The sequence below is a fragment of the Streptomyces sp. NPDC059499 genome, from assembly GCF_042749285.1.
GTDB lineage: Bacteria > Actinomycetota > Actinomycetes > Streptomycetales > Streptomycetaceae > Streptomyces.
Genome location: NZ_JBHYTT010000018.1, coordinates 57672 through 159715, shown reverse-complemented (window position 1 = coordinate 159715; position 102044 = coordinate 57672). Strand labels below are relative to the sequence as shown.

Sequence of the window (102044 nt, the reverse complement as noted above, 5' to 3'; positions counted from 1 at the left end):
CCGCCCCAGCCCCCTCCCGCCCCGCATCGGTGCGCGGTGCGGGGCCGACCGCGGACCCCCCATGTGTTGGGGACCCCGGTCCCTCGCCCGGCCCCCCACACGTATGTGCCGTCGGGTGGGCGATCAGTCGCTCTCCCGGCTTATCGGGGAAGGGTTGGCCTTCACCAGCAGCTGGCCCTTCCGGTCGCGTCCGGGTGCCGCCAGGAACAGGGCGAGGAATCCCGCGAAGAACGAGATGCTGCCCGCCAGGATGAAGGCGCCGTTGAGCCCCCAGGCGTCGACGACCAGGAAGCCCATGCCCGCCCCGAGTCCGGACACGAGCTTGGAGCTGTAGACCATGCCGTAGTTGGTGGCGTTGTTGTTCTCACCGAAGTAGTCCGCGGTCATCGCGGCGAACATCGGGAAGATGGCGCCGCCCCCGAAGCCGGAGACCGCGGAGAAGAACAGGAACAGGGGCAGGCTCTTCAGCTCGGCGGCCCAGATGATGCCGAACTGGGCGAGCCCCAGGATGACGCAGACGTAGAGCAGGCACTTCTTGCGGCCGTAGAGGTCGGAGAGCCAGCCGATGACGCCGCGCCCGGTGCCGTTGACGATCGCCTTGAGCGACATGGCGGTGGCCACGATCCCGGCGGCGAAGCCCGCTTCCTGGCCGATGTCGATCTGGAAGGCGATACCGAAGATGTTCACGCCGGACGTACACGCGAGACAGCACCACATCAGCGCCACACGGCCGGTCCTCCAGGCCTCGCCCGGGGAGAACTGCTTGACGGCCGGCGGGTTCTTCTCCAGCGAACGCCGGGCCCGCGGGTCCTCGGGCGGGTTGAGCGGGTCGACCTCGGCGGGCCACCAGTTCTTCGGCGGGTCACGGAAGAAGAAGCCGGCGCAGGCCACGAGCGCGGCGAGGAAGACGCCCACCGAGACCAGGACCCACTTGAAGTTGGTGATGTCCATGAACCCGGTGAAGATGAAGACGAACGGCACCGATCCGTAGGCGAAACCGCCGTTGACGAAGCCCGTCTTGCCGCCCCTGCGCTCTGGGTACCACTTGCCGACCATGTTGACGCAGGTGGCGTACACCATGCCCGCGCCCATACCGGAGAACACACTGAAGCCGATGTACGCGAAGATCACGTGCGGCGCGTACGCCAGTGAGAGGTAGCCGAGGAGGGTGCCCGTCGCGCCGAGCATCATCGCCCAGCGGGCCGGCAGCCTGCCGGTCTCCCGCAGCCTGCCCGCGGGCATCGCGACCGCGGCCTGGAAGAACACCCAGACGGTCATCATCCAGTAGATGTGACCGCTGTCCCAGTTGTGCGCGTGGTGCAGCGTGTCCTCCGCCGACGCGAACGCGTACTCGGCCGAACTGATGCCCATCATGCCGATCCACGGCAGGATGACCATCCACTTGCGCTTGCGGCCCATGATGTCGACATCGGTCTCGCCGATGCGGTACACGCGCCCGTTGGCGTCCGTCACCTCCCTGAAGGGGACGGGTGTGGAGATGTCAGTTGTCGTCATTGTCGATCGAACCCCTTGCGTGGAAGAAGTCTGGCCAGCGCCCCCTGCCCGTTCTCACTTCGCGTCGCGCGCGGGGTCCACGGCCGAGCGGTCAGCCGCAGACCCCGTGGTCCGAGTCCTCTCAGGTCATCGCCCACCGCCCAACAGGCCTGCCGCGCGCGCCCACCGGTACTTGGCGCCCAGCACGGCCACCGGCCTCTCCGTGGTGTACGGGTACGCGACGACACCGTGCTCGTAGAGGTACTGGCACGCCTCTTCCACTTCCGTGTCTCCCGCCAGCGACGCCACCACCGGCTTCTCGATGCCCCGCTCCCTGAACTCCTGGACCACCCGGGCCGTCAGTTCGGCGAAGACCATCGGGGGAGTGACGATCGTGTGCCAGTAGCCCAGCACCAGGGCGTGGATGCGCGGATCCTCCATCCCCAGCCGGATCGTCGCCTCGTACGTCGACGGCGGCTCGCCGCCCGTGATGTCGATCGGGTTCCCGGCCGCGCCGAACGGCGGGATGAACGCCTTGAAGGCGGCGTCCAGATCGGGCGGAATCTCCATCAGCGAGAGCCCGTTGTCGACGATCGCGTCCGACAGGAGCACACCCGAACCGCCCGCACCGGTGATGATGACGACGTTGTCGCCCTTCGGCGCCGGCAGCACCGGCAACGCCCGTGCGTACTCGAGCATGTCGTTCAGCCCCGGCGCCCGGATCACCCCCGCCTGCCGCAGGATGTCGTCGTACACCGCGTCGTCGCCGGCCAGCGCACCCGTGTGCGAACCGGCCGCCTTCGCGCCCGCGGTGGTGCGCCCGGCCTTCAGCACCACGATCGGCTTCTTCGGTACGGTCGCCCGCGCCGCCTCCACGAACGCGCGGCCGTCCTTGAGGTCCTCCAGGTGCATGGCGATGCACCGGGTGTGGGGGTCCTCACCGAACCACGTCAGCAGGTCGTCCTCGTCGATGTCCGACTTGTTGCCGAGCCCGACGATCGCCGACACACCGGTCTTCGTCGACCGGGCGAAACCGAGGATCGCCATGCCGATGCCACCGGACTGGGAGGTCAGCGCCACCCCGCCCTTGACGTCGTACGGTGTGCAGAAGGTGGCGCAGAGGTCCTGCCACGTGGAGTAGTAGCCGTAGATGTTCGGCCCCAGCAGCCGCACCCCGTACCGCTCGCCGATCGCCACGATCTCGTCCTGCAGGCCCTGTTCGCCGGTCTCGGCGAACCCCGACGGGATGAGCACGGCATTGGGGATCCCCTTGCGCCCCACGTCTTCCAGCGCCGATGCCACGAACTTGGCGGGGATCGCGAAGACCGCCACATCCACCTCACCGGGAACGTCGGTGACACTCTTGTACGCCTTGCGGCCCAGAATGTCATCGGCCCTGGGGTTCACCGGATGGATCTCGCCCGTGAAACCCCCGTCGATGAGATTGCGCATCACCGAATTGCCGATCTTCCCCTGCTCGTTGGAGGCGCCGATCACGGCCACCGAACGGGGCTCCATCAGCCGGCGCATCGACACGAGGATCTCCTCGCGGCCGTAGGTGCGCCGTGCCTTCACCTCCTCGGTGGTCAGCAGGATGCGGATGTCCGCGGCGATCGCACCGTCCGGCGACGCGATCACGGGATTGAGGTCCACCTCCGCGATCTCCGGGAAATCCGTGACCAGCCGGGAGACCCGCCGGATCTGCTCCGCCAGCGCCCACCGGTCGACCGGTGGCGCGCCGCGCACGCCGCGCAGGATCTCCGCGGCGCGGATCGAGTCGAGCATCGACTGCGCCTCGTCCGCGGTGACGGGAGCGAGCCGGAAGGTGACGTCCTTGAGGACCTCCACCAGGACCCCGCCGAGCCCGAACGCCACCACCTTCCCGAACGTCGGGTCGGTGACCGCCCCGATGATGACCTCCTGGCCCGGCGGAACCAGCTGCTGGACCTGCACACCGTCGATCCGGGCGTCAGGTGCGTACGCCTTCGCGTTCTCGACGATCCGGCAGAAGGCGGACCGCACCTCCGCGGCGCCCGAGACCCCGACCACGACTCCGCCCGCATCCGTCTTGTGCAGGATGTCGGGGGAGACGATCTTCAGTACGACGGACCCGCCGAGACGGTCCGCGAACGCCACGGCCTCCTCGACGTCCCGGGCCAGCTCCTCGCCCGGTACGGCGATCCCGTACGCGTCGGCGACGACCTTTCCCTCCGGTGCGGTGAGTGCGCCGCGTCCCTCGCTCCGGACGGCGTCGAGCAGCGCCCGTACCTGTTGCTGTGCGTTCTCTTCGACTGTTCCGGCCATGCTCAGATGACTCCGTTCGTCTTCAGCAGCAGCAGTTCCTCGTCACCCAGACCCAGTTCACCGACGTACACCTCGGCGTTGTGCTCACCGAGCAGCGGGGACGTGAGGATCTCGACGGGGGAGTCGGACAGCTTCAGCGGGCTGCCGACGGTGGTGAACGTGCCGCGCTCCGGATGGTCGACGCGCACCACCATCTCGTTGGCGGCCAGGGACTCGTCCTCGACGATCTCCTTGGTGGAGAGGATCGGGCCGCACGGGATGTTGTGGGCGTTCAGCTCCTCCAGGACCTCCCACTTGGGGAGCGTGGCCGACCACTCCTCGATCAGCTGGAACATCTTCCCGAGCTTCGGCAGCCGGGACTCCGGCGACGCCCACTCCGGGTCCTCCGCCAGCTCCGGCCGGCCGATCAGAGCGGACAGGGGCTTCCAGCCGACGGGCTGGACGATGACGTACACGTAGTCGTTGGGGCCGCCCGGTGCGCACTTCACCGCCCATCCCGGCTGGCCGCCGCCACTGGCGTTGCCGCTGCGCGGCACCTCGTCGGCCTCGGCGGTGTCCTGGGCGTTCGGGTACTCGGCGAGCGGACCGTGCGCCAGGCGCTGCTGGTCACGCAGCTTCACCCGGCACAGGTTCAGCACGGCGTGCTGCATCGCCACGTTCACCCGCTGCCCGCGCCCGGTGTTCTCCCGCTGGAACAGTGCGGCCAGGATGCCGGCCACCGCATGGACCCCGGTGCCCGAGTCGCCGATCTGCGCGCCGGTGGCGAGCGGTGGCCCGTCCTCGAAGCCCGTGGTCGACATCGAGCCGCCCATGGCCTGCGCGACGACCTCGTACGCCTTGAAGTTGGTGTACGGCCCGTCGCCGAAACCCTTGATGGAGGCGTAGACGATCCGGGGGTTGATCTCCTGGATCCTCTCCCAGGTGAACCCCATGCGGTCCACGGCACCCGGGCCGAAGTTCTCCACCATCACATCGCTGCGCCGGATGAGCTCGGTCAGGATCTCCTTGCCGCGCTCGCTCTTCGTGTTGAGGGTGATGCTCCGCTTGTTGCAGTTGAGCATCGTGAAGTAGAGGGAGTCGACGTCGGGCAGATCCCGCAACTGCTTGCGGGTGATGTCGCCGCTCGGCGCCTCCAGCTTGACCACGTCCGCGCCGAGCCAGGCGAGCAGCTGGGTGGCGGACGGACCGGACTGTACGTGCGTCATGTCGAGGACGCGTACGCCCTCAAGAGCTTTGGTCATGCCAACGGCTCCTCTGCTACTTGTACATGGTCTGGTTCATCGTTCCGGGGGCGTACGCGTCGGGATCGACCCAGACGTTGATGAGCGAGGGCAGCCCCGACTCGCGCGCCCGCTGCAGCGCGGGGGCGATGTCCGCGGGGTCGCGCACCTCTTCGCCGTAACCGCCCAGCATCTGGGCGAACTTGTCGTAGTGGACATCGCCGAGGGTGTTGCCGACCCGCTCCCGCTCGTCGCCGTACTTCGCCTTCTGGCCGTAACGGATCTGGTTCATCGAGGAGTTGTTGCCGACGATGCCGACGAACGGGAGCTTGTAGCGGACCAGCGTCTCGAAGTCCCACCCGGTCAGGGAGAACGCGCCGTCACCGAAGAGCGCCACGACCTCCTTGTCGGGCCTGGCCTGCTTGGCGGCCAGGACGAACGGCACGCCGACCCCGAGCGTGCCCAGGGGTCCCGGGTCCATCCAGTGGCCCGGTGTGCGGGGCTGGACCACCTGGCCGGAGAAGGTGACGATGTCGCCGCCGTCCCCGATGTAGATGGAGTCCTCGGTCAGGAAGTCGTTGATCTCGCTGACGAGGCGGTACGGATGGATGGGCGAGGCGTCCGACCGGAGCTGGGGCAGCCGCTTGTCCAGCGCGGTCTGCTCGGCGGCCCTGAGCTCGTCCAGCCAGGCCTTGCGCCTCACCGAACCGCCGTTGATCCGCCCGCTCGCCGCCTCCGTGACCGCCTTCAGTACGAGTGAGGCGTCGCCGACGATCCCGAGGTCGATGTCGCGGTTCTTGCCCACCGTGCGGTAGTCGAGGTCGATCTGGACGACGGTGGCGTCCTGCGAGAGCCGCTTCCCGTAGCCCATCCGGAAGTCGAACGGCGTCCCCACGATCACGATGAGGTCGGCGTTGGAGAACGCGTACCGCCGCGAGAGCTGGAAGTGGTGCGGGTCGCCGGGAGGCAGGGTGCCGCGGCCCGCGCCGTTCATGTACGCGGGGATGTTGAGGGTCCGGACCAGCTCGGTGGCCGAGTCCGTGGCCCGTGTCGTCCAGACCTGGCTGCCCAGCAGGATGGCCGGCTTCTCCGCGTGGACGAGGAGGTCCGCCAGCTTCTCGATGTCGGCCGGGTCGCCTGCCGCGCGCGTCGAGGCCCGGTACTGCCCGGCCTCGGGCACCCGCGCCCTGTCCACCGGCACTTTGGCGTCGAGGACATCGCGAGGTATCTCCAGGAAGGAGGGCCCGGGCGCACCGTGGTAGCACTCCCGGAACGCCATCGACACCATGTCCGCCGCCCGTGCGGTGTCCGGCACGGTGGCCGCGAACTTGGTGATCGGCGTCATCATGTCGACGTGCGGCAGGTCCTGGAGCGACCCCATCTTGTGCTGGGTGTGGGCACCCTGACCACCGATCAGCAGCATCGGTGACTCCGCGCGGAAGGCGTTGGCGACACCGGTGACGGCGTCGGTCGTCCCCGGTCCCGCGGTGACGACGGCGCATCCGGGCTTACCGGTGATGCGTGCGTAGCCATCGGCGGCGTGGGCGGCAACCTGCTCGTGGCGTACGTCGACGACCTCGATGCCCTCGTCGACGCAGCCGTCGTAGATGTCGATGATGTGGCCGCCGCAGAGGGTGTAGATGCGCTCCACCCCCTCCGCCTTGAGTGCCTTGGCGACCAAGTGCCCACCGGAGATGAGGTTCTGGGTGTCGTGGCTGTCCTCAGGCATGGCGATGTCCTGTCCCTTCGTAGGGGAGTGCGGGAGCCGTTCCGCCGCTCTCGCGGTACATTGCATACAGTCGACGAATACTGTATGAAGCTTGTTATCCCGCATCCGGTGGGTGGTGTCCAGGGGGCGTGCGGCACTTTCACAATCGGCACGATCGGGAGTGGCTATGGATCTGTACGAGCACCAGGCAAGGCAACTCTTCGCGGATCACGGCATATCCGTACCGGACGCCGAGGTCGTGGACGACCCGTCCGAGGCCCGTGCGGCGGCCGAACGGCTGGGCGGCCGCGTCGTCGTCAAGGCGCAGGTGAAGACCGGCGGCAGGGGCAAGGCGGGCGGGGTGAAAGTGGCCGCGGACCCCGGGGCCGCCGTCGTCACCGCACGCCAGATCCTCGGCATGGACATCAAGGGACACCGGGTCCGGACGGTGATGATCGCCCAACCGGTGGACATCGAGGCGGAGTTCTACGTGAGCTACGTCCTGGACCGCGCATCCGGCACCTTCCTCGCCATCGCCTCGGCGGAGGGCGGCATGGACATCGAGGAGGTCGCGGCCGACCGTCCGGAGGCGGTGGCCCGTATCCCCGTCGACCCGGTCGAGGGTGTGACGGAGGCCAAGGCGGCCGAGATCGCCGCGGCCGCCGCTCTCCCGTCCGCCACGGCCCTCGTACTCCAGGCGCTGTGGCAGGTCCTCACCCAGGAGGACGCCCTGCTGGTCGAGGTCAACCCGCTGGTACGCACCACCGACGGCCGGATCCTCGCCCTGGACGGCAAGGTCACCCTCGACGACAACGCCGCCTTCCGGCAGTCCCGTTGGGGTACGGACGCCACGGACCCGCACGGGGACCAGCTGGAGGCCGCTGCCGCCGCCAAGGGCCTCAACTACGTCAAGCTCGACGGCGAGGTCGGCATCATCGGCAACGGCGCCGGACTGGTCATGTCCACCCTCGACGTGGTCGCCGGCTGCGGGGCGCGGCCCGCCAACTTCCTCGACATCGGGGGCGGCGCCTCGGCCCGTGTCATGGCCGACGGTCTCACCGTCATCCTCTCCGACCCCTCGGTGAAGTCCGTCTTCGTCAACGTCTTCGGTGGCATCACCGCCTGCGACGCGGTCGCCGACGGGATCGTCCAGGCGCTGGACGCCGTCCACCTGACGAAACCCCTGGTCGTACGCCTCGACGGCAACAACGCGGCCCGCGGCCGCGCGATCCTCGACGACCGTGCGCACCCCCTGGTCCAGCAGGTGACCACGATGGACGGCGCAGCCGACCGAGCAGCCCGACTGGCCCTGGGAGGGCACTGATCATGGCTATCTTCCTCACCAAGGAGAGCAAGGTCCTCGTCCAGGGGATGACCGGTGCCGAGGGCATGAAGCACACCCGGCGGATGCTGGCCGCGGGCACCCAGATCGTCGGGGGCGTCAATCCGCGCAAGGCGGGCCGCACCGTGGACTTCGACGACCGCACGGTCCCGGTCTTCGGATCCGTACGCGACGGAATGGACGCCACCGGGGCGGACGTCACGGTCGTCTTCGTCCCGCCACCGTTCGCCAGGGCGGCGGTCATCGAGGCGGCCGACGCGGGCATCGCCCTGGCCGTCGTCATCACGGAGGGCATACCCGTCCACGACGCGGTGGCCTTCCACGCCCACGCGCGCTCACGCGGCACGCGCATCCTCGGACCCAACTGCCCCGGCGTGATCAGCCCCGGCCAGTCGAACGCGGGCATCATCCCGGCCGACATCGCGCCGAAGCCCGGCCGCATCGGTCTCGTCTCCAAGTCCGGCACTCTCACCTACCAGTTGATGCACGAACTCCGCGAGACAGGCTTCTCGTCGGCGGTGGGCATCGGTGGCGACCCGGTGATCGGGACGACGCACATCGACTGTCTGACAGCCTTCGAGAACGACCCCGACACCGAGCTGATCGTCCTGATCGGCGAAATCGGCGGCGACGCGGAGGAGCGGGCCGCGGCGCACATCGCGCAGCACATCACCAAACCGGTGATCGGCTACATCGCCGGCTTCACCGCCCCGGAGGGCAAGACCATGGGCCACGCGGGAGCGATCGTCTCGGGCTCCTCGGGCACGGCGGCCGCAAAGAAGCAGGCACTGGAGGCTGCAGGGGTGGCGGTCGGCGCCACACCGACGGAAACGGCCAGGCTGGTGGAGGAGCGCCTGCGATCCTGAGGGCTTCCTCAAGCCCGTCCGGGCGTTTGAGAACACGCCCGAGCCCCCACGCGTGTGGGCGCCCACCCAGGCCCGTCCGGGCGTTTGAGAACACGCCCGAGCCCCCACGGGTGTGGGCACCCACCCAAGCCCGTCCGGCGTTTGAGGACATGCCCGAGCCCCACGGGTGTGGGCGCCCACCCAGGCCCGTCCGGGCGTTTGAGGACATGCCCGAGCCCCACGGGTGTGGGCGCCCACCCAGGCCCGTCCGGGCGTTTGAGGACATGCCCGAGCCCCCACGGGTGTGGGCACCCACCCAAGCCCGTCCGGGCGTTTGAGGACATGCCCGAGCCCCACGGGTGTGGGCGCCCGCTCAAGCCCGTCCGGCGATTGAGGACCGGGGCCCGGGGCGGAGCCCCGGTTACGGGAAGGGGCGGGTAGGGGACAAGGCCCGCCGCAGGCGCCCCCACCCGTTCCGCCCCCGCACCCCAACCGCCCCACCACCCGTCCCCCGCCCACGTACGCGCATCGAGAGCGGAGACCCCATGACCCCCTCAGAACCCACAACCGCACCCCCCACCCTCACCCTCAAGCCCCGCACCACCTGGCCCGAAGCCTGGCGCCGCGCACGCGCCACCGCCCCCGAGGCCTTCCAGGACGACCATGTCCGCAACCTCTGGGCCACCACCTGGCACCAGGACGGCCGCACCCTCCCCGCCACCAGCCCCATCGACAACACCCCCGTCGTCGGCCCGCCCCGCCTGGACGCGACGACCGCTCAACAGGCCGTACGGGCCTCCCTCGACCAGCACCGCGCCTGGCGCCACATCCCCCTCCCCGAACGCCGAGCCCGCGTGGGCGCCGCCCTCGACGCACTCGCCGAGCACCGAGAGCTCCTCGCCCTCCTCCTGGTCTGGGAGATCGGCAAACCCTGGCGCCTCGCCCAGGCCGACGTGGACCGCGCCATCGACGGGGTCCGCTGGTACGCCGACAACATGGACCGGCTCCTGGCCGCCCGTACCCCCCTCCCCGGCCCGGTGTCCAACATCGCCAGCTGGAACTACCCCATGTCCGTACTGGTCCACGCGATGCTCGTGCAGGCACTGGCCGGCAACGCGGTGATCGCCAAGACGCCCACCGACGGCGGCGTCGCCTGCCTCACCCTGGCCTGCGCCCTCGCCGCCCGCGAGGGCATCCCGCTCACCCTCGTCAGCGGCAGCGGCAGCGAGCTGTCCGCCCCTCTCGTCCGCTCGCCCGAGATCGGCTGCGTCTCCTTCGTCGGAGGCCGCGACACCGGCGCCCGTATCGCCACCGCGGTCGCCGACCTGGGCAAGCGGCACATCCTCGAACAGGAGGGCCTCAACACCTGGGGCATCTGGAACTACTCGGACTGGCCGTCCCTCACCGCCGTCATCCCCAAGCTCTTCGACTACGGCAAGCAGCGCTGCACCGCCTACCCCCGCTTCGTCGTCCAGCGGACCCTCTTCGCGGAGTTCCTGGAGGCCTACCTCCCCGCCGTCCGCTATCTCCGCACCGGCCACCCCCTCGCGGTGGAGCACCCCTCCGACCCGCTGCCCACGCTGGACTTCGGCCCGCTCATCAACGCCACGAAGGCCAAGGAGCTCGCCGACCAGGTGGCCGAGGCGATCGACCGGGGAGCGGTTCCCCTCCACCAGGGATCAGCGTCGGACGCCCGGTTCCTCCCCGGCCAGGACACCAGCGCCTACCTCCACCCCGTCACCCTGCTCAACCCTCCTCCGTCCTCCCCGCTGCACCACGCGGAACCCTTCGGCCCGGTCGACACGATCGTCCTGGTCGACACGGAGGCGGAGCTCCTGGCCGCCATGAACGCCTCCAACGGGGCACTGGTGGCCACCCTGTCCACCGACGACCCGGCCACTTACGACCGCCTGGCCCCGCAGATCCGCGCCTTCAAGACCGGCCACGGGAAGCCCCGGTCGCGGGGTGACCGCGACGAGCTCTTCGGCGGCTTCGGTGCCTCCTGGCGCGGTGCGTTCGTGGGCGGCGAGCTGCTCGTCAGGGCGGTGACCGAGGGCCCGGCGGGGGAGCGGCTGCCGGGCAACTTCCCGGACTACCACCTCATGCCGTGACCGCCCGAAGGCGTCAGCCGATCCCCTGACGGTCCGGGTACAGGGCGAACGCTCGCTCCGCTGCCTCGGGCACGGTGCGCTCCACGGCCTCCACCAGGAGCGCACGGTGCCTGAGCAGCGGCTGCCTCCGTTCCTCGGCCGCGAGGACCAGCAGATCGTCGAGCCCGGCCAGCAGCCGCCGGGTGACCTGCGGGTTTCCGGCCGCGCATCCCCGGATCTCCTCGAACGCGAGATCCACCAGATCCGACCAGCCAGGCACCTCCTGGACGAGTCGCACCGCGCCCCGCCGGTCCCGGTGGTGCAGTGGCCCGAGCGGCAGGCGCACGGCGACGGCAAGGAACTGCACCATGCGGTCCAGGCACTGCACGGCGGTGGTCGGATCGTTCACGGCCGGCGACAGGGCCCGCAGAGCGATGTCCGACAATTGCCGCAGCCCGAACGCCGGGTCCCGGAGCGCCGTCCGCTCGACACCGACGGAGACCGCGTACTTCAGGGTGTACGGAGGTGGCGCCGCTCCACCGTGCACGGCCAGCACCGGCATTCCCGGCACCATGAAGTCCCCGATCCGCGGGATCAACCGCAGCACCACCCCGCGCCGGCGTGCGGCCCGCACCAGCCGGGCCACATTCACATCCCTCACGACCCCGGCCCGCGCCCGGTGCATGACCCGCGTCGTCTCGGGTTCGAGAGGGGCTTCCTCCGGCTCGCCTCCGGGCTGGCGCTCCAGAGCCCGGAACGACTCGTGGGCGATGTGGTCGACGACGGGTCCGACCCGCATCAGCCGCAGCGTGGACGAGACGAAGGCGATGAACAACAGCAGGCTCAGGCCGACCATGCCGAGCGTCAGCGTGCTCTGCAGAAGAGGTACGGAGGTGACCCGCCGGGGATTCGCGGAGGCACCGCCCTCGTACGACGTCAGTACCAGCAGCGAGAACGCGAACGTCGCCAGGAACACTGTCAGGGTGAGCTTGGTGATCCGGCTCCGTACGAAGATCCGGACCACGCGTGGAGTGAGCTGCCCGCTCGCCATCTGCACGGCCACCAGCGAGATACTGAAGACGACCCCGATGAAGGTCATCATGGCCGCGCTGATCGTGGTGACGATCAGCCTGGTGTCCTGGGCGAACGCGAGGAGGTCCGCGATTTCCTCGTACGCCTGTTCCTCCTTCAGGTGGGCGACGATCTTCGTGTCCACCTCGGCGAGGACCCACCACAGTACGAAGGCGCACACCAGTCCCACGGTCGGCGTGAACCAGAACGTGTCGCGCAGACGCTCGCGCAGGGAGGCCAGCGCGCGGGGCTGCGATGCGCGGGGCGGCAGCCAGCTGCGATCACTCGGGCCGCTCTTGCCGCTCATGCCACTCGTGCCACTCATGCCCGCGAAGGTAGCCCGGACAACTCCTCGTACACGGCAGGCGACAGACCGTACGCGCGTCGGCGCCTGTCGGTGGTCCATGCCCACCCGCACCGCACTGACCACCGAAAATGCAGGTGAGAGGCACCCCAAACCCCTGGTATTGTTTTCTTTGTCGCCACGGGGAACACACCGTGAACGACAGACACCTTGTCCGGGTGGCGGAATGGCAGACGCGCTAGCTTGAGGTGCTAGTGCCCTTTATCGGGCGTGGGGGTTCAAGTCCCCCCTCGGACACCAGTGCGGAACGTTCGTAAGAGCGGGTACGTGCACGCATTGCCGGTCGAGTCCCAGGACTCACCGGCAATTCGTCGTTCCTGGGGCCTCGCTCGCGTGATCGGGGAGGCCGAGGGTGGTGCCGGCGTCTGGATGCTGTGTCCCGTCGCCGTGTCACCGGGCCGTTCCGAGCCCGTCCTGAGCCGCGCCGGACGAGTCGGTCACCGATACTGAGAAAATGGGCAAACTAGGACGAAACGTCCCAGCGAGCCGACGGCGCGACCGCGTGCCGCCGAGGGCCGAGCCGCCGGAAACCGGCCCGGACGCCCCTCACCGCTCGGCCGTCCGGCGTCTGCTGTCGTCGCTGAGGCCGCGCACCGTCGCCACTCAGGTCTTCCTGCTGCAACTGGGGGTCGTCCTGCTGCTCATCGCCACGGCCGTGGTGGCGCTCGTGATCCAGGACCGCAACCGCGCGATCCAGGAGGCCGGAGACCGGTCTCTGGTGGCGGCCGAGTCGTTCGCGAACGCCCCGGGCACCGCGACGGCGATGAAGAGTGATGATCCGACGGCGGCACTCCAGCCCCATGCCGAGGCGTTGCGTGTGAAGACCGGCGTCGACTACGTCGTGGCGCTGAGCCCCTACGGCTTCCGGTGGACCCACCCGGATCCGGACCAGATCGGGAAGCACGTCTCCACCTCCTACGGAGAGGCGCTCGAGGGCGAGCCCCACCAGACCACGTTCGACAGCAGTCTGGGGAAGGCCGTCGACTCGACGGTGGCCGTCTTCGACGCGAAGGGGACCGCGGTCGGCCTCGTCACGGTGGGGGTCACGGTGGACAAGGTGACCAGTGTGGTGGAGCACCAGCTTCCGGTGATCCTGACCGCAGGCGGTGTCGCGCTGATACTGGCCGCGGGCGGGTCGGCCCTGGTCAGCAGGCGTCTGCGGCGCCAGACCGGGGGCCTGGGGCCGGTGGAGATGACCCGCATGTACGAGCACCATGACGCGGTGCTGCACGCGGTCCGTGAAGGCGTGATCATTCTGGACGGTGACGGACGGCTGCTGCTGGCCAACGACGAGGCGCGCCGGCTGCTCGCACTGCCGCCGGAGGCCGAGGGCACGGCGCTCACCGGGCTGGGGCTGAGCCCGGCCCTGGCCGGGCTGCTGGGATCGGGCAGTGCGGCCACGGACAAGGTCTTCCTGGCCGGGGACACCCTGCTCGCGGTCAACGTGCGGCCGGTGGGCCCGAAGGGGGGCAGCGTGGCCACCCTGCGGGACACCACGGAGCTGCGCGCCCTCGCCGGCCGGGCGGACGTGGCGGGCGGGCGCCTGCAACTGATCTACGAGGCCAGCACGCGGATCGGTACCACCCTCGACGTGAAGCGCACCGCTGAGGAGCTGACCGAGGTGGCGGTCCCGCGCTTCGCCGACTTCGCCACCATCGAGCTGTTGGAGCCCGTGATGCGCGGTGGGGAACCCACGGGGGCGAGTAGGGAAATGTGCCGTGTCGCAGCTGCGGGCATCCGGGACGACGCGCCCCTCGACCCCGTCGGGACGCGTATGCGCTACGTGCCCGGCAACCCCGTCGCCCTGGGTATGACCACCGGCCGGCCGGTCCTGGTGGAGCACCTCGCCACGACCGACGCATGGAGGGCCCAGGACCCGGAACGGACCCAGCGGGTCATCGAATACGGTATCCACTCCATGATCTCGGTGCCGCTGCAGGCCCGTGGCCAGGTGCTGGGGGTCGTGGAGTTCTGGCGTTCGGCGCAGGATCCCTTCGAGTCGGACGACCTGTCTCCCGCCGAGGAACTCGTGGCCAGGGCGGCTGTGTGCATCGACAACGCACGCCGTTACACCCGCGAGCACATCACGGCCGTCACGCTCCAGCGCAGCCTGCTGCCCGGCGTGTTCCCCGAGCTGTCCGCCCTGGAGGTCGGGCACCGGTACCTGCCCGCCCAGGCGGGGGTGGGCGGCGACTGGTACGACGTCATCCCGCTGCCCGGTGCCCGGGTGGCCCTGGTGGTCGGCGACGTCGTCGGACACGGCCTGCACGCCGCGGCGACGATGGGCCGCCTGCGGACCGCGGTGCACAACTTCGCCGCCCTGGACCTGCCCCCGGACGAGCTCCTCGCGCACCTGGACGACCTGATCGCGCGGATCGACCGGGATGCGACAGCCGAGGGAAACACCGAGGCCATCACTGGTGCCACCTGCCTGTACGCGGTCTACGACCCGGTCTCCGGGCGGTGTGTTCTCGCCCGGGCCGGTCATCCCGGTCCGGCGCTGATCTCGCCCGACGGCTCCGTGACCTTCCCCGACGTCCCCGTCTCCCCGCCGCTCGGCGTGGGAGCAGGTCTGCCGGTCGAGACCGCCGAACTCCTGCTGGCCGCCGACAGCCGACTGGTCCTCTACACCGACGGCCTCATCGAGGCGCGCGGCCGAGACATCGACACCGGGCTCGGCATGCTGAGGGAGGCGCTCGCCCGGACCCACGGTGCCACCCCGGACGAAACCTGCCGGACGGTGCTCGACGCGATGCTGCGCACCAGGTCGAGCGACGACGTCGCCCTGCTCGTCGCACGCACCCGGCTGCTCGACCCGGAGCAGGTCGGGGAGTGGGAGGTGCCCCACGACCCCGCGGCCGTCTCCCGGATCCGCACCGAGGCCACCCGCAAGCTGGAGGCCTGGGGGCTCGGCGAGGCCGCCTTCACGACCGAGCTGATCCTCAGCGAACTGGTGACGAACGCCATCCGGTACGGAGACAGCCCCATCAGCCTGCGGCTGCTGCGCGACGACGACAGCCTGATCTGCGAGGTCGGCGACGGCACCAGCACCTCCCCGCACCTGCGCCGCGCGGCCTTCACCGACGAGGGGGGACGTGGTCTGTTCCTCGTCGCGCAGATGTCCCGCCGCTGGGGGACCCGGTACACCGACCGAGGCAAGATCATCTGGGCTGAGCAGGATCTCGGCGCCGGAGCCGCCGGGGACATGAGCGGTCTCTTGATGACGGACCTGTGAGGCGTAGGGAAACCGGACCGCCACACACTCCGGGAGCGTTCAGGAGCCGGGGGCGGCGGTGAAGTACGGAATCTTGGCCGGGTCCTGGTTGAACGCGGCCCCGAGATAGACGGCCGACAGTTTGGCGAGCGTCCCGTCGTCGATCAGCTGCATGATGATCAGGTCCAGCTCGCCCTTGTCGGGTGACTCCTTCGGGTACAGGGCGCCGTAGCCCTGGTCGGTCCTGTACTGGCCCACGAGTCTCACCCTGCCCTTCCGCTTCTGGGGATACGCCAGCAGAATCGTCGTGTCGTGGACGACCGCGTCGATCCGGTTCTCCTCCAGCGCCGTGACCATCTCGGGATCGTTGGCGAAGACGCTGAGGGGCTTGGCCGGCTTGAGGCGGTCCTTGACGAACGTCTCACCCGTGGTGCCCTCGGCCACTCCGATGCGGACGTCGCGGATGTTGTCCTCGCCGATCTTCTCACCGTCCCTGATCAGCACTCCCAGGGTCGAGGAGAGGTAGGGCGGGGAGAACGCGGCGACCTTGCTCCGTTCAGGGGTGATCGTGATCTGCGCCAGGGCCAGGTCGAAGTCCTTCGTCCGGCCGGACACGACCTCCGGGAAGGGCGCGTTCACCACCTTCACCCGGTCGAGTCCGGACCTGTGGGCGATGTTGGCGGCCATGCAGTACTCGTAGCCGCTCTTGACGGAATCAGGTGTGCTGCCGTTCCACCAGCCGGGCGCGGGCAGGGTCGTCTTGACCGTGAGAGCGCCCGCCGTCACGGGCGACAGCTGGAACTCCCCGTAACGTCCCGAGACCTGACAGTCGCCGTACTGGGCGTTCGACGACTCCGACCCGCCTTCGTCGCAGGCCGGTGTCGCGACGATCAGCGCCCCGCTGGCGGCCAGAGAGACGATCGCTGCCGCGGTGCGCTTCATTGCACCTCCGGTAGGGGCGTATTCCTTGAGTCACCATAAATCACCCCGTTCCATACGACCGCTGGAGCCACGTGGGAGGACTCCCGGGTCGCGGGCGGATCGCGAGTCCTCCGGTGGTGTCGCAGCGACCGGCCGGAAGCGCGGGCGAGCCGTTCGAGGACGGCGCCGACCCGATCGGTGCGCCGTCGGATCCCGGCGAGCTCTCGGGCGAACGGGTTGGACCGGCACGTTCCGGCAGAGGGTCGAAGCGCCCATCCGCGCCGCACCGCGCACGATGGGACGGTGACAGTGGGCCGGCTCTCCGACCAGCCGGCCGAAAGGTGGTGGGGATGATGCGGACGCCCCTCGTCCCGGGCATCCTGGGCATGGGTGAGCTCGCGCTGGAGGGGCACGACGACCGCACCGGCCGGCGCGCACGGGACGACCGGTCACTCCGATGCACGCGGCCGGCCGACCGGCCCACGTCCGGCTCCCTCACGCCGCCCGGGCCGTGCCCGCCGTCGAACCGCTGGGGGTACGAGCGATGATTGCCGTGCTGCGAGCCGTGGAGGCAGTGGTCTTCGACACCGACGGAGTGATCACCGACTCCGCGCGGGTCCACGCCGCGGCATGGAAGCGGGCCTTCGACGCGTGCCTGCGGGAACACCCGCCCGCAGACCCGGAACTGAGGCGCCCCTTCGACACGGGTCAGGACTATCTGCGGTACGTGGACGGCAGGTCGCGGCTGGACGGCGCCGCCGGATTTCTCGCCTCACGCGGTCTGCGGCTGCCCGACGCCACCGTGCAATCCGTCGCCGCGGCCAAGGAGCGGCTCTTTACCGAGCGGCTGCGCGAGGGCGGCATCGACGCCTACCCGGGAACGGTGGCGCTGCTGCACGCGCTACGCCGTGAGGCGGTTCCCCTTGCCGCTGCCTCCGCGTCCCGCCACGCCGGTGAGCTCCTCGAGGGTGCTGGAGTGCTGGATCTCTTCGAGACGCTCGTGGACGGCGGCGAAGCCGCACGCCTCGGGCTGGCAGGCAAGCCCGACCCGGCGCTCTTCCTGGAAGCCGCCCGCCGGCTCGGTGCACCCACGGCCCGCACCGCGGTCGTCGAGGACGCCCTGGCAGGAGTCGAGGCGGGTCGACGCGGGGGGTTCGGCCTGGTGATCGGCGTGGACCGGGCCGCGGCTCCGGACACCGGCGCGGCGTTGCTCCGGCACGGCGCGGACCTGGTGGTCCACGATCTGGCCGAGCTGCTCGACGACAGTGCGGACGAGAAGGACTGACGATGCCGGACTGGACGTGGACGTACGAGGGCTACGAGCCTGATGCCGAGCGGCTCAGGGAATCCCTGTGCACCCTGGGGAACGGCTACTTCGCCACGCGCGGAGCTGCCCCGGAATGCACGGCGGATTCCGTGCACTATCCGGGCACCTACGCGGCGGGCTGCTACAACCGCCTCGTCTCCGAGGTGGCCGGGCGGCGCGTCGAGAACGAGGACATGGTCAACCTGCCCAACTGGCTTCCACTGCACTTCCGTTCGGCCGCCGGTGATGTCCCCGTCCCATGGCTCGCACCTGACACGGCGACACTCCTCGACCACCGTCTGTCCCTGGACCTGCGGTCCGGAACCCTGGAGCGGCATGTGCGGTACGAGGACGACGAAGGGCGCAGGACGCACGTGCGGCAACTGCGCCTGGTCCACATGGCGCATCCTCATCTGGCCGCCCTGCGCACCGAGTTGACCGCCGAGAACTGGTCCGGCGACCTCGAGGTCGAGACCGCGATCGACGGTGCCGTGACGAACTCCGGAGTGGACCGCTACCGGCAGCTGAACGGCAGCCATCTGACCCAGGTCGACACCGGCAGTGCCGCCGCGGACACCGTGTGGCTGCAATGCCGCACCAGCACCTCCGACATCCATATCGGTATGGCGTCCCGCACCACGGTGAACGGGCCCGTCACGCAGAGCTCCGACTGCCACTCCGGACTGCGTGCCGCGCAACTCCTGGAAATCCCGGTGCTGCAGGGCAGTCCCATCACGGTCGACAAGACCGTTGCCCTGCACACCTCCCGGGACCCGGCGATCGGTGATCCGCTGCGGGCAGCGGTCGACCGCGTGGGCAGCGCACCGGGCTTCGACGCGTTGCTCACGTCGCACCGGACAGCCTGGCGGCAGCTCTGGCGCGGAGCGCAACTGGACGTCGCCGGTGACACCGGCCGCATCCTGCGGCTCCACCTCTTCCATGTGCTGCAGACCCTCTCCCCGCACACCGCGGACCTGGACGTCGGCGTCCCGGCCCGGGGACTGCACGGCGAGGCCTACCGCGGTCATGTCTTCTGGGACGAGCTGTTCGTCCTGCCGTTCCTCAACCTGCATTTCCCGGAGGTCTCGCAGGGGCTCCTGAGCTATCGCCACCGGCGGCTCGAACAGGCCCGCGCCGCCGCCCGCGACATCGGGCGCAAGGGTGCGCTCTATCCGTGGCAGAGCGGCAGCGACGGCCGCGAGGAGACCCAGCAACTGCATCTCAACCCGCGCTCGGGGCGATGGCTGCCCGACCACTCCCGGCTCCAGCACCATGTCGGCTCCGCCGTCGCGTACAACGTGTGGCAGTACTGCGAGTCCACTGGGGACATGGAATTCCTGCACACCAAGGGCGCGGAGATGCTCCTCCAGATCGCCCGGTTCTGGGCTTCGTCCGCCGTACACGACGACAGCCTGGGCCGCTACAGGATCCGCGGTGTCGTCGGCCCGGACGAGTATCACGACGCCTACCCGGGCGCGAAGGAACCGGGGCTGGACGACAACGCGTACACCAATGTCACGGCTTCCTGGGTGCTCGCCCGCACGCTCGACGTGCTGCGCACCCTTCCCGAACCGCGCCGCCGGGAGCTGTTCGAACGGACCGGGCTGGAGTCCGGTGAACTGGACCGCTGGGAGGACGTCTCCCGCAAGCTCCACGTCCCCTTCCACGCCGGTGTCATCAGTCAGTTCGACGGATACGGCGACCTCGCGGAACTGGACTGGGAGGGCTACCGGGCTCGTCACGGGAACATCAGACGCCTCGACCGGATCCTCGAGGCGGAGGGCGACACGGTCAATCGCTATCAGGCGTCGAAGCAGGCCGATGTGCTGATGCTCGGCTACCTCTTCCGGCCCGACGAGCTCCGGCGCCTGTTCCGCCGGCTCGGGCACGATCTCGACGAGCAGATGTGGCGCCGCACCATCGACTACTACCTTCAGCGCACCAGCCACGGCTCCACGCTGAGCGGACTGGTCCACGGCTGGGTGCTCGCACGCGCGCGCCGAGCCGACGCCTGGATGTTCTGCCGGGAGGCGATCGAGGGCGACATCGCAGATCTGCAGGGCGGGACCACGGGAGAGGGGATCCACCTCGGCGCCATGGCCGGCACCCTCGACCTGGTCCAACGCGGGCTGACAGGCCTCGAGACAGGATCCGGCGCCATGCGACTGGACCCCGTACCACTCCCCGAACTCAGCGAGTACAGCTTCGCCCTGCGCTATCGAGGCCACTGGGGCGTGCGGCTGCGCATGCGGTCCGGGCAGCTCGACGTCAGCGTCCCTCCCTCCGACTGCCCGCCGATCTCCATCGAGATCCCCGACCGGACGGTCTCCGTCGCACCGGGGGAATCGTGTCGACTGACTCTGCCGGACCACTGATCCCTGACCCGCAGGCCCAGGGAGGGCAGCACCACAGATGTACGAGAACGATGAACCCGCCCCCGTCCGCCTTGACCTCCTGGTCGTCGGTTCCGCCAATGCCGACCTGGTGATCGGCGTCGAGCGCCGCCCCGGACCCGGGGAGACGGTGCTCGGCTCCGACCTCGTTGTCCACCCGGGCGGCAAGGGGGCCAATCAGGCCGTCGCCGCCGCCCGCCTCGGCGCGCGTACGGCGCTGCTGGCCCGGGTCGGCGACGACGCCCACGGCCGACTCCTGCTGGAATCGCAGCAACAGGCGGGAGTCGACACCGGCGGAGTCCTCGTCGGCGGGGCGCCCACGGGGGTCGCCCTGATCACGGTCGATCCCTCGGGCGACAACAGCATCGTCGTCTCCCCGGGGGCCAACGCACGGCTGACACCCGAGGACATCAAGGCGGCCGACCCCCTGTTCCGTGCGGCCAGGGTCGTCTCCGTACAGCTGGAGATCCCTCTGGAAACGGTCGCGGAGACGGCGCGCTCCCTCGCCCCCGGAAGCCGACTCGTCCTCAACCCCTCCCCGCCCGCGCCCCTGCCCGAGGACGTACTGTCGGCCTGCGACCCGCTTGTGGTCAACGAGCACGAGGCGCGGTACATCCTCGGCGACACGGCGGGCCCCGCACCGGAGGACTGGGCACGGACCCTGCTCACGCACGGCCCGCGCTCGGTCGTCGTCACGCTGGGCGCTGCGGGCGCGCTGGTCGCGGACAGCCGAACGGCCGACTGCGTCCGGGTACCGAGCCCCGAGGTCGACGCGGTCGACACCACCGGCGCGGGCGACGCGTTCACGGCCGCGCTGGCCTGGCGCCTCGGCCTCGGCGATGAGCTCGCGGCGGCTGCCGCGTTCGCCGTCCGGGTGGGCGCGGCGGCTGTCACCGGGCAGGGCGCGCAGGCGTCGTTCCCGACCGCCGCACAGGTCGCCGAAGTGTGAGGGAAGCAGGGCGTCCTGAACATCATCGCGCGGAAAAGGCGGCCGATCCGCCATGACGACCGGTTGGATCACCGCGGCCCGGCCGGCGGTTCGCTCAGTTCGATGGAGCGAAGGGCCGCCGCCAGTGCCCGCTCGTCGCCGACATCGAGAGCCGTGTCGGTCAGCTTGATGACGTGTTCGTCGCCGTGCGTCAGGGCCCGCTCGAAGACCTCCTCGGGGGTGAAGGTGCCCGGCGGGCTGTACGCGACGGGGGCGTCGGGCGCGTACATGGCGGTCACCGCGGCAGATGCCGTCCAGGCGGCCCGCAGGCTCGGTGCCCACAGGACACGCGGGAGTGCGGGCAGGGTACGCAGTACGGCGTTGGGGGCCGTGGCCGCGTGGACCAGCATCGTCTCCTCGCCGTGTCCGTGCGTGGCGTACCGGTGGGTGGCCGCCCGCACGAGTTCGGTGAGGCGGCCGTGCGCCTCGTCCGGGTCCGTGACCGTTGCCGCCCACACCGGCAGCCCCGTGACACGGCCGAGTCTCGCGGCGAAGCCGCCGTCCCGTTCGGCGATCGGAACCACCGCGTCGAGGGCGGAGGCCGCGCTGCGTGTGCCGGGGAGCGGGGCGAGGCCCCCGACGGGGTGGAAGCGGGCGGACCAGTAGCCGAGGCCGTGGGCGAGCTCGGTCAGTCGCGGCCCGGTGACCCCGCCGGTCCCAGCGGCCTCGGTCCTTTCGGCGGCCAGCAGCGTGCGCACGGCGTGGCCCACCCGGATCACCGGGTGTGTCGAACCGCCGTACAGGCCCGGCAGGAGACGGGGCCACCACTCGGTGAGCACGTCACGCCAGGGGCGGTCGGCGATCTCACGGCCGAAGTGGTCGATCCAGTCGGCGGCACGGCGCGAATCACCCAGAGCTGACTGCCAGTTGGCGGCCGTGACGGCCTCGACCCGGGAAGGGAACTCCTCGAGCTTGGGTGTGTACAGGTCGAGCCACCGGTGCACCGCCCCGGATCGACCGTGCGCGGCCAGGGCTTCGACGGCCATCGGCGCGTGGTTGGTGAGCCGCCCGAGCCGCTCCGGCCCCGAACTGTGCAGCCGTTGGAGTGCCTCGTCGAGAATGCCTGTCGTATCCATGGCAAGGACGCTAGGCAAGACAGCCGCGCGGCGTAACAGGCTGAAGGCCTAGGACCACCGTCCGAGGCCCGTACGACTTCGGTCGAGGCCCGTACGGATTTCGGCCCGGGCCCCTTCGGGATGGGGCGGGGCATCCCCGCAGCCGCGTGACGCGGCGCGAGCGGACAGAAATGTCTGGCAGCCCGGCGGGGAGGGCGCTAGGCTGCCCCGCGATGAAGACCTACTCCATTCAGAGATTGGGGGACCCGTCCGCGCAAGGTGAGTGCTGATGCTCACTCAGACCGCGAACGGGGAATCCCTCCCGTCCTTCTGGCCGCGCGTGCGCGAGTTCGCCGTGCCGCCCTCCATGATCGAGACTGCGACCGCCCGCCGTCGTGCCGGTGACTGGGCGGGAGCGTGTGCCGCCGCGGGCGTCGACGTCGATCTCGACCTACGGTCCGTGGCGCGTCTCCACGGTCAGGAACTCGCGGCCCGGATCCGGGCCGACCTCCGCCGACTGGCACCCGACCTGCTGCGCTGGCACATGCCGAGGATCGCCCCGCACGGCTTGCTGCGCCCGGGCGTGACGATCGCTCTGGCCCGGTACGAGGCCGCGGGGAACGACGGCGTACGACCGTTGCACCTCGTGGTCCGGACGCCGCCCGCCTGGGCGGACGCGGGTCAGCGGATGAGCCTCGCGCTGTGGGACGGATCCCACGCCGGTGCGGGCGCCCGCCGCCATCCCCACCCTCGTCCGAACCCACGGTTCCGCCTCGACCTGCACCGCCACCTGTGGGACGTGCACAGAACCGGCGAGCTGCGGATCCGGTCCGGGGCCGACCGGCAACCTCTCGAACGTTCCGCAGGTGACCCCGACGGCCTGGAGCTGGTGCCGCAGGGGCGCGCCTGCGCCGTCGACCGGTGGGCGGCCGAGGCCCGGATGCTGCTCCAGACAGAGGGGCGGGTGTCCGGAACCGTCACCGTGCGCCTCGGGGGCCGGCACCGGCTCCACCTGCACGTCCTCGCGGACGCGGAAGGTCCGGGCTTGCCCTCCCTGCGGATCGCGGAGGCGACCGATGGCGGCGTACCGGCACCGGTCCTCCCGGACGCGGCGACCTGGGTACTGCCCGACCTCGAACTCCTGCGTACCGGCGCGGTCGAGGTGGACCGGCTGCATCCGCTGGTCGTCGCGGCACTCGTACCGGACCACGTACCGGCCGGGCGGTCGCCGACGCCGCACGCGGCTGGACAGCCGCGTCTCGTGGACTGCCGGGGCGTCGAGCACCGGATCGGTCTGGTGGACGGGGCACTCGCCCCGCTGGACCACGACCCGGTCGAGATCCGCAGGGAGGAACTGCTGGTCGCGCTGACCGGCACCCCGCTTCCCTGCCTGCAGGCCATCGACGAGGCGCACCGTCGTCCGGACTGCCTCACCGGCGTCCGCGAACGGCTCGACCACGGTGACACCGCCGGTGCGCTGGCCGTCGTCGAGGGCCTGCTGGGCCCCGGCGCTGTGCTGCGCAGCGGTGCCCTGCGGGACGAACTGGAGGCGGCCGCCCAACGGCGGGTCACCTACGGCCTGTTCAGGGCGGATCTCATCGGACCGGGCCCGGTCCGCTACCGCCCGGACCACGTTCTTCTCCGCGACCCCCGCTCGCGTCCGCGCCACCTGACCCCCCGCTGACCCGGGGGACCTCCGTCCCCCGCGCCCAGTCCTCCCTCGCCCCGTTCTTCTTCGTTCCCCGGTTCTTCGCCGCATCCCACCACGCACACAAAAGGTGATCACGCATGTCCACTTGCACGCCGCCCGTCACGAACGCCGCCCCTTCCGACCGAGCTCGCCTCTCCCAACTCGCCGTCGCCGACGGGCTGATGGCCCTGCTGCGCGACACCACCACGGAATCGCGCCCCGACGAACAGCTGGAGGCCCTCACGCTCGCCGTGGCAGCCGATCTTCCCGTACTCCTGTGGGGTGAGCCCGGGATCGGGAAGACCGCGGCCATCACCCAGCTCGCCGAGTCCCTGGACCTGCCGCTGACCACGGTCATCGCCAGCGTCCACGAACCGTCCGACTTCTCGGGGCTGCCCATCGTCGGCGACGACCCCGCGGCGAACGGCGTCCCGATGGCCCCGCCGGACTGGGCGGTGCGCCTCGTACGGGCCGGCCGGGGGCTGCTGTTCCTGGACGAACTGTCCACCGCGCCGCCGGCCGTTCAGGCCGCCCTGCTCCGCCTCGTGCTCGAACGGCGGATCGGCGCCCTGCAACTGCCGCCGGGCGTCCGTATCGTGGCCGCCGCGAACCCGCGGTCCTCGGCTGCCGACGGCTGGGAACTGAGCCCGCCGCTGGCCAACCGGTTCGTTCACCTCCAGTGGCATCACGACCACGAGGTCGTGGTCCGCGGACTCGGCGGTACGTGGCCCCGCGCCACCCTGCCGCAGCTCGACCCCGGAAGGCTCTCGGAGGCCGTGGACTTCGCCCGCCGCGCGGTGTGCGGGCTCCTCGCCGCCCGCCCCAAGCTCGTGCACCAGCTGCCCAGCAGCGAAACGCGCAGGGGCGGACCCTGGCCCTCGCCCCGGAGCTGGGACATGACCCTGTGCCTGATCGCCTTCGCGACCGCGGCGGGCTCCTCCCGCGACGTACTGTCCCTGCTGGTCAGGGGTGCGGTCGGGGACGGACCTGGGCTGGAGCTGCTGGCGAGCCTGGACCGGATGGACCTCCCCGACCCCGAGGAACTCCTCGCCGACCCGGCGGGTGCCGTCCTCCCCGAGCGGGGGGATCTGCGCCAGGCCGTGCTCGACGGTGTGGTGGCGGCGGTCCGCAACCGCCCGGACCGGTCCCGCTGGGATGCGGCGTGGTCGCTCCTCGTCAGGGCGCTGGAGACCGGAGCCCCGGATCTGGTGGTGGTGCCCGCGACCACACTGGCCTCGCTGCGCCAGGAGAACTGGGACGTCCCCGCGTCGATCGAACGGCTCGCCGGAGTGGTGTCCATGTCCCGGCGCGCGGACCACGCCGCTGCCCGGGCAGCGGTCGCCACCAAGGCCCGCCGATGAATCCGGCAGCAACGGGGGCACTGGACCTCGACAAGCTCTTCGCCGCCCGGCTGCACGCCGCCCGGGCCCGCCCCTACCTGGCGACGGCGCTGTTCGCCCTGCACACCGTGGAGTCGCGGCGGGTGCCGACGATGGGCGTCGACCGGTACTGGCGCTGCTACGTCTCGCCGGCGTTCGTCGCGCGCACCTCGGAGGAAGAACTGGCCGGGGTATGGGTGCACGAGGTGTCGCACCTGTTGCGCGACCACCACGGGCGCAGTGACCGGGTCGCGCGGGAAAGGGGGCTGACCGGCCCCGGCGAACGGCTGCGGATGAACATCGCCGCCGACTGCGAGATCAACGACGACGCGTTCGGTGACGGGCTGGTCCGGCCCGAAGGCGCCGTCCGGCCGGAGACCTTGGGACTCTCCGACGGTCAGCTCATGGAGGACTACCTCCGCCAGTTCCGGCTCGGACCGTACACGGAGGGTCTCGCCTGGCTGGACTGCGGCAGCGGCGCCGACGGACTGGAGCGGGAGTGGGAACTGGGGCCGGACGGCGCGTACGGCCTCAGCGCGCAGGAACGGGACGCGGTGCGGTTCCGGGTGGCGCAGGGCATCACCGGCCGCCCGGGGGACACCCCTCAGGGCTGGCGACGGTGGGCGGAGGAGGCGTTCCACCCGCCCCAGCCGTGGCGGGAGTTGCTCGGGGCCGCGGTCCGCTCGGCGGCGTCGGGCGCGGGAGCGGGCGAGGACTACACCTACGGCCGCCCGTCACGGCGCTCCGCCGGAATGCCCGGCGTCGTCCTGCCGAGCCTCCGGCGCAAGCCGCCCCGGGTCTCCGTGGTCATCGACACCTCCGGCTCGGTCAGTGACACCGAACTGGGCAGCGCGCTCCTCGAAGTCGCGGCGATCTCCCGTGCCGTGGGCGGCCGCCGCGACCTCGTCAGCGTCCTGCCCTGCGACGCGTCCGCAAGGGTCGTCCACCCGCTGTGCCGTGCCGAGGGGATCCCGCTGGTCGGCGGCGGCGGCACGGATCTGCGGACAGGTTTCGCGAAGGCACTGCGGACGCAGCCCCGGCCGGACGTCATCGTGGTGCTGACCGACGGGCAGACGCCCTGGCCGAGTGCGCAACCGGCGTGCCGGACGGTGGTCGGCCTGTTCCCCCGGCGGGACGCGGGCGACGGAGGGTGGGACGAGGACAATCCCGACTACGTCCCGGACTCGCCGCCCGGGTGGGCACGGGTGGTCGACATCGGGTAGGCGCCCGCGGTCACCGCCTCACGCATAATCTTCCTCGCCACGCTCGGCGGAACACCTGGAGGCCATGTTGAGCCCGATACACGACTTCGCCACCTGGGAGCCGCTGTTGAGGCTCCTGCGGGCCAGTAACGCGGAGAGCCTCGCCGCCCCCGGCGGCCACGTGGCGGGACAGATCAGCGGGGGCGGGTGGAGCCTGCCGCTGCGGAGAGTCGCCCCCCGGCCCGGACGAGCAGCTCTGATCGAGGACATGCGGGACGAGATCGACGCGGTCGAGCGGGTACAGAGCGCGCTCAGGGACGCCGGTGCCACCTCCGTCTCGTTCACGACGGAGATCTCACCGACGGGGAAGGCCGTGCTCCATCTGCTCGATGGCGGCCCCGCCGTCGAGCCCGGCATCGGCGGCCCGCACCCGGATTCCCTCGTCCTGGTCGAGGGATCCGTCGCCGAGCCCTGGCGCCGCCTGCCCGATCCGGTGCCCGGCGCGGTTCCGGCCCCGTCCGCGGACCCCGGGCTTCTGCAGCGGACACTCCGCGAGCGCCTCCCCGACGCCATAGGTGCCACCGGAGCGGAGATCGCCGCCACGGAGGAGCGCCTGGGCGTCGAACTGCCCGACGAGCTCAAGGCGCTCTACCGGGTGACACGGGGCCGGTGGGAGGACCGGGGCGACGACCACGACGCTGCGGTTCGGGTCTTCGAGGCGGTCAGCTGCGAACTCTTCCCCCTGGGCGACCTGTTCATCGCCGACGCGTCGTCCCGTCCGTGCCCCTGGCGGTTCGCCGCGATGGAAGCGGTCGTCACACTGCCCGACGACCCGGTACAGGGGCTCGTCGGCTCTCCCGGGTGGATCGTCTTCGGCGACAACGGCGGCGGCGACCGGATCGCGGTGGACCTGACGCCCGGCCCCCGCGGACACACCGGGCAGATCATCATGATCAGCCACGAGGAGAACAGCGGCGCCGAGCTGGTCGCCGACTCCCTCACCGACCTGGTGATGAGACGCCGGAGCACGCTGCGCGGCCGGCGCCGGCAGGACGTGCCGCCGACCGTGGCGAGGGTGAACATCCGAAGCCTGCCGAGCATCGAGGCCGCCGTGCACCCCGGCCTGGAGGCCCTGTCCATCGGCGTCTGGGACGACGAGCCGCTCAGCCTCGCCCCCGTCGCCGGGCTGCCCCGGCTCCGGAGCCTCAGTGCGTATCCCGGTACGCTCGCCGACCCACTGGAGATCGCCGGGCTGACCGGACTGGAGTTCCTGGAGCTCGGACCGGCGGAATGGCGGGTGCTCCTCGACGCCGACGCCGTCCCACGCAGCCTGTCGGCCGCCTCCATCGAGGGACGCGGGAACGAGCATCCGCTGACGGTCGTGGCCCTTGCCAACGAACTCCTCGCCCTCTGGGACCGTCCAGGGATCGCGAAGGCCACCCTGGCAGGAGACCTCGGCCCCTCGGTGTGAGCCGGACTCGGCGATGCCGGCCGTTGACCGTCGGGAAGCGGCGCTGCCGGCATCGCGCGTCACCCTGCCGAGCCGTCCCGACGCGCAAGTGGGAATCTCCCGGCCCCGGTTGCTCCGCGACGGCGTGCCCCGATGGTCGGAATCACCACTTCGGGCAGGGTGTCCCCTGTTGTGTTTGCGCGTATATGTCGCGACAGGGGAGCAGTTATGCAGGAGTGTCGGCCACCGCGCTCGACGCCGAGGACCGTATCCCTTCAGCTCCGCAGGCGGCCCTCCGGCCCGCTGCCGGGGCTCGTCACGGTCGCCGTGGTCTTCGTCGCCGTTCAACTGGCCGTCGTCGTACCGGGGTCGGGACTGGCCTGGGACGAGACCGTCTACGTCAGCCAGGTCGGCGGCAGCGCCCCGCCCGCGTTCTTCAGCGCGCCCCGTGCGCGCGGCGTCTCCTACCTCGTCGCTCCGGTCGCCACCCTCACCACCTCCACGACCGTGCTGCGGATCTACCTCGCCCTGCTCTCCGCTGCCGCGCTGGTCGTCGCCCTGTGGATCTGGCGGAAGGTGCTCCCCGCCGCCGTACTCGTGGGCGCCGGCGCACTGTTCGCGGGGCTGTGGCCCACCCTCTTCTACGGCCCGACGGCCATGCCGAATCTCTGGTGCGCGCTGGGAGCCCTGGCCGCCGCCGGCTGGGTCGTGAGAGCCGTGGGCGGCGCCGGTGGACGCGGGGAACTCGCAGGGGCGGGGGCCGCCGTGGCCCTGGTCGCCCTGATGCGCCCCGCCGACGGGGTCTGGCTGACGCTGCCGTTGGCGCTGGTGGCGGTCCTGGTACCCGGCCGGCGGCGCCCCGACCTGTGCACCGCTCTCGTCGTCGGACTGCTGGCGGGCTGCGCACCCTGGGTGGTCGAGGCGTACGCCCACCATGGAGGCGTACGTGCCCGTCTGCACCGGGCCAGCGAGATCCAGGGCGGCCTGGGATGGAACATGGCGGTGGACGACCAGGTGAGATCCCTGGAGGGGCGCACCCTCTGCCGTCCCTGCGACATTCCGTGGAAGCGCCCGGGAACGGCCGTGTGGTGGGCAGCGGTTCCCTTCCTCGCCCTTGGGGGGACAGTCGTCGCGCGCCGTGCGGGCCGGGGCACCGCAGCCCTGGTGGCAACGGCCACCGCGGGCTCACTGTCCGTCCCGTACCTCTTCCTCATCGAGTACTCCGCACCCCGGTTCCTCCTCCCGGCCTACGCGTTGCTGGCCGTACCCGTCGCGGAATGCGTCATCCGCCTGTTCGCACGGGCGCGGGACGCCCGACGGCCGGTGGGCGTCGCGTTGCTCACCGTGGTCCTCGCGGCTCACCTCGCCGTGCAGCTCCAGGTCCTCAGCCGGGTGTCGGCCAGCAGCCACTCCACGAGTGCCGACTACGCGGCCGTCGCCGGTGCGTTGAACCGGCTCGGGGTCCGTCCACCCTGTGTGGTCAGCGGGGAGCAAGCCGTCCCCATCGCGTACTACGCCGGCTGCTCCTCGCGTCAGACCACCGGGCACGATGCGAGCATCACACCCGGGGCCATCAGGTCAGCCGCGCGCCGGACACCGGTGGCCGTGCTCGTCACGGGCAGTGCCGAGCCGCCCGCCTACGCCCGCGCATGGCGCTCCGTCCCCCTGCCGCACACACGGGGCGCCGGGCCCTACCGGGGTCTCCTGCCGTGGACGGACAACGCTTCGGACACGGCCGCAGCGGCGCGGCCGGGCTACGGGGTGCCGCCCAGCCTCTCCTCGATCCACGTGACACCGAAGCGCACGACCTCGACGGCCTCGAAGAGGTAGCTGGTCGCCGCGCCGACCTGGCCCCTGCGGCCGATCCCGGCGGCCAGCATGTCCACGACGACGGCCTCGAACGGATCCTGGCCCCCGGACACGACGGACGAGTAGTCGAAGGCGCCGTGCTCCGAGTCGATGTCCCGGAACCGCCGCCAGGTCCGCCGCCCGTCGACACGGATCGGCTGCTCGTAGTCCACGAACCGCTTGCCCGGTGCCACGGCGAGGGCCTCCGCGTGGTGCAGGAGCGTGAGGGTGTCCAGCGGGGCACCCAGGAGAAGGACGCGGCCGCCCAGGGCGACCAGTTTCGCCAACGGGCTGCCGGGGCCGTGCGGGTGGTCCCAGGGGTGGTCGGCCATCAGCGCCGGAGCCGCGGCACCGAGTGCGGCGAAGCTCGCGTCGGGGTGGCGGCTGCGGACGGCGCCCGGCCGCCTGCGCAGTGCCTCCGGCAGACGGCCCACGTCGTGGTCCGCCTCACTCAGTTCCGGGTCGTACGCGGGATGCTCCGCCCGCACGGCGTCCTGCCACGCCTGCGGCCATTCGGTGAAGCCGTAGGGCGGGGCGTCGTTCCAGCCGCACGTCACCATCAGGGTCCCGCGGTCCCCGACGACGTCGTCGAGCGCGTCGATGACCGTCTGAGGGCCGCCCGCCACGTATCCGATGGCGGACATCCGCGTATGGAACATCACGACGTCGCCGTCGGTGAGACCGAGTGCGGTCAGGTCCTCGGCGAGCCGGCCACGGGTGACGGGGCCGTCTGCACGCCGGAGGGATGCCGAGTCGTCCATGGACGCGAAGATATCCGCCGCCCGGCAGGCGTGGGGAGGGACGCGCTAGGATCGGCCGCGTGACTGCCGGGTCGGCCATGGGCCATGTACGAGAGAGGCGCCCGGCCTTGGCATGACCGCGTGGCGGGCGCGAGCCCCGCCCTCCCTCCGTGTCGTCCGTCCGGTGCCCGCCTGCGGCACCCTCGTCCCAACGGAACCCACGAACCGGAGAGTTGTCACAGATGTGCAGCCAGTACGCACCCGAGCAGGGTGTCACCACCGTCCAGCTCGACCACACCGCCGTGTACGCCACCGACCGGCACCTGTCGGCCGAGTTCATGGCCGCGGTCCTGGGGCTGGAGGTGGGCCGTCAGTTCGGCCCCTTCCTTCCCGTCGACCTCGGTAACGGTGTGACGCTCGACTACTACGAGAAGCGGGACGAACCGATCCAGGGTCAGCACTACGCGTTCCTCGTGCCCGACGCGCAGTTCGACGCCATGATCGGCCGCCTCCAGAAGCTGGGCGTCACCTACTACGCGGACCCCGCCCACACCGAACCCGGCCACATCAACCGGCTGTTCGGCGGCCGCGGCGCGTACTTCGACGACCCGGACGGCCACAACATGGAGATCATGACCCGGCCGTACGCCCGGCCGTAGGAGACCGCAGGCCGAGTCCCTCGCTCCGACGCCGGAGGCAAGGGTTCGGCCATGAAGCGGACCCCTCGTACGACGCCCGGCGCAGGGCGGTCGCCCACCCGTCCCGCGCCCGGGTTCGTCAGGTACTGCCTACAAGCTGTCCACCAGTTCGGCCAGCGCTGCCGCCAACGCCGTCAGCCCCGGCCCCGCGGGGCCTCCCGGCTCGGTCATGTACTGATCGCGGCGGATCTCGATCATCAGCGCGCTGACCCGGCGGTCCTTCCCGTAGTGCTTCAGCGGCACATACGTACCCGGGAACGGACTGTCGAGCCCGGTGCCCCCGAACCCGGCGAACACCGCCTCGGCCACGGCCGACAGGCCGGGCGGCGTGTGGAAGCTGTCGGTGCCCAGGCAGATCGGGGGGCGCGGACCGGCATCGTGCAGCTCGTACGGGAGCGCCGTGCTCGGGTAGGAGTGGACGTCGATGACGACCGCGCGCCCCGTGGCGGCCAGCCGTTCGTCGACCGCCTCCGTCATCGCTCGCGCGTACGGATGGAAGTAGCGGTCGAGCAACGGCTGCGGGTCCACGCCGGGCGCGCGGAGAGGCTCGCGGAAGGTGGTGTGCGTATAGACCGCGCCCATGCCGACGGCCAGCATCTCCTCCCGGTCGTCCGGGAACCGCTCGGGGTCCACGACCAGCCGCGACAGACCGTTGACGAACTGCCAGGGTGCCTGGGCGCAGGCTTCGCGGGCCAGGGCCGCGAGTGCGGCGGTGTGCGCGTCCGTGATGTGGTCGAGCTCCCGCTCCAGCGCTCCGTCGTCCAGCAGGATTCCCTCGCGCACGTGCGCGGGGACGGCTCGGGAGGAGTGCGGGACATGGAGCAGCACCGGTGATCCGGCGGCGCCCGGGACGAGTCGGAACGGCTGGGGCTCAGGGCTCAAGAGGACGGTCCTTCGGGGAGCGCGGGGGTGGGCCGGGTGGGAGGAGGTCCGGAGCGCGGCGCACCCTCCCGCCGCGTGCGGTCCACCCCCTCACCCGTCCGATTGTCCTCCGTGTCCCTACCGGCCGGACGCGACCACCGGATAGTGGTCGGAGAGGTTCGTGTACGTGTAGTCCGTACCCCAACTGCTCACCGTCCAGGGCGCGCTGTGCTCCTTCACCACCTCGTTCGTCCAGCCGGACGGCTTCGCGTGGCCGGCGCGGTGCAGGACGTAATCCAGGTCCTCACGGGGGTCGTCGGGGTAGCGCTCGGCGGCGATCGAGTTGTCCTGGGTGTCGAACGAGTACAGGTGTCCGGTACGGGCGTCCGAGCCTGTCAGCCCGCCGTCGGTGAGCATCGACGCGTACTCGGGGGAGTGCGAGTCGACGTTGAAGTCACCTGCCACGAGGACCTGTTCGGACGCGGGGATGTTCTTCGCGTCGAGGAACGCGTCGATCTGCCTGAACTGCAGGCTGCGCATCCGGGCCGCCTCGCCCGCCCCGCATCCGGGGTCGGTCGACTGCGCATGGGTCCCGACCACGTGCACGCGGGCGCCGTTGACGTTCAACTCGGCGTACGCGAAGCCCTTGTTGGACCACCAGTCGCTCCCGCAGGCGTCCTTGTAGACGTGCTGCTCCTTGCGGACGATCGGCCACTTGCTCAGCACGGTGACGCCACCGTCCTCCGGGGTCGTCGCCGAGTAGGCCCCGCTCGTCGCGTCCCAGCCGCTCTTGCTCCGTCCCACCACCGGCGTCCGGTACGGGTACTGGGCGGAGGCGTTCTGGAGCAGGGCGTCGGACGCGGCGTTGTCGAACGCCTCCTGGAGCACGACGACGTCGTTGCCCTGGAAGAAGGCCGTCCTCGGTATCTCCTTGGCCCGGTGGTCCTGACCCCAGTTCGGGTACAGGGTCTTGCTGAAGAGGAACGTGTTGTACGTGAGGACGCGCAGCGACGGGGTGTCCGCCGCCGATGCCTGCGGGGCGTTGAGTGCGAGTGTGGCTGCGGCAAGGGCGGCGGCCAGAGTCGCGCCGGATATACGGCGGATCGCGATGTGCGGCACAGGCTCTCCTGGTGTGGGGTCGGGAGCGGTGACGCCCATCAAACCAGGGGGAGTTACTCGTGGGTAGAGGTGGGATGTACGGCGCCTTGCGACAGCGGTACGAACAGTTCGGAGCGGGAACCGGCCGCGGCGTTCGCTGCCCGGTCAGTCGAGGGTCGCGTAGACGATGAGGTTGTCCACCGGGTGCCCCTCGGCGTCGAACGAGCCGTCGCACGTGATGAGCCGGAGCACGCGGGCGCCGGTCTCTCCGTAGACCTTCTCGCTGGGGAAGGCGCTCTTGCTGACGGTCTCGGTGCCCGTGACCGTGAAGTGCGTCCGCTCGCCCAGCCCGTTGAGGATCGTGATGTCCGCACCATTGGCAATCTTCTTCAGGTCGTGGAAGACGGCCTTGCCGAACCGGGTGTCGTTGTGGCCGATGACCACGGCGGCGCCCGGCTCCCCGGGTACGGACCCTCCCGCGTACCAGCCCGCCGTCATGCCCTTGTCCGAGGGCGGAACCTCCACGGTGCCGTCCGCGTTGAGTCCCAGCCGCATCAGCTGACTCGTCACCCCGATCGAGGGGATGGAGATCTCCGCGGGAGCCGGTGCGTTCGGGGATTCCGGAGCGTTCGGTGGTTCCGAGGCCCCGGAGACCGACATGACAGCGGCGGGCGGCTGTGCCGCGGTGGAGGAGGAGCAGCCGGCGAGCGGGACCAGGACCAGAACGGCGGCGGCCGAGGTCATGAGGGCTCGGCTGAGGGCTTGTGCGGTACGGGGCATGGTGGCTCCGGGCGTAGGGGATCGGGTGGAACAGCGGGTGGCGCCGCCCCGTCACGCGGAGCGGCGCCACCCGGTGGCAGATCAGCCGTTGCGGTGTGCGGAGCGGCGACGCAGCACGAACACGCCGACGCCGGCCAGCAGGACTGCCCCCGCCGCCGAGCCGTACGACGCCGTGTTGCCGCCCGACTCCGTGGCCGCGCGTTCACCGGCGGCGACGCCGCCCCGCGGCGTCACCCTGCTCCTGGACTCCTCGGCAGGGGCCGGCGCCGCGGACGGCGCCGCCCCTTCGGGGGCGGGGCTGGGGGTGGCGGTTCGCTCGGCGGCGGTCGGCGCCGGCTTGGGGGTGGCGTCGTCCGCGACGGCGGCCGCCGACGGGACGAGGACCGCGCCCGCCGCGACGGCGGACAGGACTGCGGTGCGCAGGGTCGAACGAGGGGACATGTGAAGGACTCCGATTCCAGCTCGGCCTTGAGGGGGCCCGCACGCGAATGCGCATCGGGCGCCGGGCATGCCGACAGACTGGAACGAAGTTATGAGGAAGCTGTCAGGACGCTGTGTTCATCCCATCAGGGCAGAGTCCTCGGGTTCAGGGACCGCCGGGGGCAGCCGCAGTGTGAAGACCGATCCCTCACCCACCGTGCTGACCACGTCGGCCGTCCCGCCGTGCGCCTCGGCGAGCTTGCGGACGATCGACAGGCCCAGCCCGCTGCCTCCGGTGCGTCGGCTGCGGGACTTCTCGGCGCGCCAGAAGCGGTCGAATACGTACCGCAGATCCTCCGGCGGGATACCACTGCCCGTGTCGGCGACCTCCAGGGCCACCCGCTCTTCCTCCTCGGACCCGGTGGCGTACGCGCGCAGTGTCACCCGCCCGCCCGCCGGGGTGTGGCGTATGGCGTTGGAGACCAGGTTGCCCACGGCCTGCCGCAGCCGCACCGGGTCGGCGGTGAGCGCCGGCAGGGGCTCCCCGGCGGGTGAGGGAGCCACCGTCAGACCGACCTCCGCCGCGTCGGCCTGCGCCTGGTGGGCCGAGGTGACATGGGCGAGCAGTTCCTCGATCCGTACCGGCTCGGGGTGCAGGCGCAGGACCCCCGCATCCGCCGCCGACAGGTCCTGGAGGTCGTCGATGATGTGCTGGAGCTGCACCGCCTCCTCCAGGAGCGAGGAGATGAACGTGGCGTCGGGCTCGGCGATCCCGTCCTGCGCACCCTCCAGCCAGCCACGGATGTTGCTCAACGGGGTACGCAGCTCGTGGGCGACGTCGCTGACCATCACCTTGCGCTGCTCCTCCAGCCGTGCACGGTGCGCGGACATGTCGTTGAAGGCGGCGGCCAGCCGGCCGATCTCGTTGTCGGCCGCGACCACCACGGGTGCGGAGTCCTCGCCGTCGCGCATCCGCTGGGCGGCTCCCGTGAGCGCGTGCAGCGGCCGTACGAGCCGGGCCCCGGCGAGCACGGAGGCGCCCACGGTGAGTGCGAGGACGAGCGCCGCGACGCCCGTGATCCTGGCCGTGTTCGCCGGCGACAGGTCGAAGGCGGGAACGGCGCCGCCGTCGGGGTCGCTGATGAACAGCAGTGCGGGCGGGGCGACATAGGAGCTGAGCTGTTCCCGGCGTGCCACGCCGACGCACGAGGCGATGGCCCGGTCGTTCTCACTGGTGAGGGCGGTGGGCAGGGGGGACGGAGTCGCCCGGGCCTCCCGGGGGGCCCCGCTCGGCGCCGGCGTCGGCACGGCTGTTTCCGAGACCGGGAGGGGCTCGCCGGCCCGGTCCCAGGAGAGGTCGAGGCCGAGCTGGACGGGCTCGCGGCTCTGCCGGCTCAGGCAGGCGTTGGCCAGCCGGCTCAGAGCACTGAGCGCCTTCGTTTCGGTCGGGGTCGGGCGGTCCAGAGCCTCCGTCGTGCAGCGGGTGCCCTGCAAGCGGTCGGGATCGTTGCCCACGTCCTGGATACGGGGCCGCCCGCTCGGCCCCTCCACGACGTCCGAGGCGATGCCGGACCGGTTGAGGCACGTGGCCACCTGTTCGGCGGTGCGTCGCAGCGACGCGCGCTCGGCGTCGGGCAGCCGGAACGGTCCGACGGCACGGGGGTCGACACGGTCGCTGCGGGACTTCGTCCCCACGTCGGTCGCCACGGATCCGGCCCCGGACGACAGGGCAGCGTCCACGGACATCGGATCCACGACCGCCGATGCCTGGGGCGGCAGGGCCGGCGGGGGAGGGGCGCCATCGGCGGAGTCGGCGAGGATCCCCCGGCTCTGCGTGGTCAGCGTGATCCGGCGGCCCGACCCGTCGGCCAGCTCGCGCACGGTGGATCCGACACCGTCCCAGGTGGGATGCGCCGCCGCGTAGCCGAGCAGGGTGTCGTGGATGCGGGTGTCGGCGGTGAGGTTCTGTCCCTGTTCCTGCTCGATCGCGCCGGACGTGGTCTGCACCGCCAGCCACGCGGTCGCTGCCACCGAACAGGCCGCGACGAGCGCCGACACGGCCAGCAGTCGGCCCAGCAGGCTCTTGCGGAGCGGCAGCCGGTGCCGGTCGTCCTCACCGGCCCGGCGCACGCGAGGCACCCTTCACCGGATCCGTCAGCTTGTAGCCGACGCCGAAGACGGTGAGCAGCCGGACCGGCCGGCGGGGTGCGTGCTCGATCTTCTTCCGCAGGTTCATGATGTGCACATCGACGGTGCGGCTGCTGATGTACCGGTCGAACCCGTGCAGTTCCGCCAGCAGTTGCTCCCGCGTGAAGACGCGGTCGGGTTCGGCGGCCATCGCTGCGAGCAGCCGGAACTCGCCCGGCGTGCACTCGATCCGCACCCCGTCGGCCGCCACTTCGTGACGTACGGGATCGACGGCGAGGGCCCCCACCCGCAGCACCCGGTCCTCGCCCGGACCGCTTTCGCCCGGATCCGCACCGCGTCGGGTGCGCCGCAGGAGCGTACGCACCCGGGCCATCAGCTCGCGCGGACTGTACGGCTTGGTCATGTAGTCGTCCGCGCCCAGGTCGAGCCCGAGCAGCAGATCGTCCTCCGTGGCCCGGGCGGTCAGCATGAGAACCGCCAACTCCCTTTCCTCGGCGCGCAGTACGCGAATGACGTCCAGGCCGTCGGCTCTGGGCATCATCACGTCGAGGACGAGCAGGTCCGGCGTGCCCTGCCGGACCTGCTCGAGCGCCGCGAGGCCGTCCCCCACCACCGTGACCGCGTGCCCTTCACGTTCGAGGTAGCGGCGTACGAGTTCGGCCTGCTTCGCGTCGTCTTCCGCGACTATCACATGTGCGCACACGCGGTTGATCGTAGAGGAGCCCTGTTCACGGCCTCCCTCACCGGTCGACCAGGTCGACGGCCTCCCGGAAGTCGGCGAGCGCCTCGCCGTACCGCTTCCCCGCGATCAGCAGGCGCACGGGGTCGACGAACAGATGGGTGCGCGACTTCCAGTACATCGACGAGCGGATCGTCAGTCGGCGCTGGAGAACGGCCAGTTCGGCGAGATGGGTACGAGGATCGGACCGCGCCGCCGGTACCCGCGAGACGATCTGGGCTTCGAGTGCTTCGCGGCCGTCCAGACAGGCTGCCTGACATCGGGCGACCAGTCGTCGTTCAGCCCGAGCGCGGGGGCGGGCTCCGCAGCTCCCGGTAGCCGTACGTCACCAGTTCCGAGGCGAGGCGAGGCGCGGCAGGTAGACGGCCGGGCTCACCCGAGGCAACGGATCAGCGCCGGGCGGCACACTTCGCGTGTGTCGTCGTCACGCGGCCATGGCCACGGAGGCCCTGCCGAGCGCGGCATCCTTCGAGGGCGCCGCGGACTGCGCGAAGACGACGAGCCGCAGCAACGCGAAGCGCCCCACCCCGGCCAACGCGGAGGCCGACAGGTAGACACCCTGCTCCAGCAGCGCCGAGGGCGCGGAGTGCACGGCGTGCAGAACGAGCAGCGCCCCTGTGGTGAACGCGTAACTCACGGCCACCGTCAGCCCGGACTGCAGGTGGACGCCCCAACCCCTGCGATCGCTCCGGAACGAGACCCGGCTGTGCAGCTCGGTCGCTATCACGGTCGAGACGACGGTGACGATCGCGTTGGCGACCATCATCGGCATCGACCCGCTGAGCAGCACGAGCACCCCGCTGGAGGCGAGCCCCACGCCGCCGCCGCATACGACGAACCGCACGAAGGCCGCGACGAGCGAGCGGGCTGTGCGCGTCGGCCGATCGTCGGGTCGGGGCGAGGGGGCGGTCACGGGGATCCTCCGGGGGGTGCTGGGACGGTGCTTCGATTCCACCTCAGAACCTAGGGACAGCGCGTCATCCGAACGACCCGGGCAGTCCCCGACTTCGATGGGGGGTATCCCCCAGTGGTCCCTGGGAGATACCCCCCAGAGGGTGGCGCGACGGTGGAATGGATCACTGGTCCCACGGTGCGGCGGCAAGGTGGAATCAGGGTCGAAAAACCCTTGTGCGGGGCTGGGCCGGAACCGGTCACCAAGGACCTGGAACACCCGACGGCGGCCGCTAGGGGTGATCGTCGCAGGGCACGAACCTGCTCAGCCGGTAGGTGGTCGGCAGTACCGAACGCCCGCACAGGGTGTCGAGGCGAAGCATCGACAGGTCGGCCTCCCGCCCAGCCCGGACACGACGTACGTACGCCCGCCAATCGGCCTCGTCCTGGGTCTCGAAGACGACCTCCCAGCGCCCTGCGCGTCCGGGGTCCGCCGCAGCCCGCCCGGCGGCCTCCCGCTTGCGCTTCCGCTGTCCCGGCATGCGCCCCAGCCTGGCGAATCGCCCCCGCGCAGGCAAGGCAATTTATGCGAGGGCGGCGTCCGATCCGGGGGCGCCGGCACCCCCGGATGCCGTACGGAGCACGTCAGAGTGTCGCGGGGACCTCGCCGGCAGCCGGGAGGCCGAAGCCGGGCTCCTCCGAACGCTGACCGGGCAGCACCACCGGCCGGAGAGCACGCGGCCCCGCGATCACGGAGTAGTCCTCACCCAGGAAGCCGGGGGTCAGATCGCCGGGGTCGTTGCCGAGTGCCAGACTCACCGCCGCCCAGGGCGCGTTCAGGCCGCACTGGGACAGCTGGTGCAGTCCGCCGGCCGGGCGCGTGTTCACGTCCATCAGGACGGGCCGGCCGTCGTACACACGGAACTGGATGTTCGTCAGCCAGTGCAGCCCGAACGTGTGGGCGATCAGCCGAGCGGGTTCGATCCACGAGGGGCGGAGCGTGAACCCGCGACGGCGCCCGTTCTTCGTACGCCCCACAGCCATGCGCACCACGCCGTCCGGCCCGGTGAGACAGTCGACGGACACCTCCGGCTCGTCCAGGCGCGGCATCACGAGCCAGTCCACGGACCGTTCGCTGCCGCGCAGGGCCTCGACGATCAGGTCCAGCGGTACGTACGGGCTCGGGAACCCACCCAGGTGGAGCAGGGAGAACGGGGCCCGGGTGACGATACGGAATCCGACCCCGCCGGCACCGGCAGCCGGCTTGAAGCAGGCCTTGCCGCCATCGGCCTCGATCGCCTCGACCGCGGCGAGCAGTTCGTCCTCGGTGCGTACCCGCCACCACGGAGGCACGGGTATTCCGGCCGCCGCGACCGTCTCGTACGCGGTCGCCTTGTCCTGGAAGAGTGCGGACGCTTCGGCGGGCGGGGCGATCAGCGTGGTACCGAGTGCGGCGAACTCCGCACGGTGCGCGGCGATCGCCGCTTGGTGAAGGACGGGAACGAAGACGTCGACGGCACGCCTGGCGCACTGGTCCAGCGCGAACTCGACATAGCCGGCGGGCGAGAGCCCCTCGGGTTCGGGCGCGGCGGTGTCGGCGGCCGCGAGAACGGGGGAGTCGGGATCCCCGTGGGTGGCATGAACCGTGACCGGCCGCTGCTCCGGATTATCTCGGAGCTGATCGATGAAGAAGACGTTCTCCGCGTACGTGCGGTTGAGCCAGATACGTACGGGAGAGACCATTCAGGCCGCCTTCCAGGGGTCGCGGACAGGGCGGGGCATCGGCCGTACCCGTTCGGGGAGAGGGAGACACACGGCACCACGGCCGACGAGGAGAAGTCGTCGGCGGAGGGCGTGCTGGGGCGATCATAGGGTGCGCCGGCGCCCGCAACTGCTACGCGCGTGTTACGGCTTCCCGCCCCGGCCGCCGACGCCGCTCCCGCACCCGCCCGCCACTTCGACCGCTGCCTGAAACGTCCCGGAAACCGCCTGGGATCCGGAGCTTTCTACGCTCGCTCAGGAATCGTCCGAGCAGAAGACCGTCTGATGAAGACCGGGACTTGTCAGAGAAGCGACCGCCCGATCCGGACACCGTCCGATCGGAGGAACCGGAGGCGATCCATGGCCGGCGCACCCCACCCCGAACCAGGAATGTCCCTGGCCCCGCCCCCCTTCCCCGTGAGCCGTCTGCACCCCGTCGCGGAACGGGGCGAACAGGACAGCCCGCTGCACCACCGCGTGATTCACGGGTACCGCCGCGCGTACCGGATGGCGGGTTCGGGCCCCGCGATCCTGCTCATCCACGGCATCGGCGACTCCTCGGCGACCTGGGCCGACCTGATCCCCGACCTGGCCCGCAACCACACGGTGATCGCCCCGGACCTCCTCGGCCACGGCGCCTCGGACAAGCCCAGGGCGGACTACTCGGTGGCCGCCTACGCGAACGGGATCAGGGACCTCCTGGGCGTTCTCGGCATCGAACGCGCCACCCTGGTCGGCCACTCCCTCGGCGGGGGTGTGGCCATGCAGTTCGCGTACCAGTACCCCGAGCGCACCGACCGCCTGATCCTCGTGAGTGCCGGCGGGGTGGGACGCGAGGTCAACCCGGCCCTGCGGGCGGTGTCCCTGCCGGGCGCCGACCTGCTCCTGTCCACGCTGCGCCTGCCCGGCATGCGCGGCCAGGTCGGCCTCTTCACCCGGCTGATCAGACTGCTCGACACCGACCTGGGCCAGGACGCCGAAGAGCTGCTCCACCTCGTGGACGCACTCCCCGACGCCACGTCCCGCAGCGCCTTCATCAGCACGCTGCGGGCGGTGGTCGACTGGCGGGGCCAGGCGGTCACCATGCTGGACCGCTGCTACCTGACCCAGGGCATGCCCACCCTGCTGCTGTGGGGATCCCGGGACAGCGTGGTCCCCGTCGAGCATGCCTACGGAGCCCACGCGGCCATGCCCGGCAGCCGCCTGGAGATCTTCGAGGGCGCGGGCCACTTCCCGTTCCACGCCGACCCGGTCCGCTTCCGCACCCTGGTCGAGGACTTCATGCGCACCACGGCCGCCGCGGACTGGAGCCAGGAACGCTGGCGTGAACTCCTGCGCAGCGGCCGCCCGGGCAGCCCGGACGGTCCACCGGACGCGGCGTACGACCGTGCGGTGGACCGAACCCTGCGCGAGGCGAGCGAGCGGAGTGCTACCTGAGGCGGGTGGGGTTCGTGTGACTACCGGGTCGGTCCCACACCGATGCGGACTACTCGGCGGCCGAGTCGAGGCCCCGGAGGTCCCCGACGGGCACAGGTTTGATCGGCAGGTGGGCGGAGAAGCGTCCGCCGAGCCCGATCGGCTGCTCGCGCGCCGATGCAAGGACCGTGCCGACGCTGCTCTCGCAGTAGCGTCCCTGGCAGGGGCCCATGCCTGTGCGGCAGGAGAGCTTGATCGCGTTGATGTTGCTGACGAACGGTGACGATTCGAGGAAGTCGTCGAGGGTGCCGCGCGTGACCATTTCGCATCGGCAAATCGTGGTTTCCGGCTTCGCGAGGTCTCCGAGTGCCTCGCGGACCGGTTCGAATACGCGTTGCACCACGGTGGAGAACCGTGTGGCCTTGCGGATGGTGCGTTCCGCTTCGGCGAACGCCGCGGGGGGCACGGGGCGGCCGAGGTCGGCGGCGATCCCGAGACCTGCCAGCGCGCCCTCGGCGCAGGACCGGTCGGCGCCGGCGACGCCCGTGGGCTCGCCCGCGACGAACACTCCGGGGACGGATGTCTGCCGGCGTTCGTCGTGTGAGACCACCCAGCCGCCCCGTGGCGAGTCGAAAGCGAGCTCGCATCCGATCTGGCGGGCGAGTTCCGTCGACGCGGAGAAGCCGTACCCGAGCACGAGGTGCGATGCCGCGACCTCGCGGGGCGCGCCCGTCACCCTCCACTGCCGGTCGACCCGGGCGAGTTCGACGCCGGAGACGTGTTCCGTGCCGTGGGCGGCCGTCACGATGGTCCGGGGGGAGACCCGGACGCCCTTGCGTACCAGGCGCGCCAGGATCGCGCCCGTCTCCGCGAGCATCCGGAGATGACCGGGTACGGCGCCGAGGGCGAGGAGCATCTCCGTCGGCGTCGGCAAGCTCTGCGCGAAGGCGACCTCACGCACCGGAACGCCGTTGCGGACGAGCAGGTCGGCCACGAGCAGCAGCAGCGGATGTGCCCCGGCCAGCACGACGTCGCCGACGGGGGCGATCCTCTGCGACTTGACGAGGGTCTGGACACCGCCGGCGGTCATGACGCCCGGCAGCGTCCAGCCGGGGAAGGCGACGGGGAGGTCGTAGGCGCCGGTGGCGATCAGCAGCCGCCGCGCGCCGATCATGCGAGTGCCGTGCTCCGGGTGGTTGATCGCCACCCGCAGATCGCCCGGTACTTCGTCGTCGTGCAGCACACCGATCGCCGACCAGCCGAACTCCGTCGTCAGTCTGGGGTCCTCCTCGAACCGCCGGATGAGCTCGGTGGCCCATCCGTAGCCGGCGGTGGGGTGCAGGACGCTTCCGGTGAAGGCCTCGGGCGGCTGACGGAAGATCTGCCCGCCCGCTCGCTGCTGCTCGTCGATGACGACGACCGTCAGACCATGATCGGCCGCGGTGAGAGCCGCCGACATGCCCGCCGGACCCGCTCCGATGATCGCGACATCGAACATCACAGCCTCCCTGACGTCTCGACGGCCATGCCCTCGCGCACCGGGACCAGGCAGGTGCGGGTCAGTGGCCGGCCGTCGACGGTGGCGGCGCACTCGAAGCACGTCCCCATGTTGCACAGCGGCGCCCGGGGCGCTCCGCTGCGGTCCCGTTCGAACGGGACCCCTTCGGCGAGCATGGCGCCGGCCACCGTCTCGCCCGTACAGGCGCGAACCGGTTCGCCGTCCACACCGATCGTCACGATGCCGCCGCGTTCCTTCGTGGTGCGACGCCAGGCGTCGTCCGTGGTCATGAGGTGCTCCCTTCCGCGAAGCGGGCCGGGTCGTACGGTGCGAGGTCGATATCGGGTGAGCGCCCGGCGATGAGGCCGGTCAGTACCCGCGCGAAGCTCGGCCCGAGAGTGAACGCCGATCCGCCGGTGGCGACGAACACCCCGGGCGCGCCCTCGACCGCGCCGACGAGCGGAAGCTGGTCGGGCGCCACCGTGGTCGTGCCCACCCAGCTGCGCACGGCGGGGACCCTCTCCAACGCGGGAACGGTCTTCACGGCCGCACGCGCGTTGCCGGCGATCGACTGCGGGATCAGCTGGTGCTTGCGGTCGAAGGCCGGGGCGCCGTGCGCGTCCCTCATCAGTCGTGCCGGCCACCCGCCGCCGATGAGGACCGTGTTGTCGAGCGACTGCTTGAGCGACAGGCGCGCGCCTGTGTGCTGAACGAGGTGGGGGATGAACTTGGGAATCTTCGAGGTGACGGTCATCGTGAGAGCGAGGGGGACGGTGGGGAGTTCGGAGTCGAAGACCCGGCCGAGCTCCGTCGTCCACACACCGGCGGCGAGCACGACCGCGGCGGTCCGGACGGTGCGGGTTCGTTCGTCCCCCGCGTGGTCCGTCTCCCGGAGGACGACTTCCCATCCGGCCGGAACGCGACGCGCGCCGACCAGGCGGGAGCGTGTGATCACCGTCGCCCCGGCCGCGACGGCCGCGCGGGCGACCGCGGGAGCGGCGATACGGGCGTCCGCCTTCCCTTCCAGCGGGCTGATGTTGGCCGCGACGATGTCCTGCGAGAGGTACGGTGCGACGTCGTCGAGCTCGGCGCGACCGAGCGTGCGCACATCGAGGCCCCAGGAGCGTTCCAGCTCTGCCTTGAACTCGAGCATCCTGACCTGGTCGGCGTTCTCGGCAACCATGAGCCCGCCTGTCTGGCGGACGCCGAGTGACTCCCCGATCTCGTCCTCCAGGCGCGCCCACATCGCGGCGGCGTCGAGGTGGAGCGGCATCGCCTCCGCGGCGACGCGTGCGGCCTCCTCGCCGGCCTCGATCATCCGGTACTCGAGCTGGAAGTGCAGACTCCCGGCGTTCTGGCCCGAAGCGTGCTGGTTCACCTGATCCTTGTCGACCAGGAGTACGTGCGCACCGTCGCGGGCGGCCATCCACGCCGTGAGGCAGCCGAGGAGCCCGCCGCCGACGACGACGACGTCGTACCGCTCAGTCATCGGTGAGGGGGAGCGTGTCGATGCCGAGCTCGTGCAGGGTCACCTCGACGCGGGCGACCTCGTCCGGTGTGAGCTCCAGGAGCGGCGCCCGCACGAATCCCGCGGGGATGCCACGCAGCCGCAGCGCGGTCTTGACGATCGCCTGCTGGTTGCCGAACTGCACGCCGTAGTCGGGACGGAACCACGCGTCCATGTACACGCGGTCCTTCTTGCCCAGCTGGATCGCGCGCTCCCGGTCCCCGGCGTCGACGGCGTTCCAGAAGTCGGCCTGGTCGCGGCCGAGGATGCCGCCCGTTCCCATCAGGCCGTCGCCGTGGCCGAGTATCGCGAGGTCGGCGCCGAGCGCGTTGGTGGGAAGGCCGAAGTACCGCACCTCGCCCTCCAGGGCGTACATCCCGGCGAGGAAGCTCGCGAAGTCTCCCGTCGAGTTCTTGATCGCGACGACGTTCTCGATCTGCGCGAGCTCGGTCAGCAGTTCCACGCCCATGTCCACGACGCAGCCGCGCGGCCAGTTGTACACGGTCATCGGGATGTCGGTGGCATCGCTCACCGCCCGGTAGAACGCGACGATCTCCTTGCTGTTGGGCACGATGTAGGGCGGCGGGGTGAGGAGGATGCCGTCGAGGCCCGCCGCCTCCGCCGCGCGGGCGTGGGCGATCGCCTCCTGCGGAGTGAACGCGTTGCAGGCGCCGAGGACCGGGAAGGTGCCGCTTCGGTGCTCGGCGCCCGCCGCGAACAGGTCGGCGCGCTCCTTCGTGGACAGGGAGAACCACTCGCCGCTGGTACCGGCCAGGATCGCGCCCTGGATGCCCTCGTCGACGAGCCAGGCGACCTGTACGTGCAGCGCGTCGATGTCGAGCGAGCCCTCGCGGGTGAACGGTGTGGTGATGGCGGGGATGTAGCCGCGCCACTCGACTGTGTTGCGATCCATGGGGTGCTCCAGTGGCCGGTCGGCCGGTGGTGTTCCTACGGGGGTGTGCTGGTCAGGCCGCGGCCGGCGCGCTCTCGGGCTGCTTCAGTTCGACGCCGTCCGGGCCTTCGAAACGGCGGCCCCAGCCCGTCGCGGCCGCCACGACCAGGACGACGGTGAGGACGAGCGGGTAGAGCATGGCGACGAAGATCTCCGTCGTGGCCAGGGCAGGAACGCCCTTGATCCCGGACGTGAGCTGCGCGCCGATGAACAGATAGGCGCTGAGGACGGGGACGACGGCGGCGATTCCCATCGCGAAGCAGTCCATGACGACCGCCCGGCGGTACGGGTGCAGGCCGACGCGTGCGCCGATCTTGTCGGCGACCGGGCCGAAGGTGAGCATGGCGGCCGAGTTCACTCCGCCGAACAGCAGCGTGGTGACCGAGACCCCGATGCCGATCGCGAACTCCGCACCGCGCGGGGTGCGGGACAGGCGGCTGCCGGTGAGGGCGCTCACGAGCCAGTCGAGGATGCCCGCGTCGGTGAGTACGCCCATGATGCCGAAGACGGCCACCACCAGAGCGATCACGCTGAGCATGTCGCCGACGCCCGAGATCAGGAATCCGGTCGGTGCCCCGTCGTGGACGCCGATGACGCCCTCAGGGGTCAGCAGACCCGAGGCGAGGCCGGTGATGATCCCGGTCGCCAGCCCGACCGTGACCGCCTTGAAGATGTCGCGGGTGAGCAGCGCCACGGTGAGCATGAGCGCGACGGGGATGAGCATCACGAGGGCGAGCGGGTTGGAGGCCTGCTCCAGCAGCTCCTGCGAGTGCGCGGAATCGCCCGAGTGGCCCGACGACCCCAGCACGAAGAACCCGACGGCCGCGAGGGCCGCAGCGGTGAAGGCGAAGCGAGCGCGACTCCGTACCACACCGGCGATATCGGCGGTGCCGGACTTTCGGCGGAACGTCTGCGTCGACGACGAGATGACGGTCGTGTCGGAGATCGGGGCGACGTTGTCCCCGAAGATCGCGCCGGAGATGACCGCGGCCGCGAGGAACGCCGGCTCGGCGCCGAGGAACACGCCGGCCGGGTAGAAGATCGGGAACGCCGTGAACATCGTCCCGATGGACGACGCCGTCGACATCGAGATGATGCACACCGCGACGAACGTGAACAGGGTGAAGGTGCCGCCGTCGACGCCGAGGTTCTCGGCGAGCCACACGAACCCGCCGGAGACATTGGTCTCCTTGATCAGGGCGGACATCAGGCCCACGCAGAACAGGATCATCACGATCGTGACCGCGGTGGACGATCCGATCCCCCTGGTCACGGCGGACCAGTACGCCGAGTACGGCTTGGCGAACGGTGCGCCGACGAGCAGCGCGACGACACCTCCCGCGGCGAGGGCGGTCATGTCGAACGTCTTGAACACGACGAAGAAGACGACGCAGAACCCGAGGAACACGAGGACCGGCACAAATGCCAGTGCTCTTCCTCCGCGGAAGACCAGCTGTCTGTCAGCGCTCATGGCGGTGAACCACTTTCCACAACATTGAGAACAACGCGGGTGTGTACTTATTTACACGAGTACACAAAAGTGCACGATGCTTCGACTGTCAACCGTTGATTCTTCTGCAGAAACGTGCCGACGCGTGCCCAGGCCCACGCGGCATGGGTGTACAAGAGTGCACAGGGGTGCACGGCTCGGCTAGGCTGATCACCGTGATCGGAGACCAGCTACGCACGCTGCGGACGGAGGCGGGGCTCAGCCTGCGCGATCTTGCGGCGCAGACCGGCCTGTCGGCGACCCTGCTGAGTCAGGTGGAGCGGGGCGTCCGCGAGCCCAGTCTCAAGACCCTCCGGGCCTTGGGTACGGTCTTCGGCGCGTCGGCCGCCTCGCTGTTCCATGAGCAGGCCCCGCTCACGGCTCACCACAGTCGCCCCGACGAGCGTTCCCGCCTGCTCATGCCGAAGGGCCTCGTCCAGTACGAACGCCTGACCCCGAGCAACGGTCAGCTCGAAGTCCTGCTCGGCACGCTCGAGCCGGGCCATGCCTCCAGCCACGAGCCGTGGAGCCATGTAGCGGTCGAATGTGCCTACGTCATCACCGGCACGGTCACGGTACACGTCGCCGATCAGCGTTTCGAGGTGCAGGCGGGCGAGGCGCTGACCTTCGACGCCACACTGCCTCACCGCTACTCCAACAACGGAAGCCAGGTGGCGACCTACCTGGCGTCGGTGACACCACCCACGCCCTAGTGAAACACGCCCCGGCCTCGGGGCCACGACGCCCGCCGAACCGTGCATCCCGGCGTCAGGTCCGGGCGGGCAGGCCACCGGCCGGTGCCCGCTTCCTGACGGGCGACTCGGCACGGGCTACGGGCGACGGCGGCCCCGAGCGGAGATCACCGGAGTCGTGACCAGGCCGAGTCGGCCGGTGTCCAGGTTCGCCGGCTGCCCCAGGAGAGCGCGAAGTCGCGGTACGCCGGGCCGGCCGGGGAATCAGCGGACTGCCCAGCTGCTCGTGACGGCCTGCGTCCGGCCGGGTTCGACCCCGTGCGGCAGGGGCGAGAAGGCTGCCGCCCGGCGGCGTGCGCTGCCCCGCAGGGGCCGCCCGTCGACAACGATGACTTCATCGAGGGCCCCTGCCGACCTGGACGACCGGGACACACTGGTCGCCGGCGTCGAGGTCACCTTGAGCGAGCTGTTCACCGCCCCTGGGCGCCCGCTGATCGTCCACCAGTTCATGTTCGGCAAGCTGCGGACCGAGCCATGCCCGATGTGCACGGTGTGAACCAAGGAAGGCGAACAGGACTCCACCACCTCCGTGTTCACCCGCGACCGACGGCGACGGAACGGTCCGTCATTTCCGTTCCACTCGCCCGGCGCATCCCCGCAGGGCCGCGACGACCGGTACCCGGCCTGGACCACTGACCGTGCTGAAGGCGCAGCGGGTGCGAGTCTGCGCGCGGCGGTTCCCTACGGCCACCCGTCACCTGTGCCGTAAGGCGCGGCTGGACGCGGAACGGCCCTGGTGCGGGCGATTCACCAGGGCCGGTCGTTCTTACGGCGAGGAGGTCAGCCGGCCCAGACCTCGGCCTCGTCGGCCGGGACCGTCGTGGCGAGGTTCAGCTCCTTGCGGGCGGCAACCGTCTTGCTGGGGTCGATGCCGGTGAAGGCCATGTCGTAAGCGATGTAGAAGGCGTCCGTGTCGCCGGCCGACGCGGCCTTCTTCCACGCTCCGGCGGCCTCCTCCAGCTTCGCGCGCAGCTTGCCGGTCTCCGGCTGCTCGATCTTCCGCAGACCCTTGAGGTGGGCGTCGAGCGCGGCGGCGACCGCCTTGGCCTGCTTCTTGTATCCGGGAAGGTCGTTCTCGATCTGGTCGGCCTCGGGCTGGTTCATCCACAGGGCGTCGTAGACGCCGTTCGAACCCTTGAGGTACGCGAGCTGGTCGGCCTTGAGGGGGGCGCTCTTCAGCGAGCCGGAAAGCTTGCCCGACTCCTTGGTGTACGCGCAGCTCACGCCGCGGTCGCCCGTTGCCCAGCTCTCCTTGGTGGGGTGGTAGTAGAAGACGTCGACCCCCTGGGGCAGCGCCCAGTTGTCGGGGGCGAACTTCTGCGCCTCGACCGGGCAGCGTTCGTCGGCGATCACCGCGACCTCGTCGTCACCCGGGTAGGCGCCCTCTTCGTCGATCTTGAACTCGCCGACGACCTGGCCCTCGTGAGCCTCCTCGCACGGCACGATCTCGATCGCGAATTCCTCGGTCTCGGCCTTGCTGTTCGGGTTGTAGCAGTCGCCGGGGCTGAGCGAGAAGACCGAGCGCTGACGGGCGACCTTCTTCGCGCCGTCCTTGGCGCTGTCGATGGCGTCGGAGCATCCCGCCGCACCGACCGCGAGAAGGGCGACGACAACAGATATACCGCGCAGGGAACGGGACGTGGCACCGAAAGACATGACGTGTGCATCCTCAAACGGAGAACTTACGAGCTGGTGTGCGCATCGTATGGCACTTCTGTGACCACTCTGTGCGGGGCCCTGGCTCGGACGCCGCGCTCCCTTGGGATGATCAGGAAATGGACAGCGAGAGTGCGGTGGACCTGCTGGTTCGGGCAGCGGAGAACGGTGACGCGAGCCAGGTGACGCGGCTCCTGGACGAAGGGGTACCGGTGGATGCCCCGAAACCTGGCGGGCGCGGACTCACGGCCCTGGACATCGCGGTGCGGCGAGGACACACGGAGGTGGTTCGCGTGCTCATCGAGGCCGGCGCGGACCCCCATCAGGCTATGCACGAATACGGTGAGTTCACCCCGCTGACCTCAGCCGCTTCGAACGGTCGCACGGAGATGGTCGCCATCCTGCTCGATGCGGGCGTCCACCCCGACACGCCGTGCCGGGACGGCAACGCCCTGATGTTCACAGTGACATCCTCCGCAGGGCGCACGGAGATCGTGGACCTCCTGCTGGACCACGGCTCCGACATCCATCTGCTGACGAGGGGCCGGACGCCGATCGAGTGGGCATCCGCAGCCGGAAAACCGCAGATGGTTCGGCACCTACTCAGCCGCGGCGCCGTCCCCACCGCCAAGGCCGTGCGCGTCGCCCGTACATGGGGCAACAACAACTACCCGGAAACGTGGCCGGAGTTCGAGAAGGTCATCGACCTGCTGCGTGCGGCAGGCGTCGACACCGGTACGGCACCGTAGGTCCCCGCGCCCCCTACGAGGCCGGTTCTCGAACGAAGATCGCCGAACAGTAGGCTCGTCCCGCAACACGACGCGAAGGGGAGCTCAGTGGCGCGGGTTGCGGTGATCGGTGGGGGTATCAGCGGGCTGGGGACGGCGCTCATGCTTGGCCGACGGGGCCATCCGGTCACGTTGTTCGAGCAGGACGCACGCCAGGCCGGCGAGGATCTGGACCGGGACTTCTTCCACTGGGGCAGGCCTCGGATCCCGCAGGCGAACCAGCCCCACTCGCTCCTCGCACCCGTCCGCACCGTACTGCTCGCCGAGGCCCCTGATGTCTACGCGGACGTGCTGGCACGCGGAGCCCGGGAGTACCACGAGTTCGACTGGTTCGGTGAGCATCCGCAGCACCGGGCCGGCGACGAGGACTTGGTGACCCTGCGTACCCGCCGCATCGTGCTGGAGGCCGCCCTGACCGAGGCGGTGCGACGGGAACCCACAATCGAGGTGCGGCGAGGCTGCCGGGTGAACGCCCTCACCGTCCGGAAGGGCCGCCCCGCCCGGGTCACCGGCGTGCGGGTGGGCACGGAAACACACCCGGCGGACCTCGTCGTCGATGCGTCCGGTCGTCGCTCACCGGTTCCCGCCTGGCTCAAGGCGGCCGGCTGCCGTCCGCCCGTGGTCGACAGCCACCGCACCGGGATCGCCTACCTGTGCCGCTGGTACCGCCTGCGTGCCGAAGGTCCGCGCGACCCCGGGCGGGTGAAGACCGGCTCGGCCGCACCGTTCGCGTTCGCCGGTGTCTTCCCTTCGGACAACGACACCTTCGCGGTGAGCATCGTCCTCTCCACGGGAGATCCGACCCGCAGTGCGCTCACCGACCCCGCCGTGTTCGAGGCCGCCGCACGCCGTTTCCCCGCCACCGCCGCCTGGCTCGACCTGGCCCCCGAACCACAGACACCCGTCCTGGCGATGGCCGGCCTGGACAACCGCTGGACCGCCCTCGCCGACGACGACGGACCTGTCGTCACCGGCCTGGTCAACGCCGGGGACAGCCTCATCCACACCAACCCCACCTTCGGCCACGGCGTGGCCCTCGGCCTGCTCGCCGCCCAGCACCTCGCCCACCACGTCGACCGGATCGCCGCGGACCCCACCGGTTACCACACCTGGACCACGCAGATCCTCCGCCCGTGGTTCGACGAGCAGGTCAAGGCCGACAGCACCAACGGGCGACGCCTCGCCGAGGGTTCACCAACCACGGACCGGAGGGCTGCTGCCCTGGCCGCCTGCGCCTTCGACGACCCGGTCGTCATGAGAGCCCGAGCCCAGGTGCGTCATCTGCTGCGAACGGCCCACGACGCCTATGGCACCGACGAAGTGGACCGTCACGTCACCGCCTGGCTGGCTGCCCACCCGGACTTCTCGCCGGAGCACGACGGCCCGACCCGCGACCAGTGGGATGCGCTCATCCCGGGCTGAGTGCTTGCCCGGGCCCCGGGGCTACAGGACCTTGTCGCGCCGGGCCCGACGCCCGGCACCGTATCGGCGGAAGGCTCGGGCAGCCCATCGGGAGCACTCCGTGCCGACCCCCAGTGCCAGAACCCCTGCGAGGACCGCGGCGACGAGTGCCTGGGCGACGCCGGTCGCCGGAAGCCCTGCCCGGAAGGCCCCGTAGCTGACCCCCGCCAGTACGGCCGGCCCGGCGGTCAGCACCAGCCAGAGTCGAACCCGGAAGCCGACAACCGTCTTGCCCCCGGCCGCCCACTGCTTGAGGCCTTCCGCGAACCAGAACGTGACCAGGGCAGCCACCTCCAGCACGCTCGACAGGACTGCCAGGACGCCGTCCGCTACCCAGGTGACCATGCCTTCAATGCTGCGCTAAGCCGATGGGTTCGGGCCTGAGTGGTGCTACTCAGCAGCGGGGGCGCGTTCGCCGTCCGTTCCCGTGGCGCACAGTTCGCAGGCTAGATCTTGCGGGGGCATCCGTTGCGCTCGCGCGCATTGACCTCGGCCTTGACCCAGTCCGCACTTCGGGCTCGGTAATTGGCCAACGGTTGCTTTCGCGTGCACCACGTACGGGGGCGGAGCCACGAGCGGCGAGATCGCCACTGCAGAGGAAGTGAGCCTTCGCCGCGGCCCGCGCTGCCGACGGCGGGGGCCGGCCAGGCCTGAACGCGGCCCCGGAAACGCGTCAAACGGGCACGGCGGCACCTGCCAGCGGTTCAACCAGCTCGCGCAGTTTCGCGCGGGTCTGTGAATCGGTGGAGTAGATGACTGTGCCGATCATGCCCCGGGTCAAGAGGACCTTGTACGTGTTGCGAATCAGTCGATCCACGTCCGGGTCCGAGGTAGCTCTCTTTAACACCGGATCCTTCGATTGGGTTCGGTCAACGACCCAATTGCCGTCACGCCAGACAAGATCCGGGCCGAGAATCACACCGCTCCAGTCGTATTCGAAGCCCTGAGCCGTGTAGACGCATCCGACCTGCCCGAAACCCGCGGGGTCCGTTGCCCACAGGGCCGAGGGGGGAGCCCCCATGACGGACCGATTGCCTTTGAGGTTCCAGGGGCGGGTCCAGTCTCCGATCCGCACGTCAGCAGGGAGTGGCTCTCCCGGCTTCGCGTCGGACCATTTCCAGCAATAGCCGGCCGACATCCGCGCCCCGTATCCCTGGGACCGCCGCTCCTGCAGAAAGGCCTCAAGTTCCTCAGGGGAGTCGACGACCTCCAGCAGCATCTTTCCGTCGGGATTCCATTCCACAGGCCCTCCAGACTCGAGCCCGAGCAATCGGACGACCCACTTCAGGTAGGCGTCCGATCCTCCGCACCGGAACTGGGAATCCAACGGCACTACGTTGAAGTTGAGTCCCTTCCTCTCCGCTGCGGCCCGGATCTCCTCCACCGTGCCCATCTCGCCTGGACGTACGACTTGATGCTCATCAAGCAGGAACACCGGCACATGGGCCACGTCGATCAGTTCGTCTATCTGAGGCTTTCCTGTGCGGCTTTCGGCCCGAGTGTACCGATTTGCCGATGTCTCCCGGATGCGGTGAGCCTCGTCGCAGATCAGCACGTCGATACTGTTCGGCTCGGCTGCCATGAAGCTGTTGAAGTACTTGAACAGGTCCTGCACCTCGCGCTTTCGCGCTCCCGCGACCCTGCGCATGGTCGTGGTGAAGGAACTCGACCCCGTTGCGTGCAACGCCGGCACGCCCTGCCGGTAGAGCTCTCCGAGCAGGGAGAGAGCGATGACGCTCTTGCCGGTTCCAGGGCCCCCTGTGACAACGACAACTTCTTTGTGGTTGGCGCGTTTGGCGCGCCGCACCGCATTGAGCACCGAGCGGTAGGCGACCTTCTGCTCGTCCAGCAACACGAACTGCTCACGACTGCGCACTTCCTGAGCCGCCACGGCCATGAGTTGCTGTGACGGTCCGATCTTTCCTTGCACGAGATCGTCGGCAGCTGGAGCGCCGGATTCTTCGGACAGTTGAGCCTTCAGGTAGTCCAAGAAGTCGCCACGCCGGTCGGCGGTGAACAGCGTGCCGTAGGCGTCCTCACCGGTCTTCCGTAGCGCAGCAACCCCATTCTCGGTCGCGTTGTGAAGGTAGGCAACGCCTTGGAGTCGCTTCGGGTGCTGTGACAGCACACCGTTGAAGTTGATGAGGTAGTGGCAGTAGCCCTGGACCTGGTCGATCGGGTTGAGCCTTGCACGCTGGTTGCCGTCATCGAGTCTGCACAGGGTGGGGTCGCTCTCATCGGGCCACACCTGGCTCCACTGCTTCAACTCCACAACGACATAGGACGGCTCTCCGGTCCGGGGGTGCGTCCCGGCCAGGACCACGTCCGCGCGCTTGCTGTTCAGCGGCAGCGCGTACTCGAGCAGCATCTCGACCTGGCTGAGCCCCGAGTCGTTGAGGGCGCTTGCGAGTGCGGGTATCGACCGCTCCCATGACCTGACTTCCGAGGGGCTGGGGCGGTAGCCGTGGGCTCGGACGAACTGCTCGGTCAAGCGGAAGGCCAAAGATCCGGCAAGGGCCTCGGCGGCAACCGCAGCAGCGGAGTCACGGAACAGCAAGAAATGCCCCCAGGCAGCACGAAAGAACTCGTGCGGGTGGGGGCATGTCCTTCGAAAATCCGCCGAGGCGGATGCGGAAGCCCGGCGGGCCGCAGTGACGACAGTCCAATGCTATCCGCACGAGGGAACGATTCCGTAAGATCACCGGCACCGGTTGCGGCCCGCCGGGCTTCCCCCACACGGACATGCCCCCACCCGCACGAGTCACTCGTGCCCTGGGGGAACCACCTCGTGTCCATGCTCTTGCTGCGTTTGTCGGCCAGGGACCTACTCACACTCGATTTACGGCGCCGTATGGTGCCTCACCTTGCAGCCCGGTGGGTGCATTTCCGAGGAAGGGAGGCATCCGTCGGCGAGCGTACGGCGTGGGCGGAGAGTCTCATCGCGCTCGCGAGAGATCTGGTCGCGGCCGAACGCGGCAACGTGGAGATGATCGTCGAGTGCTCGGCGACCGTTGACGATCCGGAACGATCCGACGACAGCCGTCAGATCGACGTGGTGCTGGCCGGCCGCCATCCGACGGACGGGGACATCTCCGTCCAACTCGTAGAACTGAAGCGTTGGTCGACAGTCACGCGGGTGGAAAGGGCGACCGCGGATCTGGTGTACGTACCGGGTATCGACGAGGCGAAGAAGCATCCGGCGCTCCAGCTACGCGAGTACTACGACCTATTCACCGGCGTGACGGGTCCGCTGAACGGCCTGCAGTTCGAGTGCGGGGGCTTCACCTACCTGCACAATGCCACGGATGAGTCTGTACGGCCGCTGCTGGGCATCGACTCTCCGACCGGCTCATATGCCAGGACCTACACCAAGGACAGCAGGTCAGAGTTCCTTGCGGACCTCCGGCGGCACTTCACCGGCGATGAGCATCACTCCGCAGCCGAGATCCTCCTGAGCCGCATGAACCTGCGCAACACGCCGCTGCTCGATGCCATGATCAAGTCGAGTGGCCAGGACACCGTATTCACCCTGAGAGGCCGCCAGAAGAGGGTTGCGGACGATGTCCTCGACGCTGCGGTGCACGTACTGGACGATCCGTCCGCTGACGCACTCATTGAGAACCCTCGACGTGCGGTCTTCCTTGTCACCGGCGGTGCGGGCACCGGCAAGAGCGCCATCGGTCTCCAGCTCAAGGCGGAGTTCGAGGCCGCGGGACGTACGGTCAAGTATGCGAGCGGATCCCGGGCCTTCAACGGGGCCATGCAGGAACATGTGGGCTTCGGGGATCGGGAGTTCAAGGAGAGCTTCACCTACTTCAGTAGCTTTGTCACTCCGCTCGAGAAGCCGCTGGACGTACTGATCTGCGACGAGGCGCACCGGCTGCGAGATCGGTCCACCAGCCGCTTCTGGCGACCCGAGAGGCAGGGCACGAAAGCTCAGATCGATGAGCTGCTCGACGCATCGCGGCTGACGCTGTTCTTCCTGGACGAAAGCCAGTCAGTGAGGCCCAACGAGGTAGGCAGGGTGGAGCTGATCGAGGACGCAGCTACGCGCCGCGGTGTGACGGCACGCCGCTACAGGCTCAAGGAGCAGTACCGGTGTGGAGGCAGTGACGCCTACATCCGGTGGGTGCGGGACCTGTTGGGCCTGTCAGAGGAAGCGCCAGGAACATGGACGCCCGACGGCCTGATGCACCTGGAGGTCGCGGACACCCCGGGCGACATGGAGGAAATCCTCCGCACCGAGTTCGAGGCAGGTGCATCGGCCCGCATGGTGGCCGGCTTCTGTTGGCCCTGGAGTCCGCCGGACAAGAAGAAGCACCTCGTGCCCGATGTGCGTATCGGCGGCTGGCACCGTCCGTGGAACGCTTCGAGCGATTCCTTCTGCGCGGGCGGCGAACCGCCGTCCAAAATCTGGTCGGTGCATGACGCCGGCTTCGGCCAGATCGGCTGCGTTTATACGGCGCAGGGCCTTGAGTGGGACTGGTGTGGGGTGATCATCGGCGACGACATGGTCTGGCGCACCGACCGGTGGGTGTTCCAGCGCGGCAAGAAGCGCAAGGACAAGGACACCAAAGTGCAGCACGTCGTCGAGCATGGGTCACTCGACACAGAGATGTGCCGGAGGACGAGCAAAGACGACGAGGCCTTCGCACGCTGCGTCCGGCATGCATACCACGTGCTGTTGACCCGTGCGAGCCGCGCGACAGTCCTCTACTCCACGGACAAGGAGACGCGGGAATACCTCAAGACACTCGTGGGCAGGGTTGAGATCCACGGTCTCCGTCCCACCTGGGCGAGCCTTCCGCCTGAGCTGCGCGTTCCGCATCAGGTCCGCCCTGCAAAGGGCAGCAAGGGGCGAAACGCCCGGAGGAAGAAGGCGAAGCAGAAGGAGAAGAACCAGAGTGACCTGATGCTGTTCTGACCTGAGCATTGTGGGGTGGCGGGTTCTCCGGACCCGCCACCCACCTGCTCAGAAGAGCAGGTGCGCTGCCGCCATCAAGGCCGCCACCACAAGATTGGAGACGACACCGACGGCGACGTCCATCAGGACCTTGCGGAACCGGATGCGACGCGCAGGCTTGTACTCGACGGGGTTCATGGACCACTCCTTGGCGGTGAGCTGGAATGGTGGGGGACAGCCCACCGGGCATCCGCACACACGCCACGTGAAATCACGCGGTGATACACCGTTCACTACTCACATTGCCGCCGATTGGCGCACAAACTCCGCACTCGTACCCTCCGGGAAGGTGCACAGCGTCAAGAACGTTACCCCATCGCGGAGTTGCGGTTCAGGCCAGATATGCCTACGCGTGTCGCCTCCTGATGCGATGCGCAGACGGATTCAGGCAGTTGGCGGCAGCCAGCGCGAAGCCTGCTCACGACTGACCCTGGCCGCGTCGACGTACCATTTCCTGACTTTGGGGTCCCACCGCGCGTCGAGGAGATTTTTCGCCTCATCCTTCTCCGCGTACGGGACTTCGAGGTAGAGGCGCTCCCCGGTCGTCCCGCCGCTGCCTGCCGCGGTTCTTGTCCGCGGGTTCCACGCGGCCTTCTCCTTTCGGGCATGTTCAATGACCCGCCCCACCCGCCCCACCCGCTCGCATGCGACCGGATCCGTGAAGCGCATCATCAGATCCGTGGGCCCCGTGTTAGCAAGCAGGTTCAGGGAGCCGTGCCAGAGCACGGTGCCGTCCAGGATGAGGACCTTCTCGTGCATCCGCTCCCGAAACTCGATCTTGCAGCCGTCCGCTTGTAGCTCATCGACCAGCCCTTGCACTCGTTCCTCAGCCGCGTCGGTGGTCTGCTCCTCCGGTCGGCGCGTCGTCACCGTCACCTGCACGCCCTCGACGATGCGTTTGCCGAGGTGCGCGGACCAGGTGCGCACGGGCTGCCGGTCGAGGAACGGGGAATACAGCTCAATGCTCCGCGTCGCTCGTTCGATGTCCCAACGGACCGCCTTGGGTGTCTCGTCCGCCGGGAAGAAGGCGGGCCGTGCCAGTTCTTCCTCGGACAGAGCTGAGAGCTGAGACGCGTCCCTGACCGGGATGAGCTGATCCAGGGAGATGGTCTGCGCGTGCGCCTCGAGGTGATCGAGCATCCGCAGCGCTTCGCTGCCGACACTCAGATGCTCGCGCATGTGATCCAGGTCCGCCAGGACGACCAAGTGGTCCTGTGCCCGGCTGAGTGCCACGTTCAGCAGCCGGCAAGTCTCGGAGGCGAGTCCGGATCCCCGGTAGAAGTAGCCGGGACTCTTCCCTGACCCGGCCGTCGTGTCGAAAACGACGATGGGGCGCTGGCTTCCCTGGAAGCGGTGAATCGTGTCGACGAGCCCCTTATAAGGCTGCCCGAAGCGATAGGCGAGGCTGCTTTTGAGTGCTTTCACCTGGGCCCGGTACGGCGCGATCACTGCGAGCCTGTCAGTGGCCCGTTCTCCGGCGGGAACGTTGTCCCACTTTCTGCCCGGCAGGACACCTTCGTGCTGCAGCCCCCGAACCAGCTCGTGGACTGCAGCTTCATGCACGGTGTTGGTCTGGTGATCGCGGCCGGAAATGCGCTGCTTCGACGAGTCGGTCAGGACCAGCGGGGCGTCGACCAACGCGTTGAAAGGGATGCGGGAGCTGTCACCGCGCGCGGTCGACAGCGGCGCGTCGGGATAGGCGACCGCGTTTACCAGGTCGCAGATGGGGACGCGCATGCGGTACTGGGTGTCGAGTGCCACGAGCCGGGTGTCCGGGAGGACTGAGCCCGATGCCCCGACCAGTCCGGCTGCGTGGAAGACGTCACGGGCTGACCATTGCAGGGCGTGATCACGCTCGGCGGTAGTTGCCTTCCGGTCTCCGCTGCCCTTGGTCACGGCCGGGAGCTGCCGGAAGTCGCCCGCGACCACGACCCGTTTGCCGGCGAGTCCGGCTGCGTACCAGGCTGACGGCAGGGCGACCATGCCCGCCTCGTCGATGACGACGACGTCGACACGGTCGAGCAGCTTGCGCGACTGAACGGCCTTGGCCACGGTCGCCCCAAGCACGCGGCATTTTGATCGGACCGTGTCCTTGATCTTCCTACGCTGTTGTTAGAGTGCGTTGATCTCCTGCTGCAGCCGGTCGGCCTGGGTGACCAGCGCCGCGCGGTCGGGAAGACCGGCGAGCTTCGGTTCCTTGCTCGTCAGGGCAGACCGAAGACGGGTGACCTCCGCGATGGCATGCCGCTGCGCGCGCTCCGCGGCGGCGAGATTGGTTGCCGTCTGCTCCAGGCGCGTACGGGCGCTCGTGATCACCTCTTGGGCCTGTTCCAGCTGCTTGCGTTTTCGTGCCGCGAACATGCCGTCCGGCGTACCGATCTTCGTCACCACGGCGCTCTGTTCGGCTATCTCCTGGCGCGCGTGATTCTGCGCGGAGGCTGCCGCAGCCTTGGCCTGTGCTGCGCCGCTGTTTGCCTGCTGCGCTGTGGCGAGGTCGTCTCGAAGAACGCGGACCTTGTCGTGCACCGTGATGTGGGTGTGCACCGTACGAAGGGAGCCGCTGCGTTCCGTCGAAACGGCGTCCAGCTCGACGGCGAGCCTCGCCGCGATGCGCTGCGGGTCGACCTGATCGCCGTACCGCTCCTCAAGGGACAGGACGGTGATCTCCCCGGCGCGCTGTACCAGTCCCTCGGAGAAGCCCACTTCGCCGGCCAGTAGGTCGCAGACGCGCTCCAGCGCCTGATCGACGGCCACCTTCGTCGGAGCGAGGAACAGCACGGTGAGTTCCTGACGGCAGGTGCCCTCGATGATGTGCCCGACCACATCGGTCTTGCCCGTTCCCGGTGGCCCCCACAGGAAGGTGACCTCACTCGCGAGCGCCTGAGCGACCGCCCGACGTTGTCCTGAATTGAGCTGGAGCGAAGCCCAGTTCGATACCCAGCGGGCGACTGACCGCTCACTGCCGAGCCGCGGCGCCCCCTGGCCGACCATCCAGCCAGCGCTCTCCAGGCGAACCGGATGGTCCGGCTGTCCCACTGCTTGCAAGCGTTCGGCCAGGACTCGCAAGCCTGCTGTGTCGTCCTCCCGGATCTGCACATTCGAAGGGGCGGCGCCGAGGTCCGCAGCCGTGGTCAATCGGACCTTGCCCTCGGGCATGCGTGAGACCTCGGCCGGAGCCCAGTCGCCGGTGGACCGTGACGGTCGCAGCAGGACCGGCCTGCCGTTCAGGGCCTCCTTCCACGTGCGGCACCCGAAGAGGTACTCGTGCCGACCATCCGAGGAGGAGATTTTCTTCCCTGAGGAGAGAGGAACCTTGGGTGCGTCCTTGGCATCGTTACGCAGCTCCGCCGCCTCCTCCAGACGGACAGCGGCCAGGAGCTCCTTCACCGGAAAAGGAAGAGTCGTCTCTGCTGTCATGCCCGCCCCCGAGGTGATCGGCCCGGACTCCGAAGTCATATGCCGAATGACGGGACTTTATGCATCGTCGTGCACCGTGGAGGCGATTCAGGCCAGCTCGTACCTGCCCGTACAGGAGCCCGTGTACGAGTTCACTATCTGAACTGTATGAGTAACCAGAAGTGACCCTGGAGCCGTTGTGCAGGTTGAACGAGGGCAACAAGTGCGACGAGCACGACAAGGGGGTCGCCACCTATGGCGAACAGCACTGCACCCGAACCATCCGACAGCCTGAAGGCGTTCGGAGCGGCGTTGAAGGTCTTCAGGGAACGGGCACTGCTCACACAGGAGCAGCTCGCCGAGCAGTTGGTCTACTCGCATGCCTCCGTTGCCTCCATCGAGCAGGGCCGGCGGATGCCCACAGCCCACTTCGTCGAACGGGCGGAGGACGTGCTGGATGCGTTCGGCGTGCTGCGGGCGGTGGTCCGCCATGTGGGGCGGCAGCCTGGCCTTGCCGCCTGGTTCCGCGCGTGGGCGCAGCTGGAGGCGACGGCGGTCAGCCTGTGTACGTACGAGTGCCGGGTGGTCCCGGGCCTGTTGCAGACGGAGGCGTACGCGCGGGCCGTGATGCTGAACGTCCCGCCGCCGCCCACCGAGGAGGAGCTGGAGGAGCGAATCGCAGCGCGCATGGCGCGGCAGAAGTTGCTGACCCGGAAGCCGCCCATCGCGTTCAGCTTCATCGTCGACGAGTCGGTGCTGGAGCTGCGCACAGGAGGGGACGACGTCCTACAGGAGCTGCTGGACCACCTCATCGCCTGTGCCGAGTTGTGGAACGTCGAGCTGCAGATCATGCCGCTGAAGCAGCCGTATCACGCCGGTATGGACGGTCCGATGCAGCTCCTGGAGACGCCGGATCACAAGTGGCTGGGCTACGCGGAGGGGCAGAAGACGGGCCAGCTGATCTCTGAGCCGAAAGCGGTCAGCGTGATGCAGATGCGCTATGCCAAGATGCGCTCACAGGCCTTGTCCCCGGCGGACTCGGCGGATCTGCTGAAGCGGATGCGAGGAACACTATGAGCGCCATCGACGAGCTGTTCTGGTTCAAGAGCAGCTACAGCGGTTCCGAGGGTGACAGTTGCGTGGAAGTAACGCTGCGGCCCGACGCTGTGTATGTCCGCGATTCCAAGGAGAGCGACGGGCCTCAGCTGACCGCTGTCCCGGCAGCTTGGGCCGACTTCATCGGGTATGTCACACTCTGATTTCTCTGGCGAACGTACGGCTCGCACCAACAAGTATGACGCATGTACCGTACGGGCTTTATATCCGATCCTTCTGTCCTTCACTGACTCTCCCCATGTCACACCCAGCGACTAGGATCTGACAGTGGGGGATTGACCGGCCGAAACGGGTGAACCGTCGGCCGGTGGCATGAGCGGATCGAAGGGTGGGGCAGTACATGCGGGAAGGCCGGTGGACCACGGTCACCGAGTCCGAGTTCGATCATGAGCGCCGGGGCCTGGAGGCGATCCGCGAGAAGCTTCCGGACTCCGATCCCTGGCGGGCCTGGTCGAACTTCACCTTCACCGCGAACACCGGCCACGTCCGTGAGGTCGATCTCATGGTTGTCGCACCCGGCGGCATGTGCATGATCGAGCTGAAGGACTGGCACGGCTCGGTCACCGCCGAGAACGGCACCTGGGTGCAGACCACCCCCGGGGGCCGCCGCCGCCCGCACGGCAACCCGCTGCACCTCGTCAACAAGAAGGCCAAGGAGCTTGCCGGCCTGCTCCGGCAGAACGTAAGGAACGTGTGGGTCGGCGAGGCGGTCTGCTTCACAGACAACTCGCTGCGCGTGCGTCTGCCTGCCCACGACCAGAACGGCGTCTACACGATCGCCGAGCTGGTCGAGATGCTGAAGCAGCCGCCGCATGATGAGCGGCGCCGGATCACCGCCGTCGGCTCCCGCGAGATCAAGACCGCCATCGAGCGGGTCGGCATCCGCCGCAGCGACGCCGAGTACAAGGTCGGGCCCTACCAACTGGAGCGGAAGTCGTTCGACTCCGGACCGACCTGGGCCGACTACCTGGCCCGGCACAGCGACCTGCCCGAGCTGGCCCGTGTCCGTGTCTACCTGCGCGAACGCGGCTCGGACGCCTCCCTCCGGCAGTCCGTCGAGAACGCCGCCCGGCGCGAAGCGGCGGTCCTGCGCCGCTTCAGGCACCCCGGCGTCGTGGAGCTCAAGCAGTACGACCCATCCGGGCACTCCGCCGGACCCGCGCTGATCTTCGACTACCACCCACAGACCCTGAAGCTCGACGAGTACCTGGTCCAGCACGGGGAGAAGCTCGACATCCTCGGCCGGATGGCGCTGGTACGGCAGCTCGCGGAGACTATGCGGTCCGCGCACTCCAGCCGCATCCACCACCGGGCGCTCGCCGCGCGCTCCGTGAATGTCGTGCCGCGCAGCCGTGGCCGGCAGGGACAGGCCGTGGGGGAGGAAGCGGCCTGGCTCACCCCGAACCTGCAGGTCTCCGACTGGCAGATCGCCACCCAGCGCAGCGGTGATTCGTCCCAGGGTCAGGGGATGACCAGGTTCGCGCCGACCGCCCTGTCCGCGATGCACCTGAGCGAGGAATCCGACGCGTACCTCGCACCTGAGCTGACCGCGCTCAACGCCGACCCGGTGTATCTGGACGTGTACGGGCTCGGTGTTCTCACCTATCTGCTCGTGACGGGCAAGGCCCCGGCTGCCAGCCAGGCCGAGCTGCTGGCCCGGCTGGAGGCAGGTGAGGGCCTGCGCCCCAGCTCGCTCGTGGACGGTCTCTCCGAGGACATCGACGAGCTGGTGCAGGCGGCGACCGCATGGCGGCCGCAGCAGAGACTCTCCTCGGTCGACGAGTTCCTGGAGATGCTGGAGATCGTCGAGGATTCCCTCACGGCTCCCGCTCCCGCCACCCCGGACGCCCCTGACAAGGACCCCCTCGAAGCCGTCGCAGGCGATGTGCTCGCCGGACGCTGGGAGATCCGCCGACGGCTGGGTACGGGCTCGACGAGCCGTGCCTTCCTCGTGCGCGACCTTCAGGCCGAGGTGAAGAAGACGCGCGCCCTGGCCGTGCTCAAGGTGGCGCTCTCCGACAACCGCGGCGAGATCCTCGCCCATGAGGCCGAGGTGATGGGCCGCCTGCGGCCCGACTCACGCATCATCCGCCTTGTCGAGCCCGAGCCCTTGCAGATCGCGGGCCGTACTGTCCTTGCCCTGGAGTACGTCGGCGACGAGCGGGACGGCAACGACGAGCCCGGCGAGGGCAGTTCGCGCACGCGCCGCCGTGAGGAAACCGTCGCCCGGCAGCTCCGCGACAGCGGTCGGCTCCCGATCGACCAGCTGGAGGCGTACGGCGACTACCTTTTCGGCGCGGTCGACTTCCTGGAGGGCGAAGGCGTCTGGCACCGCGACATCAAGCCCGACAACATCGCGATCCGCGTGCGCCCCAACCGCACCCGCGAGCTGGTCCTGATCGACTTCTCGCTCGCCGGATACCCGGCGAAGGAGGTCGAGGCGGGCACGGAGGGCTACCTCGACCCGTTCGCCGCGATCCTGACGCGCGGCTCGTACGACTCCCACGCCGAGCGTTACGCGGTGGCCGTCACCCTGCACCAGATGGCATCGGGCGAGCTGCCCAGGTGGGGCGACGGGTCCGAACTGCCGCGCATGACGGACCAGAAGGAGTGGCCGTTCCCGACGATCGCGGCAGAGGCATTCGATCCGGCCGTACGGGACGGGCTCGTCGCGTTCTTCCAGAAGGCCCTGCACCGGGACGCGGGCCAGCGTTTCCGTGAGCTGAAGCCGATGCGCGACGGCTGGAGGAAGATCTTCCTCGACGCCTCGCAGACTGTGCCGTCGAGCCATCGCCCCCGGCATGCTGAGGGTGGCGAGGCACCTCCGGCAGTCATCGCGGAAGCCGAGCAGGAGACCGCCGAGCAGCAGCGCGACCAGCTTGCCGCCGACGTCAACCGCGATACCCATCTCTCGGTTGCGGGCCTCACGGGCGCAGCCGAGTCCTTCCTCTACGGGCTCGGTGTCACGACGGTCGGTGGGTTGCTCGACTACAGCCGCCGCAAGCTTGTCAACGCACCCGGCCTCGGCGCCAAGACCCGCAACGAGGTCCAACGGCGCCAGCGCGAGTGGGGCGAGAAGCTGCGCGAGGCCCCCGTCTCGCCGCTCACGCCGAAGGGGCGGGCGGAGGCCAAGGAGGAACTGGAACAGCTCACCGCTGCCGAATCCGCCCTCGCCGGCACGCTCGCGACCGGCGACTCGGCGGGTGCGCTCTCTGCCCGCACGCTGCGCTCCATCAGCCTGGACACCCTCGCCACGATCTTCGTCCCGGCGGTCAACAACAACGGCTCCAACCGCAACAAGGCCGAGATGGTCCGACTGCTGCTGCGTCTGCCCAACGAGCACGGTGTCCTGCCGGACATCGGTGTGTGGCCCAAGCAAAAGGACGTCGCGGACGCGCTCGACCTGAGCGCAGGTCGTATCCCGCAGATGCTCAAGGAGGAGCGCAAGCGCTGGAAGGAGCAGCCTGCGGTGCAGGCGCTCCGCGACGAGATCCTGCAGCTCGTTGCCGGGATGGGGCGCGTCGCGTCCGCCGCCGAGATCGCGGACGCGCTCGCGGTCCGTCGCGGCACTCAGCTCGCCGAGCGGGAGCAGCGCCGGGCGCTCGCCCTCGCTGCAGTGCGGGCGGTGGTCGAGGTTGAGCAACTGATCCCGGAAGAGGCCGAGTTCCAGCATCAGCCCAACCGCAAGGCGACCGAGGAGTCGCTGGGCGCGGGCCTGCTGGCCCTGGACGTACGCGCGGACGACGCACCGGACACCCCGACCGCGCCCGGCCTGCTGGAGTACGCGACGCGGCTCGGCCGCACCGCCGACCGGCTGGCGAAGCTGGACACCCTGCCGACGACAGCGACGGTTCTGGCCGAGCTGGGGGCATTGACCGTGCCGCCGGGCACGATCGACTGGGACGAGCGGCGGGTGGTCGAGCTGGCGGCAGCAGCCTCGGTAAACGCGGCGGCGACGCCCAGGCTCGAGGTGTACCCGCGCGACCTGTCGTTGGTGCGGGCACTGCGGCTCACGCAGGCTGGCCTGGTGCGGCTCATCCCGGGCGTGCCGGAAGGTCGCCAGCCCGGTCTAACCGGCGAGGACGTGCACGAGCGGGTTCGAGCGCGCTTCCCAGAGCTGGTCGTCCCGGACGGGCGGGGCAGCACCTCGCACGAGCTGCCGACGGGCGGCCCGCTGACGAAGGCGCTGCGCGACGCAGGCTTCGACCTGTCGCTGTCCACGCGCGAGGACACGAAGACGCTGCGCTACCTGCCAACGCGCATGGACCACGCGTCCAGCTACCTCACGAGCGGCGCCTGGCGGCAGTCCACGCGCACTGGCTCGGCGACGCGGTACGCGGACGACCCGCAGCTGGCCGGCGCGGTGCGCGCGGACGAGCGGCTGTTGGCCTCGGCACGGCGGGACGGCTACCGGGTACTGACCGTGTCACAGCGGCTCTCGCAGGATGCGGTACGGGAGTTGAGCGGCCAACGATTCGAAGCGGGCGTTGTATCGGTGACTGAGTTGTTCCTGGAGGCCATGCATGGGCTGGTCGCGCCGGGTACGAAGCCGACGTGGGAGACGCTGCTCAAGGCAGACGTCGCGGAGGCGGGGTCGAAGGGCGCGAGGTACTTCGCCGACTACGCGCGGACGGCGTGGGGTGCTGTGGAGCCGCGGGTGCGTGAGCTGCTGAGCTCCGGAACGGGGCCCGTGCTGCTGACAGAGGCCGGGGTGTTCGCCCGGTACGACGCGATGGGAGTCCTGAACCGGCTGGCGAGCGCGGCACGGCATGGGGGGCGGGGTCTGTGGCTGCTCGTCCCGCAGGGCGACCCCTCGCGGGAGCCGAGGCTCGGGCAGGTGGCTGTGCCTTACCAGGCCGGCTTGGGGGAGTGGATTCAGCTTCCGGACACGTGGGTGGGCAACGTGCACCGCGCGTCGTCCGGTGAGAGTTTCGTCAGTGTCGAGGGAGACGCGAAGTGATTGACCGCAAGGCTCTGTTGAACGACCTGAAGCAGCAGGTCAAGGCGGTCGAGACTGACCTCGCGCGGCAGGTGAAGGCCGTTGACGAGGTCGGGGCACGGCTGCGCGCCGAGTACGACCAGGCGCGCAAGCTGGGGCGTACGGGGGCGACGTGGAACTCGTGGCTCGACGAGCGTGTGACGCAGGTGGGGGCGGCATGGGTCCTGGGGACCGTGTTCGTGCGGTTCTGTGAGGACAACCGGCTGATTCCGGAGCCGTACCTGACAGGTGCAGACGGGGATCAGCGGGAGCTGGCCGAGGCGCGGTACGACGCGTACGTGGAGTCGGACGCGGACCCGACATATCGGGGCTGGCTGGAGCATGCCTTCGAGGAACTGGGCGCGGGGCAGGCGGGTCGGCTGCTGTTTAACCGAGAGCACAATCCACTGTTCCAGATCCCTCTGTCGCATGACGGGGCGCGGGATTTGGTCGAGTTCTGGCGGGGGCGGGACGAGGCGGGGGCGCTCGTTCACGACTTCACGGACCCGCTGAACGAGGACGGCACGGAGGGGTGGGACACGCGCTTCCTGGGTGATCTGTACCAGGACCTGAGCGAGGCCGCGCGGAAGACGTATGCGCTGCTCCAGACCCCGGAGTTCGTGGAGGAGTTCATCCTCGACCGGACGATGGATCCGGCGGTGCGGGAGTTCGGGTACGAAGACCTGAAGATGATCGACCCGACGTGCGGATCGGGGCACTTCGTGCTGGGGGCGTTCCGTCGGCTGGTGCGGCTGTGGGGTGAGGGACAGCCGGGGGGTGACGCGCACGAGCAGGTGCGGGCCGCGCTGGATTCGGTGCATGGAGTGGACCTGAACCCGTTCGCGGTGGCTATTGCGCGGTTCCGGCTGCTAGTTGCGGCGATGGCAGCGAGTGGTGTGCGGACGATGACAGAGGCCGCAATGTATGCCTGGCCGATTCACTTGGCGGTGGGGGACTCGCTCATCAAGGCTCGGCAGTTCGGGCTCTTTGACGGCGTTGATGGTGCGGATGACCTGGCGACGTTTGCGTACGTAACGGAGGACGTTCTTGAGCACCCCAGGATTCTGCAGCAGGGTCGGTACCACGTGGTGGTTGGGAATCCCCCATACATCACGGTCAAGGACAAGAAGCTGAATGCGTTGTATCGGGAGTTGTATGACGCCTGCGCAGGCAAATATGCGCTGTCGGTGCCATTCGCTCAGCGGTTCTTCGAGCTGGCCAAGCGAGGAAGTGTCGAAGGTCAAGGCTATGGCATGGTCGGTCAGATTACTGCGAATTCTTTCATGAAGCGGGGATTCGGCACGAAACTGATCGAGGGATACTTCGGTCACGAAGTGGAGTTGACTGAGGTCATCGACACCTCTGGAGCGTACATTCCGGGGCATGGCACACCGACTGTCATTCTCGTTGGTAGGCGTCGCGGAGGAGGGGGGCGTTCAGATACGATCCGCACGGTGCGAAGCGTGCAGGGTGAGCCGACCGCACCTGAGAGTGGCGAGAACGGACTGGTCTGGCGTGCAATCGTTGAGCAGATTGACAGGCCAGGGTCGATCAGTCAGTGGGTTTCCGTCGACAACCTTGGTCGAGAGCGGTACTTTGGTCAGCAGCCTTGGATCTTGGCCGACGGCGGACTGGAGATGGTCGAAGAGATCGAAGTCCGCAAGGTTCAGCGCCTACGGCAGGTTCTGGCTCTGGACGTCGGGTTCGGCGGAATCACAGCCGAGGATGACGCGTTTTTCTTCCCCAACTCGTCATCAGCCCGACGTCGCGGTATCGAGCAAACCATTCCCATGGTTGGGGGCGATGCGGTTCGAGACTATGTGATTGAGCCTCAAGTCACCAGTGTGTGGCCTTACGATGCGAATCTTAATGTCTTGAGTCAAGAGTGTATTCCCGCAATTATGCGTGTGATGTGGAATAATCGGCGCGTTTTGCAACGTCGTAAGCGATTTGGAAAATTCATTGAATCTTTGCCTGCCGTTAAATGGTACGAGTACGGTGAACTCTATCGAGAGAAGCTGCGTTCTCCGCTATCAATTTCTTTTGCGTTTGTAGCTACCCATAATCATTTTGCTCTGGATCGCGGCGAGAAGGTGTTCAAGCAAACTGCTCCGATGATGAAGTTGCGGGAGGAGGCAAGCGAGGAGGAGCATCAGTCTCTGCTCGGTCTCCTTAATAGCTCCACCGCTTGTTTCTGGCTCAAGCAAGTGAGTCATGGTAAAGGTAATGGCGGTGTTAATGAAGGGCTTAGGGGTGAGAAGTGGGAAGAGTTCTTCGAGTTCACCGGCACGAAGGTGCAAGAGTTCCCTCTCCCTGCTGAATATCCCCGTGGACTGGCTATCGCGCTAGACGCCCTCGCCCGGCAGCTGGTAGCTAGTAGCCCCGTTGATGTTGTCAGCAGGATCACTCCCACTGCGCACGATCTTAGGGAAGCCAGGAGTACTTGGGAGTCCACGCGTGCTCGCATGGTTTCCCTGCAGGAAGAGTTGGACTGGCAGACCTACTCGTTGTACGGCTTGTACGACGATTACTTGGGCGTTCCGGTGGCTGAAGTGCCTGAAATTGAGCCTGGCCAGCGTGCATTCGAGATCGTACTGGCGCGGCGAGTGGTGTCTGAAGCGATCCCTACCGACTGGTTCAGGCGCCACGGCTTCACAGAATTGACCGAGCCGCCGGAACATTGGCCTACCGCGTACAAGGCTGTCGTGCAACGGCGTATCGATGTCATCGAGCAGAGTCGTGCGATCGGAATGATCGAGCGTCCTGAATTCAAGCGGCGCTGGGAGGGGGAGGGGTGGGACGTCCTCCAGGTGAAGGCTCTCCGCTCCTGGCTGCTCCACCGCATCGAGAACCGGGACCACTGGTACGACGAGAATGGCCTGCCCGCCCTCGTCACCCTTTCCCGCCTTACGGACGCGCTCTCCCGTGACGAGGACTTCGTCTCCGTCGCCAAGCTCTACGCCCCCCATAAGGACCTCCCCAAGGTCGTCGCAGAACTGCTCACCGACGAGCACGTTCCGTACCTCCCCGCGCTGCGCTATAAGCCCACCGGTCTGAAGAAGCGCGCCGACTGGGAAGAGGTGTGGGACCTCCAACGCAAGGAGGACGCTGCGCCCGACGAGCCGGCCAAGCGCAAGGTCCGGGACGCCATCCCGGTACCGCCGAAGTACACGTCGGCCGACTTCCTGCGCCCCTCCTACTGGCGGGCGCGCGGCAAGCTCGACGTACCCAAGGAGCGCTTCATCTCCTACGCCCAGATCAACACCACCACCCCCGAGCTGTATGGGTGGGCCGGTTGGGATCACCGGGAGCAAGCCCAAGCCCTCGCCACGTACTTCACCAACCACCCGCTCTCGACCGAGGAGATCACCCCGTTCCTTGCGGGCCTGCTCGAACTCCAGCCGTGGCTGTACCAGTGGCACAACGAGTTCGACATGAACTACAGCGGCTCCCCGGCCGACTTCTTCGCCGCCTACCGGCAGCAGAAGCAGGGCGAGCACGGCCTCACCGACGAGGACCTGCATGACTGGCGCCCCGCTGCAGCCACCCGCGGTCGCCGCGCCGCCACCAAGAAGTAGCCCGCCCTCACACCCTGACCGCCCCCACTCCGCCCGCAAGGAGAGCGAGACCGACAATGGCCCAGCAGCCGCTCCTCCGCGATGTCATCGACATCAAGGAATCCATCTCCACCTCAGACTTCGTGTTGTCCCTCGCCGAGGCGACGACTCCTTCAGGGGCCGACCATGCCCTCAAGGACTACGTGGTCACCGAGCGGCTGCTGGAGAATTTCGACGAGGCTCTCGGTCTCATCAAGTCCGCACTGGACGGTCACACTTCCAAGGCGGCTTACCTGCACGGGTCGTTCGGTTCCGGTAAGTCGCACTTCATGGCCGTGCTCTACGCACTGCTCAGCGACAACCCGGCCGCCCGCGCACGCGGCGAGTTCGACCCCGTACTGACCAAGCACGAGTGGCTCGGCACGGACGGGAAGAAGTTCCTGCTGGTGCCGTACCACATGCTCGGGTCCAAGGCGCTGGAGCAGCGCATCCTCGGCGGGTACGTCAACCACGTCAAGAAGCTACGTTCGGACGCGCCGACCCCGCAGGTGTACCGGACCGACTCACTCTTCGCCGACATCCGCGCCATGCGCGCCAACATCGGCGACGAGGGCGTCATACGAGGCCTAGGCGCCACTGACGGCGGCGGTGACGAGGAGGACGAGTGGGGTGAGGGCTTCGCCTGGAGTACGGAGCTCCTCGACACCGCCCTCGCCGCCGAGGAGAACTACGACGCCGAGTTCCGGCTCGACCTGGTCCACCCGATTACGCCCGCCGAGCTGCGAGCCAAGCTCGTCAGCGACGCCAGCACCAACCTTCTCCCCGGCTTCGCCAAGAACGCCGCTGAGGACGAGCACGGTTTCATCTCCCTCGACGCCGGCCTGTCCGTCATCGCCGAGCACGCCAAGTCGCTCGGCTACGACGGGCTGATCCTCTTCATGGACGAGCTGATTCTTTGGCTCGCCACCCTCATCCATGACCAGAAGTTCGTCGCCCGCGAAGCCAGCAAGATCACGAACTTCGTGGAGGGTGGCGACGCGCGCCGGGCTATCCCGATTGTCTCGTTCATCGCCCGCCAGCGCGACCTTCGGGAGCTTGTCGGCGAGGAGGTGTCCGGTGCGGCCGAGTCGTCCATCCAGGACACGCTCAACCTGGCTTCCGGCCGTTTCGACAAGATCACGCTCGAGGACCGCAACCTTCCGCAGATCGCGCACGCCCGGCTGCTCAAGCCGAAGCCCGATGCAGCCCATCTTGTCGACGCGGCCTTTGAGCAGACCAGGAAGGTCGGCACGCAGGTCTGGGACACCCTGCTCGGCTCCGACAAGGGAACGACCGGGGCGGACGCCGAGGCGTTCCGGCTGACGTACCCGTTCTCCCCGGCGTTCATGGACACTCTCGTCCACATCTCGTCCGCGCTGCAGCGCTCCCGTACCGGTCTGAAGCTGATGGGCCAGCTTCTCGCCGACCACCGGGACGAACTCCGGCTCGGACAGCTCGTCCCGGTCGGCGACCTGTACCCCGTCATCGCGCAGGGCGGCGACAAGCCGTTCACCGACAGCCTGAAGGTCGTCTTCGAAGCCGCCGACAAGCTGTACAAGACCAAGCTCCGGCCGTATCTGCTCACCTCGTACGACGTCACCGAGGACGATGTCGAGCAGTTCCTCCACCGGCCCGACACCATCTCCGACCCGCAACTGACCAACCACTGCCGCATGTTCATGGGCGACAACCGGCTCGCCTGCACCCTGCTGCTGTCCGCGCTCGCGCCCAGTGTGCCCGCGCTCGCCGATCTGACCATCCGCCGGCTCGGAGCGCTCAACCACGGGTCCGTGATGGCGCCCATCCCGGGCAGCGAAGTCGGCATCATCAAGAACAAGGTCGCCGAGTGGGCGGCCCGCTTCCCGGAGATCAAGGAGACCGGCACCGACGCCAACCCCGGTGTCCGACTGGAACTCTCCGGCGTCGACGTGGACTCCGTCATCGCCAACGCTCAGGTCAATGACAACCCCGGCAACCGCCTGGCCCTCGCCAAGCGCGTGCTGTCCGAGGAACTCGGCGTCGAGCACGGGCAGTTCAGCGACGAACTGAACTTCGTGTGGCGTGGCACCGGCCGCACCGCCGAGATCGTGTTCGGGAACATCGCCGACGAGGACGAACTGCCCGACCACGACCTGATGCCCCAGGATGACGGACGCTGGCGGATCGCCGTCGACCTGCCCTTCGACGAGGGCGAGTGGGGGCCCGCCGAGGACGCCGACCGGATGCGGCGCCTGCGCGAACGCCAGCAGGGCGAGCGGTCCCGTACGGTCGCCTGGCTGCCCGCGCACCTCTCCGCCCAGCGCCTCGCCGACTTCCGGCGCCTCGTTGTCATCGACAAGGCCCTCGCGGACGACCACCGCTTTGACACCCAGTACGCCGGCCACCTCAACGCCGACAACCGCAGCCGTGCCAAGGGTCTGCTCGAAACCCAGCGCGAGGCTCTGCTGAAGCAGGTCAGGAGCGCCTTCAAGCAGGCGTACGGGCTCGCACAGAAGCAGGCCGCCGATGTGACGTTGAACTTCGACGATCACCTGGTGGCGCTGCCCGACGTAAACGATCTCACCCTGTCCTTCGGGCAGTCCCTCCAGGACAGCAGCAGACATGTCGCAGGCAAGCTGCTGGCCCACCAGTACCCGGAGCACCCGAACTTCGACCCCGACGGGAGCGCGATCGCGGTCAAGCCCGCCGACGCGCGCAAGGTGTTCACGCACGTCCGGGCCGCAGCCGAAGCCCGCGACGGGCGGATCGAGGTCCCGGCCTCCGACCGCAAGCTGATGCAGCGGATCGCGGGCCCGCTCAGGCTCGGGCAGCAGAAGGAGGCGTACTTCGAGCTGTCCCGCTACTGGGCTGATCATTTCCGTCAGCTCGCCAGCGCGCAGGGTGTCACAGGTGACCTCAGCCTGATCACGCTCACCGACTGGACGGACAAGCCCGAGCCGCGCGGCCTGCCCGACTTCCTCGCCAGGCTCGTCGTCGCTGCCTTCGCGGAGATGGACGACCGGGTGTGGGTGCGCGGCGGCACCGTCCTGGACCCCGCTCCCGAGCTGACGCAGATCAAGGACCACGACGCGCTGCGCAGCCAACCGTTGCCGAGCGAGACCGACTGGGACGCGGCCCGCCAGCGCTTCGAGACGGTCTTCGGGCAGAAGGCGCCCACGCTGCGACGCGGACGGATGGTCAACCAGTTCGCGCGCCAGATCGCCGAGTCCGCCCGCTCCCACCAGGAGCACGCCGCCGACCTCGTACGGCAGCTGGAGGAGCACGCCGGATTCCTCGGCCTCGACGAGACCGACGACAGTGGCCGTCTCGCGCTTGCGAGGCGGGGGCTCGATCTCCTCAAGGCCCTCACGACAGGGGCCGGTCAGGGGGCCGCCGGGGCGAAGAAGACCGTAGAGACACTGGCTTCGTTCGATCTGGGCACGGTCAGCGCCGACCGGTACGGCACCTCCATCAAGCAGGCCCGTTCCGTCGCGGAAGCACTCGGGGCCGCGCCCTGGCACACACTCGAGCTCGCCTCCGGAGAGGGTCCGGAGGGCGCCGCGCTGCTCGAGTCCCTGCGTAATGTGGCACGTGGCGACCAGCGCACAGGCGACCTGCGTGACGCCCTGGCCCGTACACAGCGAGAGATCGTGGCGCTCGTGAAGCGGAACCGGGCGGCGGCCGCCCCGCCGCCGGCTCCCGTAGCGCCTGCGCCTGCCCCGACTGCGGCCGACATTCCTCTCAGCACCGAGACCAGCCACCCGCCCGTGTTCGAGACTCCTCAGCCGACGACCGCCGCCACGGGCAAGGTCCGGCGCTCGGGTGGCGGCCGGACCACGGCAGCCCATGCGGCAGCCGAGCTCCAGGCAGAACTTGCCGAGCTGGCGGCCAGCGAACCGGGGGCCACCATTGAGATCACCTGGCGGGTCATCGACTGATGAGCACCACTACCGAGGCCGTACCGAGCGCAGGCCGGCTGAACACCGCCACCATCACCCAGTACCTGTCGTCGCAGTCCTCCCTGGCCGCCTCCCTCACTGTCGGGGGCGGTGGCAAGCGGCGGGCTGTCCTGCTCCGGTCCGCCCCCCAGTGGGACGGTCCCGCCGAGCCGGCTTGGGGAGAGGGCCGCGCCGCCCGGGTCGCGGTTGCCGCCTCCCCGCTGGCCGTCCACGAGTTGGTGCTCGACCATCTGGCAGACCGGGTTTCCGGGCCCGCCGTTCTGGTCGTGCTCACCGACCGGGAGCAGACCGAACTCGACCCGGCGATCCTCGCTCGCGCCCACAAGCAGCGCATAGAGACCGTCGACAGCTGGGACGTGGTGCGTGAGGCGTTCAGGGCCGAGGAGATCGACCCTCGGCTCAAGGACGCCAACTGGGCGGCCGAAGCGCTGCTCGACGCCACCCCGCCCGGCGGCTGGCCGGCCGTACCCGGCGGCTGGCTGTCCCGCCAGCGCGCACTCACCGAACTCGCGCTGCGCCGCCTGCGCCTCGGCCGCTACGACACCGAGCGTGCCGTTCGCCGCCCCGGCGACGACCGGCTCGACGCGAATACCCTGCTGCACTGGTCGCTCAGCGGCGGCGGTCCCGAGCGACTGCTGGAGCTGCGCAGACCCGAGCGCATCGGTCTGACCGCGTTCCTCGGCGAGGACGACCAGGCCGCACTCCCGGGCCGTGCTCTGCTCGCGCTCATCGACGCCGAGCACGGCTCGGACGCTGTGGCCTTCGGCCTGGTCTGCGCCGCGCTGTGGCTGCACGCAGAGCCGGACGCCGACACCTACCGGGCCCGGGGCCGCGCCGAGCGCTGGTTCGGCGAGCAGCCCCCGGCGACGGGCGAACAGCTCGACACACTGGTGTCCGTCTTCGGCCGGGCAGCCGAGGAGTACGTCACTGCACAGCTCGCGACCGGAAACCGGTCCGTCAACAGTGACGCGGACGAGGTTCGAGAAGCACGCCGGATCACCGGCACCGTGCTCGACAGGGCCGCCGCACTGGCCAGGCAGTTCACGGCCGAGTCGGCCGCCGCCGCCAGCCCTCTCCTGGCGGGCGGTCTCGAGGCCCGGTTCGCCGCCATAGGACGGGCGCTCGCTGCTGCGGAGCCCAAGGCCACGGTCGACGCGATCCACCTCCTGGACACGCACCACCTCGCTGCGGACTCCCGTGACCGCGTTGAACGCGCTCGGATGGGGCTCCGGCTCAGTCAGTGGCTGGCCACGGACCCGGTCGTCGAGTCCCCCTCGGTCGGAGACGGCATAAGCCGCCACATCGCCGAGACGGGCTGGGCCGACCTCGCCCTGGAACACATCGAGGCGGGCGGCGACCCCGAGCCCGTGCTGAAGGCTGCCTACGACACCCTCTGTGTGCGCGTACGGGAGCGTCGCCGCGCGATCGACCGGGCCTTCGCACGTTCACTCGCGGTCTGGACCGAGGCGGGCACGCAGCCCGGATCGATGCTGACGGTGGAGACCCTCCTGAGCCAGGTCGTCAAGCCGGCAGTCAAGGACGGCGATGGACGACGCGTTCTGCTTCTCGTTCTCGACGGCATGAGTGCGGCCATCGCCAACGAACTTGGCGAAGAACTGCGCCGATCCTGGGCCGAGTTCGACCCGTTCCCCGAGAATGAGCCGCAGCGCCGTGCGGTAGCGGCCGCGCTGCCGACCCTCACGGCGGTGTCCCGCACGTCCCTGTTCGCGGGAACCTTGATGAAGGGCACCCAGGCCGACGAGAAGCGACTGTTTCCCGGGCACAAACTGTGGGGCGGCGCACCGGCCGCTGTGTTTCACAAGGACGACCTGCGCACTGAGACGGCCGGCGACACCTTCGGCCCGGCGCTCACCGACGCCCTCACCGATGGGAAGACGCATGTCGCAGTCGTCCTGAACACCATCGACGACCGTCTGGCCAAGGAGCAGAAGCTCGGCGACGGCGCGTGGCGCGTCGACCAGATCGGCAAGCTTCAGGATCTGCTTCGCGTCGCGGCCGCGCAGGGCATGGCCGTCATCCTCACCAGTGACCACGGGCACGTCGTCGACCGGCACGGAGTGAAGGTGGAGGCCGTCGATCCGGCCTCCGCCCGGCACCGCCTCCCAGGCGGCCCACTGGCGGACCAGGAAGTTGTGATGTCGGGCCCCAGGGTGGTCTGGCCCGAGCCCGGTGCCACGATCGTCGCGCTGTGGGATGCCGATTCCCGTTACACCTCGCTCAAGGCCGGCTACCACGGCGGTGCCTCACTCGCGGAGTTCACCATCCCGCTCCTGGCGTTCCTTCCGTTCGGCGCGGAAGCCCCCAAGGGGTGGCGCGAGCTCGGTGATCAGCGTCCGGCGTGGTGGTCCCTGGAGCCGGAGAACGCTCCTGCCCAGCGGCCGGCCCCGGTCCCGGTTCCCCCGGCGAAGAAGGCGGCACCCAAGAAGAAGAAGGAGCAGGCCGAACTCGCCAAGACCCACGACTCCCTCTTCGACATGACCTTGGAACCCGGCGGCGAGGACACACTCGTGACTCCGACCTTGGTCTCCCCGGACGAAGCCCTGGTCGCCGCGCTCCTGGCCTCCCACGCGTACCGGGACCAGATCGACCTTCTGGCCCGAAAGCCGAAGCCGGACCAGATCGAGAAGGCCCTCGCGGCTCTCCTCGACGCGGGCGGCACCCTGCCGGTGACCGCCCTGGCGCAACGCATCGGACTGCCGCCCACCCGCGGTGACGGGTTCGCCGCCGTACTGCGTCAGCTCCTGAACTTTGATGGGGTGCAGGTTCTGGAAACGCTGCCGGACGGCCGTACGCTCCGGCTGAGCACGGGGTTGCTGCGCGACCAGTTCGGCTTGCACTAAGTATTGTTCGGCCCATTACGGTGGGCCCGTTCTTTGGACGTGCGTTCCAAAGGGGAGAGAAGCGATGCCCACTCTGCTCTACTATCCGCTGGTCAAGCCTCCGCAGGAGATTCTCCACCAGGCGCTGTTGTACTGGGACGGCATCGCGTCCGTGGTGCCGGAATCTCGGGAAGTGTACGAGGAGGCTGTCTCGAACGAGCTGGAGGATCTCCAGTATCGGGGCCTCTACCACCCGGTCGCACTCAGTGCTCTGGGCGGCTCTCTGCCGGGCATGGGACGGCGAGGCGGGTTGTATGGAGTCTTGATGGAGGAGCTACGCCTGTTGGCCGCTGGGCCACCCCTCCCGCGGGTTTCCCTTTTGGACCCACACCTCTACCGGTCGAAGATCGCATACCTGTTGGAGGACGAGGTTGTACGCCTCGGCTTGGGGCAGCGGCTGGACGGATCTCCTTACAGAAGCGTGGCAGTGCCTAAGGAAGTGCAGTTGCTTCTGATAGGCGTTGCGGCGCGGGAAATTGCTTCTCAGGCCATCGACCGTTCATACACGCCCTACACCGATCAAGTATCCGCCCATGAGACCTCTCTGCGATTGCCGGCAGGTGGCCGTGGGGTAGGGGCCTGGAGAGTCGAACTCGGTCGTCTTCTGCCCGTCCCAGCGCCAGGGACTCCGACCTCGAAGGTTCTGGCCTTCCGTGACCGGTATAGCGACGAGCGGCAGCGCTTGATCGCCGCCACTCAGACCATGCTCGGTGACCTCTGCCGCAACTGGGAACATCCTGCCGATGTCCTGCAACAGATGCGTGTGGAGCTGACGCAGGCACGCAAGGAGTATGAGTCAGCGGCGAAGAGCAGTCGGTTGGCGTGGGTCAGCAGATCTGTCTCGGTCACCGTGGGAGTGGCTGCGGCCGCCGCAAGCGCCTTGATCGTCCCGGATCTCGCCTGGGTCGCCGGTGTGGCGGGCAGTATTGGGTTCAATGTTGCCACCCGTGAAGTGCGCCCGCTGTCCCAGGCGAAGCGGGACCATCCGTTCAGCTATTTGCATCATGTTGATCAAGAGTTGGCCTGAGGGCGACCCGCGCTGCATGGCGAGCGTCACCCGGCTCTCCGACTTTGATCGGCAGATCAAGACCACAGAGGGCCGGGCAGGTTGTTTCATGAGACGAAGTCCCGGAGCAGCTTGGCGAACGTCGTCAGCTCGAGGAGCAGCTGCTCCGGGAGCGGTTTCTCATCGAAGTGGGCAATCCGATTCCGGATGTCCTTGACGCGTTCCAGGTGGCGGACGAACTGGGCCCGGTCCATGGCCGGCCAGTTGAGTGTCGCCCAGTTCCGGTCGGCTTGCGCGGCGAGGGTCTGCTTCGTCTGGTTGCCGTCCAACAGCCTCAGATAGTCGCCGAACATCAGATCCGACACGAGACCGGTCCGGTGCTCGGCCTTCTTGTTCGTCTGGACCGCTTTGATCGTCTCCTCGTCGAACGCCGTGCCGAGGCATCGGCGAAGCAGCGATTCGATCTCGCCCACGATGAAGAAGGGGCGCGCGGCTCCTTCGAAGCGTTCCGTGACGTCGGCGGCCGTGATCCTCCCCGTCAGGCATCCGTCGTCTCCTCGGACAAGGAGATATCCGTGCTCCCTGATGGTCGGGAGAGATATGAAGAGCTCCTGGCGGGCATCGGCCACCGGCAGGGAATCCTTCTCCATCGCGTTCTCGAGCGTCTGTTCCTTGCCCATCTCGTGCATCTTGGCAACGGACCGCCACGTGACCACACCGTGGAGTGCAGCCATCCCGGTCGTCACCGGCACCTGCTCAAGTCCTCTGGTGCGCATCAGGTACGTGGTCTGAGGCAGCGTGGTGCCGAGGCCGACGCACCGCACTCCACGGCGTGCGGAGGGGAGGTCCCCGAGGAGGAGCCGCTGCGGAAGCACGTGCGACGGCAGTGCTTCGTCGGTCTCGTCCGCACCGCTGACCTCTGGTGGGGCGGCAACGGAAGACTTGGGAACGACGTCGACCTCGTCTCGCGAACCACACACGGCGAAGTCCGGCAGCGTCGTCAGACCGACGTCGGTGAGCGCCTGGGAGATCAAGTGCACAGTCCCGTGGTTACGCACACGTACGTGGAACAGATCGAGGATGCGTTGTACGGGCACGGTCGTGCCTTTGAGGGCTACAAGCTGCTGTTCGGTGGGCTTGGCAGTCATCGGCGGCCATCACCCATCGCATCGCGGTGCATGGTTCGCTTGCCCATGGCGGAGTCCACCAGGTCCTGCAACTGCCGTGACCGGTCTGCATAGAAGCGTTCGTAGTCGTTGCTGCGAAGGGCGTCGGCATCGATGAGATGGGTGGCGATCACATCGTCGAACCACTCGGGCCGCATGTCGGAGGCAGCGACCAAAGAGGAAAGATACGAAGCCGGTGCGCCCGTCATGTTCTGCGCGGCTCGGTAGGACAACGGCGTCTTGTTCACGATCGAGTTCGTCGGGAGAGATTGCCCGTGCCGTTGCTGAACCCAGCCCTTGGGGAAGATCTGGCGGACATCCACCGCGTACTCATCGAGTCGGCCCGGGTTCAGAGGCGCTCCCGTGAAGTGCCAGTCCACTGCGCCCTGCTTGATGAGCAAGGCGTAGATGCCCTTGTAGGCGGCGCTGTTGCGGGTGGTCAGGTTGTCCAGCCGGTCGGCGATGAAGAAGGCATCGCTGATGGTGTCGGGTGCGTTGCCCGCCCGCCGGAGCCAGGCAACGAGCTGCTCGACGTCGCGAGTGAACCGCGTTTCGGTGGAGCCGCCGTACATCTCGCCCAGGACGCCGCACCAGTACCACTGGGCAATCATTTCTTCGGCGCCGAGGCTATCGGTGCCCTCACCGATGATGGCTCGAACGGCAGCCAGGGGGACCAACTGCGTGCGGTACGGCAGATCTGCGGCACGGACGATGCACTGCTGCTGGAGGAATTCTCCGACCCAGGCGAATGACTCGGCCACCCGCGGCGCCAGCCGGTCGAAGTCGGCGAGTGGCAGCTCGAGGAGATCACGCCTCTTGCAGGAGACTGCAGCACCGACGCCTGCTTGCTTGCGCTCCCAGGTGCGCACCAGGGCGACGGCCTGCAGGAAGTCGCTGCTGCTCAACCCGTTTTCGATGCCCTGCTCCAAGCGGCCGAACACGGGGTACTTGCCTGCGAGGTTCTGCTTGATCTCGCGCCAGACGTCGGGAAGGCGGTAGTAGTCGCTGCCCGGTTGCGCGGAATAGTCGCGGTCTCCCGCATACGTAGCTGTGAGCAGCTCGAACACGTTGAGCGGTACGCCACCGGTGTTGACCCGCTCGAAGACCGCGCAGACGGCGTCCATGGAGGTTGTGGCAGCGAGTCGGATCATCGGCACCTGGAAGGTGCGGATCTGCTGCAGAACCATCTCGTCGAACTGGCCCCAGAGGTCCCAGTTCCGTTCCTCGTCCGCCTTGATGTACGCCTTTTTCCAGGAGTTCACCCGCTGGGTGTCAAAGACGAACTGGAGAGGGAAGAGACCGGCCGAGCACTCGTCCTCCATGGTGCGCAGGTCATGCACCACCGTCCGGTTGAAGTCCGTCTGGAGGAGTTTGTTCGCCGGCACCGAGATGATCGACTCGTCGCGATCCGCGGGAGGCCCTACCGCCTTCGCGATGTCGACGTAGTACCAGCGCTGGATCGACTTGCCCCGAGCGTCCGCCGTCTCTACGGGAACGTCCAGGGAAAGGGCCTGGAACAGTGACGTGAGCCGCTGCTGCCCGTCCAGCAGCAGAAGTTCCGGCTCCTTGGCCTCACCGAGCTGTGCACCGGTGAGGGTGCGGGCGCGGAAGCGGGAGCTTCCACCCGTCTGCAGGGTCATGACGACCCCGAGCGGATAGTCGAGCGTGACTGTGGCGATGATGGCTCGGATACGGTCGTCGTCCCACTTCCAGTCACGCTGGAAGTCCGGAAGCTGCAACGTGCCTAACGCGACGTCCGCGAGTACTTCCTTGAGTTTGACGTTGTCGAGTGCCGCCATGATTGTCCCCCACCCCTGACGCATGCCCTGTACAGAGCGTGATTCCATCAATATGCCAGGGTCACCGTCAACTGTTCCCCTCAGGCTGACCGCAATTGACAGGGTGATCACGTCGCCGGGCAAGTGTCGACCGGGCGCCGGTGGCGCAGCACAAGTCGGCGGCAATGGGACACTGACATACGTGAGTGCAAACGGATCCATGCGTCCTACCCAGGTCAGTGCGGCGCGCCGCCGCACAGTGATCGATGCTCTGCGACGCGGAGCCGTGCCGGAGAGCGGGCTCGACCTGCTGGCCACAGGGCTCGGGCGGTTCGAAGCTGCTGTTGACGCCGAGCTCGAGGCAGTGGCGTCGGGGGCCTCTGCGTTCAAGGCCGTACGGGGTGAGTACGGGTCCGGTAAGACGTTCTTCACCCGATGGCTGGGCGAGAGGGCCAAGCGACGCAACTTTGCCGTCGCCGAGATGCAGATCTCGGAGACCGAGACTCCGCTTCACAAGCTGGAGACGGTGTACCGGAGGCTGACCGAGCGGCTCACGACGCCGAGCTTCCCGCCCAGTGCCCTACGTCCTGTGGTCGATGCCTGGTTCTATGCGCTGGAGGAGGACGCCCTCGCGGACGGAGCGACCGAGGAGAACCTGCCGCAGAAAGTCGAGAAGCTCCTTGTGGCCCGGCTCGCCGAGGTTTCCCGGCACGCGCCGTCCTTTGCAGCAGCGCTGCGTGGCTATCGGGCGGCGCTCGCGGAAGGCGACGAGGCGACGGCGGCGGCCGTGCTGGCATGGCTCGGCGGGCAGCCGCATGTTGCCGCCGCCGCACGCAGGGCCGCCGGGGTTCGTGGCGACCTCGACCACTTCGGTGCCTTCGGTTTCCTGCAAGGCCTGCTCACCGTGCTGAAGGACTCCGGGCACGCGGGCCTCTTCGTCGTGCTCGATGAAGTGGAGACCCTGCAGCGGGTCCGATCCGATGCCAGGGACAAGGCGCTCAACGCGCTGCGGCAGCTCATCGACGAGGTGCACTCCGGGCGCTTCCCGGGTTTGTATCTGGTGATCACCGGCACTCCTGCCTTCTACGACGGTCAGCAGGGCGTTCAGCGCCTAACACCACTGGCTCAGCGCCTGGCCACCGACTTCACCACCGATCCGCGCTTCGACAATCCACGTGCTGTGCAGGTTCGGCTTCCCGGCTTCACCCAGGAATCGCTGATTGGGCTCGGCGTCACGATCCGCGATCTATACGCGGCGGGAGCCGAGGCGCCGGAGCGGATCAGCGAAGTCGTGGACGATGCTTACGTCGCAGATCTGGCACGGGCGGTCGGTGGCGCCCTCGGCGGGAAGGTCGGTGTCGCGCCCCGGCTGTTCCTCAAGAAGCTCGTCGGGGATGTACTCGACCGGGTCGACCAGTTCGACGACTTCGATCCCCGGCAGCACTACAAGCTGACCGTCGCGAGCAGTGAACTCACCGATGTGGAGCGCAATCTGGCGGCCTCGGTGACCGCTTCAGCCTCCGCCGACGACATCGAGCTGGACCTGTGACGGCGGTGGACGACAACGAAGGCGACGTGCTCGAACGGCTCGACCCCGTCGTACTCCACCACATCGTCAACTCGCTTGGCTGGCCCGACCTACGGCCACTGCAGCGGGCGGCCATCGCCCCCCTCATGGACGGCGAGGACGCCGTGCTGCTCGCTCCGACTGCCGGCGGCAAGACCGAGGCGGCCTGCTTCCCGATACTGTCCGCGATGGCCGCGCACAAGTGGACGGGCACCTCGGTGCTGTACCTGTGTCCGCTCAAGGCACTGCTGAACAACCTCGTCACACGCGTCGACACGTACGCGCAGTGGCTGGGGCGCAGGGCAGCGCTCTGGCACGGTGACACCAAGGAATCCCAGCGACAGCGCATCCGTACCGAGCCGCCGGACATCTTGCTCACCACGCCTGAGTCTCTCGAAGCCATGCTTATCGGTGTCAAGACCGACCACGCCCGCCTGCTGGGCACGGTGCGCGCCGTCGTGGTCGATGAGGTGCATGCCTTCGCCGGCGACGACCGCGGGTGGCATCTGCTCGCCGTACTCGAGCGCCTGGAGCGAGTCACCGGGCGGCCCATCCAACGAGTCGGCCTGTCGGCCACGGTGGGCAATCCGCAGCACCTGCTGGGCTGGCTGCAAGGGTCGGGCGCAGGGAAACGGCCAGGCAGGGTCATCGCACCCGATGTCGTGCTTCCTGATACCTCTACACCGGGGGCTCCTCGGCCCGCGGGGGAGGTGGAACTCGACTACGTGGGATCGCTGGAGAACGCTGCGAAGATGATCGCCGCACTGCACCGGGGAGAGAAGCGCCTTGTTTTCTGCGAATCGCGCAGACAGGTGGAAGAGCTCGGCGCGGCACTCAGAGCTCGCGAGGTGACGGTCTTCCTGTCACATGCTTCCCTCTCGGTGGATGAGAGGGCCCGCTCCGAGCAGGCGTTCGCCGAGGCGCGGAACTGTGTCATCGTCTCCACCTCCACCCTGGAACTCGGCATCGACGTGGGTGACCTGGACCGCGTCATCCAGATCGACTCGCCTGCCTCCGTCGCCTCGTTCCTGCAACGCATCGGACGTACAGGGCGACGCGACGACACCGTACGGAACTGTCTGTTCCTGACAACACGGAAGGAGACTCTGCTGCAGGCGGCCGGGCTGCTGCTGCTGTGGGGTCGCGGATGGGTGGAACCGGTGCTGGCGCCGCCCGAGCCGCGCCACCTCGTGGCCCAGCAGCTCCTCGCGGTCACCCTGCAACAGCACAAGCTCGGGGATCAGTTGTGGCCACAGCAGTGGAACGGGCTTGCTCCATTCGACCGCTCGGCGGCGCATGTTCTGCACTACCTGGTGGACGAAGGGTTTCTCGACGAGGACGGTGGGCTGCTGTTCGCAGGACCCGAAGCTGAACGCCGTTTCGGGAGACGACACTTCATTGACCTGACGGCGTCCTTCACCGCGCCGCCGCAGTTCACCGTGCTGTCCGGTAGAACAGAGATCGGCCGGACCGATCCCACCGTGCTCACTGAGGAGCGGCCGGGGCCGAGAAGGCTGTTGCTGGCTGGGCGCAGCTGGGAGGTCACCTTCATCGACTGGACACGCAAGCGGGTCTTCGTCGAGCCGGCCGACGGTGGCGGCATCGCCAAGTGGATGGGCGGTGGCATCGCCGGACTGTCGTATGCGCTGACGCGTGCACTGAGAGAGGTGCTGCTGGGCGCCGACCCGCCTGTATCACTCACCAGGCGAGCCGAAGCGTGTCTGACAGAGCAGCGGGAGGCCGACGCACCGGACACGGTGCACCCAGGCGGGACGCTCGTCACGCGCGTCGGGAACGACGTGCGGTGGTGGACATGGGCGGGATACAGGGCCAATGCCACCCTCGCTGCCACCTTGCCGTCGATCGCCGACCCGGTGCAGCGGCCGACCGACGGCTGGCTGCGGCTGCGCGAGGACCTGACTCCGGCCACCTGGCGTGCGGCCCGTGAGAGTGCGGACGACGGGCTTGTCCTGCCCGACGTGGACCGCCGCGCGGTTCGCGGGCTCAAGTTCTCGGCCGCGCTTCCGGAACGGCTTGCGGTGGCCACGGTTGCGGCCCGGCTGGCGGACTTCGAGGGTGCAGGGGCGGTGCTGGCTGAACCTGTGCGGTTTCACCATGTGACTGGAGCCGGGTGAACGGGCGCGGCGCCGTGCGCAGCATTGGGTGCAGCTGAGGCCGTCTCCACGGTGAGTGCGGCGGCCCGACGCGCGAAGTGCCACGTCCGCAAGTCGGCGCCGAGCTCATATCGGTCCCAACTCAATCCTCAGGGCAGCCTCGTCAACCGAACCACGAGCTCCGGGGCGGGCCAGCGCCCGTGCCCAGTCTTACAGGCCCTTGGTGCCGTCGATCCGCTCGCGGAGCAGGTCGGCGTGGCCGTTGTGCCGGGCGTACTCCTCGATCATGTGGATGAGCACCCAGCGCAGCGACACGGTTCCCCGCCACGCGTCATCCCCCATGACGTCGAGGTGCGGCGCCTGCCTGGCGAAGTTCTCGGCGAACATCGCCTCGGCCCGCCAGGCCTCCCATGCCGCCGCGACCGCCGCCGGGTCGGACACCGCGCCGTCGAAGTCCCGGTCGGGGTCATCCTCCGAGGAGAAGAGGGGCGGAGCGTCCTGACCAGCCAACACCCTCCGGAACCAGCGGCGTTCCACGTCGGCGAGGTGGCGGACCAGGCCGAGCAGGGAGAGCGTGGACGGCTCCACGGACCGCTGGGAGAGTTCAGCCCCCAGGCCGGCGCATTTCAGCTCCAGAGTCGCGCGGTGATCTCCGAGGAAGCCAAGAAGCATGAGCCGCTCGTCGCCGGTCGCAGGGCTGGTGAACCGGCGGTCGGGTGCGCTGCCTACGAACACTTCAGCTCTTCTGCTCGAGATGGTCATGTCCGCAATTATTGACAGCAGTTGAAGCGATGGTCCCGCCCCTTTTCCGGCTACTTGGCGGCCTTGAGGACCGCGTCCCAGGCGGGACTGTCGACGTAGTGGTTGTCGTACTGCTCGGAAGAGTCCTTGATCTCCTGGAAGTCGGCTTCCCCGCGCATGACCCGGCCAAGAAGGCGAAGGTAGTCGAAACGGGGCATCCCGGGGCTGAAGACGAACAGGACGTCGGCCTCGGCGCCGGGGGCTGCGGCGAAGGCGTGCGGGGTGTGGGGCGGAACAAGGAGGAAGTCCCCCTTGTCCAGGACCTGGACCGTGTCGTCGACGAGGACCTGGAGCGACCCGTCCAGGACGAAGAACAGCTCCGAGGCCCTGGTGTGGAAGTGGGCGGGGGCACCGACCGCGCCCCTGGCGAAGGACGAGCGGTAGCTGGTGAGCGCGCTCCCGTCGGTCCCGTAGTCGGCGAGCAGGGTCATCACGCTGCTCGGGTCACTGGTGGTTTCCGCAGTGGCGGAACGGGTCAGTACGGGCTTCAGTGCGGCGGTGTTCATCAGGCACTCCCTACGTGGTGACCGGGTCCCGGGGCGTTCGCCCCAACCTCGTGGTCTCCACACTAGGCGGCTGAATGACATGCCAAGAGGTTCATTCAAGCGCCGAAAACATGGGTCAATTCTGTACGACGGCGGCCCCAGACGGAGATCATCGGGGCGGTGGCCAGGTCGAGCCGACCCGTGGCGACATTCGCCAGGTGGCGGTCGATCTCCTTGTTTGGCACCCGATCCTGGGAGCCGGGCAGCACGGCACATTGGTCGGCCCTGCGAGATCAGCCTGTCGGACACGGGGCAACAGCTCTCCTCGGTGGCGGCCCACGGACCTGCTCAGGGGCCATGAACTGCGGCGACCCGGCGGCGGAGCCGGTCGATGAGAGGGTGTCCGCGTCGGTCCCTTCAAGGGCGCGGGCGATGCCGAAATCGATGACTTTCGGCCCGTCCGGCGTCAGCAGCACGTTGGACGGCTTGAGATCCCGGTGGACGATGCCGGACTCATGGACAGCCATGAGCGCCAGAGCCATCCGGTTGGCCAGGACCTGCGCGGAGGCCGACGGCAGCGGACCGAAATCGCTGGCCACCACCTGCTGCAGGTTCGGCCCCGGCGACGTACGCGGTCGCGATCCAAGGAGGCGTCGCCTCGGTGTCCGCTTCGAGCACCGTAGCCGTCCACGCATCGCTGACCCGTTGGGCCGCGCGAACCTCCCGCGCGAACCTGGCCTGGAAAGTGGCGCTGTCGGCAATCTCGGTACCGATTGTTTCACAGCGGCCAGCCTGCCGGTCGGGGCATCGCGGTGCCGGCCCAGGTAGACGCGCCCCATTCCGCCGGCTCCGATACGGCTCAACAAGCAGTAGGGGGCCCGAGATGCGTCGGGTCGACCTGAGCGAGCCGCTGCATGAGTGAAGTCCTCGCCCCCGAGAGCCTTTGTGGGCTGATGATGCCATGCCAACAATGCACCGAAGATCCGCTTCGTGGCCTGTGTGCTCGGTGCTCGTTCGGGGAGGGTGGTCGTGTGGGCGCAGGATCCGTCGCCCGGAGTGTGAATCGGTGTGCGGGAACGCAGAGAGGACTCCGGGAAACCAGATCACTAGGTCTGCGCGGGCAGCGCAGGGAACACGATCACCGAGCCGTCCTTCTCGCGGGCGATATCGATTGCCACGTCTGTCGCGCGGCTGTCGACCATGGCACCGCCGCCCAGCTGGTGAATGCGGTTCGTCGCGCGCATCAGGCGATCGACTTCACCGGTAGTGAAGACGGGCCGCAGACTCTGCGGGCGTGCCAGCTCCAGCGCCGACAGGCGTACCAGGACACCGGCGATGCCCGACTCCAGAGCGGTGAGGCGCTGATGGTCGCGCTTGAGTACGCGGGCGAAGTTCTCGAACAGGTTGCCGGGGTCGCTCTGGGCATGCTCGACGGCCTGCAGGACGATGACCCGCTGCTTCAGCGCAATGGCCAGGGCAGCGAGTTCGAGGTGGGCGCGGAACGTACCGCCGGGTTCGTCGACGCCGGGGAACGACTTGGTCAACGTGGCGATCTCGACGGCCTGGCCGTCGGGCACCTTGTCGAGTGCGCTCTGCCACCGGGCCAGGCGGCGGTCAGCCTTGCCCAGCGCCGTGTTGATGGCATGCACTGCGGAGTCCAGTCCCAGCGAGGCACCGAGCTTGCCCTGGTCGAGCAGAACGGCGGTGGCCTTGTCGATGGCATCGCGGCAGCCGTCGAGTTCGCTGTGCTCGTCATCGAGCTTCTCTTCGTGCAGTTGCTCCAGCAGTTCCGTGATGTGCTCGATCGCCTGCTGGCGCTTCTGGTCGACATGCGCGCTCACCCCCACCGCCACGGCCATGAGCACGAGCGGCGCGGCCACGGTGAGCGCCACGCTGCCGGCGGCCGCGACGCCGGCTGTCGCACCGGCCCCACCGGCTGCGCCCGCCGCTGCCGCTTTACCGACCGGCACGAACGTCGCATTGGCGGCAATGCCAGTTGAGTTCATGAGTGCACTGTGGATGCCACCGGCTGCCGCCTTCGACGGCATCGAACGAACGATGCCCTGCCCGAACTGAGCGGCGACCTTCGCCGGAACCACCATGTGGTACAGGTTTTCGCCGGCCGCAGTCGCCTTGGCCGCCACAGAGGAACTTCGCGCTGATTGCGTGATGAGCTGCGACAGGTGCTGTGCCAGGGGACTCACGGCATCGAGCGGGATACCCCGGCTGCGGTCGAGCGTGTCGGGCAGCGGATGTACCTCAAGTGTGGCGATCGGCTCGGCGGCCAGGGCGGCCAGCACGCTGCGCAGTTCACCCAGGCGCTCAGCCGTCATCGGCTCGTCTCCGGCCACTGCGGGCACCTGGACGTCACCGGTCGCCAGCGTCCACACCGGAACGGTTGCCTTGCGGTAGTCAATCATCGTCTCCCCCTTGTTTGCCCACAGCCGGCTGCGGCTGACGTCCGAGAGGAACGGCATGAACCCTGATGTGATCAGCCGGGATGCAAACGCTGATGATCACTGGTGGCATGCCTGCCCAATGGCCGCGCCAACTCCCCCTGAACGCAGCCAATCTACGTGATCCGTGAACGTGCAAACGCCCTGTGCGGGAAGCGGTCGGCCTCGGAACCGATCACGGACAGATACGGCCGGGGCCAAGGGCCCGGCCCGCGCTCTTCAGCGCACCGCTGAACCAGACCGTCTCTCCGTACCCGAACGTGGATGACGAGGCTCTGTTCCGCGCCAACCGAGGATGCTGGGTTCTCGGTGAACGTGCCGACCGGGAGCAGTTCGCTTTGCTGTCCGCGCAGGGCGTCGTACGCCAGGCGATCGAGATCGACCGCCTGGCCCGGGTGTCCGGTGGCCGCAGGGCCATCGAGGGCCGGTTCCTGGAGGCCGGCGCCGGTCACCCTCGGCTGGTTCCTGCCGGGGCACGATCAGAAGGCTCTGCACGACCGCGTCGCCAAGATCGGCACGGTCCACGAGTTCATCCACTGGTTCGACCGCACGTTCACCGAGGACGTCCGGAGCATGTCGTCCCGGATCGAATCCATCACTCCGCACGCGAACAGCAAGGATGTGTGCAGCGCGCACAGCGCCGCAGCCGGATGCGGATCGCTCATCGCGGACGTCGTCCTGAGCGACGCGGGCAGCGAGCACGTCGTATGGGCGGTCTGCGCCCGGTGGCTCCAGAAGAACCCCGAAGCGACAGCCTGGCTGGGGACACATCCCGAAGCCGCAGCGCTGTTGGGTGCCTTCTGACCATCCATGGGAGCGGCGGGGCGGGTGGGGCGAAACTGCGTCGGCGGTCCTGGTGCGTGCGGTGGCCGACACCCTCCGCGAGGAGCCGTCGACGACCTGATCCCGGTCGGGAGCTGCCGGGGCCTGGCCATTCCCGGCACCGGTCGCTCCCTGCATGGCCCCACCAGGCACGCCGAGCACCAGGACTCGCGCGCGGGAGTGCACTCGACCGACGCCCCGTACATTCACGGGCCGGACAAGAGCCGACAACGACTCGGTCTCGGATCGGCGGACGGTGGCGTGGAGCGCGTGGTTCCGTACGAAGGTACGACCATGACCACGGAGCCGGGTTCCGGCCATTCGCTCCTGCCGGGGCGTGCGCACCATCCGTCGCGTTCCCCGGGCTCCGCGGGCGACGGGTTCGAGGGCGGGTGCCTAACCCTGCTGGCCGTGCTCATCGAGATCCCCGCTGCCCTCGTGATGGCCTTGTCGTTGGGAATGCGAGGTTTGGCCCAGTCGGCGAATGAGACGAACGAATCCCCGGGACATGTCGGGACGCCCCCGATGGACTGGGTGCCGGTTCTGTGGCTCGGCGGATTCACACTGGCGGTCCTCGTGGTCGCCGGGCTGTTTCTGCGCTCGGGGCATCCGTTCGCGGGGTCGTTCCAGTTGCTGATCGGAGCTGTCGTACTGACGGCCACGATTGCTACGGGGACGGCCGAGTACGAGCGGGCCCATCCTGCGCCGCTCCCGCAGTGCCCGACACAGGCCGGGGTGCCGTGCGCTCCACAGGATCCCGGTGCCCCGCCTGCGAACGACCGAGGCTCCCAGGGGCATCAGTGCCGCAGCGGCGGCGACAGCGACGAATGCGCGGGCAGCGGCCGCTGACCGACCTGGGGGCGCATCAACCGGCGTCCTCAGACGGGGGAGGGCGTGTTGCGGGGCCACCGCGTGCCGGTGTGTTCCGACGCGGCCGCCCTGAATGCTTCCAGCAGGGCAGATCCCGGATACGTCCCGAACGTGGCGTACTTCCAACGGTAGTAACACGCCCAGTAGTTGACCGCCAGACGCTCCATACGCACGAAGAACGCGGGGTTCCGGGCGATGAAGTCACCGTAGAGCTTGCGCTGGGTCGAGCCAGGGACAGCGAGCCCCGGAAGTCCATGTCCGATCGCCTCAAGGATCTCCAGAACGTACTCGCCGGTCAATCGCACGACGAAGGGAGCGGTCCAGGGCTCGCTCGATTCCAGGACCTGTTCGATGTGCCGCTGGCGGACGTAGCCGTCACTGTGGCGGGAGTACAGACAGTGCGCGATCACCTGTTGGGGCGGGGTCAGGGAAGTCTCCCAGCCGGCAGCCGGCTCGTCCTGATAGAGGCGCGAGGGGATGGTGACCGTCTCGCCCTGCACGTCAACCCGGAAGGGATCCAGCGGCGAATACTTGGCATCGGGCATCACCGCCGAGACGCTCCGTACGTCACCGGCCAGCCGGGACGGAAACGCTGCTGACAGGTCACTGGCCGGGAACGTCGGTTTCGCAGGCTGCTCCACAGTACGAGGATAGGCGGCGGCCGGGCCCGGTCCCGTGAGCCAGGCGCGTTGCCGCACTCGGGGGCGTAGCGGCTTCTCGGGCGAAATCCGGTGGCTACACGCCGTGCCGCCTGGCAGCCTTCGGCCGCATGGATGCCGACGTATGGAACGAACAGGTCGCACAGGGATACGACGAGTCATCGGCGCACATGTACACGCCCGAAGTCCTGGGCCCTACGGTTGATTTCCTCGAGCGCCGTGCCGGTCAGGGGCCGGCGCTGGAGTTCGCGGTGGGAACCGGGCGCGTCGCGCTGCCGCTGAGTGCGCGAGGGGTTCGAGTCGCCGGGATCGAGAAGTCGGAGCCGATGGCCCGGGAGCTTGCCAGGAAGCCTGGCGGCCGCGATGTGGTGGTGACCGCAGGAGACATGACGACCTGCCGTGTGCCGGGTGCGTTCGGCCTCGTCTACCTCGTGTACAACGCCATCACCTGCCTGCTCTCCCAGGAGGAGCAGATCGCGTGTTTCCGCAATGCCGCGAGGCACCTGGAGCCGGGCGGTCGATTCGTGATCGAGGTCTTCGTCCCAGAACTGCAGCGGCTGCCACCCGGCGAGACCGCCCGCCCGTTCCACATCGGCGAGCATCACGTCGGCTTCGACACGTACGACGTGGTGAACCAGCTGGTGGTCTCCCACCACTACACGATCGTCGACGGCCAGGGCTCCACGTTCCTCTCGCCCCACCGCTATGTCTGGCCCGCCGAGCTCGACCTGATGGCCAGGCTCGCCGGGCTGGACCTGTCCGAACGGTGGGCCGACTGGAGCGAAGCGCCCTTTACCGCGTCCAGCAGGTCACATGTCTCCGTGTGGCAGAAGCCGGGAGGCCGCTGATCGTCAGGGCTTGCGCGCGAGGCCGCCGTGCTCGCCGATGGGCACCGGGGTGGGGGCGTCGGGGGCCGGGCGCCAGAACGGGACCGAGACGACCCCGGGGTCCAGGAGATCGAGGCCGTCGAAGAACCCCTCGATCTTGTCGACGGGGCGCAGGAAGTACGGGACCGCACCGGTTTCGTTGTAGGCGTCCTGGGCCTGTTCGTAGTCGGTATCGGTGCCCCGTGAACCGTCGTTGATGGAGAGGTAGCTACCGGACGGCAGTCCGTCCATCAGGCGGGTGACGATGGCGCGTGCCTGGTCGTAGTCCGCGACGTGGCCCAGGATGTTGCTGAGGATCAGGGCAGTGGGGCGGGTGAGGTCCAGTGTCTCGGCGGCCACGGCGAGGATGTGGTCGGGGTCGCTCAGTTCGGCGTCGATGTAGGCGGTCGCTCCCTCGGGGGTGGAGGTGAGCAGGGCGCGGGCGTGCGTGAGCACCATCGGGTCGTGGTCGACGTAGACGATCCTGGCCTCGGGGGCGAGCCGCTGGGCGACCTCGTGGGTGTTGTCCCCGGTCGGCAGGCCGGTACCGACGTCCAGGAACTGCCGGATGCCCGCCTCGGTGACCAGGTGGGTGATGTTGCGGCTCAGGAAGGCGCGGCTGCTGCGGGCGATCGTGACGATGCCGGGGAAGACGGCGCTGTACGCGTCGCCGGCCGCCTCGTCGACGGGGTAGTTGTCCTTCCCGCCGAGCCAGTAGTTCCAGATCCGGGCGGAGTGCGGGACCGACGTGTCGATCTTCTGCTGCGCCGCCGGGCCGGGCGTTGTCGCGTGGTCCGTCATGGGTATCGTCCGTCTTCCAACCAAGGTGTGAACACTGAGCACTTCAGAGCACCTACGCCACAACTGTACCTACGTGCTAAGCAGTTCATGTCCTGGACGTCCTCCGCCGTTCCGCGGTCAGGGCGGTGCCGGGCGTGGGCCCGAGGCGTGGAGCCGGTGGGGCAGTGGCTCCACGCCAGTGATCCGGAACCCGTCGCACCGAGCGGACGCTATTCCCTGGCCGTCGCCACCGTCACGGCCCGAACCCGCAGGGCGACGCGTCCGGGTACGGCGGTCGCGATGAGCGCGAGCAGTCCGGATCCGGCGACGACCGTGACGTACACGAGAGGGGTGGCAACCGGTGCGGCCCGGCCCGTCATGCCGACGCTGAACGCCGTCAGGATGGCCAGGGCGATACAGCTGCCGAGTGCGGTGGCCAGGAGAAGGACGGACAGGGCCTCGATGCGCAGCATGCGCAGTACCTGGCGGCGCGTCGCGCCGACGAGCCGCAGCAGGGCGAACTCCCGGATGCGCTCGGAGACCGACATCGCGAGTGTGTTGACGACGGCGATGGCGGTGAAGGCCAGGACGAGCCCCATCGCGATGAGGTTCACCTCGGCGGCGGACTGCTGGCGTTGCGCCTGCATCGAGTCCGCGGCGGCCGGCGAGAGTGCCGTGAGGCCCGGGAACTGCCGCAGTGAGGTCGCGACGTCTGCCTGCGTACGGTCCGTGCCGACCAGGAGGGAGGAGGAGAGCGGGTTGTCCACGTGGCGTGCGACCAGATCGTGCGCGAGGGTGAGGTCTCCGAAGCCGAGGCCCCTGGCGTAGACGGCGGCGACGGTGAGTGTGGCGGGTGTGCCGTCGCCGAGCGTCAGCTCCAGGGTGCTTCCGGGCTTCAGGTGAAGCCGTTCAGCGGCAAGTTCACTGACGGCGACGGAGTCCTGCGTGAGCCTGCCGAGCGAACCGGCGGTGATGTCGGGGTCCCAGGTGCGGGAGAGCCCGTCCGGAGTGACGCCCTGGGCCGTGTACTTGTCCAGTCCGACCCTGACCGTCGTACCGACCACTTCGGTGACGACGTCGTCATGCGTACGCAGCCGGTGTGCCGCCTCGGCCGGGACGCCCGGGCCCTGGGACGTGACAACCCAGTCGGCTCGGATGCCCTCACGCGTCTCGGTGCGGGCGGCGTTGCCGAGCGTCGGCTGTACGAAGAGCACCGTGCAGGTCATGCCGACGAGCAGAGTGAGCGGAGTGACGACGGAGGCCATACGGGCGGCGTTCCCGCGGAGGTTGGCGGTGGCGAGCCTGCCGCCGTGACCGGCCGCCCGCAGCGGCCCGGCCAGGAGGAAGGCCGCTCCCCTGACCAGGAGAGGCCCGAGCAGGGCGACGGAGGTGGACAGCACGACGACCGCGAGGAACGTCACCGGAGTCGACGCGGGCTCGGTGTGCAGGACGCCGAGCAGGGCGACGAGGGCGGCGCCGCCGGCCAGCAGCACCAGGCCGGCGACGAGGCTGCCCCACGCGGGCCGGGTGGACTCGACCTGGGCCTCGGCGAGTGCCTCGGCCGGCCGGATCCGGGAAACCCGGCGGGATGCGATCCGTGCGGCCGCCCAGGCCCCGAACAGGGTCGCGGCGACGGCGGCGAGCACCGGGAACACACTGACCGTGTGCTGAAGTGTGGCGGGCACTGCGCCCAGACCGACGAATCTGCCGTGCAGCCACCCGCCGAGAGGAAGGCCCGCCAGGGCTCCGGCCGTGCCCGCGGCCGCTCCGACGATCAGGGCCTCGCGCCCGAGCAGCCTGCGGATCTGCCCGGAGGTGGCGGCGATGGCACGAAGCAGAGCGAGTTCGCGGTGGCGCTGCTGGACGGTGAGCGCGAAGGTCCCGACGACCACGAGGACCGCCACGAGCAGCGAGGTGCCGGCCATCGCCCCACCCATGCTGACCAGCTTGACGCGCCCGGCGGCGGCGTCGAGGAACTCCACCGGACCCCGCGCGTCGCCCGTGCTGACCTGGGCACCGGTGCCGTGCAGCGCCTCGGCCACGGCCCATCCCAGCGGTCCCCTGTAGGTAGCCGTCCCGGTGTCCGGGAGGACACCGAAGGCGGTCACCTGCCCGGGGCGGTCGGCGAGACGGCGGGCCTCTTCGGCGGAGAAGAAGAGGGACGTCTGGTGCCGAACAGCCGTGGCAGGGGTGGCGACACCTGACACGCGGTAGGAGCGCGGCGCTTGGGTCGACTGGACGGTGAGGCGGTCCCCGGGTTCCAGGCGGGCGCGCTCGGCGAGATAGCGGTCGATGACCACATCGGTGGGCCGTTCGGGGGCGGAGCCCGCGGTCAGGCGGTACGGGGTCAGCTCGGCGGACGCCCAGTCGTGCCCGTACGCGGCCCGGTCGCCGGTACCGCCCGGGGTCAACGGCTCGGCCAGAAAGGTGAGTTCGGGGATCACGCGGCCGACGCCGGGAGTCCTGGAGAGGGTCTGCCCGATGTCTGCGGGGAGCCAGGCACGTTCGGCGACGGGTTTGGCCTTGTGCTTGACCTTGGTCTTGCCCTTCTTCTGCTTGACGGTGGTCCGGTGGACGTTCTGGTCGGCGGAGACGATGACCGGAGCAGCGGCGTAGCGTTCGGTGCGGATGGCCCCGCGCAGTCCCGTCTCCAGGAGGGTGCCGCACGCGGTGATCATGGCTGCCGCGCACATGAGGGCGACGAAGGCACCGGCGAAGCCGGCCTTGCGCGCACGGACGGTCTTCAGGGCATAGCGCAGCATCATGAGGGGTCTGCCTCTCCACTGTGGGATACGTGGGCGTCTTCCGGGCCGGTTCCGGTCGGGCCGGCATCGGCCGTGGGCTCGGGAGCGGGGAAGGCGAGGAACCGGGTGAGCAGGGTGCGCGCGCCGGGCGGCGTCTCGGAATCGGGCCGCTTGTATCGGTTGAGGAGGGCGATGTACTCCTCGAAGAAAGCGCGGAGTTCGGGCAGCGTGAGCCGGACGGAGCCGCGCGAGTACGGGAACGCGTCCGCCCAGGGGCCGTCGTCCGCATCTCGCTGGAGACGCTCGAAGAGGTCCAGGTCGGCGGCGTACGCATGGTGGTTCAGCTCGTCCATGACGTGCCGTGTCTCAGGGCTCTGACGGCTGCGCGGTGGGAAGCGGCGGTCACCGGGTACCGCACGCCACCAGCGCTCCCGGCGCCCGGATGCCGCAACCTCCGCCCCGTCCGTGGAGTCCGCCTCCTCGGCGAAGCCGTACCTGGCCAGCTCGCGCAAGTGGTAGCTCGTCGACCCCGTGTTCAGCCCGAGGGCCCGGGCGAGCATCGCCGACGTGGCGGGACCGTGCAGGGTCAGGTGCTCGAGTACACGCTGACGACGCGGCTGGGCGAGCGCCTTGAGCGCGGCGAGATCGCCGATCTCGACGGGCGCCGGGGACGGACGCTCCGGCTCTGCGGGGCGGGGTGCACCGGGTTGCTTTGGCATACGTACACAGTCGTCTGTGCACAGGTGTCTGTGCATTGCGGCAACCCGGCGTCCTCGGTGGGGGGTTATCCCTACCGGCCGGCCGGGCCCGGCCTGAGACGTAGGGCTGATGGGGGAGTGCAGACCGGTCTTCAGGACGAGGCGGCGGCAGGACGGCCCGTCATAGCGTCACGACCATGAGAATCGGAATCTTAGGAACGGGCCATGTAGGGCGGGCGCTGGCCATGGGCTGGGCCCGAGCGGGACACGACGTCGTTCTGGGGTCTCGACGACCGGATGACGCGCAACTGCGGTCGGAACTGGCATCGGCGGTGGGGAACGACTTCCCTGTCGTGGACACGGCAGCGGCTGTGGCCGGTGCGGAGGTGGTGGTCAACGCGACACCCGGTACCGCGTCGGTGGCGCTGCTCGGGGGAGTCGGGGCCCCTGCGCTGGCCGGCAAAGTGCTCATCGACGTCGCGGTCGGCTTCGGGGAGGACGGCTCGCTCTCTCACCTCGTGGAGAGCCTGGGCGAGGAGATCCAGCGGACGTTCCCTGACGTACGGGTCGTCAAGACGCTCTGTACCGTCGACGCCCGGCTCATGGTGGCACCGGACTCGGTCGAGGGCCCCAGCACCCTCTTCCTGTCGGGCGAAGATGCCGGGGCCAAGGCCACGGCTGGAGCGTTGCTGAACGATCTGGGCTGGTCCTCGGAATCGCTCCTCGACCTCGGCGGCATCACCACCGCGCGCGGCCAGGAGCACTACAGCCTGCTCTTCATGGGGATCGCCGAAGCCCTTGGCTCCTACGGCTTCGGGGTACGGGTGGTGCGGCAGGTCTGAGCCGGGCGGGGTGCATGAAGGCCCGCCGCGACGGCTCCGGCCCGAGGTGGTGCTCCCGCTCAGTCGCTCGGGACGGTGGCGGAGGCGACGAAGAACGGCACCGCCATGAAGAACCTGTCCCGCGCCGCCCGGTCCCGCTGCTCGGCGATCCACGCCGCGGCCTCCCGCGCCGGGACGGCGCCTGCCGCGGCGGCCGCCTCGGCCAGACCGGTCGCCATGGGCAACTCCAGCCCGGTGAAGACGGCCGTGCGGACCTCCACACGCACCTCGTGGAACCCGGCGTCCAGCAGCAGATTCCGGTGGGCGCGCGCGGCGCGGGGGCTGGCGACCAGGGCGGCCCTTGCCCGGACGACGGTCCGGGTCAGCGCCGCGTCGTCGGAGTCGATCACCGCGGTTTCCCAGTCCTGCCCCACCAGCACCGCCCGCCCTCCCGGCTTGAGCACGCGCCGCGCCTCTACCACCGCGCGTGCCGGGTCGGGGAGGGTGTGCAGCAGCTTGTCGGCCCGGTACCCGGCCAGGGAGGCGTCGCCGTACGGCAGGTCACAGGCGTCCGCGACGCGGAACGTCCCGCCCGGCAGCCGGTCGCGGGCCGCCTCGATCATGTCCTCGTCCAGGTCGGCGCCCTCGGCCGCCACTCCCAGGGCCGTCAGTTCGGCGACCGCGCGCCCGGCCCCACAGCCGGCGTCGAGTACGGGTCCGTCCACGGGCCCGCGGAGCAACGCATAGGTGAGCGAGCGCAGTTCGGCGGCTCCGGGTGAGTGGTCGACGGCGTCGAGCACGCGCAGAAGGTTCTTCGATTCCTTGTCCATGACGTCAGGCTGCGACTTAATGCCGACATGAAGTCAAGCGATTCCCTGCCGGCTGTCCTGAGTATCGGAGTCCTGGCCGAGCGGTTCGGTCTCGCCACACACGTGCTGCGCCACTGGGAGGCGGAGGGCCTGCTCGCCCCGGCCCGCGACGCGGCCGGCCGACGCCGCTACGGCGAACAGGACGCCGTCCGGGTCGCCGTGATCCTGCGCGGCAAGGAGGCGGGGCTCGGCCTCGACGCCATCCGCACGCTGGTCTCGGCGTCCGCTCCCGGCGCGCGCCGGTCGGTCCTGCGGGGGGAGGCGGAGGCGCTGCGCTCCCGGATCGCCGCCGCGCAGGCGTCCTTGGACCTGATCGAGTGTGCGCTCTCCTGCGAGCACGAGGACTTCATGGAATGCCCGCACTTCCGGGGGACGGTCGGGCTCGCGCCCTGACGGCCTGGACAGCGGCAGTCAAGCGCAGGTGAAGGTGATCTGCTCGAATCCGGGTGAGACCGGCAGGCCTTGAGCATGGCCGTGGTTGTCTTGCGCCTCACGTGCAGAAGGGCTGGTCGGCTGCTGTGCCTCGATGACTACCAGGTAGCCCGGCTACGGCAGAGAATAGCTGGACGGAGTCAGGAAGGCATCTGATCGTTGATCACTTCTCTACTGCTTTCGTGTCATTGCCGCGCGCAGATCCCGTAGAGCTGCAAGGTAGTCGCTTTGCGATGCATCCCCTGAAGGAAGGCGCAAGAGGTGCCCTTCCGTGAGCCCTTGGGCTGGACGGAGGAAGGCGCGTACAAGATCGTCAAGGCTTGATCTCCCCAATAGCGTTCCCTGTGCCGATACCGACACGAAACCTTCGTTGTCACGTGTGAAATCGAGTCGGAAAGATGTGTCGGTGCCTATGAACGCAACCATTTTCTTCTCGCCGGTGAGGAGTGTCCTGAGAGAGTCGAGCAGGAGGGTCACCGACGGATAGATCATCATTCCTTGGTCGGGAACATGGCCGGCCGATCCTGCCGTGCCATTTTCTCCCCCACATGAGATGTCCCCGAGATCGTACCCACTGGGCTCCCCCTGCCCGGCGCGCACAGAAAACTCAACCTTGATCAAGGACTGCACCTCTTTTAGCGCTCGTAACGCGATCGTGTGACTTCAGGATTATCGCTGACACGCGGCCGTGTACTCGCTCGCCGTACTAGGACAGGACTATGGACAGCTACGAGGGCACCGCGACGCTTGAGTGGTGGGCCAATCGATCGACGTGTCTGGGCGGGCTTCGGGTGCGGGTCGCGGCCCGTGCCGCCGCGAGTGACGGCGTTGACGTTCGCTGCAGTGGTAACGGCCCAGCGGTGCCGCGTTCGTCGCATATCAGGTGGTGCTTGCTGCCCGTCTTCCACCGGGCAACAGGCGACGGACCGGTGTCGGGCCCCCCTTTTGGCGTGGATGTGGGAACCATCCACGCACGCGCGTGAGCAGTCCTGCTCGCGGGCCGCGTTCAGCTCGGCGAGCAGGACCCGGTGAAGCCGGTCGAAGACTCCTGCCCTCTGCCACCGGTCCAGCCGACGCCAGCAGGTCTGTCCGCCGTGACCAGCACCACCCGGTCCTCCAGCGGCAGACTCCACGGCCGGCCTTGGTGGACCACATCTGCCCCATCGCGCCGCAACATGATCATCACTCAGGCTGGCTCAATGCTGAGAAGGTCCCACAGCTACGCTGATCAGGGCAGTCCACAGTGCGCAAGACCGGGGGAAACCGTGAACGGACCGCTGCTGTTCCTCGACGTGGACGGACCACTCAACCCCTTTGCAGCCCAGCCGGAGAGGCGTCCCGACGGCTACACCACACTCAGAGTTCCCCGGAACGACGCCCATCATGACGACACGGGCCTGTCGTCCCGACGACGCCCCCTGCGAGTCTGGCTCAACCCGGAGCACGGACGAATCCTGCTCCAGCTCGGCTTCGAACTGTGCTGGGCCACCACATGGATGGACGACGCCAACCGGTGGATCGCACCGGTCCTCGGCCTCCCGGAACTTCCCTTTGTCGACTTCGGCGACGCCCTACTCCAGGAACGCCCTGATGGAGTCCACTGGAAGACCGGACCGCTGGTGGACTACGCAGGCGGCCGTCCTTTCGCCTGGGTGGACGACGAGCAGAGCGAGCTGGATCAGACCTACCTGACCGCCCACCACCATGGGCCCGGGCTCCTCCACCACGTCAACCCGCGGATCGGCCTACGGGAGAACGACTTCCACGCGCTCGCCGACTTCGCCCAGTCCCTGGACACCTCACGGACCACCGGCTGAGCAGCACCCAGGGGAGAGTCGCGTTCGCCCGGTTTGACCATGTAGGGCGAGAGCTGGCGCCCCGAGTGCGCTGCGCGACCTGGCCCGCGCCACCAGGGCCCTGCTCGACGTCCACTCAACTCTCCCCTATGGCATGCTCCTTTCGCCAATGGGTGAACGGCTTCAGCACCCCGCGAAAGAAGAGATACTCGGGAGTCTCCTCGATCGATTCCCATCCTCGGTAGAGGCTCACGTTCCTGATGTGTGGAGCCTCTGCCCGCAGAGCATCGAGATGGTCGAGCACAGATGTGCCAAGACCGGGGTCACCGAGGAACTGCCAGAACACATTCTGGCCGGATGCCGCGTCGAGTTGATCGGCCAAGGCCGGGCCTTCCGAGTGGAGTCCCCAGAAGAAGAACAGGACGAGAGTGGGGGTGTCGCCCTCCGGAAGGTTCTGCGCAATCTCCTTGACCGCCTCGCCCGGGTCCTCCGAATCGAAGAGTGCATAGCGCTCCGCGTGCTGGGTGAGCAGGTTTCCCGGTGCGGCATCCCGTGAGAGCAGGGGCGCTCGTGGCAGCACTCCCCAGTCCGCGATCCACCGTTCGGCATCCGACAGCCGAAGACTCGGCAGACGGTGCGCCTGTGACGCGTAGATCCACGTGTCCACAACCGACGTGGGCGACATGACCTCGCCCAGCACGGCGACTCTTCGCACGATATCGGCCACGGTCCCGGCCTCGAACGGATGACGATGCGCCCCCGGGAGGGCCAGAACCACCCTGATTGAGTTCCGCCGCACACCGCTGAAGCGTGCGGCCGCGGATGCAGCAATTCGTCCTTTACGAAGATTCATCCCGTTCTTTTCAGTAGATGCACTTCACCAGATGTCATATTCGGAGGATATGACCCCAGGGCTCCGCGAGAGTAGGTTTGATCAACGGTTCCGCGGAGGACGAGGGCCGTTTCGGGTTGGGTGTGGGCGCGTGCCCAAGCCGCGATCTCGGCCACGTCGGTCTGGTCGGCGGCCAGGTCGGTGACGCCGTAGACCGTCTCGGCCTGCCACTTCCTGGCGCCGATGCGGCGGCGCTTGCGGTGGGTGCACGACCTGACGGGCATGGGGAACAGCAGCCCGTCGACGGTGACGACCTTGACCAGGTAGTGGGCGTCGCGTTGCTCGACGAGGTAGCGAGCATGGTCCTTCTGGGCGTGCAGCGCGTCCACCTCGCCGGAGGATGCGCGCCAGGCCGCCAGGCTGGCGAAGCCGGCCCGGGTGAGCGCGGCGGCGTCCACCTTGCCGAAAGCGTCCCGCAAGATCCGCTCACCCGGTGCCTTGAGGCGGCCGGTGAACGGGTCGAAGGGGCAGCCCAGGCGGGCAAGTACCGCCTCGTCGCAGCGCGCACATCTCCACCGCGAGCAGCCGCTGATTGGTCTACGCGGTCAATCCCGCAGACATTCCCGACGCGGCTGAGGGCGGGGCTGCCCAACGCTTTCCGACCGGATAGCACGTCCCGCCCTGGGGATCGCTTGCCTACCTGCTGGTAGCGCGTATGGCCGCCACGTCTGAGCCCATCCGCCCAATATCCGCCGCTGCTGGAGTGAAGGTGCCGAGTGCAGTGCGGCAGATGTGGCAAGAATCCGCTGTCCGGAAATGAATCCGGAGCCCTGCTTCGGCCCGGATAGGAGTAACAGTGAAGTGTCTCAGCCGTTCGGCGGCTCTGGCCACGTCAGTTTTGGTGGTGCTCGGCCTCACGGCCACGCCCGCCTCCAATGCGGCGGGCCCCAAGGATCAGGGCACATATGTGGTGGTGCTCAAAGAGTCGGTGGCTGATCCTGCGGCGGCCTCGGCCAAGCACACGAAAAAGTACGGCGGCACCCGTAAAGCAGTCTTTTCGCACGCCCTGAAGGGGTACGCGGCTACATTGACGCAGACACAGGCCCAAGCCCTCCGCGGCGATCCGTCAGTACGGTTCGTGCGTAAGGAGCGCACCTACCGTCTCTCACAGTCGTCACGCCGGAAGCCGGTGAAGCCGGTGCGGTGCCGGGAGTTGCAGGGGGACGGGCAGTGTCTGCCCGACTGGGCGAATCGCATCAACGCCGAGCGTTCGTCGACGCGCTCCGGCGACGGCCGGGGCTCGGTGAAGGTCAACGTCGCCGTCATCGACAGCGGCATCGCCGGAAATGAAGCAGACCTGAACGTCAAGGGAGGCGCGGACTGCCTCACCGGGACCCCCGTCATCCCCGGGACCAGCCTCAACGATCCCAACGGGCACGGCACGGAGGTCGCCGGGGTCGTGGGAGCCAGGGACAACAACATCGGCATCGTGGGAGTCGCGCCCGGTGCCGCGCTGTGGGCCGTAAAGCCCTTTCCCGATGATGGCGGTCCTGCTTCCGATGCTGCTGTTCTGTGTGCCATCGACTGGGTCACCTCGACCCGCACAGACGACGACCCCCACAACGACATCGCCGTAGCCAACATGAGCTTCGGAAGCGAAGACACGCCACAAGGCGCCGACGACGGGAACTGCGGCACAGTCAACGAGGATCCCGTGCACGTTGCCGTCTGCAACGCGGTGCGCGCAGGTGTCACCCTTGTGGCCGGTGCGGGCAATGAACACTTCGACCTGACCAGGCAAGGACCTGCGGCGTACGACGAGGTGATCACCGCTACCGCCATGGACGACTTCGACGGCCGGCCGGGCGGCAAGGCGGCCTCGGACTGCTACGGCACCGACTACGGCTTCTACGGCAACGCGGATGATCAGGCCACGCTGGAATTCAGTAACTTCGCCCGCTCACCGGCGGACCGCCGGCACACCGTGGCCGCCCCCGGCGTCTGCGTGGAGACCACAGATCCTCACGGCATCTCCCATCACACCTTCGTCGACGGC

General features: G+C 69.0%; 78 protein-coding genes, 1 tRNA gene and 2 pseudogenes (1 of these 81 only partly in view). 37 read left to right on the top strand and 44 right to left on the bottom strand.

Features of this window, described 5'->3' with window-relative positions; translation table 11 throughout:
• Nucleotides 1-123 precede the first annotated feature (123 nt).
• From ACFW9O_RS31275 to ACFW9O_RS31260, 4 genes are all read right to left on the bottom strand, one after another.
• Entirely contained in the window at nucleotides 124-1515 is a 1392-nt protein-coding gene (locus ACFW9O_RS31275; protein ID WP_384614002.1) for an OFA family MFS transporter, read from the bottom strand.
• 126 nt (nucleotides 1516-1641) lie between these two features.
• On the bottom strand, nucleotides 1642-3798 hold the full coding sequence (locus tag ACFW9O_RS31270) for an acetate--CoA ligase family protein (protein WP_384614000.1): 2157 nt from the start codon (nucleotides 3796-3798) through the stop codon (nucleotides 1642-1644).
• 2 nt (nucleotides 3799-3800) lie between these two features.
• Complete coding sequence (gene frc, locus ACFW9O_RS31265) at nucleotides 3801-5039, bottom strand: formyl-CoA transferase (protein ID WP_384613998.1); 1239 nt, start codon at nucleotides 5037-5039, stop codon at nucleotides 3801-3803.
• Between the two features lie 16 nt (nucleotides 5040-5055).
• Nucleotides 5056-6747, bottom strand: coding sequence for a thiamine pyrophosphate-binding protein (locus ACFW9O_RS31260; protein ID WP_384613996.1), 1692 nt, complete (start codon nucleotides 6745-6747; stop codon nucleotides 5056-5058).
• 166 nt (nucleotides 6748-6913) lie between these two features.
• On the opposite strand from ACFW9O_RS31260, the gene sucC reads away from it, so the two are divergent.
• The 3 genes from sucC (at nucleotide 6914) to ACFW9O_RS31245 (ending at nucleotide 11024) form a co-directional block, all read left to right on the top strand.
• Nucleotides 6914-8050: an ADP-forming succinate--CoA ligase subunit beta gene (sucC, locus tag ACFW9O_RS31255; RefSeq protein WP_384613994.1), complete on the top strand. Its 1137-nt coding sequence runs from the start codon at nucleotides 6914-6916 to the stop codon at nucleotides 8048-8050.
• 2 nt (nucleotides 8051-8052) lie between these two features.
• Nucleotides 8053-8934 (top strand): succinate--CoA ligase subunit alpha, encoded by an 882-nt coding sequence (gene sucD, locus ACFW9O_RS31250; RefSeq protein WP_384613992.1) that lies wholly within the window; start codon nucleotides 8053-8055, stop codon nucleotides 8932-8934.
• 524 nt (nucleotides 8935-9458) lie between these two features.
• A complete protein-coding gene (locus ACFW9O_RS31245) occupies nucleotides 9459-11024 on the top strand; it encodes an aldehyde dehydrogenase family protein (protein ID WP_384613991.1) in 1566 nt (521 codons plus the stop codon).
• 13 nt (nucleotides 11025-11037) lie between these two features.
• Here the strand turns inward: ACFW9O_RS31245 and ACFW9O_RS31240 are convergent, their stop codons facing one another.
• On the bottom strand, nucleotides 11038-12381 hold the full coding sequence (locus tag ACFW9O_RS31240) for a DUF2254 domain-containing protein (protein ID WP_384614020.1): 1344 nt from the start codon (nucleotides 12379-12381) through the stop codon (nucleotides 11038-11040).
• A gap of 209 nt (nucleotides 12382-12590) precedes the next feature.
• Here ACFW9O_RS31240 and ACFW9O_RS31235 point away from each other — a divergent pair.
• Together ACFW9O_RS31235 and ACFW9O_RS31230 are read left to right on the top strand one after the other, a co-directional pair.
• Nucleotides 12591-12678: transfer RNA gene (locus ACFW9O_RS31235), tRNA-Leu, on the top strand.
• A gap of 214 nt (nucleotides 12679-12892) precedes the next feature.
• Nucleotides 12893-15673, top strand: a complete 2781-nt coding sequence (locus ACFW9O_RS31230; RefSeq protein WP_384613989.1) for a SpoIIE family protein phosphatase — start codon at nucleotides 12893-12895, stop codon at nucleotides 15671-15673.
• A 39-nt stretch (nucleotides 15674-15712) separates the two neighbouring features.
• Here ACFW9O_RS31230 and ACFW9O_RS31225 read toward each other — a convergent pair whose 3' ends face one another.
• Nucleotides 15713-16594, bottom strand: coding sequence for an ABC transporter substrate-binding protein (locus tag ACFW9O_RS31225; protein ID WP_384613987.1), 882 nt, complete (start codon nucleotides 16592-16594; stop codon nucleotides 15713-15715).
• A 329-nt stretch (nucleotides 16595-16923) separates the two neighbouring features.
• On the opposite strand from ACFW9O_RS31225, the gene ACFW9O_RS31220 reads away from it, so the two are divergent.
• Genes ACFW9O_RS31220 through ACFW9O_RS31205 form a run of 4 tightly spaced genes read left to right on the top strand, consistent with a single transcriptional unit; the run spans nucleotide 16924 to nucleotide 21221 of the window.
• The gene (locus tag ACFW9O_RS31220) at nucleotides 16924-17121 is read left to right on the top strand and encodes a hypothetical protein (RefSeq protein ID WP_384613985.1); all 198 of its coding nucleotides are present in this window, start codon (nucleotides 16924-16926) and stop codon (nucleotides 17119-17121) included.
• On the top strand, nucleotides 17118-17858 hold the full coding sequence (locus tag ACFW9O_RS31215; protein ID WP_384613983.1) for an HAD family hydrolase: 741 nt from the start codon (nucleotides 17118-17120) through the stop codon (nucleotides 17856-17858). The genes ACFW9O_RS31220 and ACFW9O_RS31215 overlap by 4 nt, the downstream gene beginning before the upstream one ends.
• Nucleotides 17859-17860: 2 nt before the next feature.
• The gene (locus tag ACFW9O_RS31210) at nucleotides 17861-20254 is read left to right on the top strand and encodes a glycoside hydrolase family 65 protein (RefSeq protein WP_384613981.1); all 2394 of its coding nucleotides are present in this window, start codon (nucleotides 17861-17863) and stop codon (nucleotides 20252-20254) included.
• Between the two features lie 37 nt (nucleotides 20255-20291).
• Nucleotides 20292-21221, top strand: a complete 930-nt coding sequence (locus tag ACFW9O_RS31205) for a ribokinase (protein WP_384613979.1) — start codon at nucleotides 20292-20294, stop codon at nucleotides 21219-21221.
• Nucleotides 21222-21289: 68 nt separating this feature from the next.
• Here the strand turns inward: ACFW9O_RS31205 and ACFW9O_RS31200 are convergent, their stop codons facing one another.
• Nucleotides 21290-22336, bottom strand: coding sequence for a questin oxidase family protein (locus ACFW9O_RS31200; RefSeq protein WP_384613977.1), 1047 nt, complete (start codon nucleotides 22334-22336; stop codon nucleotides 21290-21292).
• 268 nt (nucleotides 22337-22604) lie between these two features.
• On the opposite strand from ACFW9O_RS31200, the gene ACFW9O_RS31195 reads away from it, so the two are divergent.
• The 5 genes from ACFW9O_RS31195 (at nucleotide 22605) to ACFW9O_RS31175 (ending at nucleotide 29866) form a co-directional block, all read left to right on the top strand.
• Entirely contained in the window at nucleotides 22605-23999 is a 1395-nt protein-coding gene (locus ACFW9O_RS31195) for a hypothetical protein (RefSeq protein WP_384613975.1), read from the top strand.
• A gap of 104 nt (nucleotides 24000-24103) precedes the next feature.
• Entirely contained in the window at nucleotides 24104-25366 is a 1263-nt protein-coding gene (locus ACFW9O_RS31190; protein WP_351169194.1) for a MoxR family ATPase, read from the top strand.
• The gene (locus ACFW9O_RS31185; RefSeq protein ID WP_384613973.1) at nucleotides 25363-26607 is read left to right on the top strand and encodes a VWA-like domain-containing protein; all 1245 of its coding nucleotides are present in this window, start codon (nucleotides 25363-25365) and stop codon (nucleotides 26605-26607) included. Before ACFW9O_RS31190 ends, ACFW9O_RS31185 begins: the two co-directional genes overlap by 4 nt.
• 67 nt (nucleotides 26608-26674) lie before the next feature.
• Nucleotides 26675-28057: an SMI1/KNR4 family protein gene (locus ACFW9O_RS31180; RefSeq protein WP_384614018.1), complete on the top strand. Its 1383-nt coding sequence runs from the start codon at nucleotides 26675-26677 to the stop codon at nucleotides 28055-28057.
• Between the two features lie 207 nt (nucleotides 28058-28264).
• Nucleotides 28265-29866, top strand: coding sequence for a hypothetical protein (locus tag ACFW9O_RS31175; protein ID WP_384613972.1), 1602 nt, complete (start codon nucleotides 28265-28267; stop codon nucleotides 29864-29866).
• Here ACFW9O_RS31175 and aac(3) read toward each other — a convergent pair.
• On the bottom strand, nucleotides 29791-30645 hold the full coding sequence (gene aac(3) / locus ACFW9O_RS31170) for an aminoglycoside 3-N-acetyltransferase (RefSeq protein WP_351169185.1): 855 nt from the start codon (nucleotides 30643-30645) through the stop codon (nucleotides 29791-29793). The genes ACFW9O_RS31175 and aac(3) overlap by 76 nt on opposite strands.
• 221 nt (nucleotides 30646-30866) lie before the next feature.
• Here aac(3) and ACFW9O_RS31165 point away from each other — a divergent pair, with 221 nt between their 5' ends.
• Nucleotides 30867-31283, top strand: a complete 417-nt coding sequence (locus ACFW9O_RS31165) for a VOC family protein (RefSeq protein WP_351169182.1) — start codon at nucleotides 30867-30869, stop codon at nucleotides 31281-31283.
• Between the two features lie 129 nt (nucleotides 31284-31412).
• Here ACFW9O_RS31165 and ACFW9O_RS31160 read toward each other — a convergent pair whose 3' ends face one another.
• The 9 genes from ACFW9O_RS31160 to ACFW9O_RS31120 form a co-directional block, all read right to left on the bottom strand.
• Complete coding sequence (locus ACFW9O_RS31160; protein WP_384613969.1) at nucleotides 31413-32204, bottom strand: N-formylglutamate amidohydrolase; 792 nt, start codon at nucleotides 32202-32204, stop codon at nucleotides 31413-31415.
• Nucleotides 32205-32321: 117 nt separating this feature from the next.
• Nucleotides 32322-33302: a sphingomyelin phosphodiesterase gene (sph, locus tag ACFW9O_RS31155; protein ID WP_384613967.1), complete on the bottom strand. Its 981-nt coding sequence runs from the start codon at nucleotides 33300-33302 to the stop codon at nucleotides 32322-32324.
• Between the two features lie 144 nt (nucleotides 33303-33446).
• On the bottom strand, nucleotides 33447-34061 hold the full coding sequence (locus tag ACFW9O_RS31150; RefSeq protein WP_384613965.1) for a class F sortase: 615 nt from the start codon (nucleotides 34059-34061) through the stop codon (nucleotides 33447-33449).
• 81 nt (nucleotides 34062-34142) lie between these two features.
• Nucleotides 34143-34502, bottom strand: coding sequence for an LPXTG cell wall anchor domain-containing protein (locus ACFW9O_RS31145; RefSeq protein ID WP_384613963.1), 360 nt, complete (start codon nucleotides 34500-34502; stop codon nucleotides 34143-34145).
• Between the two features lie 117 nt (nucleotides 34503-34619).
• Nucleotides 34620-36611, bottom strand: coding sequence for a sensor histidine kinase (locus tag ACFW9O_RS31140; RefSeq protein ID WP_384613961.1), 1992 nt, complete (start codon nucleotides 36609-36611; stop codon nucleotides 34620-34622).
• Entirely contained in the window at nucleotides 36595-37332 is a 738-nt protein-coding gene (locus ACFW9O_RS31135; RefSeq protein WP_384613959.1) for a response regulator transcription factor, read from the bottom strand. The genes ACFW9O_RS31140 and ACFW9O_RS31135 overlap by 17 nt, the downstream gene beginning before the upstream one ends.
• 460 nt (nucleotides 37333-37792) lie before the next feature.
• A complete protein-coding gene (locus ACFW9O_RS31130; protein ID WP_384613957.1) occupies nucleotides 37793-38281 on the bottom strand; it encodes a GtrA family protein in 489 nt (162 codons plus the stop codon).
• Nucleotides 38282-38552: 271 nt separating this feature from the next.
• Complete coding sequence (locus tag ACFW9O_RS31125) at nucleotides 38553-38801, bottom strand: hypothetical protein (RefSeq protein WP_384613955.1); 249 nt, start codon at nucleotides 38799-38801, stop codon at nucleotides 38553-38555.
• Nucleotides 38802-38904: 103 nt separating this feature from the next.
• Nucleotides 38905-40002, bottom strand: a complete 1098-nt coding sequence (locus ACFW9O_RS31120) for an ATP-grasp domain-containing protein (RefSeq protein ID WP_384613953.1) — start codon at nucleotides 40000-40002, stop codon at nucleotides 38905-38907.
• Between the two features lie 408 nt (nucleotides 40003-40410).
• Between ACFW9O_RS31120 and ACFW9O_RS31115 the strand changes: the two genes are divergently transcribed.
• Complete coding sequence (locus ACFW9O_RS31115; protein WP_384614016.1) at nucleotides 40411-41457, top strand: alpha/beta fold hydrolase; 1047 nt, start codon at nucleotides 40411-40413, stop codon at nucleotides 41455-41457.
• Nucleotides 41458-41506: 49 nt separating this feature from the next.
• Here the strand turns inward: ACFW9O_RS31115 and ACFW9O_RS31110 are convergent, their stop codons facing one another.
• Genes ACFW9O_RS31110 through ACFW9O_RS31090 form a run of 5 tightly spaced genes read right to left on the bottom strand, consistent with a single transcriptional unit; the run spans nucleotide 41507 to nucleotide 46864 of the window.
• On the bottom strand, nucleotides 41507-42934 hold the full coding sequence (locus ACFW9O_RS31110) for an FAD-dependent oxidoreductase (protein WP_384613951.1): 1428 nt from the start codon (nucleotides 42932-42934) through the stop codon (nucleotides 41507-41509).
• The gene (locus ACFW9O_RS31105) at nucleotides 42934-43224 is read right to left on the bottom strand and encodes a (2Fe-2S)-binding protein (protein ID WP_384613949.1); all 291 of its coding nucleotides are present in this window, start codon (nucleotides 43222-43224) and stop codon (nucleotides 42934-42936) included. The genes ACFW9O_RS31110 and ACFW9O_RS31105 overlap by 1 nt, the downstream gene beginning before the upstream one ends.
• Complete coding sequence (locus ACFW9O_RS31100; RefSeq protein ID WP_384613947.1) at nucleotides 43221-44423, bottom strand: NAD(P)/FAD-dependent oxidoreductase; 1203 nt, start codon at nucleotides 44421-44423, stop codon at nucleotides 43221-43223. Before ACFW9O_RS31100 ends, ACFW9O_RS31105 begins: the two co-directional genes overlap by 4 nt.
• Nucleotides 44416-45354, bottom strand: coding sequence for a dihydrodipicolinate synthase family protein (locus tag ACFW9O_RS31095; RefSeq protein ID WP_356417993.1), 939 nt, complete (start codon nucleotides 45352-45354; stop codon nucleotides 44416-44418). Before ACFW9O_RS31095 ends, ACFW9O_RS31100 begins: the two co-directional genes overlap by 8 nt.
• 52 nt (nucleotides 45355-45406) lie before the next feature.
• Complete coding sequence (locus tag ACFW9O_RS31090) at nucleotides 45407-46864, bottom strand: Na+/H+ antiporter NhaC family protein (protein WP_384613945.1); 1458 nt, start codon at nucleotides 46862-46864, stop codon at nucleotides 45407-45409.
• Nucleotides 46865-47058: 194 nt separating this feature from the next.
• On the opposite strand from ACFW9O_RS31090, the gene ACFW9O_RS31085 reads away from it, so the two are divergent.
• The gene (locus ACFW9O_RS31085) at nucleotides 47059-47595 is read left to right on the top strand and encodes a helix-turn-helix domain-containing protein (RefSeq protein ID WP_384613943.1); all 537 of its coding nucleotides are present in this window, start codon (nucleotides 47059-47061) and stop codon (nucleotides 47593-47595) included.
• A gap of 367 nt (nucleotides 47596-47962) precedes the next feature.
• Nucleotides 47963-48130, top strand: coding sequence for a hypothetical protein (locus ACFW9O_RS31080; RefSeq protein ID WP_384613941.1), 168 nt, complete (start codon nucleotides 47963-47965; stop codon nucleotides 48128-48130).
• 284 nt (nucleotides 48131-48414) lie between these two features.
• On the opposite strand, the gene ACFW9O_RS31075 is transcribed toward ACFW9O_RS31080, so the two are convergent.
• Nucleotides 48415-49290, bottom strand: coding sequence for a septum formation family protein (locus ACFW9O_RS31075; RefSeq protein ID WP_384613940.1), 876 nt, complete (start codon nucleotides 49288-49290; stop codon nucleotides 48415-48417).
• Nucleotides 49291-49409: 119 nt separating this feature from the next.
• Here ACFW9O_RS31075 and ACFW9O_RS31070 point away from each other — a divergent pair, with 119 nt between their 5' ends.
• On the top strand, nucleotides 49410-50039 hold the full coding sequence (locus tag ACFW9O_RS31070; protein ID WP_384613938.1) for an ankyrin repeat domain-containing protein: 630 nt from the start codon (nucleotides 49410-49412) through the stop codon (nucleotides 50037-50039).
• An 87-nt stretch (nucleotides 50040-50126) separates the two neighbouring features.
• A complete protein-coding gene (locus ACFW9O_RS31065) occupies nucleotides 50127-51500 on the top strand; it encodes an FAD-dependent oxidoreductase (protein WP_384613936.1) in 1374 nt (457 codons plus the stop codon).
• Between the two features lie 21 nt (nucleotides 51501-51521).
• On the opposite strand, the gene ACFW9O_RS31060 is transcribed toward ACFW9O_RS31065, so the two are convergent.
• Both ACFW9O_RS31060 and ACFW9O_RS31055 read right to left on the bottom strand, forming a co-directional pair.
• Nucleotides 51522-51884 carry a hypothetical protein gene (locus ACFW9O_RS31060; protein WP_384613934.1) on the bottom strand — a complete coding sequence of 121 codons (363 nt, stop codon included), beginning with the start codon at nucleotides 51882-51884 and terminating at the stop codon, nucleotides 51522-51524.
• A 328-nt stretch (nucleotides 51885-52212) separates the two neighbouring features.
• Nucleotides 52213-54096 carry a DNA/RNA helicase domain-containing protein gene (locus tag ACFW9O_RS31055; RefSeq protein ID WP_384613932.1) on the bottom strand — a complete coding sequence of 628 codons (1884 nt, stop codon included), beginning with the start codon at nucleotides 54094-54096 and terminating at the stop codon, nucleotides 52213-52215.
• Between the two features lie 237 nt (nucleotides 54097-54333).
• Here ACFW9O_RS31055 and ACFW9O_RS31050 point away from each other — a divergent pair, with 237 nt between their 5' ends.
• The gene (locus ACFW9O_RS31050) at nucleotides 54334-56463 is read left to right on the top strand and encodes a DNA/RNA helicase domain-containing protein (RefSeq protein WP_384614014.1); all 2130 of its coding nucleotides are present in this window, start codon (nucleotides 54334-54336) and stop codon (nucleotides 56461-56463) included.
• 48 nt (nucleotides 56464-56511) lie between these two features.
• Here ACFW9O_RS31050 and ACFW9O_RS31045 read toward each other — a convergent pair whose 3' ends face one another.
• The 3 genes from ACFW9O_RS31045 to ACFW9O_RS31035 all read right to left on the bottom strand — a co-directional run bounded on the left by ACFW9O_RS31045 (nucleotide 56512) and on the right by ACFW9O_RS31035 (nucleotide 59658).
• Entirely contained in the window at nucleotides 56512-56640 is a 129-nt protein-coding gene (locus ACFW9O_RS31045) for a DUF6408 family protein (RefSeq protein ID WP_384613930.1), read from the bottom strand.
• Between the two features lie 246 nt (nucleotides 56641-56886).
• Complete coding sequence (locus ACFW9O_RS31040; protein WP_384614012.1) at nucleotides 56887-58599, bottom strand: AAA domain-containing protein; 1713 nt, start codon at nucleotides 58597-58599, stop codon at nucleotides 56887-56889.
• 15 nt (nucleotides 58600-58614) lie between these two features.
• The gene (locus ACFW9O_RS31035) at nucleotides 58615-59658 is read right to left on the bottom strand and encodes an AAA domain-containing protein (protein ID WP_384613928.1); all 1044 of its coding nucleotides are present in this window, start codon (nucleotides 59656-59658) and stop codon (nucleotides 58615-58617) included.
• A gap of 495 nt (nucleotides 59659-60153) precedes the next feature.
• Here ACFW9O_RS31035 and ACFW9O_RS31030 point away from each other — a divergent pair, with 495 nt between their 5' ends.
• The 7 genes from ACFW9O_RS31030 to ACFW9O_RS31000 all read left to right on the top strand — a co-directional run bounded on the left by ACFW9O_RS31030 (nucleotide 60154) and on the right by ACFW9O_RS31000 (nucleotide 77453).
• On the top strand, nucleotides 60154-60975 hold the full coding sequence (locus tag ACFW9O_RS31030) for a helix-turn-helix domain-containing protein (protein WP_384613927.1): 822 nt from the start codon (nucleotides 60154-60156) through the stop codon (nucleotides 60973-60975).
• Nucleotides 60972-61157 carry a DUF397 domain-containing protein gene (locus ACFW9O_RS31025; protein ID WP_384613925.1) on the top strand — a complete coding sequence of 62 codons (186 nt, stop codon included), beginning with the start codon at nucleotides 60972-60974 and terminating at the stop codon, nucleotides 61155-61157. The genes ACFW9O_RS31030 and ACFW9O_RS31025 overlap by 4 nt, the downstream gene beginning before the upstream one ends.
• 197 nt (nucleotides 61158-61354) lie before the next feature.
• Nucleotides 61355-65974 (top strand): BREX system serine/threonine kinase PglW, encoded by a 4620-nt coding sequence (pglW, locus tag ACFW9O_RS31020; protein ID WP_384613923.1) that lies wholly within the window; start codon nucleotides 61355-61357, stop codon nucleotides 65972-65974.
• Nucleotides 65971-69570 carry a BREX-2 system adenine-specific DNA-methyltransferase PglX gene (pglX, locus tag ACFW9O_RS31015; protein WP_384613921.1) on the top strand — a complete coding sequence of 1200 codons (3600 nt, stop codon included), beginning with the start codon at nucleotides 65971-65973 and terminating at the stop codon, nucleotides 69568-69570. Before pglW ends, pglX begins: the two co-directional genes overlap by 4 nt.
• Before the next feature lie 56 nt (nucleotides 69571-69626).
• A complete protein-coding gene (locus ACFW9O_RS31010; protein WP_384613919.1) occupies nucleotides 69627-73505 on the top strand; it encodes a phage resistance protein in 3879 nt (1292 codons plus the stop codon).
• Entirely contained in the window at nucleotides 73505-76387 is a 2883-nt protein-coding gene (gene pglZ, locus ACFW9O_RS31005; protein ID WP_384613917.1) for a BREX-2 system phosphatase PglZ, read from the top strand. The genes ACFW9O_RS31010 and pglZ overlap by 1 nt, the downstream gene beginning before the upstream one ends.
• Nucleotides 76388-76451: 64 nt before the next feature.
• Nucleotides 76452-77453 (top strand): DUF6236 family protein, encoded by a 1002-nt coding sequence (locus ACFW9O_RS31000; RefSeq protein WP_384613915.1) that lies wholly within the window; start codon nucleotides 76452-76454, stop codon nucleotides 77451-77453.
• Nucleotides 77454-77539: 86 nt separating this feature from the next.
• On the opposite strand, the gene ACFW9O_RS30995 is transcribed toward ACFW9O_RS31000, so the two are convergent.
• Together ACFW9O_RS30995 and ACFW9O_RS30990 are read right to left on the bottom strand one after the other, a co-directional pair.
• Nucleotides 77540-78580, bottom strand: coding sequence for a CBS domain-containing protein (locus tag ACFW9O_RS30995; protein WP_384613913.1), 1041 nt, complete (start codon nucleotides 78578-78580; stop codon nucleotides 77540-77542).
• Nucleotides 78577-80397, bottom strand: a complete 1821-nt coding sequence (locus ACFW9O_RS30990) for a DUF262 domain-containing protein (protein ID WP_384613912.1) — start codon at nucleotides 80395-80397, stop codon at nucleotides 78577-78579. Before ACFW9O_RS30990 ends, ACFW9O_RS30995 begins: the two co-directional genes overlap by 4 nt.
• Nucleotides 80398-80578: 181 nt before the next feature.
• Between ACFW9O_RS30990 and brxD the strand changes: the two genes are divergently transcribed.
• Nucleotides 80579-81925 carry a BREX system ATP-binding protein BrxD gene (brxD, locus tag ACFW9O_RS30985; protein ID WP_384614010.1) on the top strand — a complete coding sequence of 449 codons (1347 nt, stop codon included), beginning with the start codon at nucleotides 80579-80581 and terminating at the stop codon, nucleotides 81923-81925.
• Nucleotides 81922-84078, top strand: coding sequence for a DEAD/DEAH box helicase (locus tag ACFW9O_RS30980; RefSeq protein ID WP_384613910.1), 2157 nt, complete (start codon nucleotides 81922-81924; stop codon nucleotides 84076-84078). The genes brxD and ACFW9O_RS30980 overlap by 4 nt, the downstream gene beginning before the upstream one ends.
• Before the next feature lie 189 nt (nucleotides 84079-84267).
• On the opposite strand, the gene ACFW9O_RS30975 is transcribed toward ACFW9O_RS30980, so the two are convergent.
• The 4 genes from ACFW9O_RS30975 to ACFW9O_RS30960 form a co-directional block, all read right to left on the bottom strand.
• Complete coding sequence (locus ACFW9O_RS30975; protein WP_384613908.1) at nucleotides 84268-84819, bottom strand: DinB family protein; 552 nt, start codon at nucleotides 84817-84819, stop codon at nucleotides 84268-84270.
• Between the two features lie 50 nt (nucleotides 84820-84869).
• Nucleotides 84870-85364, bottom strand: coding sequence for a cupin domain-containing protein (locus ACFW9O_RS30970; RefSeq protein ID WP_384613906.1), 495 nt, complete (start codon nucleotides 85362-85364; stop codon nucleotides 84870-84872).
• Between the two features lie 272 nt (nucleotides 85365-85636).
• Complete coding sequence (locus ACFW9O_RS30965; protein ID WP_384613904.1) at nucleotides 85637-85945, bottom strand: protein kinase; 309 nt, start codon at nucleotides 85943-85945, stop codon at nucleotides 85637-85639.
• Nucleotides 85946-86449: 504 nt separating this feature from the next.
• A complete protein-coding gene (locus ACFW9O_RS30960) occupies nucleotides 86450-87763 on the bottom strand; it encodes a hypothetical protein (protein WP_384613902.1) in 1314 nt (437 codons plus the stop codon).
• Nucleotides 87764-88201: 438 nt separating this feature from the next.
• Between ACFW9O_RS30960 and ACFW9O_RS30955 the strand changes: the two genes are divergently transcribed.
• Together ACFW9O_RS30955 and ACFW9O_RS30950 are read left to right on the top strand one after the other, a co-directional pair.
• Complete coding sequence (locus tag ACFW9O_RS30955; RefSeq protein WP_384613900.1) at nucleotides 88202-88603, top strand: hypothetical protein; 402 nt, start codon at nucleotides 88202-88204, stop codon at nucleotides 88601-88603.
• A gap of 312 nt (nucleotides 88604-88915) precedes the next feature.
• Entirely contained in the window at nucleotides 88916-89470 is a 555-nt protein-coding gene (locus ACFW9O_RS30950; protein WP_384613898.1) for a DUF6234 family protein, read from the top strand.
• Between the two features lie 29 nt (nucleotides 89471-89499).
• Here ACFW9O_RS30950 and ACFW9O_RS30945 read toward each other — a convergent pair whose 3' ends face one another.
• Entirely contained in the window at nucleotides 89500-90132 is a 633-nt protein-coding gene (locus ACFW9O_RS30945) for a hypothetical protein (protein ID WP_384613896.1), read from the bottom strand.
• Nucleotides 90133-90260: 128 nt separating this feature from the next.
• Between ACFW9O_RS30945 and ACFW9O_RS30940 the strand changes: the two genes are divergently transcribed.
• A complete protein-coding gene (locus ACFW9O_RS30940) occupies nucleotides 90261-90998 on the top strand; it encodes a class I SAM-dependent DNA methyltransferase (protein ID WP_384613894.1) in 738 nt (245 codons plus the stop codon).
• A 3-nt stretch (nucleotides 90999-91001) separates the two neighbouring features.
• Here ACFW9O_RS30940 and ACFW9O_RS30935 read toward each other — a convergent pair whose 3' ends face one another.
• From ACFW9O_RS30935 to ACFW9O_RS30925, 3 genes are all read right to left on the bottom strand, one after another.
• Nucleotides 91002-91817 carry an SAM-dependent methyltransferase gene (locus ACFW9O_RS30935; protein WP_384613892.1) on the bottom strand — a complete coding sequence of 272 codons (816 nt, stop codon included), beginning with the start codon at nucleotides 91815-91817 and terminating at the stop codon, nucleotides 91002-91004.
• Nucleotides 91818-92026: 209 nt separating this feature from the next.
• Nucleotides 92027-94561 (bottom strand): FtsX-like permease family protein, encoded by a 2535-nt coding sequence (locus ACFW9O_RS30930; protein ID WP_384613891.1) that lies wholly within the window; start codon nucleotides 94559-94561, stop codon nucleotides 92027-92029.
• Entirely contained in the window at nucleotides 94558-95259 is a 702-nt protein-coding gene (locus tag ACFW9O_RS30925; protein ID WP_384613889.1) for an ArsR/SmtB family transcription factor, read from the bottom strand. The genes ACFW9O_RS30930 and ACFW9O_RS30925 overlap by 4 nt, the downstream gene beginning before the upstream one ends.
• Before the next feature lie 176 nt (nucleotides 95260-95435).
• On the opposite strand from ACFW9O_RS30925, the gene ACFW9O_RS30920 reads away from it, so the two are divergent.
• A complete protein-coding gene (locus tag ACFW9O_RS30920) occupies nucleotides 95436-96080 on the top strand; it encodes an NADPH-dependent F420 reductase (protein ID WP_384613887.1) in 645 nt (214 codons plus the stop codon).
• Between the two features lie 59 nt (nucleotides 96081-96139).
• Here the strand turns inward: ACFW9O_RS30920 and ACFW9O_RS30915 are convergent, their stop codons facing one another.
• Nucleotides 96140-96889 (bottom strand): methyltransferase domain-containing protein, encoded by a 750-nt coding sequence (locus ACFW9O_RS30915; RefSeq protein ID WP_384613885.1) that lies wholly within the window; start codon nucleotides 96887-96889, stop codon nucleotides 96140-96142.
• 27 nt (nucleotides 96890-96916) lie between these two features.
• On the opposite strand from ACFW9O_RS30915, the gene ACFW9O_RS30910 reads away from it, so the two are divergent.
• Entirely contained in the window at nucleotides 96917-97321 is a 405-nt protein-coding gene (locus tag ACFW9O_RS30910) for a MerR family transcriptional regulator (RefSeq protein ID WP_384613883.1), read from the top strand.
• A 210-nt stretch (nucleotides 97322-97531) separates the two neighbouring features.
• On the opposite strand, the gene ACFW9O_RS30905 is transcribed toward ACFW9O_RS30910, so the two are convergent.
• The 3 genes and pseudogenes from ACFW9O_RS30905 to ACFW9O_RS30895 form a co-directional block, all read right to left on the bottom strand.
• Nucleotides 97532-97981, bottom strand: coding sequence for a hypothetical protein (locus ACFW9O_RS30905; RefSeq protein WP_384613881.1), 450 nt, complete (start codon nucleotides 97979-97981; stop codon nucleotides 97532-97534).
• 205 nt (nucleotides 97982-98186) lie between these two features.
• Nucleotides 98187-98460, bottom strand: a pseudogene (locus tag ACFW9O_RS30900) (IS5/IS1182 family transposase); the annotation flags it as partial.
• Nucleotides 98451-98546 (bottom strand): annotated as a pseudogene (locus tag ACFW9O_RS30895) (IS5/IS1182 family transposase); the annotation flags it as partial. The pseudogenes ACFW9O_RS30900 and ACFW9O_RS30895, both read right to left, overlap by 10 nt.
• A gap of 79 nt (nucleotides 98547-98625) precedes the next feature.
• Here ACFW9O_RS30895 and ACFW9O_RS30890 point away from each other — a divergent pair.
• Complete coding sequence (locus ACFW9O_RS30890) at nucleotides 98626-99177, top strand: hypothetical protein (protein ID WP_384613880.1); 552 nt, start codon at nucleotides 98626-98628, stop codon at nucleotides 99175-99177.
• Between the two features lie 115 nt (nucleotides 99178-99292).
• On the opposite strand, the gene ACFW9O_RS30885 is transcribed toward ACFW9O_RS30890, so the two are convergent.
• Together ACFW9O_RS30885 and ACFW9O_RS30880 are read right to left on the bottom strand one after the other, a co-directional pair.
• The gene (locus ACFW9O_RS30885; protein WP_384613878.1) at nucleotides 99293-100009 is read right to left on the bottom strand and encodes a VWA domain-containing protein; all 717 of its coding nucleotides are present in this window, start codon (nucleotides 100007-100009) and stop codon (nucleotides 99293-99295) included.
• Nucleotides 100006-100446, bottom strand: a complete 441-nt coding sequence (locus tag ACFW9O_RS30880; RefSeq protein ID WP_384613877.1) for a hypothetical protein — start codon at nucleotides 100444-100446, stop codon at nucleotides 100006-100008. The genes ACFW9O_RS30885 and ACFW9O_RS30880 overlap by 4 nt, the downstream gene beginning before the upstream one ends.
• Before the next feature lie 446 nt (nucleotides 100447-100892).
• Between ACFW9O_RS30880 and ACFW9O_RS30875 the strand changes: the two genes are divergently transcribed.
• On the top strand, nucleotides 100893-102044 hold the 5' portion of the coding sequence (locus ACFW9O_RS30875) for a S8 family serine peptidase (RefSeq protein WP_384613875.1). Its footprint extends 216 nt past the window's final position; 1152 of the gene's 1368 nt are visible here — the first part of the coding sequence; the start codon lies at nucleotides 100893-100895; its stop codon lies beyond the right edge, outside the window.

What these genes read in the sequence shown, in the direction of transcription:
- ACFW9O_RS31275 (WP_384614002.1), bottom strand. Translation starts at nt 1,515, where the DNA reads ATGACGACAACTGACATCTCCACACCCGTCCCCTTCAGGGAGGTGACG.
- ACFW9O_RS31270 (WP_384614000.1), bottom strand. Translation starts at nt 3,798, where the DNA reads ATGGCCGGAACAGTCGAAGAGAACGCACAGCAACAGGTACGGGCGCTG.
- frc (WP_384613998.1), bottom strand. Translation starts at nt 5,039, where the DNA reads ATGACCAAAGCTCTTGAGGGCGTACGCGTCCTCGACATGACGCACGTA.
- ACFW9O_RS31260 (WP_384613996.1), bottom strand. Translation starts at nt 6,747, where the DNA reads ATGCCTGAGGACAGCCACGACACCCAGAACCTCATCTCCGGTGGGCAC.
- sucC (WP_384613994.1), top strand. Translation starts at nt 6,914, where the DNA reads ATGGATCTGTACGAGCACCAGGCAAGGCAACTCTTCGCGGATCACGGC.
- sucD (WP_384613992.1), top strand. Translation starts at nt 8,053, where the DNA reads ATGGCTATCTTCCTCACCAAGGAGAGCAAGGTCCTCGTCCAGGGGATG.
- ACFW9O_RS31245 (WP_384613991.1), top strand. Translation starts at nt 9,459, where the DNA reads ATGACCCCCTCAGAACCCACAACCGCACCCCCCACCCTCACCCTCAAG.
- ACFW9O_RS31240 (WP_384614020.1), bottom strand. Translation starts at nt 12,381, where the DNA reads ATGAGCGGCAAGAGCGGCCCGAGTGATCGCAGCTGGCTGCCGCCCCGC.
- ACFW9O_RS31230 (WP_384613989.1), top strand. Translation starts at nt 12,893, where the DNA reads ATGGGCAAACTAGGACGAAACGTCCCAGCGAGCCGACGGCGCGACCGC.
- ACFW9O_RS31225 (WP_384613987.1), bottom strand. Translation starts at nt 16,594, where the DNA reads ATGAAGCGCACCGCGGCAGCGATCGTCTCTCTGGCCGCCAGCGGGGCG.
- ACFW9O_RS31220 (WP_384613985.1), top strand. Translation starts at nt 16,924, where the DNA reads ATGATGCGGACGCCCCTCGTCCCGGGCATCCTGGGCATGGGTGAGCTC.
- ACFW9O_RS31215 (WP_384613983.1), top strand. Translation starts at nt 17,118, where the DNA reads ATGATTGCCGTGCTGCGAGCCGTGGAGGCAGTGGTCTTCGACACCGAC.
- ACFW9O_RS31210 (WP_384613981.1), top strand. Translation starts at nt 17,861, where the DNA reads ATGCCGGACTGGACGTGGACGTACGAGGGCTACGAGCCTGATGCCGAG.
- ACFW9O_RS31205 (WP_384613979.1), top strand. Translation starts at nt 20,292, where the DNA reads ATGTACGAGAACGATGAACCCGCCCCCGTCCGCCTTGACCTCCTGGTC.
- ACFW9O_RS31200 (WP_384613977.1), bottom strand. Translation starts at nt 22,336, where the DNA reads ATGGATACGACAGGCATTCTCGACGAGGCACTCCAACGGCTGCACAGT.
- ACFW9O_RS31195 (WP_384613975.1), top strand. Translation starts at nt 22,605, where the DNA reads ATGCTCACTCAGACCGCGAACGGGGAATCCCTCCCGTCCTTCTGGCCG.
- ACFW9O_RS31190 (WP_351169194.1), top strand. Translation starts at nt 24,104, where the DNA reads ATGTCCACTTGCACGCCGCCCGTCACGAACGCCGCCCCTTCCGACCGA.
- ACFW9O_RS31185 (WP_384613973.1), top strand. Translation starts at nt 25,363, where the DNA reads ATGAATCCGGCAGCAACGGGGGCACTGGACCTCGACAAGCTCTTCGCC.
- ACFW9O_RS31175 (WP_384613972.1), top strand. Translation starts at nt 28,265, where the DNA reads ATGCAGGAGTGTCGGCCACCGCGCTCGACGCCGAGGACCGTATCCCTT.
- ACFW9O_RS31165 (WP_351169182.1), top strand. Translation starts at nt 30,867, where the DNA reads ATGTGCAGCCAGTACGCACCCGAGCAGGGTGTCACCACCGTCCAGCTC.
- ACFW9O_RS31150 (WP_384613965.1), bottom strand. Translation starts at nt 34,061, where the DNA reads ATGCCCCGTACCGCACAAGCCCTCAGCCGAGCCCTCATGACCTCGGCC.
- ACFW9O_RS31145 (WP_384613963.1), bottom strand. Translation starts at nt 34,502, where the DNA reads ATGTCCCCTCGTTCGACCCTGCGCACCGCAGTCCTGTCCGCCGTCGCG.
- ACFW9O_RS31125 (WP_384613955.1), bottom strand. Translation starts at nt 38,801, where the DNA reads ATGCCGGGACAGCGGAAGCGCAAGCGGGAGGCCGCCGGGCGGGCTGCG.
- ACFW9O_RS31120 (WP_384613953.1), bottom strand. Translation starts at nt 40,002, where the DNA reads ATGGTCTCTCCCGTACGTATCTGGCTCAACCGCACGTACGCGGAGAAC.
- ACFW9O_RS31115 (WP_384614016.1), top strand. Translation starts at nt 40,411, where the DNA reads ATGTCCCTGGCCCCGCCCCCCTTCCCCGTGAGCCGTCTGCACCCCGTC.
- ACFW9O_RS31110 (WP_384613951.1), bottom strand. Translation starts at nt 42,934, where the DNA reads ATGTTCGATGTCGCGATCATCGGAGCGGGTCCGGCGGGCATGTCGGCG.
- ACFW9O_RS31105 (WP_384613949.1), bottom strand. Translation starts at nt 43,224, where the DNA reads ATGACCACGGACGACGCCTGGCGTCGCACCACGAAGGAACGCGGCGGC.
- ACFW9O_RS31100 (WP_384613947.1), bottom strand. Translation starts at nt 44,423, where the DNA reads ATGACTGAGCGGTACGACGTCGTCGTCGTCGGCGGCGGGCTCCTCGGC.
- ACFW9O_RS31095 (WP_356417993.1), bottom strand. Translation starts at nt 45,354, where the DNA reads ATGGATCGCAACACAGTCGAGTGGCGCGGCTACATCCCCGCCATCACC.
- ACFW9O_RS31090 (WP_384613945.1), bottom strand. Translation starts at nt 46,864, where the DNA reads ATGAGCGCTGACAGACAGCTGGTCTTCCGCGGAGGAAGAGCACTGGCA.
- ACFW9O_RS31080 (WP_384613941.1), top strand. Translation starts at nt 47,963, where the DNA reads ATGACTTCATCGAGGGCCCCTGCCGACCTGGACGACCGGGACACACTG.
- ACFW9O_RS31075 (WP_384613940.1), bottom strand. Translation starts at nt 49,290, where the DNA reads ATGTCTTTCGGTGCCACGTCCCGTTCCCTGCGCGGTATATCTGTTGTC.
- ACFW9O_RS31070 (WP_384613938.1), top strand. Translation starts at nt 49,410, where the DNA reads ATGGACAGCGAGAGTGCGGTGGACCTGCTGGTTCGGGCAGCGGAGAAC.
- ACFW9O_RS31060 (WP_384613934.1), bottom strand. Translation starts at nt 51,884, where the DNA reads ATGGTCACCTGGGTAGCGGACGGCGTCCTGGCAGTCCTGTCGAGCGTG.
- ACFW9O_RS31050 (WP_384614014.1), top strand. Translation starts at nt 54,334, where the DNA reads ATGCTCTTGCTGCGTTTGTCGGCCAGGGACCTACTCACACTCGATTTA.
- ACFW9O_RS31045 (WP_384613930.1), bottom strand. Translation starts at nt 56,640, where the DNA reads ATGAACCCCGTCGAGTACAAGCCTGCGCGTCGCATCCGGTTCCGCAAG.
- ACFW9O_RS31035 (WP_384613928.1), bottom strand. Translation starts at nt 59,658, where the DNA reads ATGCCCGAGGGCAAGGTCCGATTGACCACGGCTGCGGACCTCGGCGCC.
- ACFW9O_RS31030 (WP_384613927.1), top strand. Translation starts at nt 60,154, where the DNA reads ATGGCGAACAGCACTGCACCCGAACCATCCGACAGCCTGAAGGCGTTC.
- ACFW9O_RS31025 (WP_384613925.1), top strand. Translation starts at nt 60,972, where the DNA reads ATGAGCGCCATCGACGAGCTGTTCTGGTTCAAGAGCAGCTACAGCGGT.
- pglW (WP_384613923.1), top strand. Translation starts at nt 61,355, where the DNA reads ATGCGGGAAGGCCGGTGGACCACGGTCACCGAGTCCGAGTTCGATCAT.
- ACFW9O_RS31010 (WP_384613919.1), top strand. Translation starts at nt 69,627, where the DNA reads ATGGCCCAGCAGCCGCTCCTCCGCGATGTCATCGACATCAAGGAATCC.
- pglZ (WP_384613917.1), top strand. Translation starts at nt 73,505, where the DNA reads ATGAGCACCACTACCGAGGCCGTACCGAGCGCAGGCCGGCTGAACACC.
- ACFW9O_RS31000 (WP_384613915.1), top strand. Translation starts at nt 76,452, where the DNA reads ATGCCCACTCTGCTCTACTATCCGCTGGTCAAGCCTCCGCAGGAGATT.
- ACFW9O_RS30995 (WP_384613913.1), bottom strand. Translation starts at nt 78,580, where the DNA reads ATGACTGCCAAGCCCACCGAACAGCAGCTTGTAGCCCTCAAAGGCACG.
- ACFW9O_RS30990 (WP_384613912.1), bottom strand. Translation starts at nt 80,397, where the DNA reads ATGGCGGCACTCGACAACGTCAAACTCAAGGAAGTACTCGCGGACGTC.
- ACFW9O_RS30975 (WP_384613908.1), bottom strand. Translation starts at nt 84,819, where the DNA reads ATGACCATCTCGAGCAGAAGAGCTGAAGTGTTCGTAGGCAGCGCACCC.
- ACFW9O_RS30970 (WP_384613906.1), bottom strand. Translation starts at nt 85,364, where the DNA reads ATGAACACCGCCGCACTGAAGCCCGTACTGACCCGTTCCGCCACTGCG.
- ACFW9O_RS30960 (WP_384613902.1), bottom strand. Translation starts at nt 87,763, where the DNA reads ATGATTGACTACCGCAAGGCAACCGTTCCGGTGTGGACGCTGGCGACC.
- ACFW9O_RS30950 (WP_384613898.1), top strand. Translation starts at nt 88,916, where the DNA reads ATGACCACGGAGCCGGGTTCCGGCCATTCGCTCCTGCCGGGGCGTGCG.
- ACFW9O_RS30940 (WP_384613894.1), top strand. Translation starts at nt 90,261, where the DNA reads ATGGATGCCGACGTATGGAACGAACAGGTCGCACAGGGATACGACGAG.
- ACFW9O_RS30935 (WP_384613892.1), bottom strand. Translation starts at nt 91,817, where the DNA reads ATGACGGACCACGCGACAACGCCCGGCCCGGCGGCGCAGCAGAAGATC.
- ACFW9O_RS30930 (WP_384613891.1), bottom strand. Translation starts at nt 94,561, where the DNA reads ATGATGCTGCGCTATGCCCTGAAGACCGTCCGTGCGCGCAAGGCCGGC.
- ACFW9O_RS30925 (WP_384613889.1), bottom strand. Translation starts at nt 95,259, where the DNA reads ATGCCAAAGCAACCCGGTGCACCCCGCCCCGCAGAGCCGGAGCGTCCG.
- ACFW9O_RS30920 (WP_384613887.1), top strand. Translation starts at nt 95,436, where the DNA reads ATGAGAATCGGAATCTTAGGAACGGGCCATGTAGGGCGGGCGCTGGCC.
- ACFW9O_RS30915 (WP_384613885.1), bottom strand. Translation starts at nt 96,889, where the DNA reads ATGGACAAGGAATCGAAGAACCTTCTGCGCGTGCTCGACGCCGTCGAC.
- ACFW9O_RS30910 (WP_384613883.1), top strand. Translation starts at nt 96,917, where the DNA reads ATGAAGTCAAGCGATTCCCTGCCGGCTGTCCTGAGTATCGGAGTCCTG.
- ACFW9O_RS30885 (WP_384613878.1), bottom strand. Translation starts at nt 100,009, where the DNA reads ATGAATCTTCGTAAAGGACGAATTGCTGCATCCGCGGCCGCACGCTTC.